Source organism: Aeromonas sp. 604443 (assembly GCF_049170315.1).
Taxonomy (GTDB): Bacteria; Pseudomonadota; Gammaproteobacteria; order Enterobacterales; family Aeromonadaceae; genus Aeromonas; species Aeromonas veronii_A.
In genome coordinates this window covers 634386-749728 of the sequence record NZ_JAAKMI010000001.1, presented here as the reverse complement: position 1 = coordinate 749728, position 115343 = coordinate 634386, and the positions used below count along the sequence as shown (strand labels likewise).

Here is a 115343-nt window from a genome sequence, read left to right as displayed (position 1 = left end):
CTTGTCCAGAATAACCGGTTCGCCGGAGTTGGAGGCGCGCAGCACCGCCTGGGACTCCGGGATTACCCCGAGCAGCGGGATGGCCAGGATCTCCTGCACATCCTGCACGCTCAGCATGTCGCCGCGGTTGACGCGGGTCGGGCAGTAGCGGGTCAGCAGCAGGTGCTCCTTGATGGGGTCTTCGCCACGCTCGGCGCGGCGGGACTTGGAGGCCAGGATACCAAGGATGCGGTCGGAGTCGCGCACGGAAGAGACTTCCGGGTTGGTGGTGACGATCGCTTCGTCGGCAAAATAGAGTGCCATCAGTGCGCCCGCCTCGATCCCCGCCGGGGAGTCGCAGACGATGTAATCGAACTTCATCTCCGCCAGTTGATCCAGGATCTTCTCGACCCCCTCACGGGTGAGGGCATCTTTGTCCCGGGTCTGGGAGGCGGGCAGGATAAACAGATTTTCCGAGCGTTTGTCCTTGATCAGCGCCTGATTGAGGTTTGCTTCCCCGTTGATGACGTTGACGAAGTCATACACCACGCGCCGCTCGCAGCCCATGATGAGATCCAGGTTTCTCAGACCGATGTCAAAGTCAATGACCACTGTCTTGTGACCACGCTGGGCTAAGCCGGTGCTCAGGGCCGCACTGGTTGTGGTCTTGCCAACGCCACCTTTACCCGATGTAACGACTATGATTCGCGCCATTCTCGCTTCCTTGTAACTCTATTTGATACGGTCTATTCGGAGTTGTTCGTTGTCCAGCCGGACGTGTACCGGTTGCTGGATCAGGCCTGCCGGCAATGCATCGCTCAGCTGGAATGTGCCCGCGATGGAAAGCAGCTCGGCCTGTAATTGCTGGCAATAGATCCGGGCCTGGGTGTTGCCCCGGGCGCCGGCAATGGCTCTGCCACGCAGGGTGCCATAAATATGAATGCTGTCGTCGGCGAGCACTTCGGCTCCCGGACTGACGGACCCCAGCACCACCAGCGAGGTGCCGGCGGCGTAAATTTGCTGGCCGGAACGAACCGGTCCCACATGTACCTTGCTCGGGATCAAGGGGGCGGGTTCGGGCTCGGGAACCACCTCAGGGGCGGCTGGCGCGGGGGCAGGCTCGGGTTCCGGTTCGCTCTTGCGACTCTTGCCCGAGGCCATCACGGCCAGTCCCACAGCCTTGGCGGCTGTCTTCATCTCTTCACTGCGCGCACCCGTGATGCCGACCAGCACAAACTCTTCGGACTCCACCAGCTCCTTGAGCTGTTCGAAATCGGGAATATGTTCCAGTCGGGAAACATTGATCACCAGCGGCGCACAATTAAAAAAGTAGGGTGCCTGGGCCACTTTTTCGGCCAACAACTGACGTATCCGCTCAGGCTCGCCATCGCTGATATGCAACACAGAAATAGTGAAGGTGGTCCCTTTCAATTCGTTATCGCGCTCAACCATGAATCTTCCCCGAGGCAGAGATGCTAATCCGTTATTGTTATTCAATTCCTGATGTTATAGTTTGCCCCCATCAGAGGCAATAAACTCGTCGGATTATATCAATTTCCATGTTGTGTGCAGTCTATAAAAGTCGCAAAAAAGCCGAGACCTACCTTTTTGTTGAAAAAAGAGAGGATTTCTCCCGCGTTCCCGAGCCACTGCTGAGCGCATTCGGGCGTCCCGAGCTGGTGTTGATGACCAAGCTGGATCCGGCCAAGCCCTTGGGGCTGGCTGATGTCGGCAAGGTGATGGCCGCGCTGACCAACCAGGGGTTTTACCTGCAGGTGCCGCCGCCCCCCGAAAATTTGCTGGAGCAGCACAAGGCCAGCCTGAAAAAACCATCCTGAATATCCAGCCCCGTGGTGCGTTCTGCCCAGCGGGGCTAATTCTTTGTGACTCTGCATGACGCATTCCGGCCCCGGAGAGGTAGCTTGCGATAATCCCGTGACAGGATCTGGCCAAATTAAACCCTCCCTTTGGTGATATTCACTTTTCGCTGTTTAAATAGAAAGTCAATCTGCTCCCAACTCCATATCCTCAACCTTTGCTGGCGCTCACAAAAATAGCGAGTGGCGCACGCTCATATCCTCCATTTCAACGGCTATTGGCCCATTCATCGATTATTTTCAGCCTCTTCCTTGGGCGCTTTTGGCCTCCACTGCTCGATGCGTTTTACATCAAATAGGGAGTAAAGAGGGCGGTGATAACTGTACTAAAACCAGTTTGCGCGATGCGCTGTGGCCAAAATGATGAGCTAACCCCCTGTTTGTGTGCTTGATTGTTTGCCCTGATCACGAAAGTGCCACATAGGTGGAAATCAATGTGGCGGCGTGATATCCGCAGGGTGAGCGGTAACCGCATTTTGCCAGGCAAGGGTATGCCCAAAGGGGAGGGGATTGAGCTGAGGGGCCATCTCGATATCGATTAGTTGTGAAATCGTGGCTGGGGCAAGATAGCAGGTACAGGTTTCATGTAGGGGCGTAATGTCCCTTTCAATGCATTGAGAAGAGTGAATCAAGGCATGTTATTAGAGAGGTATTTAGATAAGGCAATCCGCATTGCGGTGGCGTAGCAGGGACATATCAGCGACGCCCTACAGTGAAATGGTCGGTATGCCGGTTTAAGTGCCCGGCATCCCATTCGGGCAATAAAAAAGGCGGGATATCCCGCCTTTGTTCAGATGAGGGTCGCAACCCCTATTTATTCGCAAGCAACCTGCATCACCTTGATGGCCAGACCACCACGGGAGGTTTCACGGTACTTGGAGTCCATGTCCTTGCCGGTGATGTACATGGTCTCGATCACCTTGTCCAGGGAGACGCGCGGCTTGGAGGTACGACGCAGGGCCATACGGGAGGCGTTTACTGCCTTCATGGCTGCGATGGCGTTACGCTCGATGCAGGGCACCTGTACCTGACCGGCAACCGGATCACAGGTCAGACCCAGGTTGTGTTCCATGCCGATCTCGGCAGCTTCGCAAACGTGCTCCGGGCTACCGCCCATCAGCTCGGTCAGACCGGCAGCGGCCATGGAGCAGGAGACACCCACTTCACCCTGACAGCCCACTTCGGCGCCGGAGATGGAGGCGTTCATCTTGTAGAGGATGCCGACTGCACCGGCAGCCAGATAGAAGCGGGTGTACTCGTCGCGGCCAACCGGCTGGATGAACTTGTCGTAGTAGGCCAGTACGGCCGGGATGATACCGGCAGCGCCGTTGGTCGGGGCTGTGACCACGCGGCCACCGGCTGCGTTCTCTTCACTCACGGCCAGAGCGAACATGTTGACCCAGTCAACGATGTTCATCGGGTCGCTCGAGAGGTTCTCGTTGGTGTTGAGCTGACGGTAGAGCGGTGCGGCACGACGGGGTACGCGCAGCGGGCCGGAGAGAACACCTTCGGTACGGCAGCCGCGCTCGATACCTTCACGCATGGTGTTCCAGATCTTGCCGAACTTCTTGTAGATCTCTTCCGGAGTGTTGAAGCACTTCTCGTTTTCCATCATCAGGGCAGAGATGGAGAGACCGGTCTGGCTGCAATGGGCAACCAGCTCGGCGGCGCTCTTGAACGGATAGCGTACGGACATGTCGCCGCTGTCAGCCTTGCCGAAGTTCTCTTCGTCAACGATGAAACCGCCACCGATGGAGTAGTAGGTCTTGCTGTAAACCACTTCATCTTCGATCAGAGCAGTCAGCTTCATGCCGTTTTCGTGCAGTGGCAGGGCTTCGTCGTGGAATACCATGGCGTCACGCGGGAAGCTGACGGTGTGGCAGTGCAGGCCGATCGGCAGGCGCTCGGTCTGCTCAACACGGGAGATAAACTCGGGGATGGCATCGATATCGACATTTTCCGGCAGGTTGCCAGCCAGGCCCATGATGATGGCAGTGTCGGTATGGTGGCCTTTGCCAGTCCAGGAGAGGGAGCCGTAGACATCGACATTGATCCGGGTTACATCGCGGATCTTGCCGCCCGCGCGCAGCTCGTCAACAAACTGTTTGGCCGCTTTCATCGGGCCAACAGTGTGGGAAGAAGAGGGGCCTACACCGATTTTGAAGATATCAAAAACGCTGATCATGTCACTATTACCTCAGGGTAGAAGGGGGCGGCATGCCCACTCACAGAAATTTGGGAGATCCATGGAGCGCGCTTGTCAGCGCAGGTCACAGAACCAGATAACCGTAGTGTAACGGCTCCAGACCTAAAAAAAGTTGAAATAGATCTATTTTTGTTGAATCTGAGGCGCGAGTATAAAATTTATTTTTGTGCTTATCCATTTTGTTAAGCGTTTGCCCATAAAAATACCCGGCGATGCCGGGCATTTCGGAACCAAATGGAGTCATTTGCCGTTTTTTAACATTCGGTAATGTTAACGGCGAGGCCGCCACGGGCCGTCTCCTTGTATTTGGTCTTCATGTCGTTGCCGGTCTCCCACATGGTCTTGATCACCTTGTCGAGCGACACCTTGTGCTCGCCGGTGCCGCGCAGGGCGAGGCGGGCGGCATTGATCGCCTTGACCGCACCCATGGCGTTGCGCTCGATGCAGGGCACCTGCACCAGTCCGCCTATGGGATCGCAGGTGAGGCCGAGATTGTGCTCCATGCCTATTTCGGCGGCGTTCTCCACCATGGCCGGACTACCCCCCAGCAGTTCGGTCAGCGCGCCAGCCGCCATGGAACAGGCGACTCCCACTTCTCCCTGGCAACCCACTTCGGCCCCGGAGAGGGAGGCGTTCTTCTTATATAAGATGCCGATGGCAGCCGCGGTGAGGAAGTAGCGGATCAGCGTCTCGTCATCCACCTTGTGCACGAAGCGATCGTAGTAGTGCAGCACGGCGGGGATGATGCCCGCAGCGCCATTGGTGGGGGCGGTCACCACCCGGCCACCGGCGGCGTTCTCTTCGTTGACCGCCAGCGCAAAGAGATCGACCCACTCCATCACCATCAGCGGATCCTTGTTGAAGTTGGTCTCGCAGCTTAGCTGGCGGAACAGCCCCGGGGCGCGGCGCCGAACCTTGAGGCCGCCCGGCAGCACCCCTTCGCTTTTGCAGCCTCGCTCGACGCAGCCCTGCATCGCCTGCCAGATCTTGCGCAGCCCCGCTTTTATCTGCTCATCGCTGCGAAAGACCCGCTCGTTGGCCAGGATCAGCCCCGAGATGGAGAGGCCGCTCTCCTGACAGTGGGCCAGCAACTGGGCGCCGCTGTCGAACGGGTAGGGGACTGGGTGTTCGGCATCGGACTTGGCAGCCTCTTCTTTGGCCGTGGCAAAGTGGCTCTCTTCAATGATGAAGCCGCCCCCGATGGAGTAGTAGGTCTGGCTGAAGCGCAGGTTTTCCTCTTTATCAAAGGCCCGCAGAGTCATGCCATTGGTGTGGGCCGGCAGGGTTTTGCGGCGGTTGAAGATGATGGCACCGGTGCGGGGAAAATGGCTTGGTTGCTCGCCTGCCAGCGGCAGGCTCTGTTCCTTTTCCACTCGAGCCAGAATGGCGGGAATCGCATCGATATCGACTGATTCCGGTTCAAAGCCCGACAACCCCAGAATGATCGCCTTGCCGGTGCCGTGCCCTTTGCCGGTCTGGCCCAGCGAGCCGTAACACTCCACTTCGACCCGCGTGACCTGTGGCAGATGCCCTTGCAGCTTGAGCTGCTGGACGAAGGCATAAGAGGCACGCATGGGGCCGACGGTATGGGAAGAGGAGGGGCCAATTCCGATGGAAAACAGGTCAAACACGCTGATCATGACATCAATCCGGTGATGGTTTATGTCTGTTTATTCTAGGATTTTTGCCATGGATAGGAAGCGGGGATGTGCGGTGCTGTGACATGGACACAGATAATGGGGCTGGGGGGACCAAGAAAGTTGAAGGGGCTGATCCCCTTCAACCGGCCTGATCAGTCGAGAAATTCGCACAGGTAGGCGGTGGGGGTTTTCACTTCCAGTTTGAAGGAGGAGTGACCGGCCACCAGAAAGGATTCACCCTGGTTGTAGGTGTGCCACTCATCTTCATCAGCCAGCTGGATGGTGAGGGCGCCCTTGATCACTGTCATCCGTTCGGGGGCGGCAGTGTTGAACAGGTAGTCACCGGCGTTCATCACCCCGACGGTTGATTTCTCGCCTTTTTGTTCGAAACCGATGGATTTTACATTTCCGTCGAAATACTCGTTAACTTTCAGCATCTTTACATCCCTGTGTGTACGTTTGTGCAGCCAAACTAGCACAATCTTTTGCCAGTTGTCATGGGGGATGAGGTAAAAATCGCCGAGACCGCTTTGAATCTTCACTTTTTCGCAAACTTATTAATAGCCAAGGTTAATGATTTGCTGATTTAAAACAGCAATTAAATGTGAGATAACACGCGCAAACAGGGGAATGGGCAGCCGCTCATTCCCCTGTTTGGTTAATTGCACTGGGAAAAGTGTGAATTTTGCTACATAAAGGAACATATTGTGTTAACTAAAGGACTCATTAAAAACATCGGCTTCCAGGTTGTGGTCGCCATGGTGCTGGGCGCAGTGGTCGGCGCGTTCATGGGTGAACAAGCCACCGTGTTTGCACCGCTCGGTACCCTGTTTATCCAGCTGATCAAGATGCTGGTGATCCCGCTGGTGGCGGTTGCCATCCTCTCCGGCGCCGCCAATCTGGGCGCCAGCCCGGCTGCGGGCAAGATCGGGGCAGCGACGCTGGCCTTCTTCCTCGTGACCTCCGCGTTGGCCGTGTTGCTGGCGCTGGTGATGGGGCAGATCTTCAAGCCGGGTGTCGGGGTCGATTTCGCTTCCGTTGCCTCCATGTTTGGCGGTGACTACGCCGATAAAGGGGCGCTGCCGGATGCTGTCGCCACCCTGCTTGGCATGATCCCCACCAACGTCTTCAACTCCCTCAACGAAGCGAACATCCTGCAGATCCTGGTGTTCTGCATGTTCCTCGGCATTGCGCTGGCCAAACAGCCGCGCGAGCGGGCCAAGCCACTGGTCGATGGGCTCAATACTCTGGTGGATGCCTTCGTCTGGATGATTAACAAGGTGATGATCATCGCACCGCTCGGGGTGTTCGGTCTGATGGCGGAAGCCATCGGTACCTATGGCTTCGACGTGCTGACCCTTGTACTCAAGCTGTTCGTGGTTTATGTGGCAGCCATCCTCATCTTCGGCTTCGTGGTCTATCCGCTGCTGGTGATGATGTTCTCCAACACGCCGGTGATGAAGTACCTCTCTGCCATGAAGAAGCCTCAGATCGTGGCCTTCTCCACCGCCTCTTCCATGGCGACCCTGCCGGTCAATATGGAGACCTGCGAGCATGATCTGAAAGTGACCAACGCGACCGCCTCCTTCGTGTTGCCGCTGGGTGCCACTATCAACATGAGCGGCAACGCCATCTATTACGGTCTGGTTGCCATCTTCTTCGCGCAGGTTTACAACATCGATCTGAGCGTCGGTGCCTGGGCGGCCATCATTGTGACCTCCACTCTGGGGGCGATCGGTCAGGCCGGTGTGCCGGGCCCAAGCTTCCTGGTGGTTGCCGTGCTGCTGGCGGCCGGGATCCCCATCGAAGGGCTGCCGCTGTTGTTCGCGCTGGATCGACTGTTCGACATGATCCGCACCTCCCTCAATATCACCGGCGATGCGGCCTGTGCTGTCATTGTTGACCGCTTCAGCCCGGAATATGACCCAGAGCGCTGGAACAAGGCATAACTGCTTTGAGCTGGACTGAGATATAACAGCCCTAAGCTGACACTGCGTAACGCTAGCCCCTGCCATGATGGCGGGGGCTTTTTTATATCTGCCGGACAAGTATCAGAGCAAAGGTGTGCACAAGAGATTGCTGACGGATTTAGCTGTGTTGAATGGAGAGTACAGGAGGAGAAAACATCAGTTGTGGGCATGGGCCGTGTGGCGTCAACCGGCCTGTTGTGGATGCCTGGGTAGGGGATTGTCAAACGACGGGTAACAAAAAGGGGAGCCTTGCTCCCCTCGGATATGATCTGCTGCTGGTTCTACTCCATCAGGCCATATGGTTAAACCATCCTGGTTACACCCTTGTGGCGAAAGAAACAGCGTCAACGTGATGAAATCATATCTATGTTGACCATCTCGGCATTATTACTGAAAAGCGCCAGTTGGTGGCGATTAAACAGACATGGCAAAGAGGGTCGGTCCGGATTGATGCCTCTCTATCCGGCTCAGAACTGTGACAGTGAGGGCAGAGAGACAGCAACCAGGGTGAAAAACACCGTGAAAACGGCAGTAACGACAAACTCTTTCATTTTTCTCTCCCTAAGTTGTTGGTTGATGTAGTCAAGATACCATAACAAGGGGGTAAAACAAGGTGTAAATTGATAAAATGGCCACTTTATGTTTTTGGTTGGTTGAGATGGCTGTTTTTGTCATATTGAGCTGATTTTATCACCTCATCTTGCGGGGTTAGCATTCAAGATTCTGTTTTTATGATTATTTCATTTAAATTCAATTGGTTGGTGAGCTGCTGGTTGGCTTGATGATGGGTTTTGTATGGAGCCTTGGTGGCTTTTTATAAGTTTTCACCCTTGCAATAGTGTCATTGAAGCCATAAAAAGTGTGTAAGGCCATGCTTTGACGATTCCTGACGTAGATAGCCCATCCAAAAGAAGTCTATGGAGACAATCTGGTCGCCAGCCCTTGTCGTACCATCACTTTATCAGTCCGGAGTCTCCGCATTTTTACAGCAATAGACTGGGTTCATAGGGAGGAGAGCGGTGCATCGGGGGGATACAGAGTGGCAGCTGGCTGTTTTATCACCGCCAATTTTCCCGTCGGCCTCGGAATAGACATGATCGCAGCAAGAGTGAGGTGCGCAATAGGCCAGAGGCGTACTCTCTGGCTGGGCTGGGCTGGGCTGGGCTGGGCTGGGCGCGAGTAGCGATTTGCGTAGCCGGTGCATCTGCGTGAGTCATGTGAGTGCAATACGAGAACTGCGCCGGAGCATGGTTGGGGAAGATATCTGAATCCCTTCTACAAGATTGAGATATAAAAAGCGGCGTATGACGAGGAGGCTGAACAAGCTCGTTTCAGGGTCGACAGAGCACAGGTCAACGCAATCCGGTTCGCAGTAATAAAACATATCCACGACGATACCGGAACTCTGTTCGTAGGCTGATGCCGGTTGGTGTGAGGAGGGGAAGGTTAGTAATCTGTCCGATGGCGCAAGGCTTGGGGATCAGGCAACCCTTATGGTGATGGCCACACAGCGTGCCGATGCCCCCGTTTTTGTAAAATATTAAAAAACCCTCCGATGGAGGGTTTTTGTCATCAACAGCCGGTAAAAAGCCGCGAGATTTAGAACAGGGTGGTGGAGAGGTTGTAAAGCTCCTGATCGAACGGACGCTTCATGTTTTCGATGCAGTCGATGATGTCGTGGTGTACCAGCTCGTTGCGCTGGATACCGACGCAGCGACCACCGTGACCAGCCAGCAGCTGCTCAACGGCATAGGCACCCATACGGCTGGACATGATGCGGTCACGGGCAGTCGGGGCACCGCCACGCTGGATGTGGCCCAGGATGGTGGCGCGGGTTTCACGACCGGTCAGGGCTTCGATGTCTTTAGCCAGTGCGTTCACGTCGGTAACGTGCTCGCAGATGGTGATGATGGCGTGCTTCTTGCCCTTGGCTTCGCCTTCCTTGATCTGCTTGAGCAGCTTCTCTTTGTCGAAGGCTACTTCCGGCACGATCACATACTCGGCACCACCGGCAACGGCGGCAGACATGGCCAGATCGCCACAGTGGCGGCCCATGATCTCGACCACGGAGATACGGTGGTGGGAGCTGCAGGTGTCACGCAGACGGTCGATGGCGTCAACCACCACGTTCAGAGCGGTATCAAAACCGATGGTGAAGTCGGTACCGGCGATATCGTTGTCGATGGTGCCCGGCAGGCCGATGCAGGGGAAACCCTCTTCGGTCAGCTTCTTGGCACCCATGTAGGAGCCGTCACCACCGATGACGACCAGCGCATCGATACCGTGCTTTTTCAGGTTTTCGATCGCTTCGGCGCGCACTGCGGGGTCTTTGAAAGCAGGGAAACGGGCGGAGCCGAGGAAAGTACCACCACGGTTCACCACGTCGGAGACGCTGTGACGCTCCAGCTTGACGATGCGATCCTGGTGCAGACCGAGGTAGCCATCATAAATACCGTAAACTTCCAGGCCATGATGCAAACCGGCGCGAACCACGGCGCGAATGGCTGCGTTCATACCGGGTGCGTCGCCACCACTGGTCAAAACACCAATACGTTTGATTTGTTTGGTCATGAGTGCCTCTGGATCTGAGTTGTCAAATACGAATGTTTAAATAGACAAGCCACTTTTACTATATCGGCTTTCATATGGGATGCGGGGGCCACCATAGGAAAAGCGATACAAGAGAGGGGACGAGCCCCCCTCTTTGCCGTAATCAGCGATTACTTGGCAGCGCCAGCGATGATCTGGGAGAAGTCGTCCACTTTCAGGGACGCACCACCGACCAGGCCACCGTCGATGTCCGGCTGACCGAACAGGTCGGCTGCAGTGGCGCCAGTGACGGAACCGCCGTACAGGATCTGTACTTTGGCAGCAACGGCGGCATCAAAACCGGCCAGGTACTGACGGATGTGAGCGTGAACGGACTGAGCGATCTCCGGAGTGGCAGTCTTGCCAGTACCGATGGCCCATACCGGCTCGTAAGCGATAACGGCGTTGTTGAAGGAGGCGATGCCGCAACGGTCGATAACAGCTTTCAGCTGGGTCTCAACCACGTTCTTGGTCACGCCGGCTTCGAACTGCTCCAGAGTTTCACCGATGCACAGAACCGGGATCAGGCCGCCTTTCTGGATCGCTTCGTACTTGGCAGCAACCACGTCGTCACTCTCTGCGTGCAGGGTACGACGCTCGCTGTGGCCGACCAGAGAGTAGGTGCAACCAAAAGCTTTCAGCATGGAGGGGGCGTTTTCGCCGGTGAAGGCACCAGACTCGTGAACGTCAGCGTTCTGGGCACCGTAGGCAATCTTGCTGCCAGCGGTCAGTTGCTCAACCAGACCCAAAAAGATAACCGGCGGGCAGACGGCGACTTGTACAGAAGGATGAGCGGCAGCAGCCGGGGTCAGTCCTTTGATCAGAGCTTCTACAGAAGCCTTGGTGCCGTTCAGTTTCCAGTTACCCATTACCAGGTGCTGTCTCATCTTGTATATCTCCTAGGCATTTGATTGCGCGACATTATATGAATTGAACCGAGCCCAAGATAGCTGACCCGGCGGCAAATGACGTAATTTTTTTTCGCTTTCCTGATCCAAATCAGGAATGAAACGCTTGATCGCTCATTCGTTAACCTGCCCCCGCAAGCGAGCCCACCATACCCCAATCCATTCGTGGATGGCAGCTTCGGAATACATCAGATAACGTCCTTTGGGTAAAAAACTGTAGAGCGGCTGGGGTACCTGGCTCTGCTTGGCGGTGTAATCGGTGGGGGCCGGCACGGCCTTGAGTCCCTGACCCTGATAGAGGGCCATGGCACGTGGCAAATGAGTGGCCGAACTGACCAGCGCCACCTCTTTTCCTTTCAGATGGCGGCTGATACTGACCGCTTCATCATGAGTGTCTTTGTTGTTTTCAAACAACGTCATTCGCGCGCGGGGAATGCCAAGGCTCTCGGCCATCCGGGCATTGACCTCGGCATTGGAGAGGGTATCCCCCGACACATAACCGGAGAACACCAGCTCGGCGTCGGGATAGGCCTGGGCAAGGCGAACCCCCTCTAGAGTCCGTGCCAGGGCGATATTGTTTTGCCAGGAGCGCTCGGGCACCGCCGGGTCACTGACATGGCCGTTGCCGAGCACTACTATGGCATCGATGTTGGGATGCTGGCTCACCTCGAACGGCGGGAAGGTCTGCTCCAGCCCGCGGGCCAGTTCATAGCTCACCGGCCGCATCCCCATCAGGGCCACAATGAGCAGCGAGAGGGTGGCCAGCAGCTTGCCGGTTTTCTGAAAACGGGTGAACCAGAGCAGCAGCAGGGAGACCAGTAGCAGGGAGAGGGAGAAGGGGAGCGGCATCAACAGCTGACCCAGCCACTTTTTAATCACAAACACGACAGACACTTCCTTGAGTTTTCAGCAAATTCGGGATGTGACAGAATACCTCTCTTTTTTGGGATGGCCACAACCCTGTGGCGCTAATGTTGAGTTTCTCCTTGAAGCACGATCAGAGTTTTGACGGGCGCGCCGACAAGTTCGCCCGCAACATTTACGACTCCACCAAGGGGCGCATCCGCACCACCATTGTCTGGAGCGACATCGAAGCCTGCCTGGCCCGCCTTGGCAACCGACCGCTGCGCATCCTCGATGCGGGGGGCGGTTTTGGCTATTTCGCCCAGAAGCTGGCGGCCATGGGCCATCAGGTGGAGCTGTGCGATCTGTCAGCAGAAATGCTGGAACTGGCCCGCAGCCAGATCGCCGAGAAGGGGCTGGAAGACAAAATCCGTCTCATCCATTGCCCCATTCAGGATCTGAAGCAACACGTGACCGGTACCTTTGATCTGGTGCTCTGCCATGCGGTGCTGGAGTGGCTTGCCGAGCCGCGCCAGACCTTGCTGGGTCTGTTCCCTTTCGTCAATGCCGGGGGCATACTGTCGCTGCTTTTCTACAACCGTCATGGTTTGCTGTTCCAGAGCCTGGTGGTGGGCAATTTTGACTATGTGCGCCTTGGCCTTCGCAAGAAGCGCCAGACAGCGCTTACGCCCACCAACCCCCAGTTGCCGGAGCAGGTCTATGACTGGATTGGTCGCGGGGGGCTGCGCATCATCGGCAAGACGGGGGTGCGGGTGATCCACGACTATATGCGTCAAAAGCAGGATCAGGTGGAGAAGTTCGACGATCTGCTGGCCATGGAGCAGCAATATTGCCGTCAGGAGCCTTTTGTCGCCCTCGGCCGCTATATCCATGTGATGGCCCAGAAGCCGGCCAGCTGACTGCTCGCGGTTCACGTCAATAATGTGAACCATGTTTTCGATGCTACCGGATGTAGCCGCGCGCACGATTTTGCGCCCAATACAACAACGAGATGACAACATCATGATGAGTACATCCCGTACCCTGCCAGAGCGTTCTTTGCCGGAGCTAGTAGGGTGGGTCAGGCAGGAGGGGTTGGCGTTGAGCCTGCCGACCGACCGGCTGGCCTTTCTGATTGCAATCAAGACCCTGTCCGAAGATGAGTCGGACCTGTCGGAAGCAGCGCTGCACGATGCCTTTGGCTATGTCAGCAGCGCTTTCGGCCAGATGGACGAGACCCTCACCGGTCGCGCCAACAACGCCATCAACGATCTCATTCGCCAGCAGCTGCTGTCGCGTTTCAACACCGACATGGTGGCGGGGGAGAGCCTCTACCGCCTGTCTCGCCTTGGCGTGAGCATCGTCGACTTCTTTATGGATCAGCGTCAGGTTGACTCCATCAAGCTCTCAATTCTGCTCGAACACCTGGCTGCCGAGCTCGACACAGCCCGCAAGGCGGCGCTTGAAACCAACACCCGCGAGCAGTGGGATGCCGAGGTGCTGCCGCGCCTTACCTTCTCGCTGGAAGAGACCCTGGGACGTATCGATCTCACCCAGCGCGCCATGGATGAGCAGCAGAATCAGGTCAAAAGCGAAATCGCGGCCCTGCTGACCCAGAACTGGGTCGATGCCATTCACAGCTGCGAAAAGCTGCTGCACGAGACCGGCCAGACCCTGCGCGAGCTGCAGGATACCCTGGACGCTGCCGGCCACCGCCTGCAGGCGGGGCTGCTCAACATTCAGGAAGCGGCGCAGGGGCGCGACGATCTGTTCCACGTCGAGGAGCTGACTCACGCCTTGCAAGGTCGTCTTGACGTCATCACCAGCTGGGGTCAGCAGTGCATCGAGCTCTGGTCCCGCTACGACAGGCACGTCCACAAATTTATCCGCAACGCCATCGACATGGACAAGAACCGCGCCTTCAGCCAGCGGCTGCGCGAGTCCATCCGCAATTTCGAGCAGCACAACTGGCAGCTGCGGGTGGCCGAAGAGCCCCGTCTGCTGGAGCTGCGCGACGAAACCATCGCCATCCACGACGAGGAGGTGACCGGTGAGGTGCCCCTCGAGATGGAGTACGTCGAGATGGTGGATATCAACCAGGAGCTGGCCGAGCGCATAGAGCGCTATCTGGCCCGCTACCCCGAGCAGGGGCAGCAGCTGGATCTAGCCGACGTGCTGCGGGAATACCTGCTGGATTACCCGGCTCATGCCCACTTCGATGTGGCGCGTCTTCTGATCGACCAGGCCGTGCGCCTGGGCCATGCCAGCGGCGAGCGCGAACTGCATCGCCAACCCGCATGGAAACCCATTAACCAAGCTGGATCCAAGGTTCAGGCCTATGTCATTGATCAATACTGAGTTTCCCTTGCCGCTGCGGCTAGCAGAGGCGATTGCCAACCCCTTGTTTCCGCGCATCGACACAGCCTTGCGCTCCGGTCGCCATATCAGTGCCGACGAGTTCGAGCAGCATTCGGCGCTGGTCGAATATCACAGCGAGCTGGAGATCTTCTACGGCCGCTATCAGGTGGAGCTGATCAAGGCGCCGGAAGGCTTCTTCTACCTGCGCCCGCGCCCGAGCTCCGACATCGGCACTACTGTGCTCTCCGAGCTCGATATGCTGGTGGGCAAGGTGCTCTGCTACCTCTACCTGAGCCCGGATCGTCTCGCCTCGGAAGGGGTATTCGCCATGGCCGAGCTGCAAGAAGAGGTGCTGAGCCTCGCCGACGAGAAGCAGCTGCTGCGGATGGTCAACAGCCGCTCCGGCGGTACCGATCTCGACAAGAAGAAGTTGCTCGAAAAGATCCGTACCTCCATGCGCCGCCTGCGCCGTCTTGGCATGATCACCGCCCTTGGCAACGGGGATAAATTCCGGGTTAACGAATCGGTGTTCCGTTTCGCCGCCGACGTGCGCTCCGATGAAGATCCGCGCGCCGTCCAGCTGCGGATGATCCAGGAGGGTGAAGCCATCTTCCACGACGACGAAATGCCGAGCAGCGACTCGCTCTTTGATGACATCGAGGCGGATCTCGATGAAGAACAACTGGATCTGGAGGTATAACCGGTGCGAGGCAAGTTCAAATCCCTGACCATGGTCAACTGGAACGGCTTCTTTGCCCGGACCTTCGATCTCGACCAGCTGGTCACCACCCTTTCCGGCGGCAACGGCGCGGGCAAGTCCACCACCATGGCGGCCTTTATCGCGGCGCTCATCCCCGACCAGTCACTGCTCCATTTCCGCAACACCACGGAAGCGGGATCGAGCAGCGCCTCCCGTGACAAGGGGCTCTACGGCAAGCTGCAGCGCGGTCACTGCTATTCCCTGCTGGAAGTGATGAACAGCCGCGAACAGCGGATCTGGGTCGGCGTGCACCTCGAGCAGGTGGCCAACCGCGACAACAAGGTCAACATCACCCCGTTTGCGCTGGTGGATGTGCCGGAAAATCTGGCACCGACCGACCTGCTGCTGGAGAAGCTCGATGGCGGCAAGGGGCGGGTACGTGCCTTTACCGACCTGAAAGGGGCGGCCGCCGAGCTGGGGGCGCTGAAAGTCGCCAAATTCAATACGGTGACCGACTATCACAACTTCATGTTCGAGTTCGGCATCACCCCGAAGAAGCTGCGTGATCAAAAAGATCGCGGCAAGTTCTATCGCCTGATCGAAGCCTCCCTCTACGGCGGCATCTCCTCGTCCATCAGCCGTTCTCTGCGCGAATACCTGCTGCCGGAGAACTCCGGGGTGCGCAAGGCGTTTGCAGACATGGAGGCGGCCATCTATGAAAACCGCCGCACGCTGGAGGCCATCAAGGAGACGCAAGGTCAGCGGGATCTGTTCAAGAACCTGATCACCGAGACCACCCACTATGTGGCAGCGGACTATGTGCGCAATGCCGCCGAGAAGAGCCGCCTCTCCGAGCTGGCCCTCAAGGCGCGCCAGGAGCTGGCCGACAAGCGCCGCATTCTGGCCGAAGAGAAGCAGCGCGCCATCTATCTGGCCGACGAGGTGGAGCAGCTCACCAACCGCGAGAAACTGCTGACCGACGAGCTGGAGTCTGCCTCCGAGCATCTGGCCAAGGTGATGGCGGCTGTCAGCTTGCAGAAGAAGATCGAGATGTACCGCGCCGATCTGGCGGATCTCTCTGACAAACTCGAACAGCAGCAGGCGGTGGTGGAGGAGATCCACGGCCAACTGCTGGAAGTGGAAGAGCGCAAGGAGCTGGCGCAGGCAGAAGTAGACAGCCTCAAGACCCAGCTGGCCGACTATCAGCAGGCGCTCGATATCCAGCAGACCCGCGCCATCCAGTACCGTCAGGCGGTGCAGGCGCTGGAAGCTGCCCGCGAGCAGTGCGAGCTGCCGGGGCTGACTGCCGAACAGGCGAGCGACACCCTGCACCAGTTCCGCGCAGCCGAGCAGAGCCTCACCAGCCGGGTGCTGGGGGCCGAGCAGCAATTGGCGCTGGCTAAGGCGGCAGTGGCCGAGCACGAAGCGGCGCTGGCGCTGCTTTTGAGCATCGCCCCCGAGACAGTGCGCGAGGCCGCCTGGCCCACCGCGCAGGCGCTGCTCAAGCGTCACATCGAAGACAAGGCCCGTATTGCCCAGGGGCAGGGGCTGCGCGCCGCGCTGGCTCGCCTCGAGAAAGAGAGCGAAAGCCAGAAGAGTCTCTTCAAGCTGCGTGACGAGCTGCAGCAGGCCTCTGGCCAGCTGATTGCCAGCAGCGATGAGCTGGAGATCTTCCTCGAAGCCCAGCGCACTCGTCAGGAGGAGCTCTCCGAACAGCAGGCGGAGGTGAACCAGCGCCGCGCCAGCCTCGAGCATCAGGGCACCCAGCTCGGCCGTGATATTGCGGAGTTGACCAAGCTGGCGCCGCGCTGGCTGAAATCCTTTGAAAAACTCGAGCAGCTGCGCGAGCAGAGCGGTCTGCCGCTGACTACCGCTGAAGAGCTTTCGGCCGGCATGCAGACCGTGCTCGACAAGGAGCGCGAGTTCGAGCAGGAGAGCAACCGCATCGCAGCGCAGAAACAGGCGCTGGAGCTGCAAATTCGCAACCTGCAGCTGGGTGCTGGCGAGGCGGATCCGCGTCTTGCCCGCATCGCCGAGCAGGTGGGGGGCGTGCTGCTCTCCGATGTCTACGACGACATCTCCATCGACGATGCCCCTTACTACTCCGCGCTCTACGGCCCGGCTCGCAGCGCCCTGGTGGTGCTCGACCTTGAGGGCGCCATCGAGCGGCTGAAAAAGCTGGAAGATTGCCCGGAAGATATCTACCTCATTCAGGGCAACCCCGACTCCTTTGACGAGGATCTGGTGGAAGCGGACGAGCTGGGAGACGCCGTGCTGGTGCGCACCAGCAAGCGTCAGGTGCGCTTCTCCCGCTACCCCGAGCTGCCGCTGTTTGGTCGCGCCGCCCGGGAAAAACGGATTGAGCAGCTCGACCTTGAGCGCGAAGGGCTGATCGAGGGTTACGCCAAGGCTGCGTTTGAGCAGCAGAAGTACCACCGTCTCTACGGTCACTTCCGCGACTTTATCGGCCAGCATCTGGATATCGCCTTCCGCCCCGACCCCGAAGCCGAAGTGCAGGCCAAGCAGGCCGAACTGCGCGCGCTGCAAGGTGCCATCGGTGAGTGCGACAAGCAGCTGGCCGAGGCCAAAGCTGCCGGCGCCCAGCTGACTCGCCATATCCAGCTGGTGCAGGGCATGCTGCCCTTTGCTCACCTGTTTGCCGAGACAGAGCTGGCGGCCCGCCTCGAGGCGGCTCATGCCGACGTTGAGGCCCTTAAAACAGCCGAAGCCTTTATCGCCAAACACGGCAAGTCGCTGGAGAAGCTGGAAACCATGGTGCAGGTGCTGCGTCAGGATCCGCAGGATCTGGCCGCGCTGCAGGCAGCCTATGATGAGGTGAGCGACCTGCTGGCCGAGCAGAAGCGACGTTGTTATGCCCTCGATCAGCTGGTGGCCCGTCTGCCGCACTTTGCTTATCAGGATGCGCAAGACCTGCTGGGCAAGGCCTCCGAGATGAGCGAGCGGCTCAAAGAGAAGCTGAAAGCGGCCGAGCTGGCAGCCCGCACCGCTGGCGAGCAGCACAAGCAGATTGCCCTGCGCCACACCGAGGCGTTGCAGCTGCGCACCGCCCTCAACTCCAGCGTCGAGGCCAAGCGTCAGACCCTGACCGAGTTCGAGCAGGAGCTGGCGGCCATGGGGCTGACCCTCTCTGACGATATGGAAGAGAAGGCGCGTGCCCACAAGAAAGAGATCGAAGAGCTGCTGATCCGCACCCGTTCCCGTCGCACCAGCGCCGAGGCCCAGCTGCAGGTCACCAAGCGGGAGATCGAATCCCTTGGCGGCCGTCTCAAGCTCGAAGGCAAGGATTACTACGGCGCCCGTAAATCCCTGGTGGGTCACAAGGCAAGCTGGTCGCGGGTGGTGCGTCTGGCGCGGGAGACCGACGTCGAGAAGCGCCTCAACAAGCGCGAACTGGCTTATCTCGACAGCGACGAGCTGCGTTCCATGTCGGACAAGGCCCTCGGCGCCCTGCGGGTAGCGGTGGCCCACGACGAAGCTCTGCGCGATGCACTGCGTCTCTCCGAGGGCAACCGCAGCACCGAGCAGAAGGTGGCCTTCTACGTGCAGGTATACCGCTACCTTAAAGATCGCATTCGTAACGACATCATCCGCTCCGATGATCCGGTGGAAGCGATCGAGGAGATGGAGATCGAGCTGGCCCGTCTCGCTGACGAGCTCAAGCAGCGGGAAACCCACCTGTCGCTCTCCTCCCACGAGGTGGCGGCCAAGATCACCAACATCATCCGCCGCGAGCAGAACCGCATCCGGGTGCTCAACCAGGGCTTGCAGAACATCGCCTTCGGTCTGGTGCGCGGAGTGCGCCTCAACGTCAATATCCGCGAGGCTCACACCCGTCTGCTGACGGCGCTGGCCGACCAAAGTGCTATGCACAACGATCTGTTCGCCGACAAGGAGCTCAGCTTCTCCGAGGCGATGGCCAAGCTGTTCCAGCGCCTGAATCCGCAGATCGAGCAGGGGGATCGCAGCTATCAGGTGATGGGCGACGTGCTGCTCGACTATCGCAACTATCTGGAGCTGGAGATCGAGGTGCAGCGCGGGGCCGATGGCTGGCTGCGGGCCGAGAGCGGCGCGCTCTCCACCGGTGAGGCGATCGGTACCGGTCAGGCCATCCTCTTGATGGTGCTGATCAGCTGGGAGGAGGAGTCACGCCGTCTGCGTGGCAAGGATATCGCCCCCTGCCGTCTGCTGTTCCTCGACGAAGCGGCCCGTCTGGATGGCAAATCCATCGCCACCCTGTTCGAGCTGTGCGAGCGGCAGGATATGCAGCTGCTTATCGCGGCGCCCGAGAACATCAGTCCCGAGAAGGGCACCACCTACAAGCTCATCCGCAAGGTACAGGGCAAGCACGAGCACGTGCATGTGGTGGGTCTGCGTGGCTTCGGCTTCGCCGACGACAAGCTGATTGCCTGAGACGTCTCTGGCTCATCCCGGCACGGGATGACCGGTAACTAGTTGAAAGGGAGGCATTTGCCTCCCTTTTTACATGGAAGATATGGCAAAGTAGCCGCACCATCGCTGCGGCCTGACAATAAGGCGAGAAGTTGCTTGCGAACATGCCGCCAGTGTCACCGGCCGCATCGAAGATGCAAAAATAGCGCAGAGTGGAAAGAAGAAGAGAGGAGAGGGGAAAGGTGCAACATATCCAGAAAGGGCTGCTGTTATCTCTTTGCCTGCTGCTGGCGGCCTGTAGCAGCCGTTATGACGAGAGTCACGGCGGCAGCTGGCGCGGCTATAGCGAAACCGGCTATGCCAGCTATTATGCCGACCGCTATCACGGCAAAAAGACCGCCAGCGGCGAGTTATATCGTAACAACCTCAATAGCGCCGCCCATATGGAATTGCCCTTTGGCGCTATGGTGCGGGTCACCAACCTCGCCAACGGCAAGAGTGTAGTGGTCAAGGTCAATGACCGCGGCGCCTTTAAAAGGGGACGTATTATCGATCTCTCCAAATCTGCGTTTAGTGCCATCGGCAATATTCGTGACGGGATTATCAATGTAAAAATAGAGGTGCTCTAGGCTGGGGGGACCTGTTTATACACGAAAATGGATGTTGATGAATGATATTGGGAGGCTGACATCGACCAGTCAGCCTTTCGGTAGATAAAGATATAACATTGATTTGGATCAATATTTAATTCAGCTACAAATGGATTTGTTATCAATGGAAAAAATCGATGATCGTGATTGATATTTATTTTAGCTTATCTCGCCTGTTCGGCCTTACTATGGGGCAAAAGGAGGGATTAGTGATGATTATCTATGGTAAATATGGTGGTGCAGCGCTGAGAGCTGTTCATCTGATGGTGCAGAATAATTATGGGCATGCCACCGCTTGGGATATGGCTATTGCTGAAGCATTTGGTGATGATATTAGTACAGGGAAATTCAAGAATAATCCAAAGGTAACTTTTTTGACTCTTTGCAGTCTTGGTTGTATCAGTTGCATCATGCCAGTTCATTATGTAGCTGCGACCAAAACCAGAGCATATGTGTTGGCTGCCATTGATTTATTGTCACACAAGGATATTACCAAACCGATCAATCCCGAGCAGTTATGGCTGGAAGTGGTCTCGGCCTGTAAGAGCGGCAAGGTTGTTAAGCATAACAATCAGATGGATGTCATTCTGACACTCTGGTATGCCGGTGTGCTTAACCCCGAGTGGGATAGGGATGCCATCAGGATAGACTATCGACGAATATAAAAAAGCCAAGGTAATGAATACCTTGGCCATGAAACATCAATTGGTTCTGGTCAGGGATGCACTATCGGAGTGTGCGAATGGCTTGCCATACACCATCAGGTTGGTGGTTTGACTGTATTTGAGGAGATCTTTCTCTGAGAAGTCCAGAGTCATCGAGAAATCCGTGGTGGAATCATTAATGGTCATATAATTGCTTTCCGCAATACCGCGCTTGCCCGTCTTGAACTCGATTTTGTTACCCGCTTTGCCTTCAGTGACCACACAGACTGCACGGGGTATACAGTATGAGTTGTAAACAAGCTGATTGGTCTTGTCATAAATCAGATAGCCGCGTTGGTCATGAAATTTCCCATTATCGCTTTTTCTGAATACTTCCTGTTTGTAATACATGGCTACCAGATATTGTTCGCTGGCATTTTTAGCATCGGCTGCCGGTTCAAAAGTAATGACTTCGTAAAAGGGTTCCACTGCCGGCCCCCCTTTGCCAACTTTGCTACCCTCCTGGCCGGGTGCTACATCTACACCACCAGCATCAGTGCTTTTCCATGTGCCAGCCAACTGAGCTAATGGACCAAAATCCAGACCGTTGATAATAGTGCTGGACTCTGCGTGAGCGAGCGTGGCACAGGTAATTAATGCTATGGGTAAGATAAGTTTATTCATTGTGATAACTCCATCACTAATAATGACTTGCGAATAAATATGTTCAGCAAAGTAATTGTTATAACGGACCAAGGATGTGGTCAATGATATTGAGTGATGATGGTTCGTTTTTGTGAGGTATGATTTGCTTTTTCGTGGCTAAATAAATTGAATTTGATATAAGACAATGTTGTATTTTTTCATCGCGCTTCCTCAGATATATCGTGATAGAGATAAAGGAACATTGACATGATGCGATGATCATTATGTCTCCGGCGTGAATATTTCACTCAGCCCCATCAATTGAAGGCGATAGCCACTAACTCTGCGGCACCCTGACCCCTTTATCGAGATAGAGGCTGCTGTAGTTGGCCCTGTGGGTGACAAACATCACCTGATGGCGGCTGCCGTCGGAGAGGATAATAAAATCCCCCGCCTGAGCGGGGCTCTGCAAGGTGATCTCCTGCTCGGGGGAAGTCAGGCGATCGACATCTTCCTTGAAGGTGAGGGTGTAAGAGTACATATGGCGCTCCACTGCTGGCTCATATCAAACACTCCGTTGAAGGTAGTTGCTGGCAAGGGGGCGCGCGGCGCCCGATTGGCGCTGTTAGACCAAATATCAGCGATGAGAACGTGCGTGGCTTCAGTCGGGTTGTTCTGCTGAGGTGCGCTTGAGGCGTTTACATCAAGGCCCTTGGTATCAAAACGATGGTAAAGGGGCGAAAGGGGGATGAAAAAACCGCCTATTGGCGGTTTTTCTTATTCGATGGGCCCTACTTCAGGGCCTTCTTCAGCTTCTTGATCTTGCCTTCATGCTTGGCAATTTTCTCAAGACGAGCGGCGATCTTCTTCTTGATCTCTTTCTTGCTTGCTTTGGCCATCGGTGGCGCTCCTTTGCAGTGGGGACACATCAAGTGTCAGTGTGGGTCTTCCCTTTGACGTCCCAGAGTGCCACAGGGCTCCTGTGTGAACCAGCATTCTGTTGCTTTAATAGCCAGTTCGCTATAACTGCAAGGGGCTGAGCCAGCGCAGCAGTTGCTGGCCAACCTGTGGGTTGGCGAGCAGGGCCATATGGCTGGTGCGATAGACAATCAGGGTATGGGCAGGAAGAAAAGCCAGCTGATGGCGCGCTTCGTTGTGCTGACCGAGGGCACTGCGTAGCGGCACCAGTCCATCGCCAATCAGCCGGTCGGCCAGCAGGCTGCGCTTGGCGGTAGTGGTCGCGGCAATGGCATAGCAGTTGACGCTGCCGGGCAAGGGGAGTGGGACGCGGGGATCGCGCAAGGGCGCGGCGGGATCGGGCTGGGCCACTTCATCGCTCACCTTGCCGTGGCGCAGATCCTTGATGCCTGCACTGCGCTGCCGCGCCAGTCTGACGAAGGGTTCGCTGTAGGCGGTAGCGGGCAACAACTGTTCCAGCCAGTGACCGGCATGTTCGAGCGGCGCGCCGTGGTGTGGTGTGCCTAGAAAGATCAGATTGGCAAGGTGCGCAGGCCAGGTGAGCCCGGCCACGCCGGCATGGTGGCAGGCGCTGCGGGCAACCAGTCCACCCATGCTGTAGCCCATTATCGTTATCTCTTTAAGCTCTCCCGGCCAGTGGGCGAGCAGTTGCTCCAACAACATGGCCAGTTGCTGCCCGTTTTGTGCGATGGGCAGGCCCGAGTTGTAGCGCAAGTAAAGAGGCAGATAGCCAAGCGCGTTGGCAAGTTGCTCCCCGTGATTGACCGGTTTGCCTTGATGCTCGGTCTGCCACTGCAGATCGTTCATGCAGAGGCCATGGATCATCAGCAGCACCCGTCCCTCGCGGGGTAGATCCTCCGGCATCGCTTGCCAATCGAGGGGCTTGCCCTGATAGCGCAGGGTCATGGGGGTGGCGAAGGCATTGTGGTGTTCGACCAGCTTGTCCCCCAACACGCCGTTGAGCGTGGCGAGCAGGGCCGCGCGTTTCGGGGTTTCGGGGATCTGGTGGGGCGGCGGTGTGGCTGGCAGGCGGCTGAGCAGATGGTTGATGCCGCTGCTTAGGTTGTTGGCGGTGCCATGTACCCCCTTGTAGACCAGCCCGGTGATCCCGGCTGTTTTTCCCTCATCCCGTCCCTTGAGCCCCATACCGCTCAGTACCGCCTGATGTACCGCTTCGGTGATCTCTACCGCGGCGGGCAGCGCCAGAGTCAGCAGTTGCGCCAGCTCGCGGATATCCGAAAGATGCCAGGAAGAGGATGGCAATGGGTCTGTGGCGTCGGTCATGGCAAGCCCTTGTGGAAGCGGGTATCGCGTTGTCGTGCCGCGAAGAGCGCAGCGTATCTCTATATCAAACCAGCTTGCTCCCTTTGTAGCGGGTTTACCAGTAACGGGCCATGCATGGCGGGGCTGATAAGAACCGCTTGCGAAGCCGGTCACGGTAATGACAGGGAAAATCACCTCTACTTCGTCATATGAAGCCACATGGAGAGGTAAGGATGTCGCTGTTTGATGAGGTGCGGGTACAGGATTTGTGTGCACGGTTGCTCGATAGCCAGAACGAGAAGGGCTGCTCTCTTGAGAGTCGGCATGGTAGGGAGCTGAAGGAGCTGTTGCAGGCGGTGGGCGGGATCAAACCGGTTGGCCGAGGTGCTCATTATGTGTTGACCGACGCGGGGCGGACTTATCTGACCGGACAACTGGCACGGGCAGCGCCCCCCGAACCGGACAAGGGGGAGCAGCTGCAACGAATGGGAGTGAGTTTACCTGCACGGCTCAATCAGGCCTGCTTTTATGCCCTCTGGCATGGGGACAGCAAGCATTCGCGGTCAGCACCCCTTGCAGCGCCACAGCTTGCGAACTTGTCGCTCACGCAGGATGAGGTGATCCGCATCCGAACCCTCGAACCGCTCTCACTGGTCGATCGGCAGGGTCAGCAGCACGATATGACGGCAATGATGGCGCTGCTGGGGGAATTAGCGTTGCCGGAGCGGACTCTGGGCACGCTGGCGGCCATCGGCTGGCAAGGGGATCGGGTCATTACGGTGGAGAACAAGGGGGCCTTTGTCGACTACCCGCTGCAACCCGGGCAACTGCTGCTCTTTGCCCCCGGTCGCAATACCACCCTGGCCAAACAGCTGATCCCGCTGCTGCCTGCGGGCGTGCAGTGGGCCCATTTTGGCGATCTCGATCAACGGGGTATCGATATTGCCATCGAGCTGGCGCGCGAGCTAAATCGACCGGCCATGCTCTGGCTTCCCTGTGAGCTGCAACCTTATCTGGATCACTATGCCCGTCCGGTACGCACCTTTGCGACGGACAGTGGCAAGGTGCCCTGGCGTGTGACGACGCAGACTGATCAGGTCGATGGTCATGGCACGCTGGCAGGCGTTCCCTGGCTCGATAAACTGATCACAGACGGGACTTGGCTGGAGCAGGAGGTATTGATTCTGGCCCCTCACTGGCGGAGCTGGTCATTGGACGCGATGGGCAATCAGGGGTGAAACGGGGAGCCCGCGCTCCCCGTCATTTCGTGGTCAGCTGCTTACTTGGCGTTGATGGGCCCCTTGGTGCCGGCATCATTATCGACCCAGCCATCTTCACCCTTGATGCGGCGATCACCCTGAATGGTGTAGATGACCATGCCATCCTTGAACACCAGCGCGCCATCGGATTTCTTGGCATTGACCTTCTTATCGTTGACCCACACCTGATCCTTGCCATCGATGCGGATATTGGCCACGGTGGCGCCGGTTTGGGGGAAGGTGGCGATCCAGTTGCCCGCATAGGGGCTGGCGCTGGTTGCCGCGGCCGGAGCATTGCCAACACCGGTAGCCGCGTTCTCAGCCTTGGTTTTGTTGATATCGCAGCCATTAAGCTCGCTCACCTGAGTGCAGCCCGAGCGCTCCAGCTTCTGCTCATAGCTCAGATTCAGACCGCCCTCCGCCGCAGGGGCGGCCGTGCCAAATCCCGCCTTGGCATTTTCCGCTTTGGTTTTGTGAATGTCACAGCCCTGCGCCTCGGTAACCTGGGTACAACCGGATCGCTCCAGTTGCTCGGCATATTTGGCATTGATGGCGTGGGCAGGGGTGATACCGAGCAGGGTCAGGGTGATGAGCAGTGCAGCATTCTTGGACATAGATAATCCCTCAAAGATGTAAGTCATGCAGGTGCTTCCGCGCAGTTGCGGCAGTGAACGTCGGGCTCTTCTGAGCATCCGAGACAGATGCGCAGCTGGCGTATTCACGTTAGCACCTTGGGCCAACCGCGCCCAGCGATGTGGCCGGAAGATAAGGCGAGAGGCGATACGAGCGGGGAGTGCAGGGGAGACGAGATAGCAGCAGTGTCAACGCTGGAGAGATCATTCCAAGAGAAAAGGTGTTGCGGGCATTATCATAATGATAACGACAGCCCCGCTGATATCATTTCAGCCCTTGAAACTGACCTTTGATGATAATTCTCACCGATGGCGAGATATCACCTCTGATTATTATCACTCGGCTATTTTATGGCTTGGCTGATCCGCTCACCTTTTTATTGAATAAACCGCTTAAATAGCCGCTGATTTTGTGGGTGGCATCACACACTTTCGCCATTTATTAATATCTGCCTGCATTTTATTGGTTTGGCACGGTTATTGATTGCCTCATATCGACGCTAACCGACGCGCTCACCCACAACCGGGATGCTGGTGACATCGTGAGTGAAAGGGGAGCTATCCATATCTCATCCAATGATTGGGGCGAACGATGAAAGCAGTTAACGAATTAATCAAAGAGATCAGGGCACTCAAATCCAACCTGCATGAAAAAGATTTTCTGCTGACCTGGGAGCAAACGCCTCAGGAGCTGGAGCTGGTATTGAAACTGGCCGAATCACTCAAGACCCTGCGCGCCGAAAATATCTGCACCAAACTGTTTAACAGCGGGCTCGGTATCTCGGTTTTCCGCGATAACTCCACCCGAACCCGCTTCTCTTACGCCTCTGCGCTGAACCTGCTCGGTCTGGCCCAGCAGGATCTGGATGAGGGCAAATCCCAGATCGCCCATGGCGAAACCGTCCGTGAAACCGCCAACATGATCTCGTTTTGCGCCGATGCCATCGGGATCCGTGACGACATGTTCCTCGGTGCCGGCAACGCCTATATGCGCGAAGTGGGCGCCGCACTGGATGAAGGGTTCGAGAAGGGAGTGCTGCCCCAGCGTCCGGCGCTGGTCAACCTACAGTGCGACATTGATCACCCGACCCAGTCGATGGCTGATCTCGCCTGGTTACAGGAGCACTTCGGTAGTCTGGAGAGCCTCAAGGGCAAGAAGATTGCGATGACCTGGGCCTACTCCCCCAGCTACGGCAAGCCGCTCTCCGTGCCCCAGGGCATCATTGGTCTGATGACCCGTTTCGGTATGGACGTGACCCTGGCCCACCCGGAAGGGTATGACCTGATCCCGGACGTGATCGAAGTGGCCAAAGAGAACGCCAAGGCCTCCGGCGGCAGCTTCCGTCAGGTCACCTCCATGGAAGAGGCTTTCAAGGATGCGGATATCGTCTATCCCAAGTCCTGGGCCCCCTACAAGGTGATGGAGCAGCGCACCGAGTTGCTGCGCGCCAATGACCACGCCGGCCTCAAAGAGCTGGAGAAACACTGCCTTGAGCAGAACGCCAAGCACAAGGATTGGCACTGCACTGAGGAGATGATGAAGCTCACCAAGGGGGGCGAGGCGCTCTATATGCACTGCCTGCCGGCCGATATTTCCGGCGTCTCCTGCAAAGAGGGCGAAGTGACCGAAGGGGTATTCGAGAAATACCGTATCGCCACTTACAAAGAGGCGAGCTGGAAGCCCTATATTATCGCCGCCATGATCATGGCCCGTAAATTCTCCGCCCCGGCAGAAACCCTGGAAAATCTGATTAAAGAGGCGCAAAAGCGGGTGAAATAAATAACGGCAGGGCAGGGTGAATATTCATCCTGCCCACACTGTCGAACCCATTATTTCGAGTTTTCTCCCCGTGGTATCTGAATAACGGATCTCCCGGCGAGGCAGCTCTTTATCAGGTAACGCCTAGTGAGGTAAGCATGTCCCAATTTTCTTTGAAGATGGATATTGCCGATAACCGCTTTTTTACCGCCGAGCCATCTCCGCTGTTTTCTCGCGCCGAAGCACAAAAGGCTCGCGCTTTTCATAAAAAACTGGCCGGTTATGAGCCGACCCCATTGTGCGACCTGAAAGATCTGGCCGCCTATATCGGGGTAAAAAATATTCTGGTCAAGGATGAGTCAAAGCGCTTTGGTCTCAATGCCTTCAAGATGCTAGGTGGCGTCTACGCCATTGCCAACCTGCTCTGTGAAAAATACGGGGTGGCCATCGAGGATTTCTCCTTCGATCTCATCAAACGCACCATCAAGGAGCCGATGACCTTCGCCACCACCACAGATGGCAACCACGGTCGTGGCGTCGCCTGGGCCGCCAAGCAGGTGGGTCAGCATGCGGTGGTCTACATGCCCAAGGGCTCTGCCCAGGAGCGGGTTGACCACATTCTCAATCTCGGTGCCGAGTGCATCGTCACCGACATGAACTATGACGACACCGTGCGCCTGACCATGAAGATGGCCGAAGAGCGCGGTTGGCACATAGTGCAGGACACCGCCTGGGAGGGCTACACCAAGATCCCGACCTGGATCATGCAGGGTTACTCCACTCTGGCCGACGAAGCGGTCGAGCAGATGCAGGATATGGGCATCAAGCAGCCCACCCACGTGCTGCTGCAGGCCGGGGTAGGGGCGCTGGCGGGCGGTGTGCTCGGTTATCTGGTGGACTGCTTCGGGGCGAAAAACCTGCACAGTATCGTAGTCGAGCCGGATCAGGCCGACTGCATCTACCGCTCCGGCGTGGCGGGGGAGATGGTCAACGTGGGGGGCGACATGCGCACCATCATGGCCGGTCTCGCCTGTGGCGAACCCAACCCCCTCGGCTGGCCACTGCTCAGAAGCTGCACCACCCAGTTTATCTCCTGCCACGACAAGGTGTCGGCACTGGGCATGAGAGTGCTCGGCAACCCTCTTGGCAATGACCCCCGCATCATCTCTGGTGAGTCCGGCTCGGTCGGTACCGGCGTGCTGGCGGCGGTGCGTCACCACCCGGATCGTGCGGCGCTGATGGCTCGCCTCGGGCTGGATAGCAACTCGGTCGTACTCATCATCAACACCGAAGGGGACACCGATGTGACCCACTACCGGGAAGTGGTGTGGGAAGGCAAACATCCTGCCTGCGACTAACTCTCCCGCCAGAGCAGAGACACGAATTGAAGCATTGATCGCGCCTCGTCAACGTGGCGCGGTAACGGGCACAGGGCGCTGCCGACGAACAGGCCGCGCACTCTCAGTTGTTATGGAGAATCACAATGAGCAAGCAAATTCCGTTTGAAATGGTGTTGGAGAAGGCCTACCAGTACAAGGCCGAAATGAGTCAGTTCCTGCGCGACATGATCGCCATCCCGAGCGAGAGCTGCGATGAAGAGCGCGTGGTGCTGCGCATCAAGCAGGAGATGGAGAAGGTTGGTTTTGACAAGGTCGAGATCGATCCTATGGGTAACGTGCTGGGCTATATCGGCCATGGCCCTCACCTGATCGCCATGGATGCCCACATCGATACCGTCGGTGTCGGCAACCGCGCCAACTGGACCTTCGACCCCTATGAGGGGATGGAAGATCACGAGATCATCGGCGGTCGTGGCGCATCTGACCAAGAAGGCGGCATGGCCTCCATGGTCTATGCCGGCAAGATCATCAAGGATCTGGGGCTGGAAGATCAGTACACCCTGCTGGTGACCGGTACCGTCCAGGAAGAGGATTGCGACGGTCTCTGCTGGCAGTACATCATCGAGCAGAGCAAGATCCGCCCCGAGTTCGTGGTCAGTACCGAACCGACCGACTGCCAGATCTACCGTGGCCAACGCGGCCGCATGGAGATCCGTGTGGAAGTGCAGGGGGTGAGCTGCCACGGCTCTGCGCCGGAGCGCGGTGACAACGCCATCTTCAAGATGGGCCTGATCCTCGGCGAATTGCATGAGCTCAGCCACAACCTCGGTCATGACGACTTCCTTGGCAAGGGTACCCTGACCGTCTCCGAGATCTTCTTCACTTCGCCAAGCCGCTGCGCCGTGGCGGACAGCTGCGCCGTCTCTATCGACCGTCGTCTGACCTGGGGCGAAACCTGGCAAGGTGCGCTCGACGAGATCCGCGCCCTGCCTGCGGTGCAAGCCGCCGGTGCCGAGGTCTCCATGTACCAGTACGACCGTCCGGCCTACACCGGTCTGGTCTATCCGACCGAGTGCTACTTCCCGACCTGGAAGGTGGAAGAGGATCACATCACCGTCAAAACCCTCTCCAAGGCTTATCGCGAGCTGTTCAACAAGGAGCCGGTGGTGGACAAGTGGACCTTCTCGACCAACGGTGTCTCCATCATGGGTCGCCACGGCATTCCGGTCATCGGTTTTGGCCCGGGTAAAGAGCCGGAAGCCCACGCACCGAATGAGAAGACCTGGAAAGAGCATCTGGTCAAGTGCGCCGCCATGTACGCCGTGATCCCCATGCTCTATCTGGCCGAGCTGGACAAGTAAGGGGGCTGCCGGGTGGTGACTGCCATCGTCGCCCGGCTGTCGCAAGTGTGACAAGTGCCCCGTCTTTGTTGAGGCGGGGCATTGCTGTTTGAAGGCAAAATGCATTCGAGGTGGTGGGAATGAAACGGCTGATCAAGAACGGCGTGCTGGTCGATGCGCAGGGTGAATATCGTCAGGATCTGCTGATCGAGAACGGGGTGATCCGCGCCCGTGCCACCGATATCCAGCCCGATGGCGAAACCGACGTGATCGATGCCAGCGGCTGCTACGTGATGCCGGGCGGTATCGATGTCCACACCCACTTCAACATCGATGTGGGGATTGCCCGCAGTTGCGATGACTTCTTCAGCGGTACCCGTGCCGCCGCCTGTGGTGGCACCACCACCATCGTCGACCACATGGGATTTGGCCCGGCGGGGTGCAACCTGCATCACCAGCTGGCCCGCTATCACGACTACGCCGCCGATCAGGCGGTGATCGACTACAGCTTTCACGGCGTGCTCCAGCATGTGGATGACGCCATCCTCCACGAGATGGCCGCCATGGTGCAGGAGGAGGGGATCAGCAGCTTCAAGCTCTATCTCACCTACCAGTACAAGCTGGGGGATCACGACGTGCTGCGCGTCCTGGCTCGCCTCAAAGAGGTGGGGGCGCTCGCCACCGTCCATCCCGAGAACGATGCCGCCATCGCGGCGCGCCGGGCGGCCCTGCTGGCCGCCGGTCACCATGAGCCCTGGTATCACCCGCAAAGCCGCCCGCTCGAGTGCGAGGCGGAGGCAATCGCTCGGATGATCAATCTGGCGGGGCTGGCGGGCAATGCGCCACTCTATATCGTCCACCTCTCCAACGGACTGGGGCTGGAGTATCTGAAGCTGGCGCGTCGTCAGGGTCAGCCGGTCTGGGTGGAGACCTGCCCGCAATATCTGCTTTTGGATGATTCCTGCTACTACCAGGAGAACGGGGTCGACTATCTGCTCAGCCCGCCGCTGCGTGGGCGCAGCGAGCAGGACAAGCTGTGGGTCGGCATCGCTGCGGGCGACATCGACACGGTGGCGACCGATCACTGCAACTTCTCCCACGCCCAGCGCATGACCCTCTCAGGCGGCGATTTCAGCCGCTGCCCCAACGGCTTGCCCGGGGTCGAGAACCGGATGCTGCTGCTGTTTGCCCACGGGGTATTGAGCGGGCGCATCTCGCCGTCCCGCTTCGTGGCCCTCACCTGCGCCAACCCGGCGCGCCTGTTTGGCCTCTGGCCGCGCAAGGGCAACTTGCAAGCGGGGTCTGATGCCGATCTAGTGCTGATGGATCCCCGTGGCGAGACCCTGATCCGCCATGCCGCGCTGCATGACAACGGTGACTACAGCCCCTACGAGGGGATGCGCTGTCCCGGCCAGATCAGGATGACCCTCAGTTGCGGCGAGATAGTCGCTCGCGATGGCGAGTTTACCGGACAACGGGGGCATGGACGTTTTTTGGCCAGAGCGCCCTTTGATCCGGCGTTGGCGCCGGATCTGCACTCCCCTTGCCCCACCGTGGCAGGCTGACAATCCGTTCGAAACAGGCAGAGCAGCAAGGTTATGTGAACAACGAAAGGTGGGCCGGTATTGCGCCGGCTTGTCCCATCACTGGAGATAACAAGATGAAACAGAGAATCGTACTGGCCCTGGGGGGCAATGCTCTGGGCAACAACCTGCCCGAGCAGATGAAGGCGGTGCAGAGCACGGCGCACACTATCGCCGACCTTATCGCCCAAGGGCACGAGGTGGTGGTCACCCACGGCAACGGGCCGCAGGTGGGGATGATCCAGCAGGCGTTCGAAGTAGCGGCCCGCCACGAGCCAAAATCCCCCCATCTGCCGATGTCGGTCTGCGTGGCCCTGAGTCAGGGTTATATCGGCTATGACCTGCAAAATGCCCTGCGCGAAGCCTTGCTTGAACGCGGCATCCACAAGCCGGTTGCCACGCTGGTGACCCAGGTTGAGGTGGATAAAAACGATCCCGCCTTCCTTGACCCGAGCAAACCCATCGGCGGTTTCTTCAGCAAAGAGGAGGCCGAGGCGCTGATGGCCAAGGGGGAGCGGCTCAAAGAGGATGCCGGTCGTGGCTATCGCCGGGTGGTCGCATCCCCCAAACCCGTCGATATCATCGAGAAAGAGACTGTCTCTGCCATGCTGGCCGCCGGTCAGGTGGTGATCACCGTCGGTGGCGGCGGCATTCCGGTGCTGCGGGAGGGCAATCACCTGCGCGGTGCCAGCGCGGTGATCGACAAGGATTGGGCCAGTGCCAAGCTGGCTGAGCTTATCGACGCCGACATGCTGATCATCCTCACCGCGGTGGAGAAGGTTGCCATCAACTTCGGCAAGCCCGATGTGCAGTGGCTCGACACCCTGAGCGTGGCTGATGCCAACGGTTTTATTGCACAGGGGCAGTTTGCCAAGGGATCCATGCTGCCCAAGGTGGAGGCGGCGCTCTCGTTCGCCACATCCTTGTCGGGGCGCAAATCCCTCATCACCTTGCTGGAGAAGGCGGCCGAGGGGATCGCAGGCAAAACAGGGACCGTGATCAGCCTGTAGCGTGCAGCGCGATGACAGGGTGATAGACAGGGGGCCTTGGCCCCCTGCTGTTTTTGGCTCGGGCGCTACTGTGGCTGAGGTCGATTTCCCATAGAGCGTGGGCAGCCCGCCAGCACAGGGGTAAGATAGCCACCCCGATAAGGGATTGGCCCATCGGAACAAGAGGCGAAAGGCAGAGCAATGCGTGGTGAGAGATGAGTGGAAAGATCAATATGGCGGCGTTGGGGGGACTGGTCCTGCTCACCGCCATCTGGAGTTACAGCTGGATCGTGATGAAGCAGGTGATGCTCTACGCGGGGGCGTTCGAGTTCACCGCCCTGCGCTGCTTGTGTGGTTCATTGGTGTTGTTGCTGGTATTGGCCCTGCGCGGCCGCCGTTATCTCAAACCCACCCCGTTTCGTTATACCTTGGCTATCGCCCTGTTCCAGACCTGTGGCATGGTGGGGCTGGCCCAGTGGGCGCTGATCAGCGGCGGGGCGGGCAAGGTGGCCATTTTGAGTTACACCATGCCGTTCTGGGTGGTGATCTTCGCGGCGCTCTTTCTCGGCGAGCGGATGCGCAAGCTGCACTATCTGGCTGTTGGGGTGGCGGCCTGCGGCCTGCTGTTGGTGATCCAGCCCTGGTTGCTGCATCTTGAATCCCTCAAGAGTGCGCTGTTGGCGATCCTCTCCGGCATCTGCTGGGGGATCAGCGCCATCATCGCCAAGCGGATGTATGCCCGCCATCCCGGGGTGGATCTGATGTCCCTCACCACCTGGCAGATGATCTACGCAACCGTAGTGATGGCGCTGGTGGCGGCGCTGGTGCCGGAGCGCCCCATCGACTGGCAGCCCTACGTGATGGGGGCGCTGGCCTATAGCGCCATCTTCGCCACGGCACTGGCCTGGAGCCTCTGGTTGTTCGTGCTGAAAAAGCTGCCAGCGGGTATCGCCAGCCTCAGCACCCTGGCGGTGCCGGTGAGCGGCGTGCTGCTCTCCTGGTGGCTGCTGGGCGAAAATCCGGGGCCGGTGGAGGGGAGCGGCATCGCCCTTATCGTGCTGGCGCTTCTCGTCATCAGTCGCAAGGGCAAGCGCTCCGTGGTGTCGGTGGCGGGGGAAACCCGTATCAAGCACGGTTGAGTGGTGACTGGGCTGCCAGTGGCACGATAAACAGCACTCAAAAGAGCCCGCGACAGGGGACCAGCCCCTCGTTACAATGGCGTGGTCTGACTGTGCTGGAGCACAGGTATCTGATTTATTGTGATTATTTCAACGAACCTAACGGCAAGGATGAGACCGTATGATGACGCTGGTGTGGTTGGCTGTAGGCCTGGTGTGTCTGGTGGTGGGGGCCGAATTTCTGGTGCGGGGTGCTTCTCGCCTCGCCACCATGATGGGGATATCGCCACTGGTGGTGGGATTGACCATAGTGGCCTTTGGGACCAGTGCTCCCGAGCTGGCGGTGAGCATCCAGTCTGGCCTCGAGGGGCAGGCGGGGATCGCCGTGGGGAACGTGGTCGGCAGTAATATCTTCAACGTACTGTTTATTTTAGGTATTTCGGCACTGATCGTACCGTTGACCGTCTCCCAGCAACTGGTACGTCTCGATGTTCCCTTGATGATAGTGATCTCTTTTCTGGTGTTGTTGCTGGGCTACGATGGCCGTATTGCGCCCCTGGAAGGGGCGCTGCTGTTTGCCGGCATCATCGCCTACACCGCGTTTCTCTTTGTCCAGAGTCGACGGGAAAACAAAGCGGTGCAGGCGGAGTACGAGCAGGAGTTTGGTACCCGTGAAGCGAGTACGGCGGGCAACTGGTTGCGCAATCTGCTCTTTATTGCCGCAGGTCTGGGTCTGCTGATCCTTGGCTCCCGCCTGCTGGTTGGCAGTGCGGTTGAGATTGCCCACTACTTCGGGGTGAGCGATCTGATCATCGGCTTGACCATAGTGGCGGCCGGTACCTCCTTGCCCGAAGTGGTGACCTCCATCGTCGCAGCCCTGCGCGGGGAGCGGGATATCGCTGTGGGGAACGTGGTGGGCAGCAATATCTTCAATATCCTCTGCGTGCTGGGGCTCACCTCCATTGTCACTCCCGGTGGGCTTGAAGTGTCGGCCACCGCCCTTCAGTTCGATATTCCGGTAATGATTGCGGTGGCGCTTGCCTGCCTGCCCATCTTCTTTACCGGTTACACCATCGCCCGCTGGGAAGGGGCCCTGTTTCTGGCCTACTACATCGGCTACACCTGCTGGCTGATCCTCCACGCCACATCCAGTCCGCTGCAAGGTCAGTTCAGTGCAGCGCTAACCGGTTTTGTGTTGCCGCTCACCGCCATCACTCTGGTTGTGCTGGCGGTGCGAGCCTGGCGGTTGCAACGAACCCGGTCGTGATGCAGGTTCTCCTGATGTAAAGGAGCTGCATCAACAGACAGGCCGAAAAAAGCCCCACCATCATGGAGGGGCTTTTGCTTGGTGCTGAACTTGGTGCTGAAGAGGGACGCGAAGAGCCGTTATCGGCGCTGGGCCAGATGCATCATGGCCTCCAGCACGGCGCCGCCGATGGCGCGAGCCTTGTCCGATACCGTAGTGGCGTCGGCCCGCTCGCCTCTGGGGTCGATGTCACCGATCTTGAAGCCGACGGTCACCTCGATGCCATCGCTGAGCAGCCCCCGCACCATGCCGGAGAGCGGCGCGATAATGGGGGTGTCACCTACATGGGCGATCACATCGCCCTCCTGCACCAGATCACCGAGCTTGATAATGTTCTTCATCACCCCGGGGGCAGGGGCGCGCACCACCCGGCGTGCGGAGTGCCCCTCGATCACTCCGGGAATGCCGGTGTTGGGCTGGGCGGGGCCCTGATAGATGACCCGCCCCAGATGGTGGCCACGGTTGGTCTCGATCACCGCATCGCAGTCGCGCCCCGCCTCAAACCCCGGGCCGAGGGCCACCGTGATGGGGGCCATCTCCTTGTGGGTGCCGAGGTTCTGCTTGGCGAGGATGGCATCCACCAGATAGCGGGGCTTGAGCTCGGCGAGGGTGGCGCAGTCGGGGTCAACCAGCAGCGGAATGACGCCCCGAACCAGCTGCTCGAATGCCTGCTCAACGCTCTCGACCCGCTTGGCGCGCACACCCTCGACACTGGTTTCACCGTCGAACATCCCCTGGGCGAAGGCGACGGTGCGACGGATCACCGTGGGCTTGTCGAGATCCAGCATCACCACCTTGAAGCCGGCATTGTGCAGCCGCAGCGCCACGCCAGTAGCGATATCGCCGGAGCCACGCATCACCACCAGCTGATCCCGCTTGAGGCGCACGTCATCCTGCATCAGACCACCCGCTTTGCCGTTTTTCACTTGCAGCAGCTCGGCGAGGATGCTGATGGCGATCTCTTCTGGGGTTTCGGCTCCGATGTTGTAACCGATGGGGGCGTGCAGCTGCTGCAGTTGCTCCTGGCTCACCCCTTGCTGGCGCAGCGCCTGGGAGAAGGTCTGCACCTTGCGCTTGCTGGCGAGCAGCCCCAGATAGGCGAGGGGGCGATTGATGAGCCGCTCCAGCGCCTCCTTGTCCTGATGGTTGGTGGCGATGATGACGAAGTTGGCGGGCTCGATGGCCAGCGCCTCGATCACCGCGCTGATGGTATCAGCCTGTTTGAGGTGAGTGCCGACGGGGAAGTGATCGGGATTGAGGCTCCCTTCAAAACAGTCGCCCACATGGATATCAAAACCCAGTGGCGCGGCGGCATGGGCCAGCGCCCGGTTGACGTGACCGGCACCAATGAGCACCAGCCGGGGGCGCAGACCATAGACATCGATATAGACCGACATGGCGCCGCCACAATCCGACCCTACCGCATGCTCGCCGTTGCGGGCCATCCGGCCGTGGAAGATGCGTGGCTTGCGCTCGGCAATGGCCGCCACGGCCTCTTCGATCACCAGCCGCTCGATCATGCCGCCACCGATGGTGCCGAGGATCTGGCCATCGGCCATCACCAGCATCTGGGCCTGATGGCGAGGGGTGGAGCCCCGGCTCTCGATGATCTGGGCCATGGCAAAGGGAATGTTCTCCTGTTCCAGTCGGGCTGCGTGTGCAAACAGATTCATAAGGTACCTCTTCTTATCCTTAAACCATCATGGGCGAGGCGGTTGTGCCTCATCCTGAGCGAAGTAACCGAGTGCGAGGCGAATGGGCTGTGGTTCGCGAACCGCCCCCTGCCAGATGGCATGGATCTCGGGGTGGCGGCTATGCAGCTTTATCAATTCAGCCAGCCACGACGCCTCATTTTGATAATCCCCATTGATAAACCAGATCCGGCGCGCCCTGGCCGGGGTGCCCTTGAACAGCCCCTCGGGGTGGGAGAGCAGCTGGTGAAACAGCGCCCAGTCGAGGGGGTCACCGACCTCTATCCCGCACAGGGCCTGGAATTCGGCCCAGCGGTGGATCTGCTGCGGGTCGGCCTGGGCCCCCACCATGGCGCCGCCCGTCAGGGCGATCACCCAATCACTGCTCTGGGGAATGCAAGGTTCGTGCAAAGCGGGCACTTTCAATAACTTGTGATGGGCGCCATCCGCTTCGACCAGGATCAGATCGAAGCGCTGCTGCCCCTTGATGAGATCAATCTGCTGGGGCGTGGGGCCCGCCACCTTTCCGGTGCGCTCGTCGAGATGGCTGAACAGGGCAACCAGGGTCGGGCCATCCGGTAGCGTCTGACAGCGGATAAGTTGACGAACGGGATCCGTCTCGATAATCAATTCCCGATAGTGTGACGGGACAGGCAGAAACATGCGGGTGGTGGTGGTAATTAGCACCCTTTTACCCTGTTGATAAAAATATTCCGACAGCCAGAACAGGGTGCTGGTTTTTCCACCGGCCCCGCAGAGGCTAATTAAGGTGGTATGGCTATCAATATTTTTGGTGAGCGGGTTTAATAGCGGATCTATATCTGGAAATTCGACAGCAACAACGTGTGGTAGCGACATAATGACGACCAAAATAAATATCGAAGGGAGTGGAAAACAACGTTGCCAGGAACAAGTGCAGTGTGACTGTATAATAACAGCGGCGGGTTTATCTTCCCGAATGGGTACCTGGAAAATGATGCTACCTTATTGCCAGGGGACAATGCTTGATGCAAGTCTCAAAAATGCCCTGGCTTTTTGTCAGCGGGTTATTCTGGTGGTGGGCCATCGTGGCGAGGAGCTTCAAGCCCGCTACGGATCACGGCCGGATATTGTTGTCGTCCACAATCCCGACTATCGGCAGGGGCTGGGCAGCTCCATCCGCTGCGCCCTGGCGGCCAGTGACGCTGACTACCTCTTTATCAGCCACGGGGATCTCCCCTGTATCCCGCGCGAGGTCTATCAACAGCTCTGGCAGACACGGGGCTGTGAGACACTCTTTCCCACCTGGCAGGGGGAGGCGGGTCATCCGGTGTTGCTGCCAAAATCCATCGCAAGGGAGCTGGCTACCACGCCGGCACAAGGTTCGGTGCGCCGCTGGTTGCAAGGGCATCCGCACCGTATGGTGCCCGTCGACAGCCCCGCCATCCTGTTTGATGTGGATACCCCGGAGCGCTATCAGGCGCTGCTGGGTGGCATTCTTGAAAATGAGAGCGAGCCCACGAAATAACCCAGTTTAAAAAGATAACGGGGAGATAAATGGCGTATCAAAGTGATATTTCTCGCACTTGATCTGATAGGGCGAGTTCTTTTTGAACAGCTCATTAAGTAAATTCCAGAGTGATTGATAACTACTCGCAATACCCATAATGGTGGCATCGTAAATTCTCTCCATTAATTGGAGCTGTCTCACGCTTTTACCGTAAAAAATAGTTTTGTAACTGCAGTGGCCTGATTGTTGCTCTTCTCCTTGCCAAGGGGGAACACCCGTGCGGGATACCCCATTTATTCATGCTGCCAATGGGCAGAACAGCTGCAAGGAGATAGCCATGGGCGATATTATGCGACCCGTTCCGTTCAAGAACCTGCTGACCCGTATTTTTGCGGAATATAAAGAAAGTCAGAGCATTTTCGGTATTCCCGCCGCGCAATTCTATCGCAAGCAGGACGAGCGCAAGATCAAGGTGTTCGGTGAAACCTGCGAGACCCCCATTGGCCCGGCAGCCGGCCCCCATACCCAGTTGGCCCAGAACATCGTCACTTCCTGGCTGACCGGCGGGCGCTTTATCGAGCTCAAGACGGTGCAGATCCTGGACCGTCTCGAACTGGAAAAACCCTGTATCGATGCCGAGGATGAGTGCTTCAACACCGAGTGGTCCACCGAGTTCACCCTGCCCAAGGCATTCGACGAGTACCTGAAGGCCTGGTTTGCCCTCTATCTGCTGGAGGAGGTGTTTGACCCGCGTCTCGACGGGGAGGCCAAGTCCTTCATCTTCAACATGAGCGTGGGGTACAACCTCGATGGCATCAAACAGCCGCCGATGCAGCAGTTCATCGACAGTTTGAAGGATGCCAGCACCAGTCCGAAGTTTGCCGAATACCAGCAAGTGCTGCGCGAGCTGGTGGCCGACGAGCAGTTTATCGCCGAGCTGGGACTGGGGGCGCGCCGCGATCGCCTGCAACAGCTGGTGGAGCGCATCCCGGCTGAGCTGGTGCACGGCGTTACCCTCTCCACCATGCATGGCTGCCCGCCCAACGAAATTGAGGCCATCTGCCGCTATATGCTGGAAGAGAAGGGGCTCAACACCTTCGTCAAACTCAACCCGACCCTGCTGGGTTACTCGCGGGTGCGCGAGATCCTCGATACCTGTGGCTTTGATTACATTGGTCTGAGCGAAGAGTCGTTCGATCACGACCTCAAGCTGGATCAGGCCAAGGCGATGCTGACCCGTCTGATGGCGCTGGGAGCCGAGAAGGGGCTCACCTTCGGGGTCAAGCTCACCAACACTCTCGGCACCATCAACCGCAAAGGGGCGCTGCCGGGGGATGAGATGTACATGTCCGGCCGTGCACTGTTCCCGCTCTCCATCAACGTGGCGGCCGTGCTGTCCCGCGCCTTCGATGGCAAGCTGCCCATCTCTTACTCCGGTGGTGCCAGCAAATTCAACATCGCCGAGATCTTCGAAACCGGCATTCGTCCCATCACCATGGCCACTGATCTGCTGAAACCGGGTGGTTACCTGCGCCAGATCGAGTGTCTCAAAGAGATCGACGCCTCCGACAGCTGGGGCATGAGTCAGGTGGATGTGGCCAAGCTGGAAGCGCTTGCCGCTAAGGCCCTCACCATGGATTACACCCAGAAGGAGTGGAAGTCCGACGATCGCATCGAAGTGGGTGGCGGCCTGCCGCTGACCGACTGCTACGTAGCGCCGTGCGTCACCGCCTGCGCCGTGCATCAGGATATCCCCGAGTACATTCGCCTGATGGGCGAGGGGCAGTATGTGGCAGCCCTTGAGCTGATTTATCAGCGCAACGCCTTGCCCGCCATCACCGGCCATATCTGCGATCACCAGTGCCAGTACAACTGCACCCGTCTCGACTACGACAGCCCGCTCAATATCCGCGAGCTGAAAAAAGTGGCGCTGGAGCGCGGCTGGGAAGGGTACAAGGCCCGCTGGCACAAACCGGCAGGCAGTGGTGACAAGCATCCGGTGGCGGTGATTGGCGCCGGTCCGGCCGGTCTCTCCGCCGGCTACTTCCTGGCCCGTGCCGGTCACCCGGTCACCGTGTTCGAGCGCGAAGCGGATGCCGGTGGCGTGGTCAAGCACATCATCCCCGAGTTCCGCATTCCGGCCGAGCTTATCCAGCACGACATCGACTTTGTTGCCGCCCACGGGGTCAAGTTCGAGTTTGGCTGCGATCCGGCACTCACCGTCGACAAACTGCATGCCCAGGGCTTTAGCTATGTCTTCGTTGGCATCGGCGCCGACAAGAATGGTGGCATGCGCCTCGAGGGGGGTCACGAGCGGATTTACAAATCCTTCCACTTCCTGCGCAGCTTCAATCAGGGCAAACCGCTGCCGCTGGGTCGCCATGTGGCGGTGATCGGTGCCGGCAACACCGCCATGGACTGCGCCCGCGCCGCTCTCAAGGTGCCGGGTGTCAGCGATGTGACCGTGATCTACCGCCGCAGCGAAAAAGAGATGCCCGCCTATCGCGAGGAGGTTCTGGAAGCGGTGGAGGATGGGGTGCGTTTCTGCTTCCTCACCAATCCGGAGCGTTTTGAGAAAGATGGCAAGCTCACCGTGCGGATGATGGCGCTGGGGGATCCTGACGAGCAGGGCCGCCGCCGTCCGGTGCCCACCGAGCAGACCGAAGTGATGCAGATGGATGCCCTGATCACCGCCATCGGCGAGCAGCCTGACTGCGAGGTGCTCAAAGCCATGGGCATTCCTCTTGGCAGCGATGGCTGGCCCCAGGTGGACAGCCAGACCGGCGAAACCAGCCGTCGCAACGTCTTCCTGATCGGTGACGTGCAGAGCGGCCCATCCTCCATCGTCGGAGCCATCGGTGGTGCCCGCCGCGCCGCGGATCTGGTGCTCTCTCGCGAGCATATCGCTGGCAGTCAGGCCGAGGTCTCAATCCAGCCGTCGGGCAAGGACGAGATCTACCGTCGCAAGGGGAGCATCGCCGTCACCATGGTAGACAAGAGCGAGCGCGATGCCTTCGTGGCGCAAGAGGCGCACCGTTGCCTCGAGTGCAACTACCTCTGCAGCAAGTGCGTGGATGTCTGCCCCAACCGGGCCAACGTCGCCATCGCGGTGCCGGGCTTCAAAGACCAGTTCCAGACCCTGCACCTGGATGCCTACTGCAACGAATGTGGCAACTGCGCCCAGTTCTGCCCGTGGCAGGGCAAGCCCTATCAGGACAAGGTCACCATCTTCAGCCTGCCCGAGGATTTCGACAACAGCCGCAACCCCGGTTTCTATCTGGCGGATAGTGGCGAACTGCGGGTGCGTCAGGATGGCGAGACCTATCGTCTGACCATAGACGCCCAGAGCCGGATCAAGGATGCGCCAGCGGCCCTTGGCGACATGTGCCGGATCATCAGCCATGTCCACGCTCATCACCACTACCTGCTGGGGGCCGTCGAGGCCTGAGCGAACCACGAATAAGCGAAGGAGCACACCATGTTTATTCTGAAAAACGTCACCGCCGTCCAGCTGGAGCCGACTCGGGTGCTGGAAGGGGTGGATATCGCCATCGAAGGCACCCTTATCAAAGCGGTGGGGCCCAATCTGCGGGCCCTCTACCCGGAGGCCAACTATCGGGAGATGGGGGGCAAGCTGGTGATGCCGGGCATCGTCTGTGCCCACAACCACTTCTACTCAGGTCTGTCGCGGGGGATCATGGCCAACATCGCCCCCTGCCCGGATTTTATTTCCACCCTGAAAAATCTCTGGTGGCGGCTCGATCGGGCGCTCGATGAAGAGTCCCTCTACTACAGCGGCCTCATCTGCTCGCTGGAAGCGATCAAGAGCGGTTGCAGCGCGGTGATCGACCACCACGCTTCGCCCAACTTCATCAAGGGCTCCCTGAATGTGCTGCGCAAAGGGTTTATGGAGGCGGGTCTGCGCGGCATGACCTGCTTCGAGACCACGGATCGCAACGGCGGCCTTGCCGAGCTGCAGGCCGGGGTGGAGGAGAACATCCTGTTCGCCCAACAGATCGATGCGGCCAAAGCCAAGGGGAACGAACCCTATCTGGTGGAGGCTCATATCGGCGCCCACGCCCCCTTCACCGTGCCCGACGAGGGGCTAGCCATGTTGCGCGAAGCGGTGCAGGTCACCGGTCGCGGTCTGCATATCCATGTGGCGGAAGACCGCTACGACATGGCCCACGGTCACCACCACTATGGCAAGGAGCCCATCGCCCGGCTGGACGAGTTTGGTCTTATCGACAGCAAGTCGCTTGTCGCCCACGGCATCTACCTGAGCCCGGCTGACATCGAGCTGCTCAACAGCCGCGATGCCTTCCTGGTGCACAACGCCCGCTCCAACATGAACAACCACGTGGGCTACAACATGCACCTGCCGGAGTATCGCAATCTGGCGCTCGGCACCGATGGCATCGGCTCCGACATGCTCGAAGAGCTCAAGTTTGCCTACTTCAAACACAAGGATGCCGGCGGAGCGCTGTGGCCCGACAGCTTTGCCCGGTTCCTCTGGAACGGCAACACCCTGCTGGAGCGCAACTTCGGCGCCAAATTTGGCCGCCTGGAGCCAGGCTACAAGGCCGACCTCACCATTTGCGACTACGACGCACCGACCCCGCTGGCGCCGCGTAACCTCGGTGGCCATCTCGCCTTCGGCATGGGTTCGAACAGCGTCAACAGCGTGATGGTGGAGGGGCGCATGGTCTATCAGGATCGCGAGTTCCCGTTCGATGTCGCGCCCATTTATGAGCAGGCCAGCAAGGTGGCGAGCCGCCTGTGGCAACGGATGGATCAGCTGGCCTAAGGCCACCTTCCACAGTTTTGGACCGGATTGCCCGCCCTGTGGATTTGCCCGGCGGCGGGCAGCAAGAGTAAGGACGACACATGATTGAGCAATTCTTCCGACCCGAGCAACTGGGTCAGGCTTTGGAACTCAAGGCCAGTTTCGGCAACGACGCCGTCTACATGGGAGGCGGTAGCAAGCTTAACGCCGCTCCGACTCGCACCGACAAGAAGGTCGCTATCTCGCTGGACAAGCTGGGGCTTGACCAGATTGAGCAACAGCACGGCCAGCTCCATATCGGCGCCACCGTCACCCTGCAGACCCTGAAAGATGATCCCCGTACCCCGGCCGCCCTGTGCGACGCGCTGGGGTTTGTCTATTCCCGCCACCTGCGCAATCAGGCCACCATTGGCGGCGAAATTGCCTGCCAACAGCAGGACTCCCCCTTGCTGCCGGTACTGCTGGTCCTCGAAGCCGTGGTGGTGCTGGAGAACAACCTGCTGCAACCCATCGACGCCTATCTGGCGGGTCAGCGCAATGCCCTGGTGCTGGGAGTTGTGCTGCCGGAGCCCGAACTGCGCTGCGCCACCCGCCGCATCAGCCGCAACGCCGATGGCTTGGCAGTAATGACCGCCGCGGTAGCCCTCGACAGCATTGGCGAAATGCGGGTAGCCGTCGCTGGCGTTACCCCGCAGCCGATGCGCCTGCGGGATCTGGAGCGCCGCGATCTGCACGATGCCGCGCTGGAGGCCGCCGTGAGCGAGCTGATTGCGCCCCGTGAGGATCTGGCGGGCAGCGTGAGTTACAAGCGGTATATCACCGGTGTAGTGGTGGCGGATCTGCTGGTGGATTGCCAGCAGCAGGAGGTGCAAGCATGATGGAACTCAACTTTACCCTGAACGGTGCCCTGCGCACCGTCATCTGCAAGGCCGGTGACAATGCCCAGCGGGTGCTGTTCAACCAGTGCCGGATGCATTCGGTGCGCAACAGCGACGACGGCTTCGGCTTCGCCGGCTCCGACGCCATTCTCTTCAACGGCAAGGTGATCAACGCCTCCCTGCTGATCGCCGCCCAGCTGGATGGAGCCGACGTGCGCACCGCCGAGTCGCTGGGCAGCTGGAACCAGCTCAGTCTGTTACAGCAGGCGATGGTGGACGTGGGGGTGGTGCAGTCCGGCTACAACGATCCGGCCGCCGCGCTCATCGTCACCGACCTGCTTGATCGCCACCCCGAGCCCACCCGTGATCAAATCGACGACGCGCTCTCGGGCCTCTTTCACCGGGACGGCGGTTACCAGCAGTTCTATCAGGCTATCGAGCTTGCCAGTTCACGGATGAAGGATCCCGATTACCTGTGCCAGATTGCCCCGGAGTTTCGCGACGATCTGCGCCATATCGGCAAGAGCTGCCCCAAGGTTGACGCCGCCAAGATGGTGCAGGCCAAGCCCTGCTACGTGGAGGATCGGGTTACTGAAGATGCGCTGATCATCAAGATGCTGCGCAGTCCCCATCCTCATGCGGTGATCACCAGACTCGACGTGAGCCGCGCGCAAGCGCTGCCGGGCGTCGTGCATGTCATCACCCACCTCAACTGTCCGGATGTGTTTTACACCCCGGGTGGTCAGAGTGCTCCCGAGCCGTCACCGCTCGATCGCCGTATGTTCAGCCGCAAGGTGCGCCACGTAGGTGACAGGGTCGCCGCCGTGGTGGCCGAGAGTGAAGCTGTCGCGCTGGCGGCCCTCAAACTCATCGAGGTCGAGTATCAGGTGCTGCCGGCGGTCATGAGCATTGACGAGGCTATGGCCCCCAATGCGCCGCTGGTCCACGACGAGCCCATCGTCTATATGGCCGGGGCGCCGGCGGATCTCGAGCAGCAGAACGCCTGCTCGGTGCGCCGCGGCGACGAGCACATGATCATCAACTTCCCCATCGGCTCTCGCCCGCACGAGAACCTGGCCGCCAGCGTCCATGGCCAGATCGGCGATGTGGCAAAAGGCTTTGCCGAGGCGGACGAGATAGTCGAGCGCACCTACGAATCGACTCAGGCCCAGCAGTGCCCGACCGAGCCGCACATCTGCTTCACCTACATGGATGGGGATCGTCTGGTCATTCACGCATCCACCCAGGTGCCGTGGCACGTGCGCCGTCAGGTGGCGCGGATCGTCGGCCTCAAGCAACATCAGGTGCACGTGATCAAGGAGCGGGTAGGGGGCGGCTTTGGCTCCAAGCAGGACATCCTGCTGGAAGAGGTGTGCGCCTGGGCGACCAGGGTCACCGGCCGTCCGGTCACCTTCCGCTACACCCGTGAAGAGGAGTTCATCAGCAACACCTCCCGCCACGTGGCCAAGGTGAAGGTGAAAGTGGGGGCCAAGAAGGATGGCACCATCACCGCCATAGATATGGATTTTCGTGCCAACACCGGCCCTTACGGCAACCACTCATTGACGGTGCCAAGCAACGGCCCGGCGCTCTCCCTGCCGCTCTATCCGTGCGACAACGTGCGCTTTACCGTCAACACCTACTACAGCAACATCTGCCCGACCGGTGCCTATCAGGGTTATGGCGCGCCCAAGGGCAACTTCGCCCTGACCATGGCCATTGCCGAGCTGGCCGAGAAACTGGGCATCGATCAGCTCGACATGGTAGAGCACAACCGGGTGCATGAAGGGGACATCCTCAAGGTGCTGGGGGCCATCGGCGAGGGCAAGATGCCTACCTCTGTGCCCCACGCCGCCAGCTGCGCCCTCGAGCCCATCCTCAAACAGGGTCGCGAACTGATTGCTTGGGATAGCCCCAAACCCGCTGACGGGGATTGGCGCATCGGCCGTGGCGTCGCCATCATCATGCAAAAATCGGGGATCCCCGATATCGATCAGGCCAACTGCATGGTCAAGCTGGAATCGGACGGCACCTTTATCGTTCACTCCGGTGGCGCCGATATCGGCACCGGCCTCGATACCGTGGTGGCCAAGCTGACCGCTGAAGTGCTGCACTGCCCGCTCGGGGATGTGCATGTCATCTCCGGTGATACCGACCACGCCCTGTTTGACAAGGGGGCCTACGCCTCGTCAGGTACCTGCTTCTCCGGCAACGCGGCCAAGAAGGCGGCCGAGAACCTCAAGGAGAAGATCCTGTTCCACGGTGCCGCCATGCTGGGCGAGCCGGTAACAGATGTTGAGCTGGCGTTCCCGGGCCTGGTGCGCGGCCAGCTGGGGGAGGTGACCCTCGCCAAGCTGGCCCACAAGGCCGAGACCGGTACCGGCTTCGGTATCCTCGTGGGCACCGCCAGCTACATCACCTCTGAGCTTGCCTTCCCGTACGGGGCCAACTTCGCCGAGGTGGCGGTCAACGTCAGAACCGGCGAGATCCGGCTCGACAAGTTCTACGCCCTGCTCGACTGCGGCACCCCCATCAACCCGGAACTGGCCCTCGGTCAGATCTACGGGGCGACCATGCGGGCCATCGGCCACTCATTGACCGAGGAGATCTGCTACGACAGCAAGGGCATTCCGCTCACCCGGGATCTGAAGAGCTATGGCGCGCCCAAGATTGGCGACATTCCGCGTGACTTCCGGGCCTTCCTGGTACCGAGTGACGACAAGGTCGGCCCTTACGGCGCCAAGTCCATCTCGGAGATCGGGGTCAACGGCGCGGCGCCAGCCATCGCCACCGCCATCCACGACGCCTGCGGTGTCTGGCTGCGCAAGTGGCACTTCACGCCGGAGCAGATCCTGCGCGAGCTGGGCAAGCTGGAGCAAAAAGTGTCGGCATAACAAAAGAAAAGGTGAGGGGCGGGCGCCAGCTCGCCCCCAGCACCTGACGGCGGAATGAGTACTCCGCCTACATTCTGTGTGATGGGACAAACACGATGTCTAAAACAACACGCAAGCACTCGGATCTCATTTACGAGCTGGAAGACAACCCCCCGTTTTATCAAACCCTGATGGGCGCAGTGACCCATCTGCTGGCCATTTTTGTTCCCATGGTGACCCCGGCGCTGATCGTCGGCGGCGCCCTGGGCCTCTCCACCGAGACCACCGCCTATCTGGTCTCCATGGCGATGATCGCCTCCGGTATCGGCACCTGGTTGCAGGTGAACCGTTATGGCCCCATCGGTTCGGGGCTGCTCTCCATCCAGTCGGTCAACTTCTCCTTCGTCACCGTGATGATCGCGCTGGGCGGCGCCATGAAAAAAGATGGCATCCACGAGGAGCTGATCGTCTCGACCCTGCTCGGGGTCTCCTTCGTCGGTGCCTTTCTGGTGATGGGCTCCTCCTTTGTGCTGCCCTACCTCAAGCGGGTGATCACCCCGACCGTGAGCGGGGTAGTGGTACTGATGATTGGCCTGAGCCTTATCAAGGTGGGGATCATCGACTTTGGCGGCGGATTCTCCGCCATGAGCAGCGGCACCTTTGGCAAATACGAGCACATCGGGCTGGGGCTCTTGGTGCTCTGTGTCATCGTCGCCTTCAACTGCAGCCGAAGCCCGCTGCTGCGGATGAGCGGCATTGCCATCGGCCTGATGGTGGGTTATGCAGTGGCCCTGATGCTCGGTATGGTGGATTTCTCCGCCCTTGAGGACCTGCCGCTTATTACGGTGCCTATCCCGTTCAAGTACGGTTTCTCCTTCGATTTTCACGCCTTTATGTTGGCGGGTACCATCTATCTGTTGAGCGTGCTGGAGGCGGTGGGGGACATCACCGCCACCGCCATGGTCTCCCACCGGGATATTCAGGGCCCCGAGTTTCAAAAACGGCTCTCCGGCGGCGTGCTGGCTGACGGTCTGGTATCGGTGATCGCCTCTGCCCTCGGCTCTTTGCCACTCACCACCTTCGCCCAGAACAACGGCGTCATCCAGATGACCGGGGTGGCCTCACGCCATGTGGGCAAGTTTATCGCCGTCATTCTGGTGCTGCTGGGGCTCTTCCCGGTGGTGGGGCGCTTCTTTACCACCATACCGTCACCTGTGATGGGGGGCGCCATGGTCATCATGTTCTCCATGATCGCCATCGCTGGTGGTCGCATCATCATCAGCCACGGCTTCGATCGACGGGAGACCCTGATTGTCGCCACCTCGCTGGGGTTGGGGCTCGGCGTCTCCTACGACCCGAACGTCTTCAAGGTGCTGCCGGCGGGTATCTACATGCTGGTGGAGAACCCCATCTGCGCCGGCGGCATCACCGCCATCATCATGAATCTGGTGTTGCCGCAAAGCCGCAAACGCAAGGCGGCCATCAAGGATGCCGAGGCGGTAGAGGTGATCCAGCTGAGCGACAAGCCGGATGTGATCTTTACCGCCCGCAGCGCGGGCCTGTCATCGGCCAGCAAGGGTGAGGGGTCACCAGAGCCAGTGCCCGGGCAGGCGGTTGCGCCACAAGTGGAACGGATCTGACGGTTAAACCGGCAAAAACGTCAACAGAACAAGAAAAACAGGGAAACGGTTATGAAAAACGACAACTCTGTCAAAGCGGTACGCGGCAGCTTCTTCGATATCACCCGGGTGGTGGATCAGCCCGAGGAGATTGAGTCCAACGCCCGCCTTATAGAGGATGGTCTGCTGATCATTCGCAACGGTTGCATCGACTGGTTTGGTGAGTGGGAGGAGGGCAAGGATCGCATTCCGGCCGAGGTACGGGTGCGGGATTACCGCGGCAAGATGATAGTGCCCGGCTTTGTCGATATCCACATTCACTATCCCCAAAGTGAAATGGTGGGGGCCTATGGCGAGCAGCTGCTGGAGTGGCTCAACCGCCACACCTTCCCGGCCGAGCGGCGCTACAACGATCTCGAATATGCCCGCGAGATGTCCACCTTCTTTATCAAGCAGCTGCTGCGCAACGGCACCACCACGGCGCTGGTGTTCGGCACCGTTCACCGCGAGTCGGTGGATGCGCTGTTCGAGGCGGCCAGCCGCATCAATATGCGGATGATCGCCGGCAAGGTGATGATGGATCGCAATGCACCCGACTATCTGCTCGATACCGCCGAGAGCAGCTATGTGCAGAGCAAGCAGCTTATCGAGCGCTGGCACGGCAATGGTCGACTGCTCTATGCCATCACACCACGATTTGCACCCACCTCGACACCCGAGCAGCTGGCGATGGCGCGGCGACTGCGCGAAGAGTTTCCCACCACCTATCTGCACACCCATCTGTGCGAGAACAAGGACGAGATCGCCTGGGTCAAATCTCTTTTCCCGGCGCACAAGGGCTATCTCGATGTCTATCACCAGCATGGGCTCACCGGCCACAACTGCGTGTTTGCCCACTGCGTCCATCTGGAAGAGCAGGAGTGGGATTGTCTGAAAGAGACCAACTCCACTATCGCGTTTTGTCCCACCTCCAACCTCTATCTCGGCAGCGGCCTCTTCAAGCTGCACAAGGCGTGGCGCAAGCAGGTGAAAGTGGGGATGGGCACCGACATCGGCGCCGGTACCACCTTCAACATGCTGCAGACCCTCAACGAGGCCTACAAGGTGATGCAGTTGCAGGGTGAGCGGCTCTCGGCCTATCAGGCCTTCTATCTGGCGACCCTGGGCGGCGCACATTCGCTCGGGCTGGATGAGAAGATCGGCAGCTTTGCGGTGGGCAAGGAGGCGGACTTCGTGGTGCTCGACCCGGTCGCCACCCCGCTGCAGCAGCTGCGTTATGACAACTCCACCACCTTGCGGGACAAGCTCTTTGTGCTGTTGACCCTAGGGGATGACAGATCCATTTATCGCACCTACGTGGATGGCCAACTGGTGCATGAACGGGGGTAGGGGCTGGAGTGGGCTGCCGCGGCGCAGCCCCAACGAATACGGCGGCTGGCGTGCCCCACAGGGGCGCCAGTCTTGCCGCACGACAGGGGATCTCCCCGCATAGAACGTGAAATGGCCCGGTTTTTTTGACCAGCAAGGCAAACGTTTGAGTCAAGGCTGCCTGCCCTGGTCTGTCTGTCGCATCCTCTGCCACCATCGCCTGTTTCTCATCAGACTGGCGCTCGGCAGACCCGCAGATCCTGTCGCCATTTCGTCATGGAACATTCAGGCGCGTGTGAAGGAGTTGGGTATGACCCAAGCAAACAGCAGGACAAACAGCGTGGAACAGCTGGCCAATGATGACGCCAGCCAGAGCGCAGCAAAGCAACAGCCGCTCACGGCTCTTGATCGCTACTTTATGATCAGCGAGCGGGGCAGCAACGTCAGACAGGAGGTGCTGGCGGGCCTCACCACCTTCCTTGCCATGGTCTACTCGGTGATCGTGGTGCCGAGCATGCTCGGCAAGGCGGGCTTTCCTCCCGGCGCCGTGTTTGTCGCCACCTGTCTGGTGGCGGGGTTCGGTTCACTCTTGATGGGGCTTTGGGCCAAGTTGCCGATGGCCATCGGCTGCGCTATTTCCCTCACGGCGTTTACCGCCTTCAGTCTGGTGCTGGGGCAGCAGATCCCCATTCCGGTGGCGCTGGGGGCCGTCTTCCTGATGGGGGTACTGTTTACCGCCATCTCGGTGACCGGGGTGCGTAGCTGGATCCTCGACAACCTGCCGATGGGGATTGCCCACGGCACCGGCATCGGTATCGGTCTCTTCCTGCTGCTTATTGCCGCCAACGGGGTGGGGCTGGTGATCAAGAACCCGCTGGAGGGGCTGCCGGTGGCGCTGGGGGCTTTTACCTCCATGCCGGTCATTATGTCCCTGATCGGCCTTGCGGTGATCTTCGGGCTGGAGAAGCTGAGAGTACCGGGGGGGATCCTGCTGGTGATCATCGCCATCTCCATCTTCGGCCTTATCTTCGATCCGGCGGTGAAGTATCAGGGGCTGTTCGCCCTGCCGAGCCTCTCGGACGATCAGGGCAAGTCCCTCATCTTCAGCCTGGATATCATGGGGGCCCTCTCGCCGCTGGTGCTGCCCAGCGTGCTGGCGCTGGTGATGACAGCGGTATTCGATGCCACCGGCACCATCCGCGCCGTGGCGGGGCAGGCCAACCTGCTCGATAAGGATGGTCACATCATCAACAGCGGCAAGGCACTCAGTGCCGACTCGGTCAGCAGCATCTTCTCCAGTCTGGTGGGGGCGGCCCCGGCTGCCGTCTATATCGAATCGGCAGCAGGCACGGCGGCGGGGGGCAAAACCGGCCTCACCGCGACCGTGGTCGGCGGCCTGTTCCTGTTGATGCTGTTCCTCTCGCCGCTCTCCTATCTGGTGCCGGCCTATGCCACCGCACCGGCCCTGATGTATGTGGGACTCCTGATGCTGAGCAATGTCACCAAGCTCGATTTCGATGACTTTGTCGGGGCCATGTCCGGGCTGGTGTGCGCGGTATTTATTGTGCTCACCTGCAATATCGTCACCGGCATCATGCTCGGCTTCAGCTCGCTGGTGATCGGCCGCATCTGCTCGAAGGAGTGGCACAAGCTCAACGTCGGCACCGTGGTCATCGCCCTGGCGCTGGTGCTCTTTTATGCTGGGGGGTGGGCTATTTAGGGATAACCCGCCCGTTTGGGGTCGCACTGGCGGCCCCATTTTTATATCTGCGTTTTTTATATCTGCTTATGTTTGCGGCGCTCAGCCCGCCCACGCTGGCTATCACGCCTCGGCCGTCTCCGCAGTTGGGGGGCCATCTCGATACCATTTTGATAAATCCCCCTACCAGATTGATAGGCTCCCACCCTTGCTCTACTCGCTCTGCCGATTTTTTCACCGCTGATGTGCCCCATTTGCTCAGGGGCTGCCCTTGGCTTGTCGCTTCGGGCCAACAAAAGCGGGCTAGATGGGATCCCCTTCACACTTCTCCCCATTCTCCTGACGATGGCGGGAAACAGGCGCATATCTTGCTGTTTTTTATGCCGGTTCCAGATTTTTCCATTCGAAAAAGGACTTGCATATGTCCATAGGATTACCGCTCAAGCGGGTGGATGCCGAGGCCAAGGTGACCGGCAGCGCCCGCTATACCGATGACAACATCATGCTCGGGATGCGCCACGCCAAGTATGTGCGCAGCAATATTGCCCACGGCAAGGTGCTCGCCATCGACGCGACCGAGGCGCTGGCCCTGCACGGGGTTGAAGCCGTGTTTACCCATGAAGATGTCCCTACCACCTGTTTTCGCACCGCCGGTCACGCCTGGTCCCTTGATGAGGAGAAACGGGATGTGAAAGACCGGCGTTTGCTCACCGACCATGTGCGTCACTTTGGTGATGGGGTCGCCATCGTGGTGGCGCGCGATCCGCTGGTCGCCGAGAAGGCTGCCGCCCTGGTCAAGGTGACTTACGAGCCGCTACCGGTGATGACGGATGCCGAAAGTGCGCTGGCCGACGATGCCTATCCCATCCACCCGAGCGGAAATCTGCTGCGCCAAAGCCAGCTTCGTGCCAATGACCCGGAGCAGGCCATCGCAGCGGCCGATCTGCAGTTTCAGGGGCACTACCGGACGCCGGTGGTGCAGCACTGCCATCTGGAGACGGTGACCTGCTACGCCTATATGGATCAGCCGGACCACATCATAGTGGTCAGCAGTACCCAGATCCCCCAGATAGTGCGCAGCCGGGTGGCCAAATCTCTCGGCCTGCCCTGGTCGAGCGTGCGGGTGATCAAACCCTATATGGGCGGCGGCTTTGGCAACAAGCAGGATGTGCTGGAAGAGCCGATGGCGGCGTTTCTGAGCTACAAGCTTGGCGGTGTGCCGGTCAAGGTGACCCTGAGCCGGGAAGAGTGCTTTTTTGCCTCCCGCACCCGCCACGGCTTTGCCATCGACGGCACCCTCGGTATCAACCGGGATGGCACCCTTAAGGGGTATCAGCTCGATGTGCTCTCCAACACCGGCGGCTATGCCTCCCATGGCCACTCCATCGCCAGCGCCGGTGGCAACAAGATCAGCTACCTCTATCCGCGCAGCGCCTTCGGTTATGACGCCAAAACCTTCTACAGCAACCTGCCCACCGCCGGTGCAATGCGCGGTTACGGCGCGCCGCAGGCGATTTTTGCCCTCGAGTGCATGCTGGACGATGCCTGCGCCGAACTGGGGCTGGATCCGCTTGATGTGCGCATCGCCAACGTGGCGCGCGAGGGGGATGTCAATCAGGTCAACCAGAAGACCATCTACAGCGCCGGGTTGCCTGAGTGTCTGCGCCGGGGGGGCGAGCAGTTCCAGTGGGAACGGCTCAAGGCCGAATGTCTGGCGCAGGATCCGGCAAGCAGGGTGCGGCGCGGCATCGGGGTTGCGTGTTTTAGCTACGGCTCCAACACCTACCCGGTGGGGGTCGAAATTGCCGGCGCCCGCATGCTGCTCAATCAGGATGGCACCGTCAATCTGCAGATCGGTGCCACCGAGATAGGGCAGGGGTCGGATACCGTCTTTGCCCAGATGGCGGCCCAGACGTTAGGCATTCCGTTTGAGCAGATCCGGGTCATCTCGACTCAGGATACCGACATCACCGCCTATGATCCTGGCTCGTTCGCTTCGCGCCAGAGCTATGTGGCGGCGCCCGCCATCCATCAGGCGGCGCTGCAGCTGCGGGCCCGCATTTTGTCGCTGGCGGCCCAACTCTGCCATCAGGATGTAGGATCGCTGACCCTGATCGACGGCTACGTGGTGCTGGCTGGCGCACCGGACAAGGTACTGATCAGCGTCGCCGAAGTGTCGGTCAACGCCTACTACCACCTCACTATCGGCGGTCAGATCACCTCCGAGGTCTCCCACAAGACCACCACTAACCCGCCCAGTTTCGGCTGCACCTTTGTCGATCTCAGCGTCGATATCGATCTCTGCAAGGTGACTATCAATCGCATCATTAACCTGCACGATGCGGGCAAGATCCTTAACCCGCAACTGGCGGAGGGACAGGTGCATGGCGGCATGGGGATGGGGATCGGCTGGTCCCTGTTCGAGGAGATGATCATCGATGCCAAGAGCGGCGTGGTGCGCAATCCCAACCTGCTCGACTACAAGTTTCCCACCATGCTGGATTTGCCAGAGCTTGAATGCGACTTCGTGCAGACCTACGAGCCCCAGTCGGTCTATGGCCACAAATCCCTGGGGGAACCGCCCATCATCTCGCCGGGCCCCGCCATCCGTAACGCCATTCGCATGGCGACCGGGGTGGCCATCAACGAGCTGCCCATCACCCCCAAAACCCTGTTTCGGGAGTTTGTCGCGGCGGGTCTGATTGGCGAGGGAGCAGGGGAGGAGCAACACCATGTTTGATATTGCCCGTTACTACAAGGCGCACAGTGTGGCCGAGGCGGTCGCCCTGCGTCAGGCCGACTCTGAGGCGCGTCTCTTGGCCGGTGGCACCGATGTGATGATCCAGCTCCATCACCTCAACGCCGCCTATCGCCATATCGTCGATATTCACGACTTGCCCGAGCTCAAAGGGGTGAGCGAGCTGCCTGATGGGTCGATCCGTATCGGCTCCGGCACCACCTTTACCGAGCTGATTGAAAACGAGCTGGTGCAGCGCCGCCTGCCGATGCTGGCCGAGGCGGCCGCCACCATCGCCGGCCCGCAGATCCGCAACGTCGCCACCTATGGCGGCAATATTTGCAACGGCGCCACCAGTGCTGACTCGGCGGCGCCGACCGTCGCGCTGGAGGCCGAGCTTGAGATTGCTGGCCCTAACGGTACGCGCCGCATCCCCATCGCCGGTTTTCACACCGGCCCCGGCAAGGTGGCGCTGCAACCGGCGGAAATTCTGGTGGCGTTTCACTTTGCGCCGGACTCGCACCCCCATGTGGGCTCCCACTACTTCAAATACGCCATGCGCGATGCCATGGATATCGCCACCATCGGCTGCGCCGCCTACTGTCAGATTGAGGATGGTCACTTCAAGCGCCTGCGGCTGGCCTATGGCGTGGCGGCCCCGACGCCGGTGCGCACGCCTCACGCGGAAGCGGCGGCCGAAGGGCAACCCCTGACTCGCGCCACACTGGCCGCCATTGCCGAGGCTGTGGTGGCCGATGTGGCACCGCGCTCCTCCTGGCGGGCGGAAAAAGAGTTTCGCCTGCACCTCATCAAAACCCTGGCGCAGCGGGTGGTCGCCTGCGCAGTCGAACGTGCCGGAGGGAAGATCCTATGATGCAACCGCAAAGCTGTCCCGCAGTGGAGATCCAGTGCGAGATCAACGGCAAGCCTTACTCCTATGCGGTGTCGCCCACCATGTCGCTGCTCCACTTCCTGCGCGGGCAGGGGCTTATCAGTGTGAAAGAGGGGTGCAGTGTCGGTGAGTGCGGCGCCTGTACCGTGCGGGTGAATGGCACTGCTATCGACAGCTGCCTCTATCTGGCGGTGTGGGCCGATGGCAAATCCATTCGTACCGTGGAGGGGGAGCGTAAGGGGAATGAGCTCTCCGATGTGCAGCAGGCCTTTATCGACGAGGGGGCGGTGCAGTGCGGTTTTTGCACCCCGGGCCTCGTGATGGCGAGCGCCGCTCTGCTCGACAAGACCGCACGTCGTCCGCTGACCGATGCGGAGATCCGCCGCGGGCTGTCGGGCAACCTCTGCCGCTGCACCGGGTATCAGAACGTGGTGCGGGCGGTGAAGAAGTGCTGCAAAGGGTGATAGTTCGGGTGCCGTGAGTGGTGCATGCTGTTGTGTGAGAAAGGAAACAAGCCGCCCAAAAACACAGGCCCGCCTCGAAAGAGGCGGGCCTGCTGCTGAGTAGCGCCAAGAGAAATCACACTTTTGGCTGGTCGATCACCAATTTGCCATCTTTGACCGGAATGGTGGCACCGGGGGCTTGCTTCATGCGGATCACCCCCTCCTGACCTGCGAGACGATAGGTCACGTCATAACCTATGGTGTTGACGCTAGTATCCTGCACCGTCTTGCAGCGCTGCTCGGTGGTGGTGTAGGTATCGCCCGCCTGCATATTGCCCTGCACCTGATTACCGGCATAGCCACCCGCGACTGCCCCGGCTGCGGTGGCCACCTTCTTGCCGCTGCCACCGCCAAACTGGTGGCCGACCACGCCCCCCAGCGCCGCGCCAACCACGGTGCCGAGGATCTTGTGCTCATCCTGTACCGGCTTGCGATGGGTCACGGTGACGTTGCGACACTCCTGTCGGGGAGTCTTGATGCTCTCGGTGATCGGCTTGCTGGCGATCACCTCGGCAAAGGTGGGCTGGGGTGTAAAGAGGGAGCCACTGGCCGCCGCCGAGAGTGCCAGGGCCGAGGCGATGCCAATACCGATACCTGCCATCATGGATCTGTTCATCTTGTTCTTCTCCTGCATACCCATACGGGCTGTTCCAATCTGGCGCCATCTTGTCACAACCGGCTGGCCGGACAAGGCGAGGGGGATGGGTCTGCGACAGGCGCTGGCAAGGTCAAAAAATAGCCACCATGAAAAAGTGTCTGACTTTGGCGACAACGGACTAAAAGTGACCAGTTTCCGGCGCATGGCGGGCTTTGCCAGTGTGATAAGGAGCAATTCGAGTCGCAATTTGCAAGGCGGGCGGTGAGCAGAATGCCAGAGTGGCAAAGTGCTGACGGGGGCAGGTCAAGGGAGGCTTTGAGCAAGGGCTCTGTTCGTTGAGATGGCCACGCAAGTGGTTGATAAATGGCTCCAGCCCCATCAGATGTTGGCCGATAAGAGATCACGGCAAGCATTTTGCTTTGATTGGGTGAAGCAGAGGGTGAGCGGGTCGGCAGACAACTGCGTAAGACCTGAAATGAAGAGGTTCACCCGAGATCACCGGATCAACGAGGGGGAGATATGTCAATGTTACCCAGCTGGATCACCCCAGCCATCCAGGCCAACATCATCACGGTGCAGCAGGCCGAACGTCTGCTCTCATCCCTCTACCGACCCCTGGCCGAGCAGGGAGAGGAGCTTCCCGCCGATATCGCCGATATCAGCCTTAAACTCTACTGCTTCCGCCAGCAGGGGAGGATGCGCCACTAAGGTTGGCAAAAGAACACCCCGCGCCAGGCACGGGGTGTTGTCACTCATGTATCACAGGCCCATCAGGCCAACATCACTTGCGCCACCAGCATCAGGGCGCCAAATCCCAGCACAAAGCCCACCATGGGCAGCACGAACTTGACCCACTTGTTGAACTGGATGCCGAGCATCTGCAGGGTGACCAGCACCAGTCCGGTGGGGGCCAGGAACAGCATGGCGTATTGGCCCCAGTTGTAGGCCGACACCACGATATAGCGGGGGATCATCACGGTATCTGCCAGCGGCGCCATGATGGGCATGGAGAGCACTGCCAGCCCGGAGGAGGAGGGCACCACCAGCCCCAGCAGGGTGAACACCAGCATCTGCGCCACCGCGAACACGGCGCCGTGCATGCCGGAGACCAGATCGGAGGCGTAGGCCAGAATGGTGTCCGAGATCATCCCCTGATCCAGCACCAGATTGACCCCCCGTGCCAGCCCGATGATGAGGGAGACCGCCACCAGCTCCGACGCCCCCTGAGTGAAGGCCTCGACTGCCTCTTTCTCTTTGAGACCCGAGATAAAAATGATGATGATGGCGATGGTCAGGAAGGAGGCTGCCATCTGCGGAAACCACCAACCGGCCATGGAGACGCCCCACACCATCAGCGGGAAGGCGAGGATAAACAGGGTCAGAATGATCTTGCGGCGCAGGGTGAAGGGCACCCCTTCGTCCATAGAGCCCTCTTTGAGAAAACGGGCGCGAAAGCTCTCTCTGTCCTCATAGGTGTAGGAGAAGGCAGGGTTGGCCTTGATCTTCTTGCAGTACCAGTAGAGATAACCGATCACCACCAGGGTGCCCACCAGACAGCCAATGGCGCGAAAGATCAGCCCCTCGGTAAAGGGAATGCCGGCGGCATTGGAGGCGATCACCACCGAGAAGGGATTGATGGTGGAGAAGGTGGTTCCCATGGAGGCGGCGAGGAAGATGGCCCCTACGCAGACGATGGAGTCATAGCCGAGCGCCAGAAAGATGGGCACCAGTATGGGGTAGAAGGCGACCGCCTCTTCCTCCAGTCCGCAGGTGGTGCCTCCCAGCGCCATTACGAAGCAGACCAGCGCCACAAACAGGAACTCGTTGCCCCGGGTCTTGCGCGACAACGCCACCAGCCCTGCACTGAAGGCACCTGTCTTGTTGATGACGCCGATCAGCCCCCCGAGCACCAGAATAAAGACGATGATATCCGCCCCCTCTATGGTGCCCTTGACCATGCTGACCGCCACGTCACCGAACCCCTTGGGCGCTTGCTCCAATCGGGCATAGGTGCCGGGAATGGCAATGGGCTTGCGGATGGTGCCGTTGGTAAATTGCTCCACCGCAATATTGATGTTAAGTTTTGCCAGGGCATCCTGGGTTGCGGGAAGTCGGCTTATTTCCCCCTGTGGGCTATTGACCATCAGACTTTCACTGGCTGGATTATAAGAGAGCTTGGCATAGGCGCCCGCCGGAATTATCCAGGTCAGTGCAATGGCCAGTAACATAATAAGAAACAGAATGGTAAATGCAGTAGGGAATTGTCTGCGTGGTGTGGTATTCGGCACGGCACACATAAAATGCTCCTTGATAAAGCAGGTTTGGGCTCGGCGGAATATCGGGTCGATAGGGTTTCTGCGTCATACATCCAAGGTACGCAAACTCACTGTGGATTGCGTAGTGATTGGCGAGAAATCTGGCCTGATATTGAACATCCGGTAGATTATTTCACGTTGTAACCGTAACCCGTGTGCGGCTGGATGAACATGGTGCCATGCTCGCTTTATGGGATGGCTCACAAAATTTATTTTCCATGGATTTAACAGCTGATATGAAATAAAAGTTATTATGCAATAACTATTTCACTTTTCGCTTAACGTGGGTTGCCTTAAATAAATGCCATGAAAATAGTTCGTGCCGAGATGAATGAAATGACATATAAAGCAGCTTTGGCGGAATAATATTCCACTATCGTCATCTTTCGTTATTCGCCAAAAAAAAGCCTGTGAAAAAATGGCACGCTTTCCCGTAACGCAATATTTTTTGCAACGAAAACAGAGGGCCCTGTTGGCAGAAGGCTGTCCCTGTCTAAGACGTTTTGCTAATACCTGCCGCCGCAGGCTCACTGTTAGGCTGTCATCCCCATAAGAGACCAGTGACGGGCAGGATGCCCATGTCGCTTGCTGATCTCTGATTGATCCCGAAACTGCCCGTTTTGTGCCACCTGTGAGGAAGGAATCCGATGACAGTGCAGAACATCTATGAGCGCGACCTTGCCAAAACCGCCGCCAATTTCGAGGCCCTGACCCCCATCAGCTTTCTGGGGCGGGCGGAGCGGGTTTATCCTGACTATCCGGCGCTGATCCACGGCTCGCTGCGCCAGAGCTGGGGCGAGACCGCCCGCCGTTGCCGCCAGTTGGCTTCGGCCCTGCGGCTTCACGACATCGGGGAGGGGGATACCGTCTCCATCGTTGCGCCCAATATCCCGGCGATGTTTGAAGCTCACTTCGGGGTGCCCATGAGCGGCGCTGTGCTCAACACCATCAATACCCGGCTCGATGCCGAGTCGATGGCTTTTATCTTCCAGCATGCCCAGAGCAAGGTAGTGCTGGTGGACAGGGAGTTTGGTGCCGTGGTGCGCAAGGCGCTGGATCTGCTGGAGCGCCAACCGCTGGTCATCGCTATCGACGATCCCCTCTACCGGGAGGGGGCGCTTGTTAGTGACCTCGACTATGAGACCTTTATTGCCACTGGTAACGGCGATGAACCCGGCTGGTTGCCGCAAGATGAGTGGCAGGCCATCTCCCTTAACTACACCTCCGGCACTACCGGCAACCCCAAGGGGGTGGTCTATCACCATCGCGGCGCCCACCTCAACGCCATCAACAACGTGCTCTCCTGGGAGCTGCCCAAACACCCCGTCTATCTCTGGACCTTGCCGATGTTTCACTGCAACGGCTGGTGCTTCCCCTGGACGCTGGCTGCCACCGCCGGGGTTAGCGTCTGTCTGCGTCATGTGCAGGCGGCCGCCATTTATGAGGCGCTGCACGAGCACAAGGTGAGTCACTTTTGCGCAGCGCCCATCGTGCTCAATATGCTCAACAATGCCGGCCCGGCGCTCAAGCAGGGGCTGGATCTCCCCATCAAAGTGATGACCGCTGGCGCTGCGCCTCCCGCCACCGTGATCGCCGGCATGGAGGCGATGGGGATCGCCGTGACCCACGTCTATGGCCTGACCGAAACCTATGGTCCCTGCGTGCTGTGCGAGCCGCAAAGACGCTGGCAGGGGCAGGATGCCACCACGCTGTCGCGTTTGAAGGCGCGCCAGGGGGTAGCCTCACCCCTGCAGGGGGAGATGCGGGTCATCAATCCGGTCAGTGGCGAGCCGGTGGCCAAGGATGGAAAAACCATGGGGGAGATAGTGCTGCGGGGCAATGTGGTGATGAAAGGCTATCTGAAAAATCCGGCGGCCAGCGCCGAGGCGATGGCGGAGGGGTGGTTTCGCAGTGGGGATCTGGCGGTGTGGCACCCGGATGGTTATGTGGAGATCAAGGACAGATCCAAGGACATCATCATCTCCGGCGGGGAGAATATCTCCAGTCTGGAGGTGGAAGATGTGCTCTATCGCCATCCCGATGTGGACGAAGCGGCGGTGATCGCCATGCCCGATGAGAAGTGGGGGGAGGTGCCCTGCGCCTTCGTCAAACTGAAAGAGGGGCGAGAGACCACCCAGGCGGAGCTGATCGCCTTTTGCCGGGAGCAGATGGCCCACTTCAAGGCCCCCAAACGCATCATCTTCACCCCGCTGCCGAAGACCTCCACCGGCAAGGTGCAAAAGTTTGTGCTGCGCAAACAGCTGGGTTAGGTGCTAATCGAGCGTGAGTGAAAGCAGCGTGCAATAGGATGACTAAGCTGTCGGGATAAATGCAGCAAGGGAAGTGGGAGTGCCTGACTGGCCAGCCAGCTATCGTGCCTTGCACGCGACGCAGTTGCGGCCGCTCTGTTTGGCCTGATAGAGCATCTGATCGGCGCGCGCGTAGAGGCTCTCCATCTGCTCCCCCTTGCTATTTTCCACCAGCCCGGCGCTGATGGTGATAACCAGCTCATCCCCATCGGCAAGGGGTAACGGGCTTTGCATCACCTGCTTGCGCAGCCGTTCGGCCAGTGATGCGGCGGCCGAGAGGGTGGTGTTGGGCAGCAAGATGGCAAACTCGTCACCGCCGATGCGGGCCAGCACATCTTCGCTGCGCAGCACCGATTGCATCACCCTGCCCAGATGGATCAGCGCCTGATCGCCCAGCGGGTGACCGTAGCGATCGTTGATGCATTTGAACTGATCCACATCCAGCACTATCAGCACCGAGGTGAGCTGGTGGCGCATGTTCATACTCAGGTTCTTTTCGCACACCTCGAAGAAGAAACGGCGGTTATAAAGTCCGGAGAGGCTGTCACGAACCGATTGATATTGCAGTTGTTCCTTGAGCTGGTGCAGCTCGGTGATATCGGAGGAGATACCGATCAGGGTGGGGGTACCATCAGCCAGCTTGAAGGGGACTTTGACAGACCAGTAGTAATGTTGCTTGCCTTCGGTATCGGTCAGTGACTCTTCACCGGCTTGCAGCTCACCCGTTTCGAACACCCGGTTGTCCAGCTGCCACAGCTGGTTGGCTCCGTGTGGGGAAAACAGCTCATTATCGCTGCGGTTGATGATCTGTTCGGCGGGTAAACCGAGCAGGGCACACACCTTCTGATTGACGTAGAGAAAGCGGTGCTGGCTGTCCTTCATATAGATATGGGCATCCACATTGGCCAGGATGATCTCCAGCAACTGATGCTGCTCGGCCATACGGGCCTCAATCAGCTTGTGTTCCGTGATATCGGTGGAGATGCCGCACAGACCGATCAGGTTGCCATCTCGGTCGTACATCGGCTTTTTCACGCTCCAGTAGACCCGTTTTTCTCCCGTGGGTTTGAGGTAGTTGATCTCCTCCCGGGCGATGGCGACCTGCTGCTCCAGCACCTGACGATCATTTCGTCTCAGATCTTCCGAGAAGTCGAGGTCAAAAAAGGCGCGATCATCCTTGCCTTGCAGTTCGGCCAGGGTACAACCAAAGAGATCCAGCACAGCCTGATTGGCATAGATATAACGGCCATCCAGATCCTTGGTAAAGAGGTAAGCCCCCATCTCGTTAAAGATGGATCTGAGGTGATCCAGCTCGTGCTGCAATCGGGTGGAGAAGGGTTCATCCTTCATGAAGTTGGCCATCCTTGGGTCGCTGTGATTGGTTGGCTGAACACGAGGCCAACGTGCATCAACTGCTTTAAATTAAGCACTCTTCACGGCATATTTCTCATTTATTTCCGCAGGTTCTGCGTTATGTCACATGGTTGTAACCTCTGAGCAAATCAAAGGAAATCAGTTGAGTCCATGGTTGTTGAGATAGCTTGCCACCATGTATCGACCCTCTATCATCGGCTCTCGGCAGAGAAGTTGAACAACAGCTAAATAAACCTCCCCAAGTGGCAAAAAGGGTAACGAACAGGTCTTTAGTCAAACTATTTCCTCGGTGTCCCTGATATCATCTCCAGCAACGCAATATGGAGAGATACGAGATGGCAGTGGCACCGTTTAATTGGAATGACACAGTTCAGTGGGACGGGCCGGGGGCCATTGCGGGTAGCGAAGAGAGTTTGAGCGCAGATCGGCTGGATCGCGCCCGCTATGCCGAATTTCTGACCAACTACCTCGCCGCCGAAGGCAAGCAGCGCAACTATGTGCTCAACCTCAATGCCGAGTGGGGGGCGGGTAAAACCTGGTTTATCAAGCGCTGGTATATGGAGCTGAAAGCGCACTATCCGACCGTCTATATCGACGCTTGGCAGCAGGACTTTTCCGATGATCCCTTATTGACGGTGATTTCGTCGATTATCGATCAATTGAGAGATGCAACGGGAAATAAGGTTGCCATACCTGATGGCATCAAGTCCAAACTATTGGGTTTGCTCAAAGTTGGCGGGAAATTGGTGCTCAAGTCAGCCATTAAAAAAGCTGGATGGGAAGATAGTGATTTTTCTGTGGAAGGCGAAGACGCAGATAAGCTGGTTGATACACTTTGCAGCAATCACAAAGAGCGTTATGAATCTATTCAGTATCTTAAACAAGAGATCCGGCAATGGGTTGAGGGAGCTGTTGGTTTAAGTGAAGGAGAACTGGATTATCCCGCATTCATTTTGATAGATGAGCTGGATCGCTGTCGCCCCTCTTATGCAGTAGAGATGCTTGAGACCATCAAGCATATTTTCGATATTCCCGAAGTGGTTTTTGTATTGGCCACGGATACCGAGCAGTTACAGCATTCTATCAAGGTCATTTATGGTGAAGGATTTCATGCATCTGCTTATCTAAGACGTTTTTTCAGGCGGCAATTTGCCTTAAAGGAAATATCAAAAGCGTCATTTATTGAAAGCTACATGACTCTTGATGATGCATTATTTGAGCACCTTTTTCCAAGATTTAAAACAATAGGCGAATTTTTATTGTTGCTATCTGTGCTCGCAGATGCCTTTAGTCTTCAGCTTAGAGATATTGAACAATACATAGACAAAGTAAAGGCTGCAATATCAAACTTTAGTGATAGTTTTGATTTGGTCATTTTTTCCATACTTCTTTTAGCCAAAGAGCGTGAGCCTGAGCTATATAGACAGATAGTTAGTTTAGAATTATCACTTAGAAATGATAGTAAAAAGTAAGTCTCCAACATTGGGTTCTACGAGCGATTTAAATCTAATAAAGAGTTAGGTTTTTATTTGCCTTGGGAGAACAATAGCTCAGAGCTTTTAAAAGCTGAAGTAAGTATATCAAAATACATAGGTTGTTTCTTTTTCTCCATCAAAAATAAAGCTCAATTAGTTGCCGCAAAGGAAGCTATTTCGATAGGGGGAGTATTGGGTAAATATTCAATGGATTCATTTGCCGAGGCTAGACATGAAGAAGCGCTACTAGCATATTATTTGGCAAATCAAAATATCAATATTAATTATTATCAAGATCTGGTTGAGCTAGCATGCAATTTAAAATAGAAATGGGCATAAGCCCATTTCTAAACATGAATATTATTTTTGATGCCGCTCATAAAGCCGCTGAACGACATCCTGTAATCCCAGCCCTTCGTTTTGCAGTAGCACGGTGAGGTGGTAGAGCAGATCGGCGGATTCGTTGATGAGCTCCTCCCGATCCTTGGCCATGGCGGCCAGCGCCACTTCAACACCTTCCTCACCGACTTTCTGGGCGATGCGCTTGGTGCCTTTGCCGTAGAGGCTGGCGGTGTAGCTGGTGGCCGGATCGGCCCCTTTGCGGGCTGCCAGCACCTGCTCCAGCTCCGCCAGAAAACCGAGGGGCGGCAGTGGGTGACCATGGAAGCAGGAGGTTGTGCCCTTGTGGCAGGTGGGGCCGACGGGGTTGGCGGCAATCAGCAGAGAGTCCTGATCGCAGTCGGTGCTGATGGCCACGAGTTGGAGCACATTGCCCGAGCTTTCACCCTTGGTCCAGAGCCGCTGTTTGCTGCGGCTAAAGAAGGTGACCTGACCGGTAGTCTGGGTCTTCTCCAGCGCCTCGCGGGTCATAAAGCCCTGCATCAGCACCTCGCCGCTGGCGGCATGCTGGACGATGGCGGGGATCATGCCATCGCATTTTTCCCAGTCGAGCTGTTCAATTAATAAGTTGGAATTATGCACGGGTATCGGCTCCTCTATTATCAGACCGGCACTCTGGGCGGGGGATCATGGCGCATTTACACTTTTCCCAGTCGAGCTGCTCGGCAAGAGGGCGCGCGCTGGCGGTTGTTTGTGTGTTATCTGAGAAGTTATTCACGGATGGCGACTCCTTCGGTTTTCAGCCAGCGTTTCAATTCGGGAATGGGGATAAGACCCTTGTGGAACACAGAGGCGGCCAGCGCCCCGTCCACATCGGCGAGGGTGAAGGCATCGCGAAAGTGCGCCATGGCACCGGCGCCGCCGGAGGCAATCAGCGGCACCTTGCAGACGCTGCGCACCAGTTTGAGCTGGTCGAGATCATAACCCTGACGCATGCCGTCCTGATTCATCACGTTCAGCACGATTTCGCCTGCGCCTCGTTTCTGCACCTCCTGTACCCAGTCGAGAGTGTGCCAGGCGGTGGTGCGGGTGCGACTCTCGTCACCGGTAAACTGTTTGACCTGATAGTGGCCCGTTTCGGCGTCGAAGTAGGAGTCAATGCCCACCACCACGCACTGCACGCCAAAGCGCTCGGCCAGTCGGCTGATAAGGGTCGGATCGGCCAGCGCCGGAGAGTTGATGGAGACCTTGTCGGCGCCAAATTCAAGGATCTGGCGGGCATCTTCGACGCTCTTGATGCCACCGGCGACGCAGAAGGGAATATCTATCACCTCCGCTACCCGGCTCACCCAGCTCTTGTCCACCACCCTGGCATCGCTGGAGGCGGTGATGTCATAGAACACCAGCTCGTCAGCGCCCTCTTCGGCGTAGCGGCGCGCCAGCTCGACAATGCCGCCCATCACCTCGTGGTTGCGAAATTGCACCCCTTTGACCACCACGCCATCTTTCACGTCGAGGCAGGGAATAATGCGTCTTGCCAGCATCAGTTGCCTCCTCTGGTAACGGCCGCGGGGGCTTGCCAGCAGGCGATGGCGTCACCCACCGAGAACTTGCCCTCCAGCAGGGCGCGGCCAAGGATGATCCCCTTGACGCCGGAGCCCTTGAGCGCCTCGATATCCGCGATGCCTCCAATGCCGCCGGAGGCCTGAAAGGCGACGCTCGGGTAGCGGGCGCAGAGATCCCGATAGAGCTCGACGTTGGTGCCAGCCAGGGTGCCGTCACGGCTGATGTCGGTACAGAGCACATGCTTGAGCCCGGCGGGGAGGAAACGCTCGATCAGCGCTTCAATGGTCACACCGCTGTTCTCCTGCCAGCCTGCCACCGCGATATGGCGATTGCCCTGCTCATCGATATTGACGTCCAGCGCCAGCACGATCTGCTCGGGGCCATATTTCTCCATCCAGCTCGCTACCAGATCCGGGGATTTGACGGCGGTGGAGCCAATCACCACCCGGCTGGCACCGGCGGCCAGCAGATCTGCCACATCCTGCTCCGTGCGCACGCCGCCACCGACCTGCACCGGTGCTTCGGTGGCCGACAGCAGTTGGGTCAGCAGGGGCAGCTGGCGCGCCTTGGCATCCTTGGCACCGTCCAGATCCACCAGATGGAGTTGCACCGCCCCCTGGGAGACATATTCGTCGAAGCGGGCCTGCGGGCTGCTGCTGTATTCGGTCTTCTGCTCGTAGTCCCCCTGATAGAGGCGAACTACCTGACCGTTGATAAGGTCAATTGCGGGAATGATCATTCATAGCTCCAGAAAATTTTGCAGCAAACGGGCACCGGCTGCGCCTGAGCGCTCCGGGTGGAATTGGGCGCCGAAGAAGTTACTGTGCTCTGCAACCCCACCGACGATGGCGGTAAACGGCTTGCCGTAGTCGCAGGTCGCCAGCGTCGCTTCGGTTACCTCCAGCGCATAGGAGTGCACGAAGTAGAAGTAGCTGCCGCTCGGGATCCCCTTGAGCAGGGGATGGGTCTCGTCATGCTCAATCTGGTTCCAGCCCATGTGGGGCAGGCGCATGCTTGACTGGTGTAAGGTGCCCACTTCCATCAGCCGGATCTTGCCCGGCACTATGCCAAGGCAGTCGATAAGCCGCTCTGACGAGTCATCCGTACCCATGCTCTCTTCGGAGGCCTCTGCCAGCATCTGCATGCCGAGGCAAAAGCCCAGCAGCGGCTGCTTGGCGGCGCGAATGAGCGGTACCAGCCCGCGCTCGTTGAGGTTCTTCATGGCGGCCACCGCGGTGCCGACGCCGGGCAGGATCAGCTTGTCCGCCTGCTCGATATCGGCCGCCACGCTTGAGACCAGCGGCTGCACGCCGAGGCGTTCGAACGCCATTCTGACCGAGGCCAGATTCGCGCAGCCGGTATCGATGATGACCAGCTTCTGCTTGCTTACATCCATCACAGCACTCCCTTGCTGGAGGGAAGCTCGCTCCCTTCCACCCGAATGGCCTGACGCAGGGCGCGGCCAAAGCCTTTGAACAGTGCCTCCACCTGATGGTGGGTGTTGCCGCTGCTCACCTTCATCTGCAATGTGATGGCCATGGCATCCGACAGCGAGCGGAAGAAGTGGGGCACCATCTCGGTGGCCATCTCGCCCACATTGTCGCGGCCAAAGCCGCTCGGGCAGTCGAACACGAAGTAGGGGCGACCGCTGAGATCCAGCGCCGTGCTCACCTCCTGTTCGGTCAGCGGGCGCGCATCGATCACCGCTTGTACCTCGTCCATCGCCAGCACGAAGCCGAAACGGCCGATGCCGCGCTTGTTGCCAAGGGCCTGACGCAGTGCCTGACCCAGCGCCAGCCCTACATCCTCTACCGTGTGGTGATCGTCGATATGCAGATCGCCGCTGACGTTCAGCTTGAGCTGGAAACCGGCGTGGGTGGCAATTTGATCCAGCATGTGATCAAAGAAGCCGATACCGGTGGCGATCTGGTTGCCGCCGCTCTTGTTTGTGGCAGAAGGGTCCAAATCCACCGCTACCTGAATACGGGTCTCCTTGGTGTAGCGTTCCACCGAGGCTACGCGCCCCTTGGATAACAGCTGATCACGGATGGCGAGCCAGTTGTGATCCTGCGGGTGGTAGCGAATACCGCCAATGCCCATGTTCTCGGCCAACTGCAGATCGGTCTGGCGATCGCCAATCACGAAGGAGTTGGCAAAGTCGATGCGACCAGAGGCGAGGTACTCCTTCACCAACCCGAGGTGGGGTTTGCGGCAGCTGCAGCCGTCGGTCGGGAAATGGGGGCAGATCAACACCTGTTCCCACTTCACCCCTTGCGATTCAAACAGGTGCATCATCAGGTCGTGGGGGGGCTGGAAGTTCTCCAGCGGCAGGCTGGCAGTGCCCAGCCCATCCTGATTGGTCACCATCACCAGCACGTAGCCGGCGGCCTGCAACTCGCGCAGCACCGGAATGACCATGGGCTCGAAGCGCAGCTTGGCGAGGCTATCCACCTGCTTGTCGGTCACCGGCTCTTCAATCAGGGTGCCGTCGCGGTCGATAAACAAAAACGGGGTCTTCATCGCTACATCCTTGTTTTAAAGAGAGGGAGAGGGCAGATCACGCAATACGGCCAGCACGGCATCCATCTCGCCCTGATAGCCGATGGTGACGCGAATGCTGTTATCAAGGCCGGGTTTGGTCGAGAAATCCCGCAGTATGATGCCGGCGGCCTTCATGGCGGCAAAGACGGCGGCGCCATCCACAAAGCGCACCAGCACGAAGTTGCCCTTGTCTTCGAATACTTCCTTCACGCAGGCAAGCGTTGTCAGCTCTGCCTTGAAGGCGGCTTTTTGCTTGTTGAGTTCGACCACTCGCTCGCGCATCAGCTCCAGTCCCATGGGGGAGAGGGCTTGCGCCGCGATCTGGGCGATAGGCTCGGGGATGGGATAGGGGGCGATCACCTTGGCAAGCATGGCGATCAGCTCGGGGCTTGCCAGCGTAAAGCCGCAGCGGATCCCCGCCAGGGCAAAAGCCTTGGAGAGGGTGCGGGTCACCACCAGATTGGGGAAGCGGGCCAGCAGGTCCACTACGGACGCCTCGGGGCAGAACTCGATATAGGCTTCGTCCACCACCACGATGGTGCGATCCCGGGCTTTCTCCAGCAGGGCTATGAGACCGTCGCGACCCACCAGATCCCCGGTGGGGTTGTTGGGGGAGCAGAGAAATACCAGTTTCACATCAGACAGACGGTCCGCGATGGCGGGCCAGTCCGGCTGGCGGCTGGCGGTTAGCGGCTGCTCGACGATGCCGACGCCACAGGTCTCGGCGCTGATGGCGTACATGCCGTAGGTAGGCGGGCAGATGAGGATCTGATCCTCACCCGCTTCGCAGAAGGTGCGAATAAGCAGCTCGATGGCCTCGTCGGCGCCGCGGCTCACCAGCACCTGATCGGGATTGACCCCGGCGTAGGCGGCATAGTCGTTCACCACCTCGGCTGGTTGGCACTCGGGGTAGCGGTTGAGGCGGCTCCCCTCGATGGTGAAGGGATAGGCCTGCGGCGCCTCGTTGGCGTTGAGCCAGACGTGGCCCTTGCCGCCGATGCGGCGGGCGGATTGATAAGGGGTGAGGGCCCGCACCACGCGGCGCGCCAGATTGGCAATGCTCATGACAAATCCTTCTGCTGTGCTGTTGGTTGGGGCGCGGCGGCCAGGGCGTTCAATCTGAGGGTGACGGCATTTTTGTGGCCATCGAGCCCTTCGGCCTCTGCGATGCGCTCGACGATGGGGCCAAGGCCCTGAATGCCGCGCTCGCTCAGCTCCTGCACCGTGTAGCGGCGCTGATAATCGGCGAGGCCAAGGCTCGAGCAGGTGCGGGCATAGCCATAGGTAGGCAGGGTGTGGTTGGTGCCGCTGGCGTAATCGCCGACCGACTCGGGGGTCCATGCTCCCAGAAAGATGGAACCGGCGTTCTCGAGTTTATCCAGCAGATCGCGCGGGGCGCGGGTTTGCACGATCAGGTGCTCCGGTGCATAAGCGTTGGAGATGGCGCAGGCTTCTGCCAGATCGTCACAGAGGATCACCAGACTGCTGCCGAGCGCCTGGGCGGCGATATCGCGGCGGCTCAATTTGGCCAGCTGGCTCTTGATCTCCCCTGCGATGGCATCGGCCAGCAGGGGCGAGGTGGTCACCAGCACGACCTGACTGTCTGGGCCGTGCTCGGCCTGGGAGAGCAGATCCGCTGCCACGAAGGCGGGGTTGGCGCTCTCGTCGGCAATCACCAGCACCTCGGAGGGGCCAGCGGGCATGTCGATGGCAGCGCCGCGCCAGTCGCGGGATACCTGCCCTTTGGCTTCGGTCACATAGGCGTTGCCCGGGCCGAAGATCTTGTCCACCTTGGGAATGCTCTCTGTGCCGTAAGCCATGGCGGCGATGGCCTGGGCGCCGCCGATGGCGAACACCTTCTCGACGCCGCAGGCGCGGGCGGCAAAAAGGATCTCGTCGCTGGCGGGGGACGGAGTGCAGAGCACCACTTCAAGGCAACCGGCAATAGCAGCCGGAATAGCCAGCATCATCACGGTGGAGGGGAGTGGCGCGCTGCCCCCCGGCACATAGAGGCCGACCCGACTGATGGGTTGGGTGCGCAGCTCGCACACCACCCCGGGCTGGGTCTCGACTCGCACCACCGGCTGCACTTGAGCGGCGTGGAAGGTGCGAATGTTGGCAATGGCCGCTTCGATAGCATTTTTGATGTCGTTATCCAGCCGCGCGCAGGCGGCTTCAATCTCGACTTCGCTGACGCGCAGCTGCTCACGGGGGGCACGCTCGAAGCGCAGGCTCAGCTCGCGCAGGGCCTCATCGCCACGGCTGCGCACCGCGGCGATGATATCCCGCACCACGGCGCCAATATCGGCCTCGTCATTGAGAGCGGGCCGAGTCAGCACGTCGGCCTGCTGGGCAGGGGAGAGGGTCTTCCAGATCAGGGTCTGCATGATGTCCCTTCCTTATTCCATCATTTTTTCGATGGGCAGCACCAGAATGGAGCTGGCACCCAGAGCCTTGAGCTGCTCCATGGTCTCCCAGAACAGGGTCTCGCTGGAGACGACGTGCAGCGCCACCTGATTGGTGTCACCGGCCAGTTGCATGATGGTGGGGCGCTCGGCACCCGGCAGCAGATCGGTGATGGCATCGAGCTTGTCTTTGGGGGCGTGCAGCATGATGTATTTGCTCTCGCGGGCCTGCTGCATCCCCTGAATGCGGGGCAGCAGTTTGTCGATGAGCTTCTGCTTGGCATCAGACAAGGGGTTGGGGGCTTGGACCAGTACCGCCTTGGAGCGGTAGATCACCTCTACCTCTTTGAGGCCATTGGCTTCCAGGGTCGCGCCGGTGGAGACCAGATCGCAGATGGCATCAGCCAGGCCCGCTCGGGGTGCCACTTCCACCGAGCCGCCCAGCATCACGCTCTTGAAGCCGAGACCCTTGTCGTCAAAGAAGCGCTTGAGCAGCCCGGGATAGGAGGTGGCGATGCGCTTGCCCGCAAGGCTCTCTGGCCCTGTGTAGGTCACATCTTCCGGCACCGCCAGCGAGAGACGGCAGCCACCGAAGTCCAGCTGCTTGAGGGTTTTGACCTCCGCAGGCAATCCTTGTGAAGCGCGAATAAGCTGCACCTCTTCCAGCACGTTCTCGCCGATGATGCCAAGGTCGACCACCCCTTCCATCACCAGACCCGGGATGTCGTCATCACGCACCCGCAGGATATCGATGGGCATGTTCTCGACATGGGCGATGAGGCGCTGCTCGCGCAGGTTGATCTTGAGGCCACAGCTCTTGAACAGGGCTTGGGAGTCCTGGCTCAGACGACCGGACTTTTGCATGGCGATACGCAGACGTTGTGTTTCCATTTGCTCGATTTCCTTCTAGTCAAAAACGAAAAAACCCTCGGAAGTGGGTGCTTCCGAGGGTTTATGAATCTTGCGGTCCTTTTGGAAGTCACCAGTTAAGTGTCTTCCAGCAGTCAACCTCCTGAAAGACTAGTCGGGATGATGATGGTGGTGATGAGTCTTCAGGGTGGTGAACTTCATGTAATCAATCCTTTACAAAATAAGATGTCGTAATTGACGCCTGATTTAAACTACCTGCCTTGACAGAAAATGCAACCCGAAATTGTGATTTGATCGATTAAAGTGGCGAAAACGGTTTTCTGGTCGATAACTAGACAATAACCCCTGCAGGAGTCGCCATCATGCCCAGCCAGGACCTGTTGTTCCCCATTTTGCCCCGGGCGCCCGCCGCGCCCGGCAGCGAAGAGATCAAGCGGGAAGTGAATCAGATCAGCAAAAAGCACCAGCTGCGCAAGACCAGCACTGACAACAGTGACTCCCAGCAGCGTCAGCAGGCGTATAGCACGCCCGCCAAGCGTGATCAGCCAAAGGCAGAGGAGGGCGATCACAAGCCGGATCCCGAGCATCAGATCGATCTGTTCGTCTAGGCAGATTATCTGTCCCGCTTTTGCCGCGCTTTTGGCATAATGGCCGCTTTTGCTGCGGGACGCCCTTTTGACCATCCAGACCCTGTTCAAGCCAGATGGCCCTCTGGCCAGCCATATCGACGGTTTCAAAGCCCGCGCTCCCCAACTGGAGATGGCCGAAGCGGTCGCGCGCGCCATCAAGAGTGGTGGCCGTCTGCTGGTGGAGGCGGGGACCGGTACCGGCAAGACCTACGCCTATCTGGTGCCTGCGCTGGAGTCCGGCAAGCGGGTGGTGATCAGCACCGGCTCCAAGAACCTGCAGGAGCAGCTCTTCTATCGGGATCTCCCGACCATCACAGGCGCGCTCTCCTATACCCCGCCGGTGGCCCTGCTCAAGGGGCGCAGTAACTATTTGTGCATCGAGCGGATGAACCGGCTCTTGAGCGAATCCCACCTGCAAAAACCGGAAGTGCTCAATGATCTGGTGAAGGTGAAGTCCTGGTCTACTGCCACCGATAATGGCGACGTGGGGGATATTCCGGGGCTGCAGGAGAACGCCGAGATCCTCGCCCACGTCACCAGCACCAACGATAACTGCCTCGGTCGCGACTGCCCCTATTACGACGACTGCCATCTGGTGGTGGCACGACGCCGCGCCATGGACGCCCAGGTGGTGGTGATCAACCACCACCTCTTCTTCGCCGATATGGCGGTGAAAGACACCGGATTTGGTGAGTTGGTGCCCGAAGCACAAGTCTATGTGTTTGACGAGGCGCACCAGCTGCCGGAGATCGCCACCAACTACTTCGGCAAGTCGGTAGGCAGCCGAACGATTCAGGATCTGGCGCAGGATATCCAGCTGGCCTATCGGGCAGAGGCGCACGACATGGCCCAGCTCGGCAAGGCGGCGGACCGGCTCGCTATCGCCAGTCAGGACTTGCGTCTCGCCTTCGGGGTGGATGGCGGTCGTGGTAATACCCGCGACATGCTGCGCCAGCCGCTTTGGGGGCAGGCTTTGGCTCGTCTTAACGATGCCATCGGGCTCTGCTACGAGGTGCTGAAACTGGCTCTCGGCCGGGGCGAGCAGCTGGATCACGCCTTCGAACGAATCAGTGAACTGCGCACCCGCCTGGGTGAAGTGCTGGCGGTCAACCAGACTGGTTTCTCCTACTGGTATGACTGCTCACGGCTTCATTTCACCCTCAATCTGACGCCGCTCTCGGTGGCCGAGCGATTCAGTGCCGAGGTGCAAAGACCGGAAGTAGCCTGGGTCTTTACCTCCGCCACTCTGACGGTGGATATGCGGTTTGATCACTTCAAGGCCGAGCTGGGACTGGCGGGCAGTGCTGAGCTTATTCTCGACAGCCCGTTCGACTATGGCGAGCAGGCGCGGCTCTGTGTGCCCCGCTATCTGCCGGAACCCAACGCCTTTGGCCGTGGCGAGCAGCTGGCCAATCTGATGATCCCCCTCATCAACAAGACACCGGGGGGCTGTTTCTTCCTCTGCACCAGCCATCAGGTGATGCGTCAGGTGGCTGAGGTGCTGCGCCGGGAGATTGGCCGCACCGTCTTGTTGCAGGGGGAGGACAACAAGCAGCGGCTGCTCAAGGAGTTTGTCGAGAATGGCCGTGCCGTGCTGGTGGCGACCAGCAGTTTCTGGGAGGGGATCGACGTGCGAGGGGCGGCGTTGTCGTGTGTTATCATCGACAAGCTGCCGTTTGCCAGCCCCGATGATCCGCTGCTCAAGGCGCGGGTGGATGATTGCAAGCTCAAGGGGGGCGATCCCTTCGCCGAGCTGCAGTTGCCCAAGGCGGTGATTGCCCTCAAGCAGGGGGTGGGGCGGCTTATTCGTGATCGCACTGATCACGGGGTGCTGGTGATCTGTGATCCCCGAATGGTCAACAAACCTTACGGCGCCACCTTTATCAAGAGTCTGCCCGCCATCCCCCGTACCCGGGAGTTGGGAACGTTGGGGAGCTTTTTCGATCGCACTGAACGCGGTGAATAATAAGTGTGCCGCCAGATAACAGATTTAAACAACGGGTGAGCATATCTCGCTTGCCGGTTATGTAATTGACTGATTTTATAGAGATTGGAAAGCATGAACGAGTTGAAGATCCTGGCCGTTGATACCGCTACCGAAGCCTGCTCCGCCGCCTTGCTGGTGGGTGACAAGCTGTTCTCCCGCTGGGAGGAGGCGCCACGGGATCACACCCGAAAAATCCTGCCCATGGTTCAGGCTGTGTTAGAGGATGCCGGGATAAGTTTGAGTGACCTCGATGCCATCGCGTTCGGCCGCGGCCCGGGCTCCTTTACCGGCGTGCGGATCGGCATCAGTGTGGCGCAAGGTCTGGCGTTTGGTGCAGGTGTGCCGCTGATTGGCATCTCGACCTTGGCCGCCATGGCGCAAGGCGCCTATCGACTGGATGGCGCCGAGCAGGTGCTGACCGCCATCGATGCGCGGATGAACGAGGTCTATTTCGGCCGCTATGAGCTGATTGATGGCCGCATGCAGCTGGTGGGGGACGAGGTGGTGAGCGAGCCCGCGGCACTGGTTGACGTCCGTGGCAAGCTGGCGGGCCCAGTGACCTGCGTCGGCACTGGTTTTGAGACCTATGGCGAGACCCTGAGTGGTCTGGCCGATGAGCTGGAGGTGAGCCAGGTGCGTTTCCCGGCGGCAGAAGATATGTTGCCGCTGGCCCGCGCCGCCTGGCTGGCGGGGGAGGCGGTGCCGGTGGAGCAGGCGACGCCGGTCTATTTGCGTGACAAGGTGACCTGGAAAAAACTGCCGGGTCGCGAATAAGGGCAGGAGCGCTGATTTCATGTCGCTCTTGCCGCTCATCAGCTGTAACACGAGCGGATGGCCCCTACGGGCCACGCTGGCAACAGGAGAGTGACATGATGCGTAATACCAGAAGCGACATGCTGAAACGCGGGATGGTGGTCGGGGCGCTGGCCCTGCTGCTCGGGGCCTGCAGCTCGGTTCCTAAAGAGCTGGCCTATGAGCCCGAAAACCAGCTGGTGGCCTATCAACCCGCCCTTGGCGGAATGGAGGGCAAACCGGCCCGCTGGAGCGGCGTTATCTCGGCGGTGCACAACAAGGCGGATCAGAGCGTCATTGAAGTGGTCTATTTGCCGCTCAAGTCCAACGGCGTGCCGGAGCAGACCGAGCAGAGCCCGGGCCGTTTTCTGGCCATCATGAAGGGCTTTGTCGACCCGACCCTCTATGCCAAGGGGCGCAGCCTGACTGTGCTTGGCACCATAGGCAAACCGGTTGATAGCCAGATTGGCGAGCACAAGTACCGCTTCTCTGTGCTCAATGTGACGGGCAGCAAGCTGTGGCCGCCAGTCAAGGAGGTGGAGGTACGTTATATGGACCCCTACTTCTACGACCCCTTCTATGATCCCTTCTGGCCGAGACGGCCGCTGCGTCGCTAAGGCTTGCCATGATCAACAGCATCAAAAGCACTCTGCACGAACGTCTGCTGACCTTGGCAGATGGGCGGCGGGTAGCCCTGCTGGATAACCAGTCTGCGGAGCATGATCAGCAGGGCAAACCTCTGCTGATCGCCCTGCATGGCTGGCTCGACAATAGCGCCAGCTTCTTGCCGCTGGCGCCGCATCTGGGAGATTTTCACCTCATCTGTGTCGATCTGCCGGGGCACGGTCACTCCGATCACAAGACCACCCCTTATGTCTTTGTCGACTGGCTGGACGATCTCTACCAGATCGTGCAGGCGGCGGGCTGGTCACGCTTCACTCTGCTCGGTCACTCCCTCGGGGCGTTGATCGCCTCGGCCTATGCCGGGGTGTTTCCCGAACAGGTGGAGCGGTTGATCATGCTGGAGGGGCTGGGCCCGCTCAGTCAGCCCGATGAGGAGGTACCTGCCCAGCTGCGACGTGCGATTTTAAACCGCAGTCGCACCCGGGAGCGCAGTGCCAACGGCTTTGCTTCCATCGATGAGGCTGTCGCCGCCCGTTGCAAAGTGGCGGATATCACGCCGCAGGCGGCGCGCCTTATCTGTGAACGGCAGCTTGAAGAGCGGGCAGGGCGCTGGTACTGGCGCAGCGACCCCCGCTTGCGGGATCTTTCACCCCTGAGAATGAGCGAAGGACAGGCTCGTGCATTGATGGTGGCTATCCGTTGTCCTGTGCTGTTGATTCAGGGGGAGCAGGGCTTTGCTGCGCTTGAAGCCCAATGGCAGGCCCGTCAGGATGCCTTCCAGCAGATCGAGCGGGTCATATTGGGTGGAAACCACCATTTTCATATGGAAAATTCGGTTGATACGGCCGTTTGTATCGTAAAGTTTTGTCAAGTTCGGTAGAATCGCCAGCTTTCAATAATTCCAGGTTTGTTTTCTCCCTCACATTTTTCTGTTGTTAATTTGCTGTTAATTGATGTTGCGCTGTGTAAATATGTGCGGCATTAGAGCATCAGCTTAAAACAACCGATTAAAATGGATGTGAACCGGGACGGAGGCAACACAGTGAGCGCACAGGTGCTAGTTATGCAGGAGAAGTTTGTGGAAAAAGTCTGGCTGAAACGTTATCCGGAAGGGGTCCCCGCCGAGATCAATCCAGACCAATACAGCTCCCTGGTCGAGATGTTCGAGTCCTCGGTAACCCAGTTTGCCGATCAGCCTGCCTTCGTCAACATGGGCCAAACCATCACCTACCGCCGGCTGGAAGAGCAGTCCCGCGCCTTTGCTGCCTACCTGCAAAACGAGCTGAAGCTGGAGAAAGGGGATCGGGTTGCGGTGATGATGCCCAACCTGCTGCAATATCCCATCGCCGTGTTCGGCATCCTGCGCGCCGGCATGATAGTGGTCAACGTCAACCCGCTCTATACCCCGCGCGAGCTGGAGCACCAGCTCAAAGATTCCGGTGCCAAAGCCATCGTCATCGTCTCCAACTTCGCCCATACCCTGGAAAAAGTGGTCTACGACACCCCGATCAAGCACGTTATCCTGACCCGGATGGGGGACAACCTGGGGCTGGCCAAGGGCACTCTGGTCAACTTCGTGGTCAAGTACGTCAAGAAGCTGGTGCCGAAATACAATCTGCCCCACGCTACCACCATGCGTCAGGCCCTCTCCAAGGGGCGTTTCCTGCAGTACATCAAGCCGGAGATCACCAACGACGATCTCGCCTTCCTGCAGTACACCGGTGGCACCACCGGCCTCTCCAAAGGGGCCATGCTGACTCATCGTAACATGATTGCCAACGTCGAGCAGTGCCTCGGTGTCTACGGCCCCATGCTGGAACGTGGCAAGGAGTTTGTGGTTACCGCATTGCCCCTCTATCACGTCTTCGCCCTGACCGTGAACTGCCTGCTCTTTATGCGTATCGGCGGTTACAACCTGCTGATCAGCAACCCGCGCGACATCCCGGGCTTTGTCAAAGAGATCAAGAAGTACCCCTTCACCTGCATTACTGGGGTTAACACCCTGTTCAATGCGTTGGTCAACAACGAAGAGTTTCAGGGCATCGCCTTTGACAAGCTCAAGCTGACCATCGGCGGTGGCATGGCGGTGCAGCGCGCGGTTGCGGAGAAGTGGAAGACGCTGACCGATACCCCGTTGCTGGAAGGCTATGGCTTGACCGAGTGCTCACCGCTGGTGAGCGTCTGCCCCTACGATCTGACCGACTACAACGGCTCCATTGGTCTGCCGGTCTGCTCTACCGAGATCCGGCTGGTGGATGACAACGGTCAGGTGATCCACGCCCTCGGCACCCCGGGCGAAATGCAGGTGCGCGGCCCGCAGGTGATGGTGGGCTACTGGCAGCGCCCGGAGGCGACCGCCGAAGTGATGCAGGATGGCTGGCTCTGTACCGGTGATATCGCCGTCTGCGACGAGCAGGGCTTCTTCAAGATCGTTGACCGCAAGAAGGACATGATCCTGGTCTCCGGTTTCAATGTCTACCCGAACGAGATCGAAGATGTCGTTGCCCTGCACCCGAAAGTGCTGGAAGTGGCCGCTGTCGGCGTGCCGCACAAGGTCTCCGGCGAGCTGGTGAAGATCTTTGTGGTCAAGAAAGATGCAAAATTGCAGGAGGACGAGATTATTGCCCACTGCCGTAAACATCTGACTGCCTATAAGGTGCCGAAACTGGTAGAATTTCGTGACGAACTTCCCAAGACCAATGTGGGCAAGATCCTGCGCCGCGTACTGCGCGACGAGGAGATTGCCAAGCAATAACCGGACTGTGGCTGCAGAAGCCTCTGCAAACCAGCACCGTCGTTATGCAAAACCGTGGGTCATCCCACGGTTTTTTCTTTTTGGCCCTGATCAACCGCGCAGGCACAGATGCACTATCAACTTATCACTCAGCAAGACGAACTTGAGCAGTATCTCGCTTCTCTGGCCGACGTTCCCCTGGCTATCGATACTGAATTCGTTCGCACCCGTACCTACTATCCCCAGCTTGGCCTGTTCCAGATCTATGACGGCGAGCATCTGGCGCTGCTGGATCCGCTTACCCTGGATCTCTCCGCCCTCTGGCAACGACTGGGCAGGGAAGGGCAGATCGCCATCCTGCACGCCTCTGGCGAAGATCTGGAGCTTATCCAGCATCAGGCTGGCCACCTGCCCAACCAGATGCACGACACCCAGCTTGCTACCGCCTTTCTCGGTTACGGCGTTTCGGTCGGCTTTGGTGCGCTGGTGAATGAATTCCTCGGGGTCGAGCTGGAAAAAGATCAGGCGCGCACCGACTGGCTGGCACGCCCGCTTACACCGCGTCAGCTCGAATACGCGGCGGCGGATGTCTTCTACCTGATGCCGCTCTACGAGAAGGTGATGGCCAAACTGCGGGAAAGCGGCAAGTTTGCCTGGTTCGAGCAGGAGTGCCAGAACCACTCCGCCCGCAAGACCCAGGGTAGCGATCCCCGTCAGGCATATCTTGACATCGTCAACGCCTGGCAACTGGGTCGCCGCGAGCTCGCCATTCTGCGCGAGCTGGCCGCCTGGCGCCAGCAAGAGGCGGTGCGCCGGGATCTGGCCCTCAATTTTGTGGTGAAAGAGCTGCACCTGTTCAAGGTGGCGGAGCGTCGTCCTGCCTCCCTGCGGGATCTCAACGAGCTCGGCCTCTCGCCCATCGAGATCAAGATCCACGGCAAGCGGATGCTCGATATTGTCGCCAAGGCGCAGCAGAGCGATCCTGACAGCTGGCCCGAGCCCATTCGCCGGCTCGTGGACTTTCCCCAGTACAAGGCCGAGCTCAAGCGCATCAAGGCCATGGTGGAAGAGAAGGCCAAGGCGAGCAATATTCCGCCCGAGCTGATTGCCAGCAAGAAGATCATTCACCAGTACTTCACCTGGAGCTGGCGGATGAACGACGAAGAGCGGGCTCGCAGCGACAAGCCGATGCTGCTGCAAGGGTGGCGTCATGAGCTGGTAGGTCACCTGCTGGCACAATAAGCCACCAGACGGTTGCACCTATAAATCAATCCTCACCCTCGGGTGGGGATTTTTATTGGGCGAAAGAGACAAATGGGCATGCCGAAATGGGAAACGCTGGTGGGACGTGGCTGGCCGGATGGCAGGAGTCGAGAGTGAAAAAGAGAGCAGAGAAGAAAAGGCAGCGGCTAACACCGCTGCCATTTTTGATCACCAGATAGGCTGGGTCAGGTAGGGGTTGCTCGCCTTCTCGCGGCCGAAGGTTGAGCTGGGGCCATGGCCCGGGATAAAGACGATCTCATCGCCAAGGGGCAGCAGGGTCTCGGTGATCGACTTAATCAGCGTCCCGTGATCGCCACGGGGGAAGTCGGTGCGGCCGATGCTGCCGGCAAACAGCACATCGCCAACCCAGGCGAGCTGCTCGGCTTGGGAGAGCAGCACGATATGGCCCGGGGTGTGGCCGGGGCAGAAGTAAACGTCCAGCTCGCACTGGCCAAGCTGCACCTTGTCACCCTGCTCAAGCCAGCGATCCGGTGTGAACGCGGGGGTATGGGCGAAGCCGAACATCTGGCTCTGCTGGGGCAGCATGTCGAGCCAGAAGGCGTCCTCCTTGTGGGGGCCGGTGATGGCGACGCCGGTTTTTTCCCGCAGCTCGGCGGCGGCACCCACATGATCCAGATGACCGTGAGTGAGCAGGATGTGGGTCAGGGTCAGGCCACGCTTGGCGATGGCCGCCAGCAGTTTGTCCGCTTCGCCGCCCGGATCGATCAGGGCCGCCTGATGGGTCTCGTCACACCAGATGAGGGAGCAGTTCTGGGCGAACTGGGTGACCGGGATCACCTCGAATTTCAACATAGAGTTCCTCTCTTGGGATGGGTCAGCCGCGCAGCGCGCTGGCATGCTGCTCGGCGAAATAGTCGAGACAGGCCTGCTTGTCACCGCGAAACACGATGCGCTCCTGCTTGTTGCCAAGCTGATAGAGATACATGGGGTCGTAGTAGCGGGTCAGCAGCAACGTGATCCAGGCCAGATGCAGCGCGGTATCACCGCTCTTTTCCTGCTCGGTGAGAGCGGTCTGCATCAGGGCATCCAGCTCGCGGTGGGCCTGATCGCCAAGACGGCGCTTGAGACGGGCCAGCGCATCGGTGAGGTAGGCGGCAAACAGCGGCCAGCCGGCTTCCTGGCCATACATGGCTTGATAGCGCAGCCAGAGATCGTGCACGTAATCTTCACGGATCTGCTCGGCCCGATCGATCTGCGGAACATCCACCACCACCAGCGGTGCCTGACTCATGGCTTCATGGAGGGAGAGAGGCAGGCAGCAACGGCCAATCAGGCGGCTCTCATCCTCGACCACGAAGGTCTGCTCGCCGCGATGGCGGCGTTTAAGCAGCTCGATGGCGAGGTTGTTTTCAAAGTTGATGTTGCTGGGCTGGCCGCCGGGCAGTTGACCGAAGGAGGAGCCCCTGTGATGGGCGTGTCCTTCCAGATCGAGCGCCTGAGCTACGTGGTCCAACATATGGGTCTTGCCGGAGCCGGTCATGCCGGTCAGCACAGTCCAGCGACACTCGGCAGAGGCCTTGTCCTGGGTGTCGATCAGGAAACGGCGCAGCTCCTTGTAGCCTCCGGCGACGCGGGGGCGAGTCACCCCCGCATCAGCCAGCCACTGTTGTACGGTTTGCGAGCGCAGGCCGCCGCGAAAGCAGTAGAGCACGGCATCGGGCTGCTGGCGCAACTGCGCCAGCCAGCCTTCGAGTCGTTCGGCACGTACTGCTCCCCCCACCAGCTTGTGTCCAAGCTCAATGGCGGCGGCCTGACCCTGCTTCTTGAAGCAGGTCCCCACCTGGGCGCGCTCATCGTCTGTCATCAAGGGCAGATTGGTCGAGCAGGGGAAGGCCCCCTCCTTGAACTCGATGGGGGCGCGCACATCAATCAACGGCACATCGTCCAAAAAGAGTTCGGCGTAGTCCGTGGCCAGTGGCAATTCACTCATTGGACAATCTCGATAAAGCGGGAGCCCTCAAGGGGCTTGATCTGGCCGATGGGCGAGAGCGCAAGGCCAGCTTCGTGCGCGATGGCGAGCAGCTCGGCTTCGCTCTCTTTACCCACTGCGACCAGCAGGCCGCCACTGGTTTGCGGATCGCACATGATGTTACGGGTGCGATCGTCCATGGCATCGAGCTTGTGGCCGTAGGAGTCGTGGTTGCGCAGGGTCCCGCCCGGTACGCAGCCCTCGGCGAGGTAGTAATCCACCTCATCCAGCAGCGGCAGTGCCTTGAAGTCGAGGCGGGCGCTGACATTGGATCCTTCGCACATCTCCAGCAGATGGCCCGCCAGACCAAAACCGGTCACGTCGGTCATGGCGTGGACACCCGGCAGCTCGGCAAAACGCTGACCGATCTTGTTGAGGGTGCACATGGCGTTGGGGGCCAGTTGCTCGTGTTCCGGCTTCAGCTTGCCCTTCTTCTGGGCGGTGGTGAGGATACCGATACCAAGAGGCTTGGTCAGATAGAGGGTGTCACCCACCTTGGCAGTGTCGTTCTGCTTGATGGCGTCCAGGGGCACGATACCGGTGACCGCGAGGCCGAAGATGGGCTCGGGGGCATCGATGCTGTGGCCACCGGCTAGCGAAATGCCCGCTTCGTGGCATACCTGACGGCCGCCGTCGATCACCTGCTGGGCCACTTCCGGCGCCAGGGTATTGATGGGCCAGCCGAGGATGGCGATGGCAACGATAGGCTTGCCGCCCATGGCGTAGATATCGCTGATGGCGTTGGTGGCGGCGATGCGGCCAAAGGTGAAGGGGTCATCGACGATGGGCATGAAGAAGTCGGTGGTGGAGACAATGCCCTGACCGTTGCCGATATCGACCACGGCCGCGTCATCCTTGCTGCTGTTGCCAACGATCAGGGTCGGGTCGTTGAAGCCCGGGATCTGGCTCTTGAGGATGGTGTCGAGTACCTTGGGAGAGATTTTGCAGCCGCAGCCAGCGCCGTGGCTGTATTGGGTCAGACGAATGGAAGACATACTTACCCCTTTTATTTGCAAACAGAGCAGAGGCTCTGTGGAGCCATCTTGGTCAATGGGCGGCCTTGTAGAGAGGAAGACAAGAAGCCGCAAATATGGGTGGCCTCGGTGCCAACAGGGGCAGCGATGACTGGCAGTTATGAAAGACCGCCAGGCCTGACGGGGAAGAAAAGGGCGACAAGGTGCGCCAGCGCAGCCCCGCCAAGGGCCACAGGACGGGGCATTATGCCACATTTGCCCCTTGGGGTTCGAACAGGAATTCACATAAACAGCAGGGAATTGCCCGCACTTGCCTATCATCGGTCTGGATCCGGCGCTGACTGATTGATTGCATTACAGATGCTGCAAAGAGAACGTCAAAGAGACCAACAGCACGAAACTGCCGATCTATAACAGGAGAGCTTAGTGACCACCACATTTTTGGTTAACCACCCCATTACCACGGCGCAGTTTGCGGCGTTGTTGGCGCAGACCTCGCTGGGGGCGAGACGGCCGCTGGACCATCCGGCCACCCTGCAGTGCATGCTGGATAACGCCAATTTGCTGATCACCGCCTGGCAGGGCGAGACCTTGGTCGGTGTGGCCCGCTCAGTGACCGATTTTCATTTTTGTTGCTACCTCTCGGATCTGGCGGTGGCCGAGTCGGTGCAGGGGCAGGGGATTGGCAAAGCCCTTATTCGCGAGACATTCTTGCAATTGCAGCCGGGCTGCAAGCTGATCCTGCTGGCCGCGCCGCAGGCGGTTGCATACTACCCCAAGCTTGGATTTAGCCAGCACCCGAGCGCCTGGGTGATGAGCAATCTGGATGAACTGGTACTGGATGAGTTGGCATAAAACCGTCAACTCATCCAGACAGGGCAAGATTAGCTTATTCGACCCGCTCCAGCGCCGGTTGCCGTGACTTGCCCCTGCGGCGCAGGCGCCGTTGCAGTGGTCGCTCCAGCAGGTTGTAGCTCAAGGCAGAGAGGCTGATCAGCACCGCCAGCATCAGCAAGGTGGCCACTACCCCCAGCAGCGGGTTGGTCTGGCCATACCACCACTCGGTGAGCCCCGGCGCCAGATAGTGGATGAGCTCGCAGCCGGTGAGCAGCACCAGCGCATGGAGCAGGTAGATGGAGTAGGAGAGATCTCCCAGCCAGTTGGTGAAGCGGTTATCCAAAAGGCGCAGCAGCGGACTCCGGCGCTCCCCCTGGGCGGCGGCAATCCAGATCAGCAGCACGTAGGAGGCGATCAGCAGCAGTGTCAGCTGCGGCGTCATGGCGAACTGCATCAGCGCGAAGGGCAGCACAAAGGCGATCAAGAGCGGCAGATCACGCTGCATCATGGGCGAGCCTTTCGCGGCCTTCACCCTCGGCAGCAGCCAGAGGCCGAGCACAAATTCACTCACCCCGCGTCCCACTGCCAGCGCGCCGCTGGTGACATCCAGGGTGCTGCGACTGTGCACGATAAAGGCCAGCACCGTCAGCGCCAGCAGGGGGGCGAGATGGCTCCAGCGACTGCGGGTCACCGCCAGCGGGATCAGCAGCGGGAACAGCAGGTAGCTTATCCACTCCACGCTCAGGGACCAGGCGGCGAAGTTCCAGGTCAACCCGTGATCGGTTACCACCTGCAGCAGCAGGAAGGCGCTCGGCAACGCTTCGGCCGGGGTAAAGGGGGAGCCGAAAGGCGGCATCCCTTCCCACTCCCACATCTTGAACAAGGGGCCGGCATAGAAGCCCACCCCGTGCCGCGCCTTGTAAAGCTCCCAGCTAACCAGCAGCAGCAGGGTCACCAGATAGAGGGGATAGACGCGGGTCAGCCGCAGCCAGAGAAAACGGCCATAGCTCACGGTGCGAGGCGTGCGTGTGAAGGCCTCGCCATAGACATGGGCCAGCACCACGCCGCTCAAAATAAAGAACAGGTCGACCCAGAGGTAGCCATTCTCGATGAGTTGGGTGTGGCCTGCGATCGACTCCATCCACTGGGGAAAGAGCAGCAAGCGGGCATGGAACAGCACCACCATCAGGGCAGCGATGCCCCGCAGCGGCGTTAACAGCGGCAATGATTGATTCATAACGGGATCCCTTGTGATGTTCAGCTTGGCCTGACATCGATTTTTGTTGTTGTACCGTCCATCAATCCTGATGGGACGGTTGCCCCGGCTTGGCTGCCACAGGCGGGATCACACTACGGAAAAGAGAGCCATACGGGTGTGATTCAAATCATAAATGTGCAGTTTTTGTGCAAAAAATTTAAACAGGTAAAGACGTGGGACGCAGGCAGGGAAAGAGGAGTAGAGAGAACACCCATAAAGCAGAGAGGGTGGTCAACGGGGCGAGGGTCAGGTCTATAGGCGTTAAGCAAAACAATCAGGCCCGCAAGGGGCCTGATTGATCACAAGGGGAGGGTGGTTGCCGATCAGCGGGCGCGTACCACCAGACCCTTGAGGTAGAAGCCTTCCGGATAGGCGGTACCGATAGGGTGATCGGAGGCCTGGGAGAGCAGCTCCAGGATCTGGGCATCGCGACCGGCATCGAGCGCTGCATCGGCAACGATCTTCTGGAACAGGCTCTGCTCCATCAGGCCGGAGCAGGAGTAGGTCAAGAGCACGCCACCCGGCGCCAGCAGTTGGAACGCCAGCATGTTGATGTCCTTGTAGCCACGGCAGGCACCCAGCAGCTGCGCCTTGCTCTCGGCGAACTTGGGCGGATCCAGCACGATGACATCGAATTTCTCGCCCTTTTCGCGGTATTCACGCAGCAGCTTGAACACGTCGTGACGGACAAACTGGGTGTTGCTGGTATCCAGCCCGTTCAGCTCGGCGTTCTGGCGGGCAATATCCAGCGCATTCTGGGAGAGATCGACGTTGACCACCTCCTTGGCGCCGCCCTTGAGGGCATAAACGCCAAAACCGCCGGTGTAGCAGAAGCAGTTGAGGACCCGTTTGCCTTCGGTGTATTTGGCGGCAGCCTGACGGTTGTCCCGCTGATCCAGATAGAAACCGGTTTTGTGGCCATTGCGAATGTCCACCAGGATCTTGACGCCACCGTTCTCTTCAATGACCACCGGCTCGTTCGGGGTCTCGCCATAGATGACGCCGGTGCGCTCTTTCAGCCCTTCCTTCTTGCGTACCGCCACGTCGGAGCGCTCATAGATGCTGCATTCTGGGTAGAGGGTACGCAGTGCCTGCGTTATCAGCTCACGCTGGAACTCGGCACCGGCAGAGAGGATCTGGCACACCAGAAAATCGGCATAACGGTCGATGGTCAGACCCGGCAGGCCGTCGGATTCGGCGGCGCAGAGGCGATAGCCGGTGAGACCCTGACGCTTGATCAGCGGATCGCGAGACTCCTGCGCATATTTGAGGCGACGGATAAAGAAGTCGAGATCGACGGTCTCATCCTTGTCGAAGGTCCAGACCCGGGCACGGATTTGGGAGCTGCCTGACCAGGCGCCACGGGCGAGCCACTTGCCATCGTTGGCATAGATCTCGACGGTATCGCCGTCAATGGGGTTGCCCTGAACCCGCTCAATCCCCTTGGAGAAGATCCAGGGGTGGCGACGCAGCAGGGATTTTTCGCGGCCTTTGACGAGATAGATGGAAGCGCTCATGGATGTTTGCCGATGGTAGAAAGAAAAGGGGCCACATTCTATGTGGCCCGCAGGTAAAACTCAAACAACCCTGTGTAATGGATGGGGTTGCCCTGATCTGACACCTCATATGGTCAGAGCTTAATCCCCTTGAGTGCCTGGGTCAGTTCGCTGGCGGTGGCTTTCAGCCCCTGCGTGCCAGCTACCGAGGCGCTGGCGGACTCTTCCACCTGCGCCGCTTCATGGCGCACCTGATCCAGATTGTGGGTGATCTCGGCGGCGACCGAGCTCTGCTCTTCGCTGGAGGTGGCGATCTGGGTGCTCATCTCTAGCACCGCATCGCTGTGGTTGCTCAGCTTTTCGATATCGAGCCCCACTTCGCTGATGAGCTGCTGGCTGCTGGCGGCGCGCCCCACGGTTTTCTCCATGATCTCGTTCAGCGCGCCGGTACCGGTCTGCAGCTCTTCGATCATCTGCTGGATCTCCACCGTCGCCTGCTGGGTACGGCTGGCGAGAGTACGCACTTCATCTGCCACCACCGCAAAGCCGCGACCCTGCTCACCGGCACGGGCCGCTTCGATGGCGGCGTTGAGGGCCAACAAGTTGGTCTGCTGGGAGATGGCGTTGATGACGTTGACCACTTCGTTGATGCGATTGGCGTTGTGAGTCAGCCGCTCGACCGCGCCCGATGCATTGCCAATCTCGTCCGCCAGGGTGCGGATCGCTTCGATGGTGCGGGCTACCCGGTTGGCGCCATTGGCCGCCTCTTCGCTCGATTGGCGGGTCTGCTGCAGGGTGTCGTTGGCATTGCGCGCCACTTCGCGGATCGCCGCCGACATCTGCTCCATGGCAGTGGCCAGTGAATCCATGTGCTGGCGCTGGGAACGCGCCATGGTCTCGCCTTCGCGGGCATGGTCACGAAACTCGTCTGCGGCCAGGGTCAGCGCTTCGGCAGACTCTTCGACCAGCTTGACGATCTGATGCTGGCGGTCGGTAAAGCGGTCGATGCTGCCCGCCAGGGTGGAGAACTCGTCCCGCACCGGGAAGAAGTTGAGACGGAAGGTGAGATCCCCGTCCGCCACGGTTTGCAGCGCCTTGTTGGTGGAGTAGAGCGCACCGGAGACAAAGGTCATCATGTAGTGGATCACCAGTGCCATCAGGGCGGCCAGCGCGCCGATCAGGAGCAGGGTCGAGCCCTGACCCTCCCACATGGAGAGGTTGCTGGTATCGAGATCACCGGTGACGTAGCCTGCCTGACCTGCTGGCGCGGTAAAGAGGTAGTGCTCCCCTTGCTGTTGCAACCCGCTGCTGCCTTGCCGGGTCAGACGCAGATCAGCAGGCAACACCAGAGTGGGCTGCTGGCTGACCAGCTGCGCTGTGGTCTCGACCCGTTGCTGCAACTGCGCTACCCGCAGGGAGATCTCCTGCTGATGGCTGGCCGCCAGCATATACCAGCTGAGAAAGGCGATGATGAAGAGAGGTAACCAGAACGCGATATGGAATTTTTCACTGATGGTGAGGTGAATGAGATAGCGGTCAACCCACCGGAATTTAACTTCTTTCATAATGGAGCTGCATCCTGCAGAGATAGAGTGTCGGGCACATTATCGTCTCGGGAATTTTTTTCTTAAGCGGAAGGTGTGAGAAATGGGAGAGCAATCGTTTGTCATTCGGGTGTGGGGGCAGGTGCAGGGGGTGGGATTTCGCTATTTCACCCGTGAGCGGGCGCTGCAACTGGGTTTGCGGGGCCATGCCTACAACCTGGAGGATGGCTCGGTGGAGATCCTCATCAGCGGCCCCGCGCAGGGGGTGCAGATGATGCTGGGTTGGCTGGAGCATGGCCCGCGCACCGCCAGGGTGACCCGGATGGAGTATGAAGAGGCGCTGCCGCCCACTGGCCAGGGCTTTCACACCAACTGAAGGGGCGGGGACGAGATGGACGCTGACAAGGAAAGTCTGTTGCTGACTCAGGCAACAAGCTGGGTCGCCCGTTATCAGGAGGCGGCGCGAGCGGTGCGCGAAGAGGCCAGCGAACCGGCCGTGCATGGCTACCGTATCGCGGCGCGCCGCTTGCTGGCACTGCTCGCCCTGTGGCGACCACTCGCCTATCATCCCGAGCTGGAGCGGCGTCTGCTGCGCTCGGTCGGGCGGCTTTCGGCGCTGCGGGATGCTCAGGTCTACGCCGAGCGTTTTGGCAAGCCGCCTGCCAGCACGGGCAATACCCACAAATCGGCCTGTCGCGTGCCCCTGTTGTCGAGGCGACTGGCCCGCTGGCTTGCAGCGGTGGCGCAGGTGCCGGATGCGCGGGCATTGGCATCGCTCTATCAGCAGCATCTGGCCCTGCGCCTTGATGAGGCGCAGGGCGCTCTCGATGAACCTATTCCCTGCGTTGGAAAATCTGCCAGCTCCCGTCAGCAACAGTTGCGCCGCTGGCATCGGCTGCGCCTCGAGATCAAGCAGGCCCGTTATGGCGTGGAACTGTTGCTGGATCTGGGGAGTGGAGATCCCGGCTGGTTGAGCACCCTGACTCACTGGCAGGAACGACTCGGCCAGTTGCAGGATTGGCGTCAATGGCGGCAGAGGTTGCGAGCAGAGCAGGGGAACACCCGCAAGCAGACGAAACTGCGGCAGCAGTTGAAGGGGAAGATCACCACCCGTTTGCGTCAATTGGACTGCCAGCAGGCGGAGCTGGTGGCGCTCAAACTGGCGATGCAGGCAGGCCACAACATGAATGACATGCCAAGTCGGGTGATCAGGTATTCAGAACAAAATGTATCGACCGCGAATCCCGGTTGTGGATAGCCCCGAGGCCGCAATCTACGAAAGTCATCCGCGACCAGCATCTACAGAAACTATCCAAGCCAAATATGTGAGACAAAAAAAGAGAGGCCGTTTGGCCTCTCTTCTCTATCTGGCTGTGGTCGCAGTCAGCGATACGCTTACTTGACGCGCATGCCCGGCTGGGCGCCTTCCTGCGGCTCCAGGATCCAGAGATCCTTGCCGCCCGGGCCTGCAGCCAGCACCATGCCTTCGGACATGCCGAAACGCATCTTGCGCGGCGCCAGGTTGGCCACCATCACGGTCAGCTTGCCTTCCAGATCTTCCGGGTTGTAAGCGGACTTGATACCGGCAAACACCTGACGGGTTTCGCCGCCGATATCCAGTTGCAGCTTGAGCAGCTTCTCGGCTTCCGGTACCGCTTCGGCCTTCTTGATCAGCGCGACGCGCAGGTCAATCTTGGCAAAATCGTCATAGGTGATGGTTTCGCTGATGGGGTCATCAGCCAGCGGGCCGGTCACTTTCGGTGCCTGCTCTTTGGCCAGGTCTTCCTTGGAGGCCTCGATCATGGCTTCAATCTTCGCCGGCTCGATGCGTGAGAAGAGGGCCTTGAACGGTGCCACGGTGTGATCGACCAGCGGCATCTCGATGCCATCCCAGCTGAGGGTTTCGGCCAGGAAGGCTTCGGCACGCTCGGCCAGCAGCGGCATGACGGGCTTGAGGTAGGCCATCAGTACGCGGAACAGGTTGATACCGACGGAGCAAACAGCTTGCAGCTCGGCGTCAGCCCCTTCCTGCTTGGCGATGACCCAAGGAGCCTTGTCATCCACATAGCGGTTGGCCTTGTCGGCCAGCGCCATGATTTCGCGGATGGCACGGCTGAACTCGCGGCTCTCATAGGCTTCGGCAATGGCGGTACGGGCATTGGCGAATTCGGCGTAGAGCTCGGGCTCGGCGCAGGTTGCCGCCAGCTTGCCGCCAAAGCGCTTGGCGATAAAACCGGCGTTGCGGGAGGCGAGGTTAACCAGCTTGTTGACCACGTCAGCGTTGACGCGCTGCACGAAATCTTCGAGGTTCAGGTCCAGATCATCGATGCGGCTGTTGAGCTTGGCGGCGTAGTAGTAACGCAGGCACTCCGGATCCAGGTGGTTCAGGTAGGTAGATGCCTTGATAAAGGTGCCCTTGGATTTGGACATCTTGGCGCCGTTGACGGTTACATAGCCGTGCACGTTGACCTTGGTCGGCTTGCGGAAGTTGGCACCTTCCAGCATGGACGGCCAGAACAGGCAGTGGAAGTAGGCGATGTCCTTGCCGATGAAGTGGTAGAGCTCGGCGTCGGAGTCCGCTTTCCAGTAGCTGTCAAAGTCGATGTCGCCACGCTTGTTGCACAGGTTCTTGAAAGAGGCCATGTAACCGATGGGGGCATCCAGCCAGACGTAGAAATACTTGCCTGGGGCGCCGGGGATTTCGAACCCGAAGTAGGGGGCATCACGGGTGATGTCCCACTGCTGCAAGCCGCTTTCGAACCACTCCTGCATCTTGTTGGCCATCTCTTCCTGAATGGCGCCGGAGCCGCGCACCCACTCAGAGAGCCATTTTTCAAACTGCGGCAGGTCGAAGAAGAAGTGCTCGGAGTCCTTCATTACCGGAGTCGCGCCGGAGACGGCAGATTTCGGATCGATCAGCTCGGTTGGGCTGTAGGTGGCGCCGCAGCTGTCGCAGTTGTCGCCATACTGCTCCGGAGATTTGCACTTGGGGCAGGTCCCCTTGACGAAACGATCCGGCAGGAACATGGATTTTTCCGGATCGAACAGCTGGGAGATGGTGCGGCTCTTGATAAAACCACCATTTTTCAGGCGGCCATAGATCAGCTCCGCCAGCTCACGGTTCTCGTCGCTGTGGGTAGAGTGATAGTTGTCAAAGCTAATGTTGAACCCGGCGAAATCGGCCTGGTGCTCCTTGGAGACCGCGGCAATCATCTCTTCCGGGGTGATCCCCATCTGCTGTGCCTTGAGCATGATCGGGGTGCCGTGGGCATCATCGGCACAGATGAAGTGCACCTGATGGCCGCGCATTCGCTGATAACGAACCCAGATATCGGCCTGGATATGTTCCAGCATGTGGCCAAGATGGATGGAGCCATTGGCATAGGGGAGGGCGCAGGTTACCAGCATTTTACGAGGATCAGTTGCCATATTACGTTCTTGATGTGCTTGTTGGGATGATAGAGTGCCGTGCATGTTACCCGAATTGGGGGTAGCCTGCCTAGGGTTGTGGCTATGCCAACCTTGGCAGCACCTGCCGTTATGATGGCAGGCAAGCCACTGATTTGTGTGCGGTAACCGTTCACCTCAAGATAATGACAAGATAATGAGGAGTTAATGGTGATTGATTCAGTAAAACAGATCCTCGCCGAATTTAAGCCAGCAGGCTGGCACAAGGATCTGGTGGATGCCGGATTCGTTCGCGAGATCATCAATCAGGGTCAGGGGCTTACTATCCGGCTGGTCTTGCCGTTTGCCGGTCTCTCGCTGCTCGATCAGCTCAAAGAGAACTACGATGCCAGGCTGCGTAGTGCCACCGGCGCTGCCCGTATCGACTGGGCATTGGAGATTGACGTCGCCAGCATGCCGCGGGCGCAGGGCCTCAATGCCGTGCAGGGCATTCGCAACATCATCGTGGTTGCTTCCGGCAAGGGCGGGGTAGGCAAGTCCACCACCGCAGTCAATCTGGCGCTGGCGCTGCAAAAAGAGGGGGCGCGGGTCGCTATTCTCGATGCCGATATCTATGGCCCTTCCATTCCCACAATGATGGGCACCCTCAAGGAGCGCCCGGTCAGCCATGACGGCAAGCTGATGGAGCCGGTGATGGCCTGCGGCCTCAAGAGCAACAGCATCGGCTATCTGGTCTCCGAGCAGGATGCCACCATCTGGCGTGGCCCGATGGCGAGCAAGGCGCTGGCGCAGATCCTCCATGAGACCCGCTGGGGCGAGGTGGATTATCTGGTGGTAGACATGCCGCCGGGCACTGGCGATATCCAGCTCACCATGGCTCAGCAGGTGCCCACCTCGGCGGCGGTGATCGTCACCACCCCGCAAGATGTGGCGCTGGCCGATGCCCGCAAGGGGATCGCCATGTTCAACAAGGTCAATGTGCCGGTGCTTGGCATCATCGAGAACATGAGTTATCACGTCTGCAGCGCCTGTGGTCATCATGAGCCGCTGTTTGGTACCGGTGGCGGCCAGAAGATGGCAGAGCAGTATCAAGTGGCACTGCTTGGTCAATTACCGCTGCACATCGATATCCGCCAACACATGGATGATGGCTGTCCGACGGTGTTCGGCGCACCGGAAGGGAGCCTGGCTCAGGCTTATTTGAAGCTGGCGCGCAGGGTAGGGGCTGAACTCTTTTTCAGCGCAAAACCGATTGCGACCCCCCTCTATGCCATGGCGCTGGATGAATAATCGGCGGTCGGTCACTTGAAAGGGAATTGAGGGTGGGCATGACCCACCCTTTTTTATATAATGGATCGGTTTAAACCATCCCCACTGCTCTTCTCTTTTAGGTATTTGTCATGTCTGATACTCAACATTCGTGTGTGATCATCGGTATTGCGGGCGCATCTGCGTCTGGCAAAAGTCTTATAGCCCAGACCATTTATGAAGAGCTGGTGGCCGAACTGGGCGCAGGTCAGATTGGTGTGATCACCGAAGATTGCTACTACCGTGATCAGACCCACCTGACCATGGAAGAGCGGGTCAAGACCAACTATGACCACCCCAACGCGCTGGATCACGACCTGCTGGTACAGCACCTTAGCCAGCTGGTCAAAGGTGACGCGGTTGCCATTCCCCAGTACTCCTACACCGAACACACCCGGATGAGCGAAGTGACCCCGTTTGCGCCGCGCCGGGTGATCATTCTGGAAGGGATCCTGCTGCTGACCGACAGCCGTCTGCGGGATCTGATGGATGCCTCCATCTTTATGGATACCCCGCTCGACATCTGCCTGCTTCGCCGTCTGGTGCGTGATGTGCAGGAGCGTGGCCGTACCATGGACTCCGTGCTCAAGCAGTATCAGAAGACAGTGCGTCCGATGTTCCTGCAGTTTATCGAGCCGTCCAAACAGTATGCCGATGTGATCGTGCCCCGTGGTGGCAAGAACCGCATCGCCATCGACATGCTCAAGGCGCGTATTCGCCACATGTTGATTGGTTAAGATGAAACAAGCCGGGTGATGCCCGGCTTTTTTAAAAGCACAATTTGTCAGGAGAGTCGCCCAATGCGTCTGTGTGATACCGATATTGAACGCCATCTGGATGAAGGCAAGATCGTCATTGAGCCACGGCCCGGGGTAGAGCGGATCAGTGGTGTCAGTGTCGATGTGCTGCTGGGTAACGAGTTTCGGGTGTTTCGCGATCATACCGCGCCCTATATCGACCTGAGCGGCCCGAGCAGCGAGATGGCCGATGCCATCGATCGGGTGATGAGTGACGAGATCCACATCCCCGATGGCGAAGCCTTCTACCTTCACCCGGGTCAGCTGGCGCTGGCGGTGACCTACGAATCCGTCACCCTGCCTGCCGATATCGTTGGCTGGCTGGATGGCCGCTCTTCACTGGCGCGCCTGGGTTTGATGGTGCACGTGACCGCGCACCGCATCGATCCGGGTTGGTCCGGTCGCATCGTGCTGGAGTTCTACAACGGCGGCAAGCTGCCGCTGGCGCTGCGCCCGAAGATGAAGATCGGCGCCTTGAACTTCGAGATGCTTTCCGGCGTCGCGGCCCGTCCCTACAACAAGCGGGAAAATGCCAAGTACAAGAGCCAGCAGGGCGCCGTCGCCAGCCGCATCAATCAGGACTGATAACTGGCAACACAGCAACGATTCAAGGGAGCACAAGGTGCTCCCTTTTTGCATCTGGAATCAAACGGATATGGGATTGATGGTGCTGGTCGGATGAGATTGGTGGGGTAGGGGCGTTTTATCACCAATTTTGCCTGTTTTTATGTCATAAAAACGTCATAAAAATGAAATCATTGGCTTAATTGTCAGCTAATTTTGCCATTTCCTGCAATCATTGATGGCTTTAATTAATCGATGGCAAGCCGCATGAGGACTGGCTCTAGGATATTTTTTTCCAAAAAGCTCTTTTTTTTTATGGCTGAAATATTTCAATGGTGGCTATGGTGTTGGCCGCCATCTGGCATAATCCGCCGCAACTCATAAACAGGCTTTTTTTTATGTTTGAAATGTTTAGTGGTTTGGGTTTGTGGTGGTCAATCGGTTTGGTATTGGCCGTTTTTTTTGTGCTTGCCTATGAATTTATCAACGGCTTTCACGATACCGCCAACGCGGTAGCAACGGTTATCTATACCAAGGCGATGCCGGCTCACCTGGCGGTTGTCGCATCGGGGATCTTCAACTTTTTTGGCGTCATGTTCGGCGGTCTGGGGGTGGCTTATGCCATTGTCCATCTGTTGCCCATCGACCTGCTGCTTGGGATGGACTCCACCCAAGGGTTGATCATGGTCTTCTCCTTGCTGTTTTCCGCCATCGTGTGGAACCTGGGCACCTGGTTCTTCGGGATCCCGGCCTCCAGTTCACATACCTTGATCGGTTCCATTCTGGGGGTAGGCGGCGCCTATGCCTGGATCACCCATAAACCGGTGACAGAAGGGATCAACGTGGGCAAAGCGATCGACATCATGCTTTCCCTCATCATCTCTCCCACCATAGGTTTCATCATCGCGGCGCTGCTGCTGCTGGCAATGAAACGCATCTGGACCAGCAACAAGATCCACAAAACACCGGAAGAGCGTCAGCTGGTGGATGGCAAGAAGCACCCGCCGTTTTGGGCGCGTCTGACCCTGGTGGCATCGGCCATGGGCGTCAGCTTCGTGCACGGCTCCAACGATGGCCAGAAGGGTATCGGTCTGGTGATGCTGGTGCTGATCTGCATGGCACCCGCCTATTTCGCGCTGGACATGAACAGCCGCTCTTATGACCTGGATCGGACCCAGGATGCCAACCAGCGCATCATGGAGATCTACCAGCGCAACCAGTCCGCCCTCTCTGGTGTCATCAACTTCTCTGCACCGGCAACGGCTCAGGAAGAGCTGATGACTCACTGCTCCGCCGATGGCGTGCTGCAGGCGATGGCCACCCTGGATGCCCGTCTGGGGGCTGTGCGTACTTATGATCAGATGAGCCTGACCGACCGTCGCGAAGTGCGTCGTCTGCTGCTCTGTATCGATGACACTGCCCGCAAGGTTGCCAAGCTGCCGCTGCCCGCCAAGGAGCTGACCGACCTGGCCAAATGGCGCAAGGATCTGACCGCGACCGCTGAATACGCACCGACCTGGGTGATCGTCTCCATCGCACTGGCGCTCGGTTGTGGCACCATGGTGGGCTGGCGTCGTATCGTCCATACCGTGGGAGAGAAGATCGGCACGACCGGCATGACCTACAGCCAGGGCATCGCGGCCCAGATCACGGCTGCGACCTCCATCGGAGTCGCCAGTCTGACTGGTATGCCGGTGTCCACCACCCACATCCTCTCTTCTGCGGTGGCGGGGACCATGATTGCCAACAAATCCGGCCTGCAGAGCCAGACTATCAAGACCATCCTGATGGCCTGGGTGCTGACCCTGCCGCTGACCATGCTGCTCTCCGGCGGCCTGTTCATCGTCAGCCATCATCTGTTTGGCTAAATGCCAATACCATATTCGATAAAGGGCCTGCGGGCCCTTTTTTGTGTTTCCTGTCCTCTCCTGAATACGGTTTACACCTTTCCCCCCAATAAATGAACAGTCCTATGGGATAAGGTGTGAAACGGACACCGCGCGATGACTCGCTGACGTTTAAACTGGCGTTGGTCGAACAGATTGAAAAAGGCGAGCTCAGCTGCCTGCAAGCACAAGCCCGATATGGCATTCAGGGCAATTCGACCATTCTGGTGTGGTTTGCGTAAACATGGTTGGCAAGATTGGAGCCTGAGGTATCTGTACCCGCCGGCAATAGCATCACCATGCCTGACCCCGACAAACAGACGCACCAACAATGTATCAAAGAGCTCGAGCAGCTGGCGCTGATAAGCCTGAAGGCCCAAGTCGTCGATGTGCTGAAGAACGACTAGGCGTTTCCATCGTAAAAAAGCGACCCGACAAGTCCTCTCGCAGCGGCAGGTCGAGAGGCTGACCATTGTCAGGGCTTGCCTGTTTCTGGGAATAAGCCGGCAGGCTTTCTACAAGCGCAATCGGGTTGCGGACGGACATCTAAGCTCAGGGGCTGCAGGTGGTGCGATTTGTGCGTCAGGTTCAGCTGCGACAACTGCAGGTCGGCACTAGCAAGCTGCATTATCTGCTTCAGGGTCAGGATGATGCCTAGTTCAAGGTCGGGCGGGACAGGCTGTTTCGGATATTGGCCGAGTACCGCTACTGGTGCAGCCCAGTCTAGGGTTTCCTCGTCGCGCAGTAATGCCGATTAATCCCTGTTTGTATTGTGTATGCACTGAGCGATGCTTTGCTGTTATATGCCAACAGACTAGAAATCGAATATCATTTTTAACGAGTCGGAAGATAGAATGAAAATCTTGAGCCGGTTTAACAAACCTTTACGACACAGACACAGTTTGCTGTCGCCAAGCTCCCGGTTCAAACAGAGGAGAGAGTCATGAGCCAGTCTGTGGCTTGGTCAATGCCATGCGGCGTATCGGTAGCGGATTTGTTTGTCCATATCCGAGGTATTACTGACCGGAGTCGGGTGTTCAAGAGGATATTTGCATTAGGTTCCTCATCCAAACTCCTTATCGATGAAGCTCGAGCAATCTATGTCATGAAGATAAAAAAAGAGCCACACAATGGTGTGGCTCTCGATTTAGTCGTTACCGGTGGATATCAGGGGCGGCCGGCCGGGCAGGTGGCCACGTTGACGGCGGCAGTGCTGCCACCGTGACGACCTGATGTGCTCACTTCGTTGCGTACCAGCGGCGGGTAGTTAACCGGCTCACGAGCAGGCAGGGCAGGGGCTTCGGCGGGGGTTGCCATCGGCGCGGATGCTTTGCGGGCACGAGCCAGCAGGCCAGCTCCGTGAGCTACCTGTTTGGTGACGGCCGGAGTCTCTTCCACCGCAACGGCAGCGACAGGAGTCAGGGCTTCGACAACAGCAGCTGGCATTTCGACTGCAACAGGTACAGCTTCCACGACAGGAGTGTTGACTGCAGGGGCTTCTTCAACAACCGGAGCGGTTTCAACCACGGTTGCGGCAGCCACGTCGACAGCCGGAGCGTCGACAACGGCAACTTCCGGCTCTGCTGCAACCACGACCTCAGCGACAGCTGCAACAACCGGGCTGGCAGCCACATCGGCTGGAGTTGCTTCGACCTGGGCAGCAGCCTGCTCGGCCGCTTCTTCAGCAACGGCTTCGACAACCACATGCTCGGTCAGTGCCGCAGAGGCTTGCAGAGCAGCAGCGACGGCTTCAGCGCTCGGGATGGTAACAACAGGCACTACCGGCTCTTCAACCTGCGCTTTGGCAATATCGGCCTGGGCGGCGGTAGTCAGAGTAGGCTCGGCTTGTTGCTCTTCATCACGCTGGCTACGTGCTTCTTCATTAATACGCTTGCGACGTTGGCCTTCGATGCGCTGGCTGCGCGGAGTACGGCGGGAACGGCGCTGACCTTCGGCCTGCTCATCCTGGTCGCCAGTCTCAACAGCTGCAACCTGAACCTCTTCTACGACAGGCAGGGCAGGGGTGTCGCTCGCAGCAACATCAACGCGGATCTGCTTGCGCAGCTGGCGACGTTCGCGGCGCTCAGCCACTTTCTGCTCTTTTTCCTGACGCGGTTCGATGGCATCAACGGTTTCCACCGCGTCAACGACAACCTCGGCACGAGGCTCACGGGGAGCGCGTGGCTCACGAGCCGGGCGCGGAGCACGGGGCTCACGTTCTTGACGCGCTTCGCGTGGTTCACGTTCCATCCGCTGTTCAGTGCGAACTTCACGTTCCTGACGGGGCTCACGCTCTTTACGAGGACGACGATTGCGGTTTTCACCACCTTCGCGGTTGCCATTTTCACGTTTCTCGCCAGCTTCCGCATTGTTGCGGCTGCCACGACTGTCGTCACGACGAGGACGCTGACCACGGCCACGACCTTCTTCGCGCTGATGACGCTGACCCTCTTCCTTGCGTGCTTCGCGAGCAGCCGGTTTATCAGCCGGAGCTTTTACTTCGGCAGGGGCTGCATCGCTGCTGAACAGGCCGGTAATGCCTTTGATCAGCTTGCTGAAGAAACCTGCTTCGGCAGGTGCAGCGGCAACGGCCGGGGCTGTCTGCTGCTGTGCTGCAACTGGCGCGGGTTGAGTCGGCTGGGCAAAGCCTTGCAGCAGCGGTTGTTCACGCTCGATCACCTGAGCTTGCTTCGGCTGGTAGACCGGCTTGGCAATCTCGGTTTTCAGCTCATAGCTGGCCGCTTCCGGGATCTCGTTCTGACGAATGCGGGTCACTTCGTAGTGCGGAGTTTCCAGATGCTGGTTCGGAATGATGTAAACACGCACATCATTTCGCTGTTCCAGACTGGCGATGGCAGCACGCTTCTCGTTGAGCAGATAGGCGGCAACATCCACCGGCACCTGACCGTGAACCTGCTCGGTGTTGTCCTTCATGGCCTCTTCTTCGATGAGACGCAGGATAGACAGGGCGAGGGATTCGTTGTCACGGATCACTCCTTGACCCTGGCAACGGGGGCAGATATGGCTGCTGGATTCGTTGAGGGAGGGACGCAGACGCTGGCGAGACATCTCCAGCAGACCGAAACGGGAGATCCGGCCAAGCTGGATGCGGGCGCGATCCTGATGAACCGCTTCACGCAGACGGTTTTCCACTTCGCGCTGATGGCGAACCGGCGTCATGTCGATGAAGTCGATAACGATCAGGCCACCTAGGTCGCGCAGACGCAATTGACGGGCAATTTCGTCGGCCGCTTCCAGGTTGGTTTGCAGCGCAGTCTCTTCGATATCGCCGCCCTTGGTGGCGCGGGAGGAGTTGATATCGATGGAGGTCAGTGCTTCGGTCGGATCGATAACGATGCTGCCACCGGAGGGGAGCCGCACTTCACGCTGGAAGGCCGATTCGATCTGGCTCTCAATCTGGAAGTGGTTGAACAGGGCGACTTCACCCTTGTACAGCTTCACACGGTTGAGGAAATCGGGACGTACCAGCTCGATATGGGCCTTGGCACGTTCGAAAATCACCGGATTGTCGATCAGGATCTCGCCCACATCGCGACGCAGATAATCACGGATGGCACGCACGATGACGTTGCTTTCCTGGTGGATCAGCACCGGCGCAGCGCGCTCCTGGGAGGCCTTGTGGATGGAGTCCCAGTGATTGAGCAGGACGTTCAGATCCCACTCCAGCTCTTCCGGAGACTTGCCCACACCGGCGGTGCGCACGATCAGACCCATGCCTTCCGGCACGGTCAATCCACTCAGGGCTTCTTTCAGTTCAGTCCGCTCATCACCCTCGATGCGGCGGGAGATACCACCTGCACGGGGGTTGTTGGGCATCAGTACCAGGTAGCTACCTGCCAGGCTGATAAAGGTGGTGAGGGCTGCACCCTTGGTGCCACGCTCTTCCTTGTCGATCTGGACGATAACTTCCTGACCTTCGCGGACCACTTCTTTGATGTTGGGACGACCCTGATAGGAGTAACCGGAGGGGAAGTAATTGCGGGCGATCTCCTTCAACGGCAGGAAACCGTGGCGCTCGGCGCCGTAGTCAACAAAAGCAGCTTCAAGGCTGGGTTCTACGCGGGTGATCTTACCCTTGTAAATGTTCGCTTTCTTCTGCTCGTGTCCCGGACTTTCAATATCCAAATCGTAGAGCTGTTGTCCGTCAACCAGCGCTACGCGCAACTCTTCTTCTTGAGTTGCGTTGATAAGCATTCTTTTCATTGAGTTCTCATTATTGTGTCATTTTGATTTCCTCCATCTGGGTCCTGCCAGCGCCGGCCTCGGGTCTTCAGCATACTGGGGCAACCTCCCGGTTGGGGTATGCATGAGGCGCAAACTAAGGGCGTTCTGGTCATCTTTTCTCGAGAAGAGATGAATAAGGATGCCGAAATGGAGACAAATAAACGGTGATGTTTGTGTTCTCCATGCGTTGTACCTCGCACCCGGGAACCGTCATGTTCTTCTAGACACGGTGTATCGGGATTGGGTGGCATACTTTTTGGCCACTTAGTACAAGGCTTGAACACAATGACAAAACCTTGTTTATTATCCCATTTAAACCTCTTTTATAGCAAGGCGCCATTTTTCAACAAACCAGCAGCCAAGGGGCGCTGGCAGTGGTAAAATCCGCGCCATGACACAGATACAACAACAAGTGCAGCTGCTCACCATCGAAGCTGAGCATGACGGGCAGCGCATCGACAATTTTCTCAAGACTCAGCTAAAGGGCGTCCCCAAGAGCCTGATCTATCGCATCCTTCGCAAAGGTGAAGTGCGAGTAAACAAAAAGCGCATCAAACCGGAGTACAAACTCTGCGCAGGCGATGAGGTGCGGGTTCCTCCCGTACGCGTTGCCGAGAAGAATGAGCTGCCTTCAGCAAATCTGGGCGTTATCCAGCGTCTGGAGAGCCAGATCCTGTTCGAAGATGATGCCATGATCGTGCTGAACAAGCCCTCCGGCATGGCAGTACACGGTGGCAGCGGCCTGAGCTTTGGCGTGATAGAAGGGCTGCGCGCCCTGCGTCCTGAAGCTCGGTTCCTTGAACTGGTTCATCGACTGGATCGCGATACCTCGGGCGTACTGCTGGTTGCTAAAAAACGCAGCGCACTGCGCAGCCTGCATGAGCAGTTGCGCGTCAAGACCATGCGCAAGCAGTATCTGGCGCTGGTGCGCGGCAAATGGCAGGCTCACGTGAAGGTGGTTAATGCACCTCTGCGCAAAAACGATCTGCAGTCTGGGGAGCGGGTAGTACGGGTCAGCGCGGATGGCAAGCCATCGGAAACTCGGTTCCGTATCGTGCGTCAATTTGCCGAAGCGACCTTGGTCGAGTGCAGCCCCATCACCGGTCGTACCCACCAGATCCGGGTGCACACCCTGCATGCCGGTCACCCGATTGCGTGTGATGATAAGTATGGTGAAGCGGCGTTTGACGAGAAAATGCGCAGCCAAGGGCTGAAACGGCTCTTTTTGCATGCCTGGAAGCTCAGCTTCACCCATCCGGCCGATGGTCGCGAGATGCAGGTAGAAGCGCCGCTGGCACCTGAACTCGACAACTTCCTCAACGGCTTGCCACGCTGATGCAGGATATCCGGCTCGCCATTTTCGATTGGGATGGCACCCTGATGGATTCGGTGGGCCGGATTGTCGCCTGTGTGGAGGGGGCCGCCAGAGATTGTGAGCTGGCGGTACCTTCACCAGCCCAGATCCGGCAGATCATCGGATTGAGCCTTGATGTCGCCATGTCCCGCCTGTTCCCTTTGTGTAGCGACAGTGGCACCGCCATTGATGAGCACCAGATTGCCATGCTCATCGATCGTTATCGTCATCACTATCTGCACGATGCGACCCCCAGTCCGCTGTTTGCCGGGGCAGGGGAGCTGCTGCATGACTGGCGGTCACGGGGCCTGCAACTGGCCGTCGCGACCGGTAAATCACGCCGTGGGCTGGATCGGGTATTGGATGAGACCGGGCTGCGCCCGTTGTTTATGACCAGTCGTGGGGCTGATGAGGCCAACTCCAAGCCCGATCCGCTGATGCTTGAGCAGATCCTAGACGAACTGGGGCTTTCACCCCGGCAGGCCGTGATGGTCGGCGACTCTGTTCACGATATGGCGATGGCCGAGGCAATCGCCATGCCGCGCATTGGTGTCACCTGGGGGGTGGATAGCCGCGATGCCCTCAGTCGTCACGGGCCAGTGGCGGTGGTGGATTCTATGGCGGCTCTTCGCGGGCTGTTATAGACGCCTCTCTTTAAGAGACATCGATCTGATTGATAACAGAAGCCCGGTCTATTGACCGGGCTTTTTATATGCTCGATCTAGCTTATCTATTCGTCCGCGATCAGGGCAGGGCAATACCGTGGCGCTCCAGCAGCTCGATCAGGCCGATCAGCGGCAGACCGATCAAGGCGTTAGGATCGCGCCCTTCCAGCCCCTTGAACAGCACGATCCCCATCCCTTCGCATTTGAAACTGCCCGCACAATCGAGGGGCAGCTCAGCCTCTACATAGCGGCGAATGGCGGATTCGTCGAGATCGCGAAAGTGGACCGTAAACGGTTCAATCAATTGATGAATCTCATTGGTTGCAGCGTTAAGTACGCACAGCCCGGTGTAAAAGGTGACGCTGCGACCTTGAGCCGCCATCAGCTGGGCGATGGCATTGTCGATGGTGCCCGGTTTGCCGAGGATGCGGCCATTGCAGACACAAACCTGATCAGATCCGATGATCAGCCCGTGATCACGACTATTTGCAATGGCCTGGGCCTTTGCCCGGGCAAGTCGGGCCACCAGCTCCTGAGCGGATTCATCTGCCAGTGGTCGCTCGTCTACGTCGGGAGCCGCACATTCAAAGGGGAGGCCGAGCTTCTCCAGCAGGGCTTTACGATAGCGAGAAGTTGAGGCGAGGATCAGATTCTGTGGCATAATCAGGTACCGATGAAAGCGAGTACCGGCATTCTAGGGACTTGTGACGTTAAAATCATCGGCGGTAAGGACTTTTTCCTTTGACTATCAGTTGTTGGACCTATATTATTCGCGCCCTATGCAAAAGGTGAAGTTGCCCGTTAAGGTTGATCCAGTCCGTAGTGCCTTGAAGCTGCTCGATTACATCGGGATAGTGGAAAAGTCGCAGATGCCCAGGCTGGAGGAATCAACCGCTGGCTTGCAGAGTGATATCGATGTATCACTGCACTTTGGCAAAGATGTCCAGAAGTTGACCGTTATGAAAGGCACTGCCCATGCCAAGGTTAACCTGGTTTGCCAACGTTGCGGGGAGACATTCGAACACCTCTGTGAAGCTGAATTTATCTACACTCCGCTGTTCGAAAGAACAAACGAGGAAGAACTGCCGGAAGCTTATGAGCCCATTGAGTTGGACGAAAACGGCGAGATAGATCTTCATCAAATCCTGGAGGATGAACTCATCCTCTCGTTGCCTCAAGTCGCAATGCATTCTCTGGATGCATGCCCGAGAGGAAACATGGAGATGACCTGGGGTGAAATCGAACCTGCTGATGAGCGGCCGAATCCCTTTGCAGTTCTTGAAGAGCTTAAACGTAAGTGAATTTAGGAGTTAGCCTACAATGGCCGTACAACAGAACCGTAAAACCCGTGCCAAGCGTGGCATGCGTCGTTCCCACGATGCGCTGACCACCGCTGCCCTGACTGTTGATCAGACCAGTGGCGAAATTCATCGTCGTCACCACGTGACTGCCGATGGTTTCTACCGCGGTAAAAAGGTAATCGCTTAAGGATTGCCTTTGTCTACGCAAACTGTCGCGCTAGACATCATGGGGGGAGATATTGGCCCCTCGGAAACAGTGCCTGCCGCCGTGCAGGCACTGTCTCTTTTACCCCAGCTAAAACTGATCCTGGTCGGCGACCAGCACCAGACCTTCTCTCTGCTGCAGCAACATGGCTTGCTGAATCATCCCCGCGTTCGTTTCGTACATGCATCCCAAGTGGTTGGCATGGGCGATAAACCGATCGTGGCGCTGCGTACTCTGAAAGACTCCTCCATGCGGGTGGTACTCAATCTGGTGAAAGCCGGTGAGGCCGATGCCTGCGTCAGTGCCGGCAATACCGGTGCGTTGATGGCGATGGCCAAGTGCGTGCTCAAATCCCTACCCGGGGTAGACAGACCCGCCCTTATCAAGGCGTTGCCGACATTGAGCGGGAAACGCACCGTGATGCTGGATCTTGGCGCTAACGTCAGTTGCGATGCGGATACCTTGCTGCAGTTTGCGGTGATGGGCTCCGTCGTGGCTGAAAAGGTAGAAGGCATAGCATTACCTCGTGTTGCCTTGCTCAACATCGGCGAGGAGGAGATCAAGGGCAACGATCTGGTGCGCCACAGCGCCGAATTGTTGCGTCAGTGCCACGCGCTCAATTATGTCGGGTTCGTCGAAGGGGATCGCATCTTCAGCGGCGACAGCGACGTGATCGTCTGCGACGGTTTTGTCGGTAATGTCGCCCTCAAGACGGCAGAAGGGGTGGTGCGGATGATGGCCCACCTGGCCGGATATCCCCGCAAGAAACGCACTTTTCTTGGCCAGATCGCCGGATTTATGTTCAAACGGCGTTTTTCTTACCTGAACCCCGACCAGTATAACGGGGCAAGTCTGTTAGGATTGCGCGGCATTGTGGTAAAAAGTCATGGGCGGGCCGAACGGCGCGCTCTGTGTAATGCGATCCTGCTGGCCGCACAAGAGGCCAAACATCAACTTCCACTGCAAATAGCAGATCGCCTTGAAGCTGTCTTCTCTGACAGGGATCTATAAGAACTCTATGCATAGCAAAATTCTGGGTACTGGCAGCTACCTGCCGAGTTCAGTGCGTACCAACGCCGATCTCGAGCAGATGGTTGAGACCAGTGATGAGTGGATCGTGGAACGCACCGGTATCCGTGAGCGCCGTATTGCCGGGGCTGACGAAACCGTTGCCACCCTCTCTTACCAGGCCGCCCTGCGCGCCCTGGATGCAGCCGGCTTGACCGCTGCCGATCTCGATATGATAGTGCTGGCCACTACCAGTGCTGAAAATGCCTTCCCGGCTGCCGCCTGCGAGCTGCAGGGGCTGCTCGGCGTTCCGGGCATTCCTGCCTTTGACGTGGCTGCAGCCTGCGCAGGCTTCACCTACGCACTTTCCATTGCCGATCAGTTCGTCAAATCCGGCGCCGCCCGCCATGTGCTGGTCGTCGGGGCCGATGTACTCTCCCGCATGTGCGATCCACAAGATCGCGGCACCATCATCCTGTTTGGTGATGGGGCAGGGGCTGTGATTGTCGGTGCCAGCGAGACGCCGGGTATCCTCTCTACCCATCTTCATGCCGATGGCCGTTATGGCGAGCTGCTCAAGCTGCCGCACCCTCGTCGCGGCATGCCGGGTGCCGAGCTCGAAGCCTATATGTATATGAAGGGCAACGATGTCTTCAAGGTCGCGGTCACCCGTTTGAGCGAGATCGTAACCGAAACCTTGGCCGCTGCTGGCATCGAGCCGAGCGAGCTGGACTGGCTGGTGCCGCATCAAGCCAACTTCCGCATCATCAGCGCCACAGCCAAGAAGTTGGGTATGAGCCTCGATAAAGTGGTGCTGACCCTCGACAAGCACGGCAACACTTCTGCTGCGTCCGTCCCTGTCGCCTTCGATGAAGGGGTGCGGGATGGCCGGATCAAACCGGGTCAGCTGGTACTGCTGGAAGCCTTTGGTGGCGGTTTCGCCTGGGGCTCGGCGCTGGTTCGCCTCTGATCTTCGGCGGGATGGTGTCTCCATCATCCCGTCACCGATTTCATTTTTGTCTTATCTAAAAGGAATCAATGATGACCCAATTTGCCATTGCCTTCCCGGGACAAGGTTCCCAGTCCGTTGGCATGCTGGCCGAGCTGGCCGAACAACATGCCGTGATCAAGGAGACCTTCGCCGAGGCGAGTCAGGTGCTGGGTTATGACCTGTTTGCCCTGGTGATGGATGGTCCGGTTGAAGATCTGAACAAAACCTGGCGCACCCAGCCTGCGCTGCTGACTGCCTCTGTCGCCCTGTGGCGCCTGTGGCAACAGCAGGGTGGGGCAACGCCTGCCATGATGGCGGGTCACAGCCTGGGTGAGTACTCTGCGCTGGTTTGCAGCGGCGCACTCGATTTTGCCGATGCGGTCAAACTGGTCGAGTTGCGTGGTCTGGCTATGCAGGAAGCGGTACCGGAAGGCACCGGCGCCATGGCGGCCATCATCGGTCTGGATAACGAATCCATCGCCGCCAACTGCGAAAAAGCGGCACAAGGGCTGGTGGTCTCTCCGGTCAACTTCAACTCCCCGGGCCAGGTGGTTATCGCCGGTCACAAAGAGGCCGTTGAGCGCGCCAACGTGCTGATGAAAGAGTCGGGCGCCAAGCGTGCGCTGCCGCTGCCGGTCTCCGTGCCGTCTCACTGCGCGCTGATGAAACCTGCCGCAGAAAAACTGGCAGCTGCGCTGGACGGGATCGAGATCAAGGTTCCAACCATCGCTGTCATCAATAATGTCGACGTATCCTGTGAACAGGATCCGGCTGCCATCAAGCAAGCGCTGGTACGTCAGCTGTTCAGCCCGGTTCGTTGGACCGAGACTGTCGAGCGGATGGCCAATGAGGGCGTTACCCTCGAGATCGAGATGGGACCGGGCAAAGTGTTGACCGGGCTCGCCAAGCGTATCGACAAGCGCGTGGAAGGTATTCACGCCAACGATGCCGCCTCTTTCGAGCAGGCGCTGGCCCAGATCAAGTAAACAGGAGCAAGTGATGAGCTTTACCGATAAGGTTGTGTTGGTGACCGGTGCCAGTCGTGGCATCGGCCGTGCGATTGCCGAAACATTCGTGGCCCGTGGCGCGAAAGTGGTCGGTACGGCGACCAGCGAGAGCGGTGCCGAGGCGATCAGCGCCTATCTGGGCGAGAATGGTTGCGGCATGGCACTGAACGTGACCAGCCAGGAATCCATCGAAGCCGTCTTCGCCGCCATCAAGGCGCGCTTTGGCGACATCGACATCCTGATCAACAACGCGGGTATCACCCGTGACAACCTGTTGATGCGGATGAAGGATGACGAGTGGAACGAGATCATCGATACCAATCTGACCTCGCTTTACCGTCTGAGCAAACCGGTGTTGCGTGCCATGATGAAGAAACGTCATGGTCGCATCATCAGCATCGGCTCCGTGGTGGGAACCATGGGCAATGCCGGTCAGGTCAACTATGCTGCCGCCAAGGCAGGTCTGGTTGGTTTTACCAAATCGTTGGCGCGGGAAGTGGCATCCCGTGGTATCACAGTGAACGCGGTTGCTCCCGGTTTCATCGAAACCGACATGACCCGTGCCCTGAATGACGATCAACGTGCCGGCATCATGAGTCAGGTGCCTGCCGCCCGTTTGGGTGATCCAAAAGAAATTGCCGCAGCTGTGATATTCTTGGCTTCTGATGAAGCAGCCTATATCACCGGCGAAACCCTGCATGTTAATGGCGGGATGTACATGGTGTAATCAATTTGTCGTAAGATCTGTTCAAATTTGCGATAGTACGCCGAAGTTTGGCACATTTCGTGGTTTGACCAGCGGCAAGCTACTTGCAAACTCACGTCAATTGAATAAACTACCCCAACCAGACGCAAATAGCGTATTTTTAAAGGAAAATTCAGGTCATGAGCAACATCGAAGAACGCGTAAAGAAAATCATCATCGAACAACTGGGTGTTAAAGAGGAAGACGTTAAGAACGCTGCCTCCTTCGTCGACGACCTGGGCGCTGACTCTTTGGATACCGTTGAACTGGTAATGGCGCTGGAAGAAGAATTCGATACCGAAATTCCTGATGAAGAAGCCGAGAAGATCACCACTGTTCAAGCGGCTATCGACTACATCACCGCTAATCAGGAATAAGTTCCTGTTCTAAGAGAAGCGGCCCAAGGGCCGCTTCTTTTGTATTTGTTCCTTTTCAAAACACCTCTCGGAGACTACCTCAGTGTCAAAACGCAGAGTCGTGGTGACCGGCTTGGGGATGCTTTCCCCGGTGGGTAACACTGCCGAATCCAGCTGGCAAGCACTGCTCAACGGGCAGAGCGGCATTTCCCTTATCGAACACTTTGATGCCAGCGAGTTTGCAACCCGCTTCGCAGGTCTGGTCAAGGATTTCGATCCCGAGCAGTACGGTATCAACCGTAAAGACGCTCGCAAGATGGATCTCTTCATTCAATACGGCATCGCGGCCGGTATGCAGGCGCTGGATGATTCCGGCCTGACCATCAATGAAGAGAATGCCGAACGTGTCGGCGTGGCGATTGGCTCCGGTATCGGCGGTCTGGGTCTGATTGAACAGAACCACGAAAGCTTGGTCAACGGCGGCCCGCGCAAGATCAGTCCCTTCTTCGTTCCGTCCACCATCATCAATATGGTGTCCGGTCATCTTTCCATCATGAAAGGTCTGCAAGGGCCGAACATCGCCGTGACTACCGCCTGTACCACAGGTACCCATGCCATCGGTATGGCTGGCCGGATGATCGCTTACGGTGATGCCGATGTGATGGTCGCCGGCGGTGCCGAGAAAGCCTCCACCGCGATGGGGATGGGTGGTTTTGCTGCTGCCAAGGCACTCTCCAACCGCAACGACGAGCCGCAAAAAGCGAGCCGTCCGTGGGATAAAGATCGCGATGGTTTCGTGCTGGGTGACGGTGCCGGTGTACTGGTACTGGAAGAGTACGAACACGCCAAGGCCCGTGGCGCCAAGATCTACGCCGAGCTGGTCGGTTTTGGCATGAGCGGTGACGCGTACCACATGACTGCGCCTCCTGCAGATGGCAACGGTGGTGCTCGCGCCATGAAAAATGCTATCAAGGATGCCGGCATTGCTCCCGAGCATATTGGTTACATCAACGCGCACGGTACCTCCACCCCGCTGGGTGATGTGGCCGAGCTGCGTGGCATGAAGTCGGTGTTTGGTGAGCACGCCAAATCCCTGATGGTGAGCTCTACCAAGTCCATGACCGGTCACCTGTTGGGCGCCGCCGGTGCCATCGAGGCGATCATCACAGTGTTGGCCCTGCGTGATCAGGTGGCTCCGCCCACCATCAACCTGGACAACCCGGATGAAGAGTGCGACTTGGATCTGGTACCCCATGTGGCCAAGCCAGGCAGCTTCGAGTACGCCCTTTCCAACTCGTTTGGTTTTGGCGGCACCAATGGCTCACTGATCTTCAAACGCGTATAATTTGCCGCAGGGCAAAGACACAGGCCCGATACTGCCGGTATCGGGCCTTTTTTATCGGAGGGATCCCTTTGCTTATCAATGGCATGAAGCTTGATACCATCTCGGCCTATGATCGGGGGCTGGCTTATGGTGACGGTCATTTCACCACCATGGCGGTCAGGGAGGGTCGCGTGTTGCAGTGGCCTGCCCATCTGGCACGGTTGCAGCAGGCGAACAACCGGTTGGGATTGGTTGAACCGGACTGGGGTCTCTTGACCCGGGAGGTTGAAGAGATGGTGGCCGAGCAGCCACAATGCGTGGCCAAGGTGATCCTGACCCGCGGCGAAGGGGGGCGGGGCTATGATGGCAGCGGATGTCAGCACACAACCCGGATTGTCACTCTGGCGCCATTTCCCACTCACTATGGCCAGTGGCAACAGGAGGGGATCGAGATAGTGGTGTGCCGCCAGCGGATCGGTGATGCGCCTATGCTGGCCGGGCTTAAAACCTTGAATCGTCTGGAGCAGGTATTGCTGAAAAGCGAACTTGTCAGCCGAAATGCAGTCGAAGGGATAGTGCTTAACAGTCGTGGTTTTCTCATTGAAGGGGTCAGTGCCAATCTGTTTTGGCGTCGGGGCAAGACGGTGTTTACGCCCGATCTCGCCCGCGGTGGTGTCGATGGCATCATGCGTCGCCAGGTGATGGCGATGTTGAAACAGATGAGTATTGAGTTGCGTGTGGTAGAGGCTCCGCTGGAGTCACTATGGCAGGCGGAAGAGGTGTGGCTCACCAATACCCTTATGGGGGTCGTGCCGGTCAATGGCATCGAGGATATTCACTATCCCCCAGCGGTATTGAGTCGCCGTTTACAGGAGCGTTTGGTCATTGAAGTTTAATCGGCTTTACACCCTGCTCGCGGGGGCGGCACTGACGGTAGCCGCTGCCGGGGGCTATGTACATTACAAATGGCAACAGGTAGAGACGCTCACCAACAAGGGGCCGACCCGGCTCTTTACGGTGGAGAAGGGCGCCCATGCGGCGCGCCTCATTGCCGAACTGGGTGAGGGGGAAACCAGCCCCTGGGCGGTGCGGCTCTGGCTGCGCAGCCATCCCGAACTGGTGGCCATCAAATCGGGCACCTATGAAATCAAGGAAGGGGCCCCTCTCAAGGAGACCCTTTCTCTGTTCGCATCGGGTAAGGAGTTTCACTTCAGCCTCACCTTCGTCGAAGGTTCCCGTTTCGAGGATTGGCAGAAGCAGCTCTACAGTGCCCCATACCTTGAGCGATTGACCGTCGAGCAATCCGAAGCCGACCTGGCGCAGGAGCTCGGCATCGAGAATGGCAAGCTGGAGGGGTGGTTCCTGCCGGAAACCTACGCCTATACCACCCATGCCAGCGATCTCTCGATCCTGCGTCGTGCCCATCAGGATATGGAGACTTTCCTGCAGCAGAGTTGGGAGAAACGTCAGGCCAACCTGCCTTACAAGACCCCCTACGAGGCGTTGATCATGGCCTCAATTATTGAAAAAGAGACCGGCCAGCCGGATGAGCGGGCGCAGATCGCCTCGGTGTTTGTCAATCGTCTGCGTCTGGGCATGAAGTTGCAAACCGATCCCACCGTCATTTACGGGGTGAAAGATCGCTACGATGGCAACATTCGCCGCAGCGATCTGACCGACAAGAATCCCTACAACACCTATGTGATCGATGGTCTGCCGCCCACGCCTATTGCCATGCCGGGCAAGGCCTCCATCGAAGCTGCGCTTAACCCCAAGTCGACCGACTATCTCTACTTTGTCGCCAAGGGGGGCGGTGCCCACTATTTCTCCAAGACCCTCGATGAACATAATCGGGCGGTTCGCGAATACATATTGAAGAAACCCTAATGTCTAAATTTATTGTGATCGAAGGATTGGAAGGGGCAGGGAAGAGCTCGGCTGTGCGTTATGTGACCGACTATCTGCAGCGTCACGGCATCGACCGGATCGAGTGCACCCGCGAGCCGGGTGGTACGCCACTGGCCGAGCGGATGCGGGCCATCGTCAAAGAGGTGCACGACGAGCGCCTCACCATCGAGGCGGAATTGCTGCTGATGTATGCCTCCCGGGTACAACTGGTGGAGACCCGGATCAAACCCGCGCTGGCCGATGGTGTCTGGGTGGTGGGAGATCGCCACGATCTCTCCTCCCAGGCCTATCAGGGTGGCGGCCGTGGTATCGATGCACAGCTTATCGGCGCCATCAAGCAGGCAGTGCTCGGCAACTTCAAGCCGGATCTCACTCTCTATCTCGATATCGATCCCGCCCTTGGCTTGCAGCGCGCGCGCCATCGCGGCGAGCTGGATCGCATCGAACTGGAGCAACTGAGCTTCTTCGAGCGTACCCGAACTCGTTATCTCGAACTGGCCGCCAAGGATGATTCCATTGTGGTGATCGATGCGTCGCAAACGCCGGATCAGGTCAAAATGGCCATCGAGTGTGCATTGGATCACTATCTGTCGAACGAGCCGCTATGTATCCCTGGCTGATCCCCGACTGGCATGCCCTGAGCCAGACAGCCCAGTCCGGTCGTCTCGGTCACGCCTGGTTGTTGCTCGGCGATCCCGGTCTTGGCAAGGAGCAACTGGCCGAGCGGTTGGCGCGTTTGCACCTTTGCCAGCACCCCGATCGCGGAGAACCCTGCGGTCATTGCCACTCCTGCCAGCTGTTTGACAAGGGTAACCACCCGGATCTCGGCACCATCGCTCGCGACAGCAAGACCATTGGGGTGGAAGCTATTCGCGAGATCTGCACCCGGCTACAGGGCTCTGCCCAGCTCGGCCGCGGCAAGGTGGTGATCATTCCTGATGCGGAGCGGATGACCGAATCGGCGGCCAACGCCCTGCTGAAAACCCTGGAAGAGCCGGCCGGCGACAGCTTGTTGTTGTTGATCGCCTCCCAGGTTTCGCGGTTGCTTCCCACCATTCTCAGTCGCTGTCACAAACATGTTTGTCAGTTGCCTGCGGAAGGGGAGACGGTACGCTGGTTGGCCGAGCAGGGTCATCAGGCCACGTTGGCTCAGGTGCGGATCTGTCAGGGGGCCCCGCTGCGGGTACTCGACTATATCGAGCAGCAACAGGACGGCACTCGCCGCGAATTGCTGGAACAGTTTGTCGCTCTGAATCAAAGCCCGATCAAGGCGACGGCACTGTGCAGCCAGCTGGGTCAGGAGACGCAGGTCAGGTTGCACTGGTTGCAGCTCTTCTTGTGCGATGCCCTGAAAACCCAGGCCGGATGTGGTCACCATCAACTGGCAATGCCGGATCTGGCAATTTTGAGCCAACGGCTGGCGGAGCAGCACTCCAGCGAAAAACTGCTGGAGGCAGAACAAGATCTGGTTGCCCTGAAAGCGGCATGCCAGCCGGGTCAGCTCTCCAATCCCACCATCCATCTGATGAACTGGCTCAGTCGCTGGTTATAAGTACCGACAAGCAGAAAGGTTTTATATGTTACTCGTTGATTCCCACTGTCATCTCGATCGCCTCAGCTATGGCAGCAAGCAGACCAGCATGGCTGATGTACTGGCCAAGGCCGCGAAACTGGACGTGGGATATTTTCTCTGTGTCAGTGTGACTCAGGTACAGTTCCCGACCATGCTCGAGGCGATCGCGCCCTATCCCCAGGTGTTTGCCTCTTGCGGGGTACACCCGCTCAATCAGGAACGCGGTGTCGATGCCGAGTTGCTGCTCAAGCAAGCTGCCGATCCACGTGTGGTGGCCATCGGTGAGACCGGTCTCGATTACTTTTACTCGCCCGAGAACAAGGAAGTTCAGCAAGCCTCTTTCCGCGAACATATCCGGGTTGCTCGCGCGCTGAACAAGCCGCTGATCATCCACACTCGTGATGCCCAGCAAGATACCTTGCAGATCATGCGTGAAGAGGGCGCGGATCAGGTCGGCGGTGTGCTGCACTGCTTCACCGAATCCCTCGAGATGGCGCAAGCGGCGATGGCGATGGGGTTCTATATCTCAATCTCCGGGATCGCCACCTTCAAAAATGCGTCCGCCCTGCAAGAGGTGGTCAAGGCTCTGCCCCTCGACAGATTGCTGGTCGAGACCGACTCGCCCTATCTTGCCCCCGTACCGCATCGGGGGAGGGAGAACGAACCCGCCTTTGTGCGAGACGTTGCGCAGTTTATTGCTGACCTGCGTCATATTCCGCTCAATGAATTGGCAGAAGCCACCAGCCGGAATTTCTTTGAACTGTTCAAGCTGGCGAAAAAATAATCCCCAAGCCCCGTTATTCGGGGCTTTTTAATTTTCAAATACCAAGCTGATTACCCACCTGAATATCAACACCGAGCTGCGTTATCTCTCACTTCTTCCTTCAAATGTTACTTTTTCGTTTTTGCTAAACCGGGTCGAATGATATTCCTATGTTTCCTTTATTCAGCGTGGTCAATGGGTATTAAAATAGGATGCTCTAAGTATCGATAATATTCATTATCGATACTTGATGTGTGTGGAGGATCCTGTAAGATCCTCTCAAACTTCATATGAATCATAGAGTTCCGTGGCATATCCAACCTTGTCCAATCCAGCTCATCAGTCACTGCAGACTGTTTTCGATGCACAGCTAAATAGTCGGGCACGCCGCTTTTTGCGCAGTGCAAAAGCGGATTCCACCCTCAATGCCTATCAGGCGGATACCCGTATTTTTGTCTTCTGGTGCCAGTTACACGGGCTGGATCCGCTGCAAACGACCCATCACGACATCATGAATTTTCTCGCTGATCAGGCCGACGGCGTATTGGCAGACTGGGTATGGCTGGATAAAGAAGAGGGGAAAGGGGAGTTGCGTAATGGCGAGCCCCGAAAACCGGCAACCCTGGTGAGACGGCTTGCCGGGATCCGTTATGCCTTCAAGCAGAAAGGCATTCACCCGATGCCGACCGAACATCCCGAAATAAAGGAGATGATGCGCGGTATTGTCAGGTTGGGGGATAACCGCAAGCACAAAACCGGTGCCCTGACGCTGCAGCCTTTGACCCAGGTGCTGGATGGCATCGACACCAGGGAGCTCGCGGGTTTGCGTGATCACACCCTGCTGCTCCTGATGTTCAGTGGTGCTTTGCGCCGCTCGGAAGCAGCCCGGATTGAGGTGAGCGATCTCGATTTTGTGGGGCAGGGGATCCGCCTTCGCCTCAAACCGAGCAAACATCAACTGCATGAAACCGAGATAGCCCTGATCCCGGGCAAGCACTATTGCCCCGTATCGGCACTGCAAAACTGGCTACACAAAAGTCGGATCAGCGAGGGGCCGCTGTTTCGGCGCATGAACCGCTGGGGTCAACTGATGGCCGAGCCACTCGGCCCCCAGGGCATCAATTTGATGATCAAACGCCGAACCGGCCAAACCATCGACGATCTTTACGTCAGTGGCCATAGCCTGCGGCGCGGATTTATCACCTCGGCGGTGACTGCCGGCAAGCCAATGAACAAGATCATCGAGGTAACGCGCCACAAGGATATGCGAACCCTGCAGGAGTACTTCGATGACGCCCATAAATTCTCCGATCATGCCCTTGATGGCTTGCTTTGACACAACTGCGTCACTTAGTTTTTTATGTTAAATGATATCTTGTTGATCTGATGATATATTTGTCGCGCAGCCAACAGCCCAAAGGGGAAGGGCATCTTCCAATGGATAATGGCATGTGATGAGAGATAACAAACTCAGAAATGTAATATCGCAAGGACATATGAGCCAAGAAATGACAGTGCGTGAAGTGCAAGAGGCGGGGCCCCAAAACAATGCCGAGCGGCAGCGCCAACATGTAAAACGCAAGCAGGAGACCCATACCCGGCTGCAATGCTGGATCAGCAATCGCCACGCCGAGCGATTAGCCGCTCTGGGTCTTCATCTCGAAGACAGTCAGGCGTCACTTATCGAGCAGGCGATCGACCTGCTCTACCAACATGAGCTGGGTCGAGAACCTCTTTTTGAAAACAGAGTCGCCACACCGGTCGAAGAGACCGTCGAATAGACACAAGAGTGAAGTAACAGCGATACGTGAAGAGATAAAAAAAGCCAGGTACGAATTCCTTGTACCTGGCATAGGGGAATTGGCTCCTTGCAGAGCCGTGCGCTAACTGGTGTTCGGATTGCCTTAAGCTTAGACAAGGCTCAAGGCTTTTCAAGATCCGAAGAAAAGTTCAACCAGAGTGTGGGTATTTCAGACTCGTTCAAGTGCTGATGCACCGAACAACCCACTACGCATTGAACAGATTGTTGTCACGCACCAGCTCGCGGGGGAGGGCATTCTTGACCCGACTCCCCACCCATTTCCCCATGCCCAGGGTATGCCCCTGATAGCGGACGATCACCTCGCCAGTGCCCGCATCCTGTTCTGGCCAGACGTCCCGCCCCATCATGAATTCCCGCGCATTGGCGCTATCAAGCTCAACCACGCCCTTGCTCGCTTTATCGCCATAGGCCAATGCCCACTCATGAGTGAGGCGATAACCTTTCTTGAAGGTTTCGGCCAACTTGATGCCGATGCGATCGAAACGCAACTTGCCCTGCACCTGATCAAACCGCTGGGGGAAGAGCCAGATCTCGTCATTGCGGCCAAACAGCAGACCCTGTGGTGCCACCCCGAAGTTGGCTTCAATCTCGCGCAACATTGGTTCCGCCTCTTTGGCAGGAAGCGGCGCAAAGGGGAATTTACCCAGCTTGCCCGGCTTGAACATGGTGTTG

Annotated in this window: 97 protein-coding genes, 1 pseudogene and 1 other annotated feature (2 of these 99 cut by a window edge); of the genes and pseudogenes, 63 read left to right on the top strand and 35 right to left on the bottom strand. The window is 58.5% G+C overall.

Features of this window, described 5'->3' with window-relative positions:
* Positions 1–693 carry the 5' portion of a septum site-determining protein MinD gene (minD, locus tag G5380_RS03230; protein ID WP_005336847.1) on the bottom strand. The gene continues 120 nt to the left of window position 1, outside the view, so 693 of the gene's 813 nt are visible here — the first part of the coding sequence; its start codon is at positions 691–693; the stop codon falls past the left edge of the window.
* 18 nt (positions 694–711) lie between these two features.
* Positions 712–1431 (bottom strand): septum site-determining protein MinC, encoded by a 720-nt coding sequence (gene minC / locus G5380_RS03225; protein WP_013723728.1) that lies wholly within the window; start codon positions 1429–1431, stop codon positions 712–714.
* A gap of 107 nt (positions 1432–1538) precedes the next feature.
* Here minC and G5380_RS03220 point away from each other — a divergent pair, with 107 nt between their 5' ends.
* Positions 1539–1817, top strand: a complete 279-nt coding sequence (locus tag G5380_RS03220; RefSeq protein WP_005360946.1) for a YcgL domain-containing protein — start codon at positions 1539–1541, stop codon at positions 1815–1817.
* 853 nt (positions 1818–2670) lie between these two features.
* Here the strand turns inward: G5380_RS03220 and G5380_RS03215 are convergent.
* From G5380_RS03215 to G5380_RS03205, 3 genes are all read right to left on the bottom strand, one after another.
* Positions 2671–4041: an L-serine ammonia-lyase gene (locus tag G5380_RS03215; protein WP_005336844.1), complete on the bottom strand. Its 1371-nt coding sequence runs from the start codon at positions 4039–4041 to the stop codon at positions 2671–2673.
* Between the two features lie 275 nt (positions 4042–4316).
* Positions 4317–5702 carry an L-serine ammonia-lyase gene (locus G5380_RS03210; RefSeq protein WP_139443603.1) on the bottom strand — a complete coding sequence of 462 codons (1386 nt, stop codon included), beginning with the start codon at positions 5700–5702 and terminating at the stop codon, positions 4317–4319.
* A 152-nt stretch (positions 5703–5854) separates the two neighbouring features.
* Positions 5855–6139: a pyrimidine/purine nucleoside phosphorylase gene (locus G5380_RS03205; RefSeq protein WP_042055930.1), complete on the bottom strand. Its 285-nt coding sequence runs from the start codon at positions 6137–6139 to the stop codon at positions 5855–5857.
* Between the two features lie 270 nt (positions 6140–6409).
* On the opposite strand from G5380_RS03205, the gene G5380_RS03200 reads away from it, so the two are divergent.
* Entirely contained in the window at positions 6410–7651 is a 1242-nt protein-coding gene (locus G5380_RS03200) for a dicarboxylate/amino acid:cation symporter (RefSeq protein WP_005360943.1), read from the top strand.
* A gap of 1620 nt (positions 7652–9271) precedes the next feature.
* On the opposite strand, the gene pfkA is transcribed toward G5380_RS03200, so the two are convergent.
* The 3 genes from pfkA to elyC form a co-directional block, all read right to left on the bottom strand.
* Positions 9272–10243, bottom strand: coding sequence for a 6-phosphofructokinase (gene pfkA / locus G5380_RS03195; protein WP_005336840.1), 972 nt, complete (start codon positions 10241–10243; stop codon positions 9272–9274).
* A gap of 149 nt (positions 10244–10392) precedes the next feature.
* Positions 10393–11148 carry a triose-phosphate isomerase gene (tpiA, locus tag G5380_RS03190; RefSeq protein WP_120414341.1) on the bottom strand — a complete coding sequence of 252 codons (756 nt, stop codon included), beginning with the start codon at positions 11146–11148 and terminating at the stop codon, positions 10393–10395.
* Between the two features lie 135 nt (positions 11149–11283).
* Positions 11284–12054: an envelope biogenesis factor ElyC gene (elyC, locus tag G5380_RS03185; RefSeq protein WP_421352368.1), complete on the bottom strand. Its 771-nt coding sequence runs from the start codon at positions 12052–12054 to the stop codon at positions 11284–11286.
* A gap of 101 nt (positions 12055–12155) precedes the next feature.
* On the opposite strand from elyC, the gene cmoM reads away from it, so the two are divergent.
* The 6 genes from cmoM (at position 12156) to G5380_RS03155 (ending at position 20795) form a co-directional block, all read left to right on the top strand.
* The gene (cmoM, locus tag G5380_RS03180) at positions 12156–12932 is read left to right on the top strand and encodes a tRNA uridine 5-oxyacetic acid(34) methyltransferase CmoM (RefSeq protein ID WP_421352367.1); all 777 of its coding nucleotides are present in this window, start codon (positions 12156–12158) and stop codon (positions 12930–12932) included.
* A 103-nt stretch (positions 12933–13035) separates the two neighbouring features.
* Positions 13036–14370, top strand: a complete 1335-nt coding sequence (mukF, locus tag G5380_RS03175) for a chromosome partition protein MukF (RefSeq protein WP_005345760.1) — start codon at positions 13036–13038, stop codon at positions 14368–14370.
* A complete protein-coding gene (gene mukE / locus G5380_RS03170; RefSeq protein ID WP_005345759.1) occupies positions 14351–15070 on the top strand; it encodes a chromosome partition protein MukE in 720 nt (239 codons plus the stop codon). The genes mukF and mukE overlap by 20 nt, the downstream gene beginning before the upstream one ends.
* Positions 15071–15073: 3 nt before the next feature.
* Positions 15074–19501: a chromosome partition protein MukB gene (gene mukB / locus G5380_RS03165; protein ID WP_421352366.1), complete on the top strand. Its 4428-nt coding sequence runs from the start codon at positions 15074–15076 to the stop codon at positions 19499–19501.
* 221 nt (positions 19502–19722) lie between these two features.
* Positions 19723–20109 (top strand): septal ring lytic transglycosylase RlpA family protein, encoded by a 387-nt coding sequence (locus tag G5380_RS03160; protein ID WP_421352365.1) that lies wholly within the window; start codon positions 19723–19725, stop codon positions 20107–20109.
* A gap of 158 nt (positions 20110–20267) precedes the next feature.
* On the top strand, positions 20268–20795 hold the full coding sequence (locus G5380_RS03155; protein ID WP_236727593.1) for a DUF6979 family protein: 528 nt from the start codon (positions 20268–20270) through the stop codon (positions 20793–20795).
* A 36-nt stretch (positions 20796–20831) separates the two neighbouring features.
* Here G5380_RS03155 and G5380_RS03150 read toward each other — a convergent pair whose 3' ends face one another.
* The 3 genes from G5380_RS03150 to G5380_RS03140 all read right to left on the bottom strand — a co-directional run bounded on the left by G5380_RS03150 (position 20832) and on the right by G5380_RS03140 (position 23681).
* The gene (locus tag G5380_RS03150; protein ID WP_421352364.1) at positions 20832–21458 is read right to left on the bottom strand and encodes a heme-binding beta-barrel domain-containing protein; all 627 of its coding nucleotides are present in this window, start codon (positions 21456–21458) and stop codon (positions 20832–20834) included.
* A gap of 298 nt (positions 21459–21756) precedes the next feature.
* Complete coding sequence (locus G5380_RS03145) at positions 21757–21960, bottom strand: hypothetical protein (protein WP_319890235.1); 204 nt, start codon at positions 21958–21960, stop codon at positions 21757–21759.
* Between the two features lie 479 nt (positions 21961–22439).
* On the bottom strand, positions 22440–23681 hold the full coding sequence (locus tag G5380_RS03140) for an esterase/lipase family protein (protein ID WP_421352363.1): 1242 nt from the start codon (positions 23679–23681) through the stop codon (positions 22440–22442).
* 212 nt (positions 23682–23893) lie between these two features.
* Between G5380_RS03140 and G5380_RS03135 the strand changes: the two genes are divergently transcribed.
* The gene (locus G5380_RS03135; protein ID WP_421352362.1) at positions 23894–24898 is read left to right on the top strand and encodes a Wadjet anti-phage system protein JetD domain-containing protein; all 1005 of its coding nucleotides are present in this window, start codon (positions 23894–23896) and stop codon (positions 24896–24898) included.
* 41 nt (positions 24899–24939) lie between these two features.
* Here the strand turns inward: G5380_RS03135 and G5380_RS03130 are convergent, their stop codons facing one another.
* Positions 24940–25533 carry a hypothetical protein gene (locus tag G5380_RS03130; protein ID WP_421352361.1) on the bottom strand — a complete coding sequence of 198 codons (594 nt, stop codon included), beginning with the start codon at positions 25531–25533 and terminating at the stop codon, positions 24940–24942.
* A 610-nt stretch (positions 25534–26143) separates the two neighbouring features.
* Between G5380_RS03130 and ygeW the strand changes: the two genes are divergently transcribed.
* The 7 genes from ygeW (at position 26144) to G5380_RS03095 (ending at position 34947) form a co-directional block, all read left to right on the top strand.
* Entirely contained in the window at positions 26144–27331 is a 1188-nt protein-coding gene (gene ygeW / locus G5380_RS03125) for a knotted carbamoyltransferase YgeW (protein WP_005336811.1), read from the top strand.
* A gap of 137 nt (positions 27332–27468) precedes the next feature.
* Positions 27469–28668 (top strand): diaminopropionate ammonia-lyase, encoded by a 1200-nt coding sequence (gene dpaL, locus G5380_RS03120; RefSeq protein ID WP_021230018.1) that lies wholly within the window; start codon positions 27469–27471, stop codon positions 28666–28668.
* A gap of 125 nt (positions 28669–28793) precedes the next feature.
* Positions 28794–30011 (top strand): YgeY family selenium metabolism-linked hydrolase, encoded by a 1218-nt coding sequence (locus tag G5380_RS03115; RefSeq protein ID WP_421352360.1) that lies wholly within the window; start codon positions 28794–28796, stop codon positions 30009–30011.
* Between the two features lie 119 nt (positions 30012–30130).
* Entirely contained in the window at positions 30131–31555 is a 1425-nt protein-coding gene (gene hydA / locus G5380_RS03110; protein WP_421352359.1) for a dihydropyrimidinase, read from the top strand.
* A 95-nt stretch (positions 31556–31650) separates the two neighbouring features.
* Positions 31651–32583, top strand: a complete 933-nt coding sequence (gene arcC, locus G5380_RS03105; protein ID WP_421352358.1) for a carbamate kinase — start codon at positions 31651–31653, stop codon at positions 32581–32583.
* A 194-nt stretch (positions 32584–32777) separates the two neighbouring features.
* Positions 32778–33701 (top strand): DMT family transporter, encoded by a 924-nt coding sequence (locus tag G5380_RS03100; RefSeq protein WP_421352357.1) that lies wholly within the window; start codon positions 32778–32780, stop codon positions 33699–33701.
* Between the two features lie 160 nt (positions 33702–33861).
* Entirely contained in the window at positions 33862–34947 is a 1086-nt protein-coding gene (locus G5380_RS03095; RefSeq protein ID WP_421352356.1) for a calcium/sodium antiporter, read from the top strand.
* A gap of 119 nt (positions 34948–35066) precedes the next feature.
* Here G5380_RS03095 and yqeB read toward each other — a convergent pair whose 3' ends face one another.
* Positions 35067–36659, bottom strand: coding sequence for a selenium-dependent molybdenum cofactor biosynthesis protein YqeB (gene yqeB, locus G5380_RS03090; RefSeq protein ID WP_421352355.1), 1593 nt, complete (start codon positions 36657–36659; stop codon positions 35067–35069).
* Positions 36660–36686: 27 nt separating this feature from the next.
* Positions 36687–37535, bottom strand: coding sequence for a selenium cofactor biosynthesis protein YqeC (gene yqeC, locus G5380_RS03085; protein WP_421352354.1), 849 nt, complete (start codon positions 37533–37535; stop codon positions 36687–36689).
* A 1-nt stretch (position 37536) separates the two neighbouring features.
* Here yqeC and mocA point away from each other — a divergent pair, with 1 nt between their 5' ends.
* The 11 genes from mocA (at position 37537) to xdhC (ending at position 55482) form a co-directional block, all read left to right on the top strand.
* Positions 37537–38184 (top strand): molybdenum cofactor cytidylyltransferase, encoded by a 648-nt coding sequence (mocA, locus tag G5380_RS03080; RefSeq protein ID WP_421352353.1) that lies wholly within the window; start codon positions 37537–37539, stop codon positions 38182–38184.
* Positions 38185–38503: 319 nt separating this feature from the next.
* Positions 38504–41614: a putative selenate reductase subunit YgfK gene (gene ygfK / locus G5380_RS03075; RefSeq protein ID WP_421352352.1), complete on the top strand. Its 3111-nt coding sequence runs from the start codon at positions 38504–38506 to the stop codon at positions 41612–41614.
* A 30-nt stretch (positions 41615–41644) separates the two neighbouring features.
* The gene (gene ssnA / locus G5380_RS03070; RefSeq protein WP_421352351.1) at positions 41645–42973 is read left to right on the top strand and encodes a putative aminohydrolase SsnA; all 1329 of its coding nucleotides are present in this window, start codon (positions 41645–41647) and stop codon (positions 42971–42973) included.
* 80 nt (positions 42974–43053) lie between these two features.
* Positions 43054–43830, top strand: a complete 777-nt coding sequence (ygfM, locus tag G5380_RS03065; RefSeq protein WP_421352350.1) for a molybdopterin-dependent oxidoreductase FAD-binding subunit — start codon at positions 43054–43056, stop codon at positions 43828–43830.
* Positions 43827–46724 (top strand): molybdopterin-dependent oxidoreductase Mo/Fe-S-binding subunit, encoded by a 2898-nt coding sequence (locus tag G5380_RS03060; protein ID WP_421352349.1) that lies wholly within the window; start codon positions 43827–43829, stop codon positions 46722–46724. The genes ygfM and G5380_RS03060 overlap by 4 nt, the downstream gene beginning before the upstream one ends.
* Before the next feature lie 95 nt (positions 46725–46819).
* The gene (locus tag G5380_RS03055) at positions 46820–48343 is read left to right on the top strand and encodes a nucleobase:cation symporter-2 family protein (RefSeq protein ID WP_421352348.1); all 1524 of its coding nucleotides are present in this window, start codon (positions 46820–46822) and stop codon (positions 48341–48343) included.
* 51 nt (positions 48344–48394) lie between these two features.
* Positions 48395–49711: a guanine deaminase gene (gene guaD, locus G5380_RS03050; protein ID WP_421352347.1), complete on the top strand. Its 1317-nt coding sequence runs from the start codon at positions 48395–48397 to the stop codon at positions 49709–49711.
* Positions 49712–50108: 397 nt separating this feature from the next.
* Positions 50109–51410, top strand: a complete 1302-nt coding sequence (locus G5380_RS03045; protein ID WP_180343373.1) for an NCS2 family permease — start codon at positions 50109–50111, stop codon at positions 51408–51410.
* Positions 51411–51810: 400 nt separating this feature from the next.
* Positions 51811–54129: a xanthine dehydrogenase molybdenum-binding subunit XdhA gene (gene xdhA / locus G5380_RS03040; RefSeq protein WP_421352346.1), complete on the top strand. Its 2319-nt coding sequence runs from the start codon at positions 51811–51813 to the stop codon at positions 54127–54129.
* Complete coding sequence (xdhB, locus tag G5380_RS03035) at positions 54122–55000, top strand: xanthine dehydrogenase FAD-binding subunit XdhB (protein WP_216950836.1); 879 nt, start codon at positions 54122–54124, stop codon at positions 54998–55000. Before xdhA ends, xdhB begins: the two co-directional genes overlap by 8 nt.
* Positions 54997–55482, top strand: a complete 486-nt coding sequence (gene xdhC, locus G5380_RS03030) for a xanthine dehydrogenase iron sulfur-binding subunit XdhC (RefSeq protein WP_201997639.1) — start codon at positions 54997–54999, stop codon at positions 55480–55482. The genes xdhB and xdhC overlap by 4 nt, the downstream gene beginning before the upstream one ends.
* A gap of 115 nt (positions 55483–55597) precedes the next feature.
* Here xdhC and G5380_RS03025 read toward each other — a convergent pair whose 3' ends face one another.
* Positions 55598–56137, bottom strand: coding sequence for a glycine zipper 2TM domain-containing protein (locus G5380_RS03025; protein WP_031227576.1), 540 nt, complete (start codon positions 56135–56137; stop codon positions 55598–55600).
* A gap of 501 nt (positions 56138–56638) precedes the next feature.
* Between G5380_RS03025 and G5380_RS03020 the strand changes: the two genes are divergently transcribed.
* Positions 56639–56827 (top strand): hypothetical protein, encoded by a 189-nt coding sequence (locus tag G5380_RS03020; protein WP_159158888.1) that lies wholly within the window; start codon positions 56639–56641, stop codon positions 56825–56827.
* Positions 56828–56889: 62 nt separating this feature from the next.
* Here G5380_RS03020 and G5380_RS03015 read toward each other — a convergent pair whose 3' ends face one another.
* Complete coding sequence (locus G5380_RS03015) at positions 56890–58416, bottom strand: YfcC family protein (protein WP_236095560.1); 1527 nt, start codon at positions 58414–58416, stop codon at positions 56890–56892.
* Positions 58417–59081: 665 nt separating this feature from the next.
* On the opposite strand from G5380_RS03015, the gene G5380_RS03010 reads away from it, so the two are divergent.
* The gene (locus G5380_RS03010; protein ID WP_421352345.1) at positions 59082–60704 is read left to right on the top strand and encodes an acyl-CoA synthetase; all 1623 of its coding nucleotides are present in this window, start codon (positions 59082–59084) and stop codon (positions 60702–60704) included.
* Between the two features lie 99 nt (positions 60705–60803).
* Here the strand turns inward: G5380_RS03010 and G5380_RS03005 are convergent, their stop codons facing one another.
* Positions 60804–62093 (bottom strand): sensor domain-containing diguanylate cyclase, encoded by a 1290-nt coding sequence (locus G5380_RS03005; protein WP_421172355.1) that lies wholly within the window; start codon positions 62091–62093, stop codon positions 60804–60806.
* A gap of 359 nt (positions 62094–62452) precedes the next feature.
* On the opposite strand from G5380_RS03005, the gene G5380_RS03000 reads away from it, so the two are divergent.
* Entirely contained in the window at positions 62453–63589 is a 1137-nt protein-coding gene (locus G5380_RS03000; RefSeq protein ID WP_421352344.1) for a KAP family P-loop NTPase fold protein, read from the top strand.
* A gap of 57 nt (positions 63590–63646) precedes the next feature.
* Entirely contained in the window at positions 63647–63919 is a 273-nt protein-coding gene (locus G5380_RS02995; protein ID WP_421352343.1) for a hypothetical protein, read from the top strand.
* Between the two features lie 33 nt (positions 63920–63952).
* Here the strand turns inward: G5380_RS02995 and hisIE are convergent, their stop codons facing one another.
* From hisIE to hisG, 8 genes are all read right to left on the bottom strand, one after another.
* The gene (hisIE, locus tag G5380_RS02990) at positions 63953–64573 is read right to left on the bottom strand and encodes a bifunctional phosphoribosyl-AMP cyclohydrolase/phosphoribosyl-ATP diphosphatase HisIE (protein ID WP_421352342.1); all 621 of its coding nucleotides are present in this window, start codon (positions 64571–64573) and stop codon (positions 63953–63955) included.
* Positions 64574–64701: 128 nt separating this feature from the next.
* Positions 64702–65475 carry an imidazole glycerol phosphate synthase subunit HisF gene (gene hisF / locus G5380_RS02985; protein ID WP_019446757.1) on the bottom strand — a complete coding sequence of 258 codons (774 nt, stop codon included), beginning with the start codon at positions 65473–65475 and terminating at the stop codon, positions 64702–64704.
* A complete protein-coding gene (gene hisA / locus G5380_RS02980; protein ID WP_421352341.1) occupies positions 65475–66236 on the bottom strand; it encodes a 1-(5-phosphoribosyl)-5-[(5-phosphoribosylamino)methylideneamino]imidazole-4-carboxamide isomerase in 762 nt (253 codons plus the stop codon). Before hisA ends, hisF begins: the two co-directional genes overlap by 1 nt.
* Positions 66237–66893 carry an imidazole glycerol phosphate synthase subunit HisH gene (gene hisH, locus G5380_RS02975; RefSeq protein ID WP_181224067.1) on the bottom strand — a complete coding sequence of 219 codons (657 nt, stop codon included), beginning with the start codon at positions 66891–66893 and terminating at the stop codon, positions 66237–66239.
* A complete protein-coding gene (hisB, locus tag G5380_RS02970; RefSeq protein ID WP_421352340.1) occupies positions 66893–68017 on the bottom strand; it encodes a bifunctional histidinol-phosphatase/imidazoleglycerol-phosphate dehydratase HisB in 1125 nt (374 codons plus the stop codon). Before hisB ends, hisH begins: the two co-directional genes overlap by 1 nt.
* 15 nt (positions 68018–68032) lie before the next feature.
* Positions 68033–69103: a histidinol-phosphate transaminase gene (gene hisC / locus G5380_RS02965; protein ID WP_421352339.1), complete on the bottom strand. Its 1071-nt coding sequence runs from the start codon at positions 69101–69103 to the stop codon at positions 68033–68035.
* The gene (hisD, locus tag G5380_RS02960) at positions 69100–70425 is read right to left on the bottom strand and encodes a histidinol dehydrogenase (protein WP_421352338.1); all 1326 of its coding nucleotides are present in this window, start codon (positions 70423–70425) and stop codon (positions 69100–69102) included. The genes hisC and hisD overlap by 4 nt, the downstream gene beginning before the upstream one ends.
* 12 nt (positions 70426–70437) lie before the next feature.
* Positions 70438–71334, bottom strand: coding sequence for an ATP phosphoribosyltransferase (gene hisG / locus G5380_RS02955; RefSeq protein WP_021230050.1), 897 nt, complete (start codon positions 71332–71334; stop codon positions 70438–70440).
* 29 nt (positions 71335–71363) lie between these two features.
* Positions 71364–71488, bottom strand: a sequence feature (His leader region).
* Positions 71489–71675: 187 nt separating this feature from the next.
* Between hisG and G5380_RS02950 the strand changes: the two genes are divergently transcribed.
* The 7 genes from G5380_RS02950 to rnd all read left to right on the top strand — a co-directional run bounded on the left by G5380_RS02950 (position 71676) and on the right by rnd (position 79321).
* Entirely contained in the window at positions 71676–71921 is a 246-nt protein-coding gene (locus G5380_RS02950) for a hypothetical protein (protein WP_005336755.1), read from the top strand.
* A gap of 67 nt (positions 71922–71988) precedes the next feature.
* The gene (locus tag G5380_RS02945) at positions 71989–73908 is read left to right on the top strand and encodes an ATP-dependent DNA helicase (RefSeq protein WP_421352337.1); all 1920 of its coding nucleotides are present in this window, start codon (positions 71989–71991) and stop codon (positions 73906–73908) included.
* Between the two features lie 93 nt (positions 73909–74001).
* A complete protein-coding gene (gene tsaB / locus G5380_RS02940) occupies positions 74002–74703 on the top strand; it encodes a tRNA (adenosine(37)-N6)-threonylcarbamoyltransferase complex dimerization subunit type 1 TsaB (RefSeq protein ID WP_338454717.1) in 702 nt (233 codons plus the stop codon).
* Between the two features lie 119 nt (positions 74704–74822).
* Positions 74823–75338, top strand: a complete 516-nt coding sequence (locus tag G5380_RS02935; protein WP_265783369.1) for a Slp family lipoprotein — start codon at positions 74823–74825, stop codon at positions 75336–75338.
* Positions 75339–75346: 8 nt separating this feature from the next.
* On the top strand, positions 75347–76225 hold the full coding sequence (locus G5380_RS02930; RefSeq protein WP_265783315.1) for an alpha/beta fold hydrolase: 879 nt from the start codon (positions 75347–75349) through the stop codon (positions 76223–76225).
* 198 nt (positions 76226–76423) lie between these two features.
* Complete coding sequence (gene fadD / locus G5380_RS02925) at positions 76424–78100, top strand: long-chain-fatty-acid--CoA ligase FadD (RefSeq protein ID WP_085942148.1); 1677 nt, start codon at positions 76424–76426, stop codon at positions 78098–78100.
* A gap of 108 nt (positions 78101–78208) precedes the next feature.
* Positions 78209–79321, top strand: coding sequence for a ribonuclease D (gene rnd, locus G5380_RS02920; protein WP_058059758.1), 1113 nt, complete (start codon positions 78209–78211; stop codon positions 79319–79321).
* Positions 79322–79510: 189 nt separating this feature from the next.
* Here the strand turns inward: rnd and G5380_RS02915 are convergent, their stop codons facing one another.
* Genes G5380_RS02915 through selD form a run of 3 tightly spaced genes read right to left on the bottom strand, consistent with a single transcriptional unit; the run spans position 79511 to position 82327 of the window.
* Positions 79511–80155 (bottom strand): MBL fold metallo-hydrolase, encoded by a 645-nt coding sequence (locus tag G5380_RS02915; RefSeq protein ID WP_042030935.1) that lies wholly within the window; start codon positions 80153–80155, stop codon positions 79511–79513.
* Positions 80156–80177: 22 nt separating this feature from the next.
* Positions 80178–81293 (bottom strand): tRNA 2-selenouridine(34) synthase MnmH, encoded by a 1116-nt coding sequence (gene mnmH / locus G5380_RS02910; protein WP_167556447.1) that lies wholly within the window; start codon positions 81291–81293, stop codon positions 80178–80180.
* On the bottom strand, positions 81290–82327 hold the full coding sequence (selD, locus tag G5380_RS02905) for a selenide, water dikinase SelD (protein ID WP_128815504.1): 1038 nt from the start codon (positions 82325–82327) through the stop codon (positions 81290–81292). The genes mnmH and selD overlap by 4 nt, the downstream gene beginning before the upstream one ends.
* A gap of 405 nt (positions 82328–82732) precedes the next feature.
* Here selD and G5380_RS02900 point away from each other — a divergent pair, with 405 nt between their 5' ends.
* On the top strand, positions 82733–83161 hold the full coding sequence (locus G5380_RS02900) for a GNAT family N-acetyltransferase (RefSeq protein ID WP_110303724.1): 429 nt from the start codon (positions 82733–82735) through the stop codon (positions 83159–83161).
* Between the two features lie 34 nt (positions 83162–83195).
* On the opposite strand, the gene G5380_RS02895 is transcribed toward G5380_RS02900, so the two are convergent.
* From G5380_RS02895 to G5380_RS02885, 3 genes are all read right to left on the bottom strand, one after another.
* Positions 83196–84380 (bottom strand): acyltransferase family protein, encoded by a 1185-nt coding sequence (locus tag G5380_RS02895; RefSeq protein ID WP_421352336.1) that lies wholly within the window; start codon positions 84378–84380, stop codon positions 83196–83198.
* A gap of 344 nt (positions 84381–84724) precedes the next feature.
* Positions 84725–85918: a class I SAM-dependent methyltransferase gene (locus G5380_RS02890; protein ID WP_005336736.1), complete on the bottom strand. Its 1194-nt coding sequence runs from the start codon at positions 85916–85918 to the stop codon at positions 84725–84727.
* Between the two features lie 113 nt (positions 85919–86031).
* A complete protein-coding gene (locus G5380_RS02885; RefSeq protein ID WP_421209025.1) occupies positions 86032–87462 on the bottom strand; it encodes a methyl-accepting chemotaxis protein in 1431 nt (476 codons plus the stop codon).
* 82 nt (positions 87463–87544) lie between these two features.
* Here G5380_RS02885 and G5380_RS02880 point away from each other — a divergent pair, with 82 nt between their 5' ends.
* Both G5380_RS02880 and G5380_RS02875 read left to right on the top strand, forming a co-directional pair.
* Positions 87545–87817, top strand: coding sequence for an acylphosphatase (locus G5380_RS02880; protein WP_005345583.1), 273 nt, complete (start codon positions 87545–87547; stop codon positions 87815–87817).
* A gap of 15 nt (positions 87818–87832) precedes the next feature.
* Positions 87833–88699: a CHAD domain-containing protein gene (locus tag G5380_RS02875; protein ID WP_421209026.1), complete on the top strand. Its 867-nt coding sequence runs from the start codon at positions 87833–87835 to the stop codon at positions 88697–88699.
* Positions 88700–88836: 137 nt separating this feature from the next.
* Here the strand turns inward: G5380_RS02875 and metG are convergent, their stop codons facing one another.
* Positions 88837–90870, bottom strand: a complete 2034-nt coding sequence (gene metG, locus G5380_RS02870) for a methionine--tRNA ligase (protein WP_026034905.1) — start codon at positions 90868–90870, stop codon at positions 88837–88839.
* A 186-nt stretch (positions 90871–91056) separates the two neighbouring features.
* Here metG and apbC point away from each other — a divergent pair, with 186 nt between their 5' ends.
* The 5 genes and pseudogenes from apbC to G5380_RS02845 form a co-directional block, all read left to right on the top strand.
* A complete protein-coding gene (apbC, locus tag G5380_RS02865) occupies positions 91057–92139 on the top strand; it encodes an iron-sulfur cluster carrier protein ApbC (protein WP_005345574.1) in 1083 nt (360 codons plus the stop codon).
* 110 nt (positions 92140–92249) lie between these two features.
* Complete coding sequence (udk, locus tag G5380_RS02860; protein WP_005345570.1) at positions 92250–92894, top strand: uridine kinase; 645 nt, start codon at positions 92250–92252, stop codon at positions 92892–92894.
* Between the two features lie 63 nt (positions 92895–92957).
* Positions 92958–93539 (top strand): dCTP deaminase, encoded by a 582-nt coding sequence (dcd, locus tag G5380_RS02855; protein WP_005336719.1) that lies wholly within the window; start codon positions 92958–92960, stop codon positions 93537–93539.
* Between the two features lie 377 nt (positions 93540–93916).
* Positions 93917–95386 carry an inorganic phosphate transporter gene (locus G5380_RS02850; protein ID WP_216950818.1) on the top strand — a complete coding sequence of 490 codons (1470 nt, stop codon included), beginning with the start codon at positions 93917–93919 and terminating at the stop codon, positions 95384–95386.
* Between the two features lie 116 nt (positions 95387–95502).
* A pseudogene (locus tag G5380_RS02845) lies at positions 95503–96125 on the top strand (IS3 family transposase); the annotation flags it as partial.
* A gap of 446 nt (positions 96126–96571) precedes the next feature.
* On the opposite strand, the gene rne reads toward G5380_RS02845, so the two are convergent.
* The gene (gene rne, locus G5380_RS02840; RefSeq protein ID WP_421352335.1) at positions 96572–99628 is read right to left on the bottom strand and encodes a ribonuclease E; all 3057 of its coding nucleotides are present in this window, start codon (positions 99626–99628) and stop codon (positions 96572–96574) included.
* Between the two features lie 412 nt (positions 99629–100040).
* On the opposite strand from rne, the gene rluC reads away from it, so the two are divergent.
* Positions 100041–100985, top strand: coding sequence for a 23S rRNA pseudouridine(955/2504/2580) synthase RluC (gene rluC / locus G5380_RS02835; RefSeq protein WP_005351815.1), 945 nt, complete (start codon positions 100041–100043; stop codon positions 100983–100985).
* Positions 100985–101647: an HAD family hydrolase gene (locus G5380_RS02830; RefSeq protein ID WP_421352334.1), complete on the top strand. Its 663-nt coding sequence runs from the start codon at positions 100985–100987 to the stop codon at positions 101645–101647. Before rluC ends, G5380_RS02830 begins: the two co-directional genes overlap by 1 nt.
* A gap of 100 nt (positions 101648–101747) precedes the next feature.
* Here the strand turns inward: G5380_RS02830 and G5380_RS02825 are convergent, their stop codons facing one another.
* Positions 101748–102329 carry a Maf family protein gene (locus G5380_RS02825; protein WP_421209030.1) on the bottom strand — a complete coding sequence of 194 codons (582 nt, stop codon included), beginning with the start codon at positions 102327–102329 and terminating at the stop codon, positions 101748–101750.
* Between the two features lie 118 nt (positions 102330–102447).
* On the opposite strand from G5380_RS02825, the gene yceD reads away from it, so the two are divergent.
* The 15 genes from yceD to G5380_RS02750 all read left to right on the top strand — a co-directional run bounded on the left by yceD (position 102448) and on the right by G5380_RS02750 (position 114630).
* Positions 102448–102969 carry a 23S rRNA accumulation protein YceD gene (yceD, locus tag G5380_RS02820; protein ID WP_421209031.1) on the top strand — a complete coding sequence of 174 codons (522 nt, stop codon included), beginning with the start codon at positions 102448–102450 and terminating at the stop codon, positions 102967–102969.
* Positions 102970–102988: 19 nt separating this feature from the next.
* The gene (rpmF, locus tag G5380_RS02815; RefSeq protein ID WP_005300935.1) at positions 102989–103156 is read left to right on the top strand and encodes a 50S ribosomal protein L32; all 168 of its coding nucleotides are present in this window, start codon (positions 102989–102991) and stop codon (positions 103154–103156) included.
* A 9-nt stretch (positions 103157–103165) separates the two neighbouring features.
* Complete coding sequence (plsX, locus tag G5380_RS02810) at positions 103166–104185, top strand: phosphate acyltransferase PlsX (RefSeq protein WP_224970102.1); 1020 nt, start codon at positions 103166–103168, stop codon at positions 104183–104185.
* Positions 104186–104192: 7 nt separating this feature from the next.
* Positions 104193–105152, top strand: coding sequence for a beta-ketoacyl-ACP synthase III (locus tag G5380_RS02805; protein WP_040065495.1), 960 nt, complete (start codon positions 104193–104195; stop codon positions 105150–105152).
* A gap of 71 nt (positions 105153–105223) precedes the next feature.
* The gene (fabD, locus tag G5380_RS02800) at positions 105224–106159 is read left to right on the top strand and encodes an ACP S-malonyltransferase (RefSeq protein WP_421209064.1); all 936 of its coding nucleotides are present in this window, start codon (positions 105224–105226) and stop codon (positions 106157–106159) included.
* 13 nt (positions 106160–106172) lie between these two features.
* A complete protein-coding gene (fabG, locus tag G5380_RS02795; RefSeq protein WP_421352333.1) occupies positions 106173–106907 on the top strand; it encodes a 3-oxoacyl-ACP reductase FabG in 735 nt (244 codons plus the stop codon).
* Between the two features lie 158 nt (positions 106908–107065).
* Positions 107066–107302, top strand: coding sequence for an acyl carrier protein (gene acpP, locus G5380_RS02790; protein ID WP_005300909.1), 237 nt, complete (start codon positions 107066–107068; stop codon positions 107300–107302).
* Positions 107303–107384: 82 nt separating this feature from the next.
* Positions 107385–108626, top strand: coding sequence for a beta-ketoacyl-ACP synthase II (gene fabF, locus G5380_RS02785; RefSeq protein ID WP_421209032.1), 1242 nt, complete (start codon positions 107385–107387; stop codon positions 108624–108626).
* Positions 108627–108694: 68 nt separating this feature from the next.
* A complete protein-coding gene (gene pabC, locus G5380_RS02780; protein ID WP_421209033.1) occupies positions 108695–109501 on the top strand; it encodes an aminodeoxychorismate lyase in 807 nt (268 codons plus the stop codon).
* Positions 109491–110492, top strand: a complete 1002-nt coding sequence (gene mltG, locus G5380_RS02775; RefSeq protein WP_279487180.1) for an endolytic transglycosylase MltG — start codon at positions 109491–109493, stop codon at positions 110490–110492. The genes pabC and mltG overlap by 11 nt, the downstream gene beginning before the upstream one ends.
* A complete protein-coding gene (gene tmk, locus G5380_RS02770; RefSeq protein WP_219594256.1) occupies positions 110492–111133 on the top strand; it encodes a dTMP kinase in 642 nt (213 codons plus the stop codon). Before mltG ends, tmk begins: the two co-directional genes overlap by 1 nt.
* On the top strand, positions 111118–112065 hold the full coding sequence (gene holB / locus G5380_RS02765; RefSeq protein WP_421209034.1) for a DNA polymerase III subunit delta': 948 nt from the start codon (positions 111118–111120) through the stop codon (positions 112063–112065). The genes tmk and holB overlap by 16 nt, the downstream gene beginning before the upstream one ends.
* A gap of 25 nt (positions 112066–112090) precedes the next feature.
* Positions 112091–112870, top strand: coding sequence for a TatD family hydrolase (locus G5380_RS02760; protein WP_421352332.1), 780 nt, complete (start codon positions 112091–112093; stop codon positions 112868–112870).
* Between the two features lie 286 nt (positions 112871–113156).
* Positions 113157–114185: a tyrosine-type recombinase/integrase gene (locus G5380_RS02755; protein WP_421352331.1), complete on the top strand. Its 1029-nt coding sequence runs from the start codon at positions 113157–113159 to the stop codon at positions 114183–114185.
* Between the two features lie 172 nt (positions 114186–114357).
* Complete coding sequence (locus G5380_RS02750; protein WP_421209065.1) at positions 114358–114630, top strand: RepB family protein; 273 nt, start codon at positions 114358–114360, stop codon at positions 114628–114630.
* Positions 114631–114856: 226 nt separating this feature from the next.
* On the opposite strand, the gene rsmF is transcribed toward G5380_RS02750, so the two are convergent.
* Positions 114857–115343 carry the final stretch of a 16S rRNA (cytosine(1407)-C(5))-methyltransferase RsmF gene (rsmF, locus tag G5380_RS02745; protein ID WP_421352330.1) on the bottom strand. 944 nt of this gene lie beyond the right edge of the window, so the window shows 487 of its 1431 coding nt (coding positions 945–1431); its start codon lies off the right edge, out of view — the gene reads right to left on this strand; it ends in the stop codon at positions 114857–114859.

Coding starts and splice junctions, on each gene's coding strand:
- minC (WP_013723728.1), bottom strand. CDS start 1,431: ATGGTTGAGCGCGATAACGAATTGAAAGGGACCACCTTCACTATTTCT.
- G5380_RS03220 (WP_005360946.1), top strand. CDS start 1,539: ATGTTGTGTGCAGTCTATAAAAGTCGCAAAAAAGCCGAGACCTACCTT.
- G5380_RS03215 (WP_005336844.1), bottom strand. CDS start 4,041: ATGATCAGCGTTTTTGATATCTTCAAAATCGGTGTAGGCCCCTCTTCT.
- G5380_RS03210 (WP_139443603.1), bottom strand. CDS start 5,702: ATGATCAGCGTGTTTGACCTGTTTTCCATCGGAATTGGCCCCTCCTCT.
- G5380_RS03205 (WP_042055930.1), bottom strand. CDS start 6,139: ATGCTGAAAGTTAACGAGTATTTCGACGGAAATGTAAAATCCATCGGT.
- pfkA (WP_005336840.1), bottom strand. CDS start 10,243: ATGACCAAACAAATCAAACGTATTGGTGTTTTGACCAGTGGTGGCGAC.
- tpiA (WP_120414341.1), bottom strand. CDS start 11,148: ATGAGACAGCACCTGGTAATGGGTAACTGGAAACTGAACGGCACCAAG.
- mukF (WP_005345760.1), top strand. CDS start 13,036: ATGATGAGTACATCCCGTACCCTGCCAGAGCGTTCTTTGCCGGAGCTA.
- mukE (WP_005345759.1), top strand. CDS start 14,351: ATGTCATTGATCAATACTGAGTTTCCCTTGCCGCTGCGGCTAGCAGAG.
- G5380_RS03155 (WP_236727593.1), top strand. CDS start 20,268: ATGATCGTGATTGATATTTATTTTAGCTTATCTCGCCTGTTCGGCCTT.
- G5380_RS03150 (WP_421352364.1), bottom strand. CDS start 21,458: ATGAATAAACTTATCTTACCCATAGCATTAATTACCTGTGCCACGCTC.
- G5380_RS03145 (WP_319890235.1), bottom strand. CDS start 21,960: ATGTACTCTTACACCCTCACCTTCAAGGAAGATGTCGATCGCCTGACT.
- G5380_RS03140 (WP_421352363.1), bottom strand. CDS start 23,681: ATGACCGACGCCACAGACCCATTGCCATCCTCTTCCTGGCATCTTTCG.
- G5380_RS03135 (WP_421352362.1), top strand. CDS start 23,894: ATGTCGCTGTTTGATGAGGTGCGGGTACAGGATTTGTGTGCACGGTTG.
- G5380_RS03130 (WP_421352361.1), bottom strand. CDS start 25,533: ATGTCCAAGAATGCTGCACTGCTCATCACCCTGACCCTGCTCGGTATC.
- ygeW (WP_005336811.1), top strand. CDS start 26,144: ATGAAAGCAGTTAACGAATTAATCAAAGAGATCAGGGCACTCAAATCC.
- dpaL (WP_021230018.1), top strand. CDS start 27,469: ATGTCCCAATTTTCTTTGAAGATGGATATTGCCGATAACCGCTTTTTT.
- G5380_RS03115 (WP_421352360.1), top strand. CDS start 28,794: ATGAGCAAGCAAATTCCGTTTGAAATGGTGTTGGAGAAGGCCTACCAG.
- hydA (WP_421352359.1), top strand. CDS start 30,131: ATGAAACGGCTGATCAAGAACGGCGTGCTGGTCGATGCGCAGGGTGAA.
- arcC (WP_421352358.1), top strand. CDS start 31,651: ATGAAACAGAGAATCGTACTGGCCCTGGGGGGCAATGCTCTGGGCAAC.
- G5380_RS03100 (WP_421352357.1), top strand. CDS start 32,778: ATGAGTGGAAAGATCAATATGGCGGCGTTGGGGGGACTGGTCCTGCTC.
- G5380_RS03095 (WP_421352356.1), top strand. CDS start 33,862: ATGATGACGCTGGTGTGGTTGGCTGTAGGCCTGGTGTGTCTGGTGGTG.
- yqeB (WP_421352355.1), bottom strand. CDS start 36,659: ATGAATCTGTTTGCACACGCAGCCCGACTGGAACAGGAGAACATTCCC.
- yqeC (WP_421352354.1), bottom strand. CDS start 37,535: ATGTCGCTACCACACGTTGTTGCTGTCGAATTTCCAGATATAGATCCG.
- mocA (WP_421352353.1), top strand. CDS start 37,537: ATGACGACCAAAATAAATATCGAAGGGAGTGGAAAACAACGTTGCCAG.
- ygfK (WP_421352352.1), top strand. CDS start 38,504: ATGGGCGATATTATGCGACCCGTTCCGTTCAAGAACCTGCTGACCCGT.
- ssnA (WP_421352351.1), top strand. CDS start 41,645: ATGTTTATTCTGAAAAACGTCACCGCCGTCCAGCTGGAGCCGACTCGG.
- ygfM (WP_421352350.1), top strand. CDS start 43,054: ATGATTGAGCAATTCTTCCGACCCGAGCAACTGGGTCAGGCTTTGGAA.
- G5380_RS03060 (WP_421352349.1), top strand. CDS start 43,827: ATGATGGAACTCAACTTTACCCTGAACGGTGCCCTGCGCACCGTCATC.
- G5380_RS03055 (WP_421352348.1), top strand. CDS start 46,820: ATGTCTAAAACAACACGCAAGCACTCGGATCTCATTTACGAGCTGGAA.
- guaD (WP_421352347.1), top strand. CDS start 48,395: ATGAAAAACGACAACTCTGTCAAAGCGGTACGCGGCAGCTTCTTCGAT.
- G5380_RS03045 (WP_180343373.1), top strand. CDS start 50,109: ATGATCAGCGAGCGGGGCAGCAACGTCAGACAGGAGGTGCTGGCGGGC.
- xdhA (WP_421352346.1), top strand. CDS start 51,811: ATGTCCATAGGATTACCGCTCAAGCGGGTGGATGCCGAGGCCAAGGTG.
- xdhB (WP_216950836.1), top strand. CDS start 54,122: ATGTTTGATATTGCCCGTTACTACAAGGCGCACAGTGTGGCCGAGGCG.
- xdhC (WP_201997639.1), top strand. CDS start 54,997: ATGATGCAACCGCAAAGCTGTCCCGCAGTGGAGATCCAGTGCGAGATC.
- G5380_RS03025 (WP_031227576.1), bottom strand. CDS start 56,137: ATGAACAGATCCATGATGGCAGGTATCGGTATTGGCATCGCCTCGGCC.
- G5380_RS03020 (WP_159158888.1), top strand. CDS start 56,639: ATGTCAATGTTACCCAGCTGGATCACCCCAGCCATCCAGGCCAACATC.
- G5380_RS03015 (WP_236095560.1), bottom strand. CDS start 58,416: ATGTGTGCCGTGCCGAATACCACACCACGCAGACAATTCCCTACTGCA.
- G5380_RS03010 (WP_421352345.1), top strand. CDS start 59,082: ATGACAGTGCAGAACATCTATGAGCGCGACCTTGCCAAAACCGCCGCC.
- G5380_RS03005 (WP_421172355.1), bottom strand. CDS start 62,093: ATGAAGGATGAACCCTTCTCCACCCGATTGCAGCACGAGCTGGATCAC.
- G5380_RS03000 (WP_421352344.1), top strand. CDS start 62,453: ATGGCAGTGGCACCGTTTAATTGGAATGACACAGTTCAGTGGGACGGG.
- hisF (WP_019446757.1), bottom strand. CDS start 65,475: ATGCTGGCAAGACGCATTATTCCCTGCCTCGACGTGAAAGATGGCGTG.
- hisA (WP_421352341.1), bottom strand. CDS start 66,236: ATGATCATTCCCGCAATTGACCTTATCAACGGTCAGGTAGTTCGCCTC.
- hisH (WP_181224067.1), bottom strand. CDS start 66,893: ATGGATGTAAGCAAGCAGAAGCTGGTCATCATCGATACCGGCTGCGCG.
- hisB (WP_421352340.1), bottom strand. CDS start 68,017: ATGAAGACCCCGTTTTTGTTTATCGACCGCGACGGCACCCTGATTGAA.
- hisC (WP_421352339.1), bottom strand. CDS start 69,103: ATGAGCATTGCCAATCTGGCGCGCCGCGTGGTGCGGGCCCTCACCCCT.
- hisD (WP_421352338.1), bottom strand. CDS start 70,425: ATGCAGACCCTGATCTGGAAGACCCTCTCCCCTGCCCAGCAGGCCGAC.
- hisG (WP_021230050.1), bottom strand. CDS start 71,334: ATGGAAACACAACGTCTGCGTATCGCCATGCAAAAGTCCGGTCGTCTG.
- G5380_RS02950 (WP_005336755.1), top strand. CDS start 71,676: ATGCCCAGCCAGGACCTGTTGTTCCCCATTTTGCCCCGGGCGCCCGCC.
- tsaB (WP_338454717.1), top strand. CDS start 74,002: ATGAACGAGTTGAAGATCCTGGCCGTTGATACCGCTACCGAAGCCTGC.
- G5380_RS02935 (WP_265783369.1), top strand. CDS start 74,823: ATGCTGAAACGCGGGATGGTGGTCGGGGCGCTGGCCCTGCTGCTCGGG.
- G5380_RS02930 (WP_265783315.1), top strand. CDS start 75,347: ATGATCAACAGCATCAAAAGCACTCTGCACGAACGTCTGCTGACCTTG.
- rnd (WP_058059758.1), top strand. CDS start 78,209: ATGCACTATCAACTTATCACTCAGCAAGACGAACTTGAGCAGTATCTC.
- G5380_RS02915 (WP_042030935.1), bottom strand. CDS start 80,155: ATGTTGAAATTCGAGGTGATCCCGGTCACCCAGTTCGCCCAGAACTGC.
- mnmH (WP_167556447.1), bottom strand. CDS start 81,293: ATGAGTGAATTGCCACTGGCCACGGACTACGCCGAACTCTTTTTGGAC.
- selD (WP_128815504.1), bottom strand. CDS start 82,327: ATGTCTTCCATTCGTCTGACCCAATACAGCCACGGCGCTGGCTGCGGC.
- G5380_RS02895 (WP_421352336.1), bottom strand. CDS start 84,380: ATGAATCAATCATTGCCGCTGTTAACGCCGCTGCGGGGCATCGCTGCC.
- G5380_RS02890 (WP_005336736.1), bottom strand. CDS start 85,918: ATGAGCGCTTCCATCTATCTCGTCAAAGGCCGCGAAAAATCCCTGCTG.
- G5380_RS02885 (WP_421209025.1), bottom strand. CDS start 87,462: ATGAAAGAAGTTAAATTCCGGTGGGTTGACCGCTATCTCATTCACCTC.
- G5380_RS02880 (WP_005345583.1), top strand. CDS start 87,545: ATGGGAGAGCAATCGTTTGTCATTCGGGTGTGGGGGCAGGTGCAGGGG.
- G5380_RS02875 (WP_421209026.1), top strand. CDS start 87,833: ATGGACGCTGACAAGGAAAGTCTGTTGCTGACTCAGGCAACAAGCTGG.
- metG (WP_026034905.1), bottom strand. CDS start 90,870: ATGGCAACTGATCCTCGTAAAATGCTGGTAACCTGCGCCCTCCCCTAT.
- apbC (WP_005345574.1), top strand. CDS start 91,057: ATGGTGATTGATTCAGTAAAACAGATCCTCGCCGAATTTAAGCCAGCA.
- udk (WP_005345570.1), top strand. CDS start 92,250: ATGTCTGATACTCAACATTCGTGTGTGATCATCGGTATTGCGGGCGCA.
- dcd (WP_005336719.1), top strand. CDS start 92,958: ATGCGTCTGTGTGATACCGATATTGAACGCCATCTGGATGAAGGCAAG.
- G5380_RS02850 (WP_216950818.1), top strand. CDS start 93,917: ATGTTTGAAATGTTTAGTGGTTTGGGTTTGTGGTGGTCAATCGGTTTG.
- rne (WP_421352335.1), bottom strand. CDS start 99,628: ATGAAAAGAATGCTTATCAACGCAACTCAAGAAGAAGAGTTGCGCGTA.
- rluC (WP_005351815.1), top strand. CDS start 100,041: ATGACACAGATACAACAACAAGTGCAGCTGCTCACCATCGAAGCTGAG.
- G5380_RS02830 (WP_421352334.1), top strand. CDS start 100,985: ATGCAGGATATCCGGCTCGCCATTTTCGATTGGGATGGCACCCTGATG.
- G5380_RS02825 (WP_421209030.1), bottom strand. CDS start 102,329: ATGCCACAGAATCTGATCCTCGCCTCAACTTCTCGCTATCGTAAAGCC.
- yceD (WP_421209031.1), top strand. CDS start 102,448: ATGCAAAAGGTGAAGTTGCCCGTTAAGGTTGATCCAGTCCGTAGTGCC.
- rpmF (WP_005300935.1), top strand. CDS start 102,989: ATGGCCGTACAACAGAACCGTAAAACCCGTGCCAAGCGTGGCATGCGT.
- G5380_RS02805 (WP_040065495.1), top strand. CDS start 104,193: ATGCATAGCAAAATTCTGGGTACTGGCAGCTACCTGCCGAGTTCAGTG.
- fabD (WP_421209064.1), top strand. CDS start 105,224: ATGACCCAATTTGCCATTGCCTTCCCGGGACAAGGTTCCCAGTCCGTT.
- fabG (WP_421352333.1), top strand. CDS start 106,173: ATGAGCTTTACCGATAAGGTTGTGTTGGTGACCGGTGCCAGTCGTGGC.
- acpP (WP_005300909.1), top strand. CDS start 107,066: ATGAGCAACATCGAAGAACGCGTAAAGAAAATCATCATCGAACAACTG.
- tmk (WP_219594256.1), top strand. CDS start 110,492: ATGTCTAAATTTATTGTGATCGAAGGATTGGAAGGGGCAGGGAAGAGC.
- holB (WP_421209034.1), top strand. CDS start 111,118: ATGTATCCCTGGCTGATCCCCGACTGGCATGCCCTGAGCCAGACAGCC.
- G5380_RS02760 (WP_421352332.1), top strand. CDS start 112,091: ATGTTACTCGTTGATTCCCACTGTCATCTCGATCGCCTCAGCTATGGC.
- G5380_RS02750 (WP_421209065.1), top strand. CDS start 114,358: ATGACAGTGCGTGAAGTGCAAGAGGCGGGGCCCCAAAACAATGCCGAG.